A 115,343-nucleotide genomic window follows, 5' to 3' on the forward strand; every position below is an offset into this window, starting at 1 on the left:
ATATTCAACTAGCCTTGTAGCTTTACCAAGTGCCACTAACAGAAAACCTGAAGCAAAGGGATCTAAGGTTCCACAATGCCCCACTTTAACGCTTAATAATTTTTTAAACTTATTAATAGTTTGAAAAGATGTAACCCCAATTGGCTTATCAATTAAAAGCCATCCGTTCATTTATTTTTTCATTCCTTCTTTAACTATTTCTACTCTATCAACATCTATTTCTATTCCCAAACCTTTATTTTTTCTCTCAACTTTCCCAGATATTATAACTGTATCAGTTGATGAAAAATTATCAAATGGCATATGCTTAGGATCTATATCTATTGTTATCTCACCTGTATTATCTTTAAATGTAAATTTATCATGAGATAATTGTTGCATTATATTACCTTTTAAAAAAACTATCTTACCATGAATTCTAGAGCCGTAAGACTTTTGACCATAAGTTTTAGAATTTGACTCATTTAATACATCTTGCACCGTTGTCAAATCTTGATTAGATTGATTCATTTTGCTTACTTGAGGACCTTGAAAATCCGCACTTGCATTTTCACAGCAAAAAAATTTAGCGGCTAAACATCCTAAAATTAAGCTTTTAGATATCATTTTTTTCATTGCTTTATACTCCTATATAAATGTTGTAAAATTATTATTCTCTAAAAAAATTTATATTTCAATACTATGTTTAAATTTTTTAACTTTGCTTTTGTAGTATTCTTTTATTTCAGAATTAAAAAATTGATGCGAAATAATTTTTTCCACCAGAATTTCATTATTCTTTAAGTCTCTAGCTTTAGCTGGATTATTAGATAATAAATTAATTTTTTTCACTTTTAATTTTTTTAAAATTCTTGCAGCTATTTGAAATGCCCTTGCATCGTCATCAAGCCCTAAATTCATATTAGCCTCAACTGTATCATAGCCTTTAGATTGAACTCTATATACTCTTATCTTGTTAGTTAATCCAATTCCCCTTCCCTCTTGATTTAAATAAACAATAATCCCACCATCATCTTTACCCATAACTTTAATCGCATTATGAAGTTGATCATGACAATCACATTTAATGCTATTTAACAAATCTCCTGTAAAGCATGAAGAATGCACACGAACTGTAGGAATACTTTTAAGCTTTTTACTTCCTTTGGGATATATAATTATTGCATAATGATCTTTTGAAAATTGAGACCTAAAACATTTTATCTCCCCATAACCATCTTTTAGTTTTAAATCTGCACTACTAATTTCATATAAGTCATCACTTAAAAAATTTATGTAATTTTCTATACAATCTACTTTTAATGAGTTCATTTTAAAATTAAATTTATCATCACAATCTAATTTAATCACTAAAGCTGCAGGAATTAACTCACTAAGCTTCATAATTTCTACAGCCTTATTGTCGATAGTTGCTTCCTTATCAAAATTATACTGATTTTTATTATTAAATCCTACTTTAAAGACTATATCCTCTATATTATTAAATGTAATATCTTTGCAAATAATTTTACAATTTTTAAACTTCAAATATTTTGCCCTTTGTTGAGATATAATTAAATAAACTTCCTCAAATGTACTTTTAGCATATTCAAATACCTCCTTATTTATTCTTTCAACAGGAAACACTAAAATTCTTTGTCCTTTATCTTCTAAGAAAATTGGTATGCCATATTTTAAGTCTGCAATGCATCTTAAAATTTCAATATATTTAGAATTAAAATAATTGATCATTTTAATTATTTTTTATTAATATCTTCTATTCTATATAACTTATTTTTTACCCCACAGGAATTTAATAAACTTATACTTAAAAAAATTACCAGTAAAAATGTAATATACTTTTTGAATTTATTCATTAATATTGTTAAAATTTATATCAAAAATATATAGAGATGCTTAAAGCTGCATTATTTAGCATTATATTGCTTTTATCAACAAAAACTTTGTATAGTGATACATTATTTTCAACTGAAAAAACACCAGACTATAAAAAAATTTTAGAAAAGTATAATCTAAAAAAAGTTAAAGAAATAGGTCTATCAAAATTCTTTAATAATAAAGCTAATGAAGTGTATTTAAAGGAATATGACGGCAAATTTATTATACTTAATTTTTGGGCAAATTGGTGTATAGAGTGTTTAGATGAGTTAAAATCTTTAAATCAATTAAAAATACAATTAGACAAGTTAAAAATTACAGATATACAAATCATTGCCATTAGTGATAACACTATAGATTTTGAAAAATTAAAAAATACATATCAGAGTCATAAAATTAATGATCTTGTAATTTATTTTGATCCTAACAGAAATCTAATGAATGAGTTTAAAATTCATTCCCCACCAGCTACATTATTTATTGACAAAGAAGGCAAAGTTTTTGCTAGATTCAATAATACCTATAATTGGTCAGATCAATCAATAATAGATTATATATTAAGCATTAAAGATCAAAATCATTGAAAATTAATACAAAAAAATAATAAACTTATGAATAATATAAATATCTGTATAACAAAATTACCTAACTATAAAGATTTACCCTTACCTAAACATGCAACACAACAAAGTGCTGGAGTTGACCTAGTTGCAGCTATAGAAAATAATATATCAATAAAACCAGGGCAAATAGAATTAGTACCTGCAGGAATATCAATTGCAATACCAGAAGGGTTTGAAGGCCAAGTTCGTCCACGTTCTGGATTATCATTTAAACATGGAATCACTGTAATCAATGCTCCTGGAACTATTGATTCTGATTATAGAGGCGAAATCAAAGTCCCGCTTATAAATCTAGGCAACAAAAACTTTACAATTGAAAGAGGGATGCGCATAGCGCAATTAGTCATAGCTAAATATGAAAAAATTGAATGGAACTTAGTTTATCAATTACCTACGAATGATTCTAGAGGAGAGGCAGGATTTGGCTCTACAGGTCTTAAATCAAAATAAAATATGTTTGGTAAAAATGCAAAATTACCATTTGAAAAAGGAGATGGTAATAGCTTAAAAGTACACTCAATCTTTGAAACAATTCAAGGAGAAGGACCATATTGTGGACACCAAGCAATTTTCATCAGACTAAGTGGTTGCAATTTAGCATGCAAATTTTGCGACACTGATTTTGATGATTATGAATTATTATTAATTACTGATATTCTAAATAAAATTAAATCATTTAATCAAACAAACCCTCTCATTGTCATAACGGGTGGTGAGCCTTTTAGACAAAATATCTCTCCATTATGTAACCTTTTAATACAAAATAACTATAAAATACAAATTGAAACTAATGGCACTTTATATTCAGATATTCCAAAACAAGTAGAGTTAGTTTGCTCACCTAAAATATCCAATGGTAAATACTCACCCATTAGAGATGATATATTAAAACAAGCAATTGCAATAAAATTTCTTATATCAGGAAATAATAAAGACTACTCTGATATATCAGAAGTTGGCCAAACTAAACATAACATACCTGTTTATGTCCAGCCTATGGATGAGTATAATGATAAGATTAATCACAAAAATATTATTTTAGCTCAAAAAATTGCAAAAAAACATAAAGCTATACTATCTCTTCAAATTCATAAAATTTTAAATATTGATTAAAATAACAATAAGAAAATAAAGAGAAAATTATGAGCTATATTAATCATAAGCATATTGTGTAAATATATTATATTTGCAAAAAACCAATCATTCGTTTATATATACTTTGCATTAGTTTATTGATAAATTTAATATAAATAATAATGGAAGTATTTTTTGCAATAGCGCATGGAGCTATATTAACATTTGGGTTAATTATGCCACTTGGCATGCAAAATCTATTTATATTTAATCAAGGTGCTACACAACCAAGTTTAAAAATGGTTCTTCCTAGTATTATCACCGCGTCTCTCTGTGATACAACTCTCATCATTTTATCTATATTAGGAATTTCACTTCTAATCTTAAAGTTATCATGGTTAAAATTAACTTTATATATTTTGAGCTTTTTCTTCTTCATATATATTGGTTATGTTACATGGAGTAAAGCAGAAGTTAAATTATCATCAAAAAAGAAAGCCCTTTCAGCAAAAAAACAGATTTTATTTACAACTTCTGTCTCTATTTTTAATCCTCATGCGATTACAGATACTATTATGGTTATAGGTAGTAATTCTATACAATATCAAGGCTCTACAAAATTAGCATATACTGTAAGCTGCATAATTATTTCTTGGCTATGGTTTTATAGTTTAGCACTTGCAGGAAATAAATTACATAAATTAAGTAAGGCAGAATTTTGGATCAAATGTATTAATAAAGCTGCAGGGTTATTAATTTGGGCAATTGCAATTAATATAGGCTATAAAATAATTGAGGAAATAGGAATTATTTAAAACCATTTAATTACTATTTTAGTAATTAAATGTAATTTTTGCTTTTAATTTTATTTAGTACATGGTTAATATTTATATAAAATTGTTATGTACTAAAAATGGAAAAATTGCATATACTTGATTTATCAATAGTTGGAATTTATCTTCTTCTTTGTTTAGTAATAGGTCTTTATAAATCTACTAAAATCAAAACTATAAGAGAATATACAGTTGGTAGTGGCAATTTTCCTTTAATTGCCTTAGTTGCAACAAACTTTGCAACTTATATTAGTGCAAGAAGCACTATGGGAGATGTAGCAGAGATATTTCAAAGTGGGCTTATTTATGGTATCCCTGTACTTTTATGTTTTTTATCTTGGTTAATAACATCTAGGTTATACATCTCTAATATTTACCAATTTAAAAATTGTATATCTCTAAGTGAGATAATGTATAAGTTGTATGGCAAACTAGCTCTTCATATAACAAACTTTTGCTCTATTATTTTGAGCATAGGATTTATAACTACTCAAATGCTTGCAATTGGCTACTTATTTCAAGAATATTTCCAAATACAATATCATATAGGAGTTATGATAGGGTTTAGTATACTGACCTTTTATTCTGCTTTTGGTGGCATAAGAGGTGTTGTATTAACTGATATATTTCAATTTTTCATCTTTTTTTGTATTTTACCAATAGTTTGTGGTTTTTTATATTATGAGGTAGGAGGTTATTATAAAATTAAAGCATCGTTACCAAAATCTCATTTTGATTCATTTTTAATAAAAGACACTATAATATTATTTATCGGGTATATTTTTTATACAATAATACCTTTACATAGTGCACCATATATACAAAGACTATTAATGTCTAATAACCAAGAAAAATTAAAAAAAACATATAATATTTGTGCTTTTTTAACTCTAATATTTTCTATTTTAATACTTTTAATAGGGTTGATGATGCGTATTAAAACTCCTGAAATTGAACCCAATTTAGTATTTTATCATTTTATTAATAATTATTTACCTCCCATACTCAAAAGTATGATGTTAGTTGGTATATTAGCTATTATTATGTCTACAGCTGACTCTTGGTTAAATAATGCTAGCGCAATCATCGCACATGATATAGCAAAAAAAATAAACAGTAAGATTACTAATAAGCAACAAATAAAAATAGCAATAATATTTACTTTTTTGATAAGTTTATTATGTGTTATATGTGCATTTTTAGTAGATAGTATACTAAAGGCTATTTTTATGGTGTTTAATTTTTGGGTACCAATAATATTAGTACCTCTTACAGCTGGATTTCTAAAATTTAGGACTAACTCAACCTCATTTTTATACAGTGTTATAATGGCAATTTTATTATGTTTGTTAGGAAGGTATATATCTTCTGATTTTGGAGTTGTCAGCATGACAACAGGTACAATAGGTAGTGCTATAGGACTTTTTTGTAGCCATTATTTTAAAAAAAAAATATAAAAGCGCAAAAATGGTCATTTAATCCCATAAAATCACTAAAAACTTCCCTAGAAAAAAAAACGTTACTTTTTATAAAAATAAAAAAGCAAATAGAGAAAGGGGAGGCAGTTTATTTGCCATTTTGTTTTTTCATTATAATACTTAATATTCCTATCTTGGTAACAGGATATTATCCAGCAACTGACTATGTAAATATAGTTTCGCAATATTTAAGGTACACATCTCTATTTCTTGCATTTATTATTATAATACGCCCTTTATATACCGCTAAATACAATTTAAAGCTATGGTATTTTTCACTATTCATAACATTGCCATTTACAAATACATACCTATTTATTAGTAGTGGATATGATTTAATGTGGGGGTTATTATGTGTTTTATCAATGATCTTGCTTTTTATCTTTAGTAAATTTTTAATTGCAGTATTATTAATGATTTTAGGATTTTCTTGTAGTATTATTACTTATATATCTTTTACTAAATTAATTGGTTATGAAATAAAATTAGATAATCACATAAATAATATTTTTTATTCTACCTACTCAGTAGGAGTATTATTTTTAACAATAACCTATATTGTTTATCATAAGCTTAGAGAGGAAAAAACAAAGCAAAAAACACTGGAGATATTAGGGCGATCAATAGCACATAACCTTACTTTACCACTTTCTATAGGATTAATGAGTGCTGAGTTAATAGAAAAAGCTTTAGAGAATAATAACCTTGAGAATATAAAAAAATATACTAAAAATTTAAGAGAATGTAATAAACAAGCCATACATGACATTGATATAATGTTAAGTAGTATAAAAATTGACAATTTTGAAAAACCCAAAGATTGGAAGCAATATTCTGTTATAAAGTGTGTCAATGATGCATTGAATAAATATTATATGAATGAAGAACAACAGCAGCGAGTATCATTCTTAAATCGAAATACCCCAAAAAAAGATTTTGTTTTTACAGGTTCAAATACATTATTATGCCATGTAATATTTAATTTACTTAAAAACGCTTTCAAATATGCTGGGAATGAAGCAAAAATAGAGATATTTATTAATGACACCAATTTGCATATCAAGGATAATGGAAATGGCATGAATAAAAAATTGTTTGCAAAACTTTTTCAAAAATATGCAACAACAGAAGGATATGGAATAGGTTTAAATTTTTGTAAGGAAGCAATGCGTAAAATGGGTGGAGATATCATATGTAATAGCACCAAAGGCAAAGGTACTGAATTTATTTTAACTTTTGATCATTAAGGTAATTTCCCCACAAACAATATTTTAGTATTTGATTTATTTAAATATAATAAGGAAATACTTATATGACCAAAATAATAAGTATGGTGCCGCTAGTAAGAATCGAACCTACGACCTCTTCATTACCAATGAAGTGCACTGCCACTGTGCTATAGCGGCCAAATGGTAGCGAAGGAGGGACTCGAACCCCCGACACGCGGATTATGATTCCGCTGCTCTAACCAGCTGAGCTACTCCGCCCTATAAGACAAGAAAATATATAACACATTTAAATTCATTAGTTAATAATAATTTATTATATTAATACAAAATTTAAGTTTGACTAAAGCTAAATTTTATTGTTAGTATTTTACTTAAGTCAACATTAATGTGGGTATAAAATGAACCAAGATACAAACTTTACAGATCTTCAAGAGGATTTTACAAATGTTATTGATGGAATAGGAGAAATAAGTAATGGAATTGATAATTTCAAAAATACTTATGAAAAAATTATCGAAAATAACCCTATAGCATCTGACCTAAAAGATTCAGTAGGAACACTATCCGAAATTGCTACTGACATTAAAACTCAAAATTATGCAAAATTACTTGCTGATGGGATAAATTTAGGTAAGGAACTTTCTAAAGTTCCTGGAGATATAAAAGAATTCATTGATACAAAAGGTGGAGAAATTACACAAGATGCACTTGATATCAAAGATGATGTAATTAAATTAGTTGATGATTTAAAAGAGCAATTTGCAAAAATTTCTAAGGACATTCAAGCTGGAGGACTTCAAGGCTTTATTACTGCTATTCAAGATTTAGCAACTGCAGTTCATGAAGATTTATCAACTTTAAGTGATATTGGTCATAGTGCAGAAGATATGGTTTCTGTTCTAGAGTCCAAGGGAAATTCTCCAAAAACAAAAAATGGTATTGAAGAACAAGAAGCTCTGGATCAAGCTAAAGATATAGGATCTCACATGAGCGGCGCAAGTGATATGAAAGATGCAGGTGGCAAAGATGGGCAACAATCACCAAATACACCAGCAGTTGAAAATCAAGGACAAGGACAAGATATAGGAATATAAAACAAAGGTGCTTTATTTTATATATCAATAATTAATTAAAGCACCAATATTTTTTATAAATCTTTATGAGCTGTCTCTAAATCATTGAAACAGTCTAAAAGTTTAAGTTGCAATCAATTTCTTTAATACATTTATATTTACAATAAATATTCTTTATGCACTCCTCCAAATTATCGAATTCATTATTATAGTCTGAGCTATAATAGTCAAGCATTGTAAATTCACCAGCTGTTTTCAAAATCTTATGAGAGTTATTTCTATAAGCACCTATTAAACTTAAAACTTTATATCTAGTTTCATCATTAAATTTATAAGCTAAATCTGCATTATCTCTACCTAACTCTCTACTAGTGATCTAATTTGATAATTGTTATCATAATAAAATACGTATTCAACAAATATATTGTTGTTTAAATATCTTCATCACCTAAATTTTTAATACTCATAATTTATCTTCTTCATCAAATAAAATAGCTTTTGAATAATTATCTTCCTTTACTAATTTTAAACCCTCCACTTGATAATCATTAGCAAACTTTGTAGCTAAATGAGATTTAACTCTTCCTAAGGTTCTAATTGCTTTTTTATAAATCAAATTATCATTTGACATATTGTTCCTCCAAGTATGATTTTAAAACTATATAAAACCATAAATTGTATAATTTTCAATACATTAGTGAAATTTCTTCAGTTTACTCTCTTGGCAATCTATAAATGCTATACCTTAACCTGAGCTGCAGATAAGAAGCAAGAAATTTACAGCAAATCTTATAATCATGAAGCGTATTATTACTGGATTGCCACGGATGCTATTGCATCCTCGCAATGACTATTGCTATATATGTTCATCATGAAGGAGGAATGTTCGCACTACACACAGTCATCACGAGGGAGGGACGCTAGTCTCGACTGTGGTGATCCAGAATTGTTGTCGCATTTATATTTATTGATGCTTTACTGGATTGCCACATAAATCAAGGATTTATTCGCAATGACAAGTCTCTAGAGCTGGATTGCCACGGATACTATTGCATCCTCGCAATGATTATATCGTTGTTCTTAACTGTACCAAATATTGCTTTATAGTGGCTTCTAGCCCTTTATAGAGCAATTGTTATCGCAACTCGGGTTATGCCTTATGGTCAAAAAACTTAATGTTAATTTCTAATTTACAGCTTGGTAGGGTTAAATTAAATTCATCATATGATTATATATCGAGCTAAAAGAATACCAAAAAAGCATCCAACTAAACATATAATAACGCTTAGTAAAATATATAGGGAAAAATAATATAAATAGTCATTGTGAAGAAGGTTTACTGCTTCAAGTGCAAATGAAGAAAAAGTTGTAAAGCCTCCTAAAAAACCAATAATAACAAAATGCTTTAATTCTGTGTTATAATTTGGAAATTTAGTAAGAAGTAAATGCGAAACAAAACCTATTACTGTTGAACCAATAACATTAATAATTAGCGTAGGATATGGATATATTGCAATAAATTTGCTACTCGGTAATTTAGTAGAAAAAGTAATAATTAAATATTCTGATAAAATAAATCTTGATATACCACCTAACCCAGCACCAAAAAAAACAAAAAAGATTTTATACAAAATATTATAGAAAGAGTAATTTTACTTATTACTTATCATACATGATATAGTAATTATACTCAATTACATTATAATAAAAAAGCTTACGAAAATAACTTAGTAAATCTCGCAAGCTTAGTATCCAATTAACTAATGATATTAATTTTGATTATTATTATTCGTATTAACTACATTATTTGGATCTTTTTTATTATTATCGTTATCAGAGTTATTTTCATCAATTACCTCAGAATTTGTGTCTGATTCATTATCATCTTTTTGAACATTAGATGATTCATCATTCACATCTCCCTCTTCATTAGAACCTAAAACTGATATTAATTGGTTATAATTAATATAACCTGGTATCAATTCATCATTAACAATCAAAGTAGGTGTAGATCTAAAGCCAATTAACTTAGCAGCATCAAAATTCTCATCAATTATACGTTTAATTGATGGGTTATTTTCAATTTGCTTAAATAATTTACTAGAATCTATATTTAATGACTTAGATATATTAGCTACTTTCTGATTAAGACTTAGATTGCTTGTATCATCCATCAATGCAAAATGGAATTCTAAAAACTTATCAGGGTATATTTTATTAACAACAAGAGCTAACATACTAGCCTTCATAGATTGCTCACCTAATATTGGTAACTCTTTAAAGACTATGTACACATCTTCTTTACTGTCTATTACCTGCTTAATAACATCAGACATTTTTTTACAATAGCCACAATTATAATCATAAAACGTAACTATTGTATTTTTAGACCTTGGATCACCATATTTTGGATCATTTTTATTATTAAGTAACTGATCTTTATGATCAATAATTACCTGTTGTATTTTTTGCTTATGAGCATTCTGCTGCTTATTTACGTGTGATTCAAGTGCATTAATAATTATATCCGGGTTTTCATTAAGCTCTTCTTCTATAATTCCCTTAACCTCTTTTTTAGTCATTGGCTCGGAATCTTTCGCTTCTTTTTGTGGATCTTTACTCATAGCAGTAGGTTGATTAACCTCTTGCTCTTTTTGACCATTTTTAGAATTTTTATAAAAAGAATACCCTAAAAATGCAACTAATAAAATTAGCAATAATAAAAAAATATTTTTTGTTTTCATGATAATTTATAAATTTTTACTTATGAAAATGCATTATTGCATGAATTTTTTTTAAATGTAAATAAAATTTATAAATAATATGTAAAAATATAATTTATTGTTTTAAGTTCTTTGCGATTCTTAACAAAATATCTCTAATTTCATTATCTGTATTACTATTTATTGAGGATATAACACCTTTATCTTTGCCAAATGAATTGTTTAAAAATAAATCTCTCCTATCGCCCTCATAATCTTTATTTTTAGAACCTTTGTTTTTCAAGCCTATAATCTTAATTTTTGATATGTAATCAATGCCTAAATACCTAGAAATTCTTTCGATAATTTTTGGAATCATCATTTGTATTTCAAGAACGTTGCAATGATTATTAATAGTTACTGTTAAAATATTGCCATTATTTTTATGGAATTTAATATCATGAGGAAATACTTTGCCTTTTAAATTTGCACCTATTATAAAATCCCAGTCTTTAAATAACTTATAATATAATAATTTTTTTTCTTTTATGAGTGGTCTAATTAAATTATCAACATGTACTCTCAACCACATAATTAATAATACAATTATGCTTTTGCAGCAGTTGAAATATCTAAGGATTTTACTTTTTTCGCTAATCTACTAACCTTTCTAGATGCAGTATTTAATTTTAAAACTTTTTTTGTTACTGATTTCATTATAACAGATTCTACTTGACTTAAAGTAGATTTAGCTTTTTCAAAATCTTTTGATTCTACTAACTGCTCAAGTTTTTTTGTAAAAGTTTTTATCTTGCTTTTTGTTGATTTATTTCTTAACGCTCTTTTTAAAGATTGTTTGTGAGCTTTTATTGCTGATTTATGTTGTGCCATATATATTATCTAACTATCTTGAATAAAATTCTACTACTAAACTAGGTTCCATTTGAATAGGATAAGGAACTTCAGATAAAGCTGGCATTTTAAGAAAAGTAGCCTGTAACTTAGAATTATCAGCTTTTATATATTCTGGAACATCTCTATCATTCCTTTCTTTAGCTTCAAGAACTATTACTAGCTTTTTTGAAGCTTCCTTAACCTCAACTACATCATTAATTTTTAAAACATAGCTTGGTATATTTACAACTTTTCCATTAACCTTAACATGCTTATGAGTTATAAATTGTCTTGATGAAAACATTGTTGAAACAAATTTTGATCTATAGACAAACGCATCTAATCTTGATTCTAATAATCCTATTAAATTTTCACCTGTATCACCTTTTCTACGACTAGCTTCTTTGTAAATAGATTTAAATTGCCTTTCTCTAATATCTCCGTAATATTTTTTTAATTTTTGCTTAGCAATTAATTGAGTACCATATTCAGTTGTTTTTTTATACCCTGTAACACCATGTACTCCAGGAGGATAATTTTTTTTATGGCATGGATCTTTTTCAGAACCCCACAAGGCAGCACCAATTCTACGGCTAATGCCATATTTCCTATTTAATCTTTTTGACACTATTATTAAATTAAATTTAAATTATTAGCCAAATATAATATAAAAAGCTTGTAAGTCAATCATTTATCAGCATTTTATTATTTAAAATAATGACTATTTTGAATTTTTTAAAAGTATTGTTATTTTATTAATTTGATCAGCGACTAATTGATAACTATCAGATATTAATTTTTTTTCATTATCCACTTGATCAAAAAAACTAGCTTTTAAATCTTTTAAACTTTTTTCTAGCACTTGTATTTCATTTATTAATTGTAAAGATACAACTAATAAAGCTTTTGCATCTGAAATGTTATTATTATTTTTCTTTATATCATTTATAGCTGAATTAAGCTTTTCACTTAAAATAATTAATTCATCACGATTTTCACAATGTAATTTTGTTTGAATATTTCCAACTTTTAATTCTACTTCTTGCATAACTAATTTGTTTTTTTACTTATAATACTTTTTAGTTGATTTATAGAAATATCAATATCTTCACTAACATCCTCATTAATAAGCTTTTCCTCTAAAGATAAATTTTTGCCAAGTTTACTAATTAAATTTTGATTTTGGATATCTTTACTATTTTGTTTATTTTTTATTGCAGAATTTTCTAAATTAGCAATTTCATCTTGAAGTTGAGCATTTTTAATACTTAATTCCGTTATTTTTTTCTCTAGACGCTTAATTTCTTCAATCTTGTTAATTACTACATCATGTAAGTCGTTTAAAGCCAATCTTATTTTATCATCCATAAATTTAGCAGTTTGTTGCATGAAAATATGTTATATAGTAACATCAATCAAATTCATTAAAAAATACGCTACCTAAAATAACATATCAAGAAATTTTATCATAATGTTAGATATATCATTATCAGAATTATTAATAGTATTAATTGTTGGAGTACTAGTTTTAAAACCTAACGATTTTATTAAAATAATTCATAAATTCAAAATGTTTTATAAAGATTTTAAAAATAATAGTAAAAATGAATATGACTTTTTAGAAAATAAATATTTTGACTATTTAAATCAAGATACAAATATCAAAAAACCTAATGAAGATGAAGATAAAGAAAAATAAAATAAATTTAAAGACCTATACCTTAGAAGAGCACTTAATTGAATTTAAAAATAGATTTCTAAAAATATTTTTTTCATTCATTATTTTTACTATTATAACATTTCAATTTAGTTGGGAAATATTTAATATTCTTGCATTGCCTCTTACAAAAATTTCTAATAATTCCAAAAATTTTCACTTTATATACACTAAACTTACCGAAGGATTTATGACAGAGTTAAAAATATCTTTTATCTCTAGCTTATTTCTAACCTCACCTATTATTTTTTTTCAACTTTATAAATTTCTTGAACCAGGGCTTTATAAAAATGAAAAAAAAGCATTAGTACCATATGTATTTTTTCCTCCTGTATTATTTATGACAGGTATATTAATAGTATATTTTATTGTAATGCCAATAACGTGGAGATTTTTTATTGGATTTCAAAATTTAGATATAAAAAATGGTGTAACAATAATTCTTGAGGCAAAAATAAGTGAATATATTGATTTAATATTAGAATTATTTATAGGTTTTGGTTTAGCATTTCAATTGCCAATTTTACTAATAATGCTTACAAAATTGGACATAATAAACTACACTCAATTAAAAAAATTTAGAAGGTATGCAATAGTATTAATTTTTATTTTAGCTGCTATACTAACTCCTCCAGATATATTTAGCCAATTGATACTTGCACTACCCCTTGTGTTGTTATATGAAATTTCTATAATGCTATGTAAAAAAATAAAATAAACATTATGCACGATATTAAATTTATAAGAGAAAATAGTGAATTATTTGACGAAGGCATAAAAAAAATGGGAATACGCCCCTGCTCTGAAGAAATATTATTTATAGACAACATTGTAAGAAACAATAAAACAAAAATACAACACTTACAGCATGAAAAAAAAGAAATAGCAAAACAAATATCTTCTTTAAGACCTAATGATGAAAATTTTAATTTATTAAAAGAAAAAGGTTATGAAATAAAACATAAGTTAAATATCTTAGAAGAACAAAAAAATGAGGCATTGGAAAAATTAAATAAATTACTTACTACTTTGCCTAACATACCAGAAAAAGACGTACCTTATGGCGAATGCGAAGATGATAATAAAATCATAAAGACTGTTGGGATACCTAAAAATTTTGATTTCAAACCCAAATCTCATTATGATATAGGTGAAAAATTAGGAATAATGGATTTTGAAACTGCAACAAAAATCTCAGGATCTAGATTTGTTATTCTGAAAAAAGATTTAGTAAGGCTTGAAAGAGCACTCGCAACATTTATGTTAGATGTGCATGTTAGAGAATTTGGATTTGAAGAAGTATTTCCTCCAGCTTTAGTACTTGAAGAAACTATGTTTAAAGCTGGGCAATTACCAAAATTTGATGAAGACTCTTTCAAAACTAGCAACGGTTATAGACTGATTCCAACTTCTGAAGTTCCTCTTGTTTGTATGCATACTAATGAAATTATAGCAGAACATGAACTACCTTTAAGACACGTAAGCTACACTCAATGTTTTAGATCAGAGGCAGGCAGCGCTGGAAGAGATACTAAGGGGATGATAAGACAACATCAATTTTCAAAAGTAGAATTAATTAGCATAGTAAAACCTGAAGAATCAAAAAATGAATTAGAAAGATTAACAAATGCTGCTGAGTCAATATTAAAGAAATTAGATTTACCATATAGAGTATCATTATTATGCACCCAAGATATTGGATTTTGCTCTCAAAAAACTTATGATCTAGAAGTTTGGTTACCTTATGAAAAAAGATATAGAGAAATTTCTAGCTGCTCAAATTGTGGATCTTTCCAAGCAAGAAGAATGAAAGCAAGATATAAATCTCTTAAAGATGATAATAATCATTTTGTCCACACTTTAAATGGTTCAGGGTTGGCAATTGGAAGAACAATAATAGCGATTATTGAAAATTATCAAAACTCAGATGGCAGCATATCAATACCAGAAAAATTACAACCCTTTATGCAAAACCAAAAATTAATTGAAATATCAAAATGACTAAAGCTTCAAAAATAAGTACACAATACAACTATGCTACGTTAAATAGAAAAATAATTGCATTTGGAATTGACATTGTAATAATAACTTTTGTGCTCTCTCCAATCATGAATTTATTAACTATGATTCTTTTTGGATTTGATAATAATTCTTTTATTGAGTTTGACAAAAATTTACAACAAGCTCAAAACATGTCTTTTACATCAATATTTGATTCATTATTAATTACAGTTAGTAATCTTAGATATATATTTATGCAATTTATCATGCTTTGCTGTGTGATACTATATTTCCTATTTTTTTGGGCTAAAATGGGTGCATCTATAGGAAAGTTAATTATGCAATGTAAAATATTAGATGCTGATAGCTATAAACCAATAACTATGAGACAGTCTATAAAAAGAATGATAGGACACATTTTCAATTTGTTAACATTAGGAATTGGCTTATTCATGGCTGATTACACTAAAAGAAAACAAGGATTACACGATAAATTTGCCAATACAATTGTTGTTGTAAGAAAAAAAGATAGGTGAAATTTATAAATCTTAATCCTAGTTGCAGATAAGAATTGCTCTATAAAAAGCTAAAAGCGACCATACAGGAATATTTAATACAGTTCGGAACAACGATATAGTCATTGCGAGCGAAGGCAGTAGCCGTAGTGTGGCAATCCAGAAATGCATCAACAAACGTAAATAAAGCAACATTCCTGGATCACCACGCCACTTTCGTGGCTCGTGATGACTGTGCACAGTGTAAACGTCCCTACTTCGTGATGACTGCGAGATACACTGTACTTTATGATTAGAAAATTTGTTATAAATTTCTAACTTCTTATCTGCAGTTCGGGTTAATTTATAGAAACTACTTTTTTGGTAACTTATAAATAATGCCTAAAGAAAGGTTATGCCCTTTGAGGGGCTCTCTTTTAACATTTGAAAAAGGACCATGAGCACCAGGCCATACATCATAGCTATCAAATCCTTTTACCTTACCATAATTTAAAAATCTATAGCCTAAATTTAACTCTGCATTATTATTAACTTTAAAAGATATTCCACTAGCTAAATTATAAGAAAAATTATTACTTGGTTTAGCACTATAGGTATCTTTTTGATTATTAAATGTTATTATACCATCCTCAGGAGATATTCTAGTATAACCAATTCCTCCACCTATATATATATCAAAGTACTTTGATATGCTTTTATACCTGTATAAATTTAACATTAATGTAGAAATATCTACTTTATGCTTATAATAAGTATTCTTAGCACCTTTTTGCTGCTTATAATCAAATTTCAAATTAGCTTTATTGTATAATAAATCAATCCTGTAATCATTGTTAATATACCAACCTATTCCAAAATTATAATTTTTCCCTGCATCATAACCTTTATTATCACAGTTATTATTCTTAACACAAAAATTATCTTTATATACTTTTGGCTGTGATTTTAAAATTCCAACATCAACTCTTAAATATATTTGGCCTTTAAGTTTATTTTTTCTTTTTTCATAATCTATGCCATCATTCAAATACTTTATCTCTTTATTAATTGCATTATCTTTCGAAGTATCGTTTGGCTTATCAATCTTCTTTGTTACTAATTCAACCTTGTTATTATTTCTGCTATTGTCATGCTTTATACTCTGAATATCCTTTGAATTACTTTCTGACTTATCAATTTTCTTTGTTACTAATTCAACTTTGTTATCATTTTCGCTATAATCATGCTTTATAACTTTACTCAAATATTCCAATTCTTTATTAATTGCATTATCTTTCGAAGTATCGTTTGGCTTATCAATCTTCTTTGTTACTAATTCAATTTTGTTGCTATTTTTGCTATAGTCATATTTTATACCTTTGCTCAAATATTCTAATTCTTTGCTTATTGCATCTTTTGATTTATGCTCTTTATTTTGAATTTTTTCATCATTACTTTTAGCATGTGAATTAAAAAATAAAGTGTTAAATAATAGAAAAATAAAAAAACTTACCACTAAGTTATCTCTTAAATTTAATTGAAATTTCTTCATAATTTTTTTACATTTTAACATTCATCTGGATCTCGAGTACATAATATTGCATCGTTTATTTCAGAATTTGTATGTTCTTTTCCATCATTTAAAGTAATATAAGCTTTTTGAATTTTTTCCCTCTTACTGTGATCCGGAAAACTATATAAACGTTCATTAATTAACATTTGCTGCTCAATGTTAAAATTACTCTTTGTAAAATCTTCACAATTATTAGTGAGTAGACTTTCTACATCATTATTAATACCTCCATTGTATTTATATACCTTTGGTAATAAAAAACAAATTTCATCTTTTTTTGCGTTATATTCAAATGGATATTCATCATTTTTTTTTCGCTCTTCTCCCTTTGCTTTTGACCTCTCTTCAGCCTCTTTATTTGCTTGTTTTTGTGCATCATCCATACCACGAAAAACTTCCTCAGCAATTTCTTTCTTACCTAGATTCTTATCTGGATGCACTAGCCTTTGAAAAGATTTCAAGCCATTTTCAGAACTGGGATTATAGAATATTATTTGGTTACCATATATTTTATTAACTTGTATTGCCATTACAGCTTAAAACCTCTCTATTATTATTTACTATATTAAAAATAAACATGTATATTGCCATTTTTAAAATTACTTGTCAAAAGACTAGCCTAAAGTTAATTTAATCGATATAACAATTAAATACTATTTAATATATATCTTTAAGTTGCTATTACAACTAGTTCTATAATATTTAGTGCTAATTTGCTTCAAATTCTTATCTAAAAAATAATGTACTTGATCTAAATATTGATTTTCACCTATATTTCTACAAAATAAATTTACTTTATTTTTTCCACCAAATATTTTTAGCAATTCAGTATATTTAAAACTTTTTCCAATTTTATTTTGAATTAACTTTGATGTTTTATACTGATTTTGCAAATACAAAATATTTTCAAAATATTCTGACTGGTTATAATTACTGCATGTACCATGTTTTTTCCATTCATGTTTTATCAAGTTAGGTGGCATTATCATCTTTATCTCATTAAATATTTTTTCATTAATTTTTTTTGAATCAAAATTACAATCTTCAATAGATTCACAACCTTTGCTATATTCACAATTATATGGCTGTTTTGATACAGAATAAACTTTATTTTTACTTGGCCATAAACCATGTGGAGATAAGTTTTTTTGCATAAATAATGTCAAATTTACACATTCATCTTTTGGTCCCCCAAAGCAAAATGAAGGATACCAACTTTGTGCAAATATATAGTAATCAAAATCTCCAGATTTATGTTTATTTTTTGAAAAACAAACCTCAGGCACCCAAAAAATTTGCATCAAAAATAAAAACGCTATAATTGAAAATCTTATTAATTTTAAATTTTTATTTAATATGTAACCCATGATCTAATTTATTGTATTGTTTTATCTTCTTCACTCTAGTATAACTTCTGTTAGATTTTTTCGTAAGTGCTATAAATAAATTACAATGAAGCTTCTCGTTATACTTCTATATTTTATTATAATAATTTTAATTGGTGTTTTTACAACTAAAAAAGTAAAAACATCTAAAGACTTTGCTTTAGGTGGAAGAAAATTAAATCCTATATCTACTGCTCTTGGAGCAGGTGCAGCCGACATGAGTGGGTGGATTATGATGGCACTTCCAGGAGCTGTATTATTAAATGGAATTCAAGAAATTTGGCTGCCAATAGGATTATCCATAGGGGCATATTTGAATTGGCAATTTATAGCAAGAAGAATAAGGGTAAACACTAAAAAATATGGCGATTCAATCACTATATCTAGTTATTTGTCAAATAGATTTAATGATAATTCTAGAATATTAAAAATAACTGTATCTATTATTACAACGATTTTTTTTATTATTTACATAGCATCAGCTCTTGTTGCACTATCTTTCTTAATTGAAACCTATACTAAATTTAATTACTTATATTGTTTAATTTTCAGCTCTGCATTTGTACTGCTTTATACATCATTAGGAGGACTTAATACTATTAATAAAATTGATGTTATACAAGGAACACTAATGTTATTTTCATTATTATTAGTACCTATCACAATCATATTTAACTATGATTTCAACAACATTAATAATATTAATTTAAATATTACAAATCCATTCTCAAATCTTAATTATATTTCTATAATATCATTATTAAGCTGGGGTCTTGGCTATTTTGGCCAACCTCATATATTAGTAAGATTCATGGCTATAGATAAGTCAAAAACACTAAATATCTCTAAAAATATTTGTATGAGTTGGATGATTTTATCACTAATTGGATCTTTTTTTATTGGTTTATTTGGAAGATTATTATTTACTGATATAAATAATATTAACCCTGAAACAATATTTTTATTATCCGCAGATGCGTTATTTCCAAATTGGTTATCAGGAGTGATTTTAGCTGCAGTAATATCAGCAATAATGAGCACAATATCTGCCCAACTTCATGCTACATCTTGCTCATTAACAGAAAATTTCTCAATAAAAATATTAAATAAGTTAAATAAAGTATGGATAATAAGAATTATAATGTTTTTTATAATATTTATTTCTGCTACATATGCATCCAATCCTCAAAACACTGTACTTCAATTAGTATCTTTAGCTTGGGCAGGATTAGGAAGTGCATTTGGCCCAACAATTTTATTCTCATTATATTCCAAAAAGATGAATAAGTTAAGCGCCTTATGTGGAATTTTTTCTGGTGGATTTACTGTTATTTTTTGGCATATACTTAAGTCATATGGTGGTATCTTTAATTTATATGAAATCATACCAGGATTTGCAATTTCTTGCTTAACAATTTTTATCCTTAACCATTTTACTTGTAAAAATTAAATTTTATTATATTAGTATTGCTAACTAAAGGTATTAGAAAAATAGTATTTATGAAAATATCACATAAAATTGCTTTGACTTCCCTGCTTGGAAACTTAATAGAATATTTTGGTTTTACATTATTTGCTATATTTGCAAAACAAATTGGACAATCATTTTTTCCAAAGTTAGATTCATTTACACAATTGATTTCTGTATTCATAATTTTTGGAACAGGGTTTCTATCTAGACCAATTGGAGCGGTTTTTTTTGGTCACTTTGGTGATAAAATAGGTAGGAAAAAAAGTTTAAGCTACACAATACTTGGCATGTCAATTGTTACATTTTTGATAGCCATTACACCTGATTATGAATCAATAGGCATTTTAGCTCCAATTTTGTTACTATTTTTAAGGCTATCTCAAGGCTTCTTTGTTGGAGGAGAGGGTCCAGGTGCAGCTTTGTATATGCTTGAACATAGTAAAACTACAAATCATGGCTTCTCAGGCGGAATAATAATTGCATCTATAGTGTCTGGCTCTTTTTTAGCTGTTATTATAGGAATTTTAATTGATTCTCTCCAAATAAATAATTCTTTTAGTTGGAGAATACCATTTTTTATTTCCTCTATTTTAGGCTTAATTGGTTTATATTTAAGATTTTCTCTTCCAGAAACGCAAGATTTCATAAATGCTAAAAAAGAAGAGAAAATTTTAAAATTACCAATTGTAAAAGTTTTTCAAAACTATTGGAAAGAAATGATATTAATTGCATCTCTAGGAGGTATCACTACATCTTTATCATATATTATTATGGCATTTTTAACACCTTATTTAGAAAAACAACTCAACATAGAACACATAAAAGCTTTAAAATACTCATCTATTTCAATATTTTCTTTTATAATATCTTTAATGATTCTAGGTAAAGTGTCTAATAAATTTAATCCTAGAAAATTTATTATTTTCTTCTCTTATTTATCTATTTTATTAACTATTCCAGCTTTTATTGCCATAAATAGTGATAATAGTATGCTATTTATGTTAGGACTGTTGATATTTCCATTTTTAGGTGGAGGGCTTTGTGCACCAGCATATCCATATGCTATTAAAATTTTTAATACCGAAGTAAGATATAGTGGTGTAGGATTAAGTTATACAATCGGCATTGCTATCTTTGGTGGATTTTTACCAGTAATATGTTCATATTTAATAAAAACAACAGAGCTATACTACTCTCCAGCATTCTATATTATTTTTCTTGCACTAATTTATTTGTTTTTTGAAAAAATTATAGGATCTAGGACAAAGCTAAATTAAGCTTCTTAATATAAATTTTAAGTAATAATAATATGTTAAAAACTTTTATTTTAGAAAATTATTTATTTTTTAAAGCATTTCACATAATTTCAATTATTTCTTGGATGGCTGGACTATTATATCTTCCTAGAATTTTTGTTTACCATACAAAAGTCAAATATAAATCAGAATCTGATAAATTATTTAAAATTATGGAAAAAAAATTGTTGAAATTAATTATGTTACCAGCATTAATTTCAAGCCTATTAACTGGCATAATATTAATTTATATAATAGGAATGAAAGATAACGCTTGGCTGCACATAAAATTGCTTTTTGTTATTTGCTTAATTTACATACATCATCTAATGGCAAAATATGCAAAAAATTTTTCCATTAATCAAAATAAACATAGCGAAAAATTTTTCAGAATCTTCAATGAAATCCCAGCAATTATGATGGCAATAATTGTATTTTTAGTAATTTATCAAAACTTTTAACTATAAAGAGAACTTTTGGGCGGGTTACCTTTAAGCACAATGATATAGATAAAATTGTTAGGAAGAAAATATGAGAAGAGATGTACTTAAAGGAACCCCATAACTAATTATTGGATAGTATAAGATATTAAATAGTATGTCAATGCTGATAATTCAATATTTTAATAAAAATTATTTTATTTTTTGTAAAATTTTCAAAAAATATTGAAATAAAAACTATTTATAATTTATTTTACTTTTAGATGGTGTGTAAGAGCACTAAATACACTATAATTTTGCAGAAAATACTGATTATAGTGCATTTAATTATAATTATCTTTATTCGGTTAAATCAGAAAATCTTTCATTAAGAACAATATTATCTACTAATGTAAGTTCATCTGAGTCATTTTCCATATATACAGCAATTCCTGTTTCTTCAAATTTTCCAGCAATTATGATATATGTCACTCCATGAACTTTATGTAAATGTACATCTTCTGGAGCTAATTCTTTTTTAGTGCAAAATAAATAAACTTTGTCTTCGCTAGGATTAAAATTCCAAATAGTAGAGACTTTGCCGTCTGTAATTTTTGTACTGCACATACTGAAATATAAATGATCTTTTCCAGAACTTAAAATAAATGAATCTAACCCTCCTTTTCCAAAGATTTTAGACTTTGTATTTTCAGGAACAATGAATTTTTCATTTTTAGAAGTACCTTCAGTAAGTAGATGTGAAGCCATAACAGTAAGTTGTGAAAAATCTTTCGTTAAAGCCTCCATATGATGGTGATGATGATTATTATGATCATCATCATGTGATGTATGAGTAAAATAATTGTATAATGAGCTCCCTGCACCTAATATATTGATAGATAATAGTCCATAATTCACATATGGTAATCCACCTATATAATATGCTATAGAACTAACAGCACAAACTGACACCGATCCTTTCATATAACTATCATCAAAAAAATTATAAGCAATTTTAGTAGAAGCGAAAAGGTTAAATATATTTGCTACTGAAGACAACAACTGAGCCCCACCGTATAAATAAAACCCTACACCAATTGTAGAAACTGTTACAATACCTTTAATATTTGCAACTGCACCTGCACCAAAAAAACTAGATGTTACTGCTGCTGCAGTATATACACAATGTGGACAAACCATATTTAAATACCTTTCTTTATGTTAAAATTGTACTATAGCAAATTTGTCAAGCAACCTAGAGCAGTGTGTATAAAATCAATTAAATATAAAAAGAACTTAAAACAACCTGAGCTGCAGATAAGAATTGCTCTATAAAGAGCTAGAATGAGAATATACAGCAATATTTAGCACAGTTAGGAACAACGATATAGTCATTGCGAGTGCACAAAGTGCTCGTGGCAATCCAGTAAAGCATCAACAAATATAAATGCGATAATAGTTATGGATCACCACAGTCGAGCTAAAGCTCTCCCTCGTGATGACTATGGGAGGTAAGATACAATATCTCTCCTTTGTGATGACTGTAGGGTGATATGCATTCTTCTTTCGTGATGATTGTTGAGAGATACTCCTCTTCATGATTACAAGATTTGCTATAAATTTCTTATTTGTAGTTCGGATTAAGAATATATAGAACAAGTATTTTGCTAGAACTTTTACAGCTTTTTGTATTAAATATTATAAGTACTTGAATATATAACAATAATTATGAAGATACTTATTTTTATATATCTACTTACTGTGATTTTTCTTTTTTCCTTTAGTATAAGAAGTTCTTGCTTCTTTAATTCTTGCAGCCTTACCAACAAGCTCTCTCATATAATAAAGCTTAGCTCTTCTAACTTTACCTTTTCTCAATACTTCTATTTTTGCCACTAAAGGAGAATAAAGTGGAAATGTTTTTTCAAAACACATACCACAACTAATTTTTTTTACTTTAAAAGTAGAACCCAGCCCACTATTTGTTTTCGCAATGCATACACCTTCAAATATTTGCACTCGCTCATTGCTTTCATCTACAATTTTATTATGAATTTTTAATGTATCTCCAGGGTTAAAATCTGGCACTTCCTTACCTTTTTTTAGAACCGATAATTGCTTTTCTATATATTTGTCAGCTAAATTCATTTTTTTTCTCCATTTAAATATTTATTCCATAAATCTGGTCTATTATTTTTAGTAGCCTCTTTAGCCTGATTTAATCTCCATTCATTTATTTTTTTATGATTTCCTGAAGTTAGAACTTTAGGAACTTCATTAGATTTCCACAATAAAGGCTTAGTATAATGTGGATATTCTAAAAGGTTTTCATAATCACCTTCTGCGAAGCTTTCTTCTGTGAGGGACTCCTTATTACCAATATGCCCCTGTACAAACCTTAAACAACTGTCTATCAGCACAAATGAGGCTATGTCTCCAGAAGATAGAACATAATCACCTATGCTAACTTCAGATATTTTATACTCTTTTATAACTCTTTCGTCAATACCCTCAAAGCGACCACATAAAATATTTATTCCCTTATAAGAGTTTACAAAAGACTTTGCCATTGATTGGTTAAATAAATTACCCTTGGGCGTAAGATAGATTATAGGATAATTATTTTGTAGAAAAAAATCTTCAATAGCCTTACCCAATACATCAGGCCTTAGAAGCATACCACCACCTCCTCCATAAGGTGGGCTATCAACTATTTTATGTTTATCTTTAGCATAATCCCTTATATTTTTTACTTCTAGGTTCCATATATTAGAATACATAGATCTTCCAGAAATTGAATATGCTAAGGGTCCAGGATACATTTCTGGAAATAGTGTAAGAATATTAACTTTCCACATTAAAATTAAAATAAAAACAAATTTATATTAATTATAATACAATTTATCTTAAGATTTCTTTGATTCTTCAGATACTTTATTTTGTTTCGTTTCAACAGTTTTTGAAGTTTCATTAATTGCACTGTCCTGAGATTGTTTTTTAACAGAAACTTTTTTAACCACTCTTTTAACAGGTGACTTAGTTTTTATTAATTTTGCCTTTTCAAGAAATTTTTCAACTCTATCAGTTGGCTGTGCACCAACAGAAACCCAATGCTTAATTCTATCTTGAATTAAAACAACCCTATTTTCATCTTCTTTAGCTAACATTGGATTATATACACCTACTTTTTCCAAAAATTTCCCATCTCTTGGAGAATCAGCATTAGCCACAACTATTTTATAATATGGCCTTTTTTTTGCTCCAGCCCTTGCTAATCTAATTTTTACCGTCATAAAAATAAAAAAATTATACCAATATAGTGTGTATACACAAAAAAACTATTGATGTAAAGATAATAGAAAAAATAATTAATTAAAGAAGTCTTTATTCCAAGGTTTTTTTATAACATGATCTTTTTCAGTAATTGTCTTGTAATTATCTTTTACTTTATATATTAAATGCGTTCCATCTGAATCAAAATTAGCTTTATTTAAATTCAACATCACATCACTACATTCATAATACAGATTTCTAAAATTTACTATTACTTTAATATCTATTTCATTACATATATCTATAAATTTTTTGTTATATTTTTCTTCAAATAAAATTAACAATTTTTGATCTGGAATATAACAATAATCTTGATTACAAATTTCTCCTAAATATTTTTTACTTACTGTTTTAATGTTCAATTCTTTTTGCCAAACTTTCTTTGAGTATCTTTCTCTAAAACCTCTAATCAAATATAGTTGATTATCTTGTAAATCTTTTACAGCAATTAGCTTAGTATTTTTACTTATAACTATATCTGGCAATTTAAAATTAATTATATTAATTATCAAAGCAATAAAACAAAATATAGCAATGTACTTGAATTTTGTTTTTATAAGCATTAAAATCAAACACCCTGCTATAAACCATAAAAGGCTGTATGCATCAATAGTATAAATATTTACAATTGCACTAGGAAAAGAAGAAATTGTGCTTGAAATATACAATAGCACCTCAATTCCTTTATCCATTAGGTAATATCCAATAAACTCTAATTTTATAGGAATTAACAATATAGCAAGCATCCCAAAAGGCATTATTATAAACTCAGTAATTGGTATTGCTAATAAATTTGTGAGCAAGCTATATGTAGAAAAATTTTTAAAATGAAACATTATAAATATACTTGTTGCAAGAGTAGCAAAAATACTAGCTAAAACAATTGAGAAAAAATAAATACTAATTTTCTTTAATACAGAAGTATTCTTATTAAAGCTTATTAAATATTTTGTTTTTAACAATTCAAAACCGTAAATAAGTGAAAAACATGCTGAAAATGACATCTGCAAACTTGCACTTAGTAGTGCTTCAGGAGTAAATAAAAGAATCACAATAGCTGCTATACTAATAGTCCTAAGAGGACTTGTATCTCTATCAATTAAAATGCCAATAAGAAACAACGTCGTCATGGCGAAAGCTCTTTGAGCTGAAATAGGTGCATTTGCCAAAATCAAATAACAATAGCACAGACAAATTGTAATAATTGATGCTATTTTTTTGTTATTGATCTTTATAAATTGTAAATTTATCTTTGAAAAAAGAAAGTTACTAATAAAAAATATTATCCCCCCAACTAAACCAACATGCATTCCAGAAATAGCTAATAAATGCGCTATCCCTGAGATTCTAATATTTTCATACGTATTTGTATCAATTTTTTTTGTATCTCCAAGAAATAAAGCTGCAGCAATTGCTGCATTATTCTCATGCATATTATTATAAAAACTTTCGAATATTTTTTGCTTAATTTGATCAATTTTGGAATAGCTTTTAATATCAGCTTGTTTAATAATTTTTACATTACCTATTGCATAGCCAATTGCTTCAATTCTACTGAAAAAAGCATGCCTTGAGTAATCAAAACCACCAGGTATCACTGCACCAGGAGGTGGCATTAATACAACATTCGCCATAACCTTATCTTTCTTTTTTATGTCTTCAAGCCTAGTTCTAACTACTATTTTAATTTTATTAATATTTTTTAATTCTTGAAAATTTAAAAAGTTCACGTCACTTAAAAGCAATTTTTTTTCTCTAACTCTTATCTCAATTTCATCCACATCTGCAATAATTCTACTTTGTATCTTACGATCTAAACTTGTTTTACTAATATTTTCTACCCTAAAATCAGTTACAATATGCCCTAACAAAAAAAATAAAACTAATAGTAATAAAAACTTTAACCACTTTAAACTATGAAAATAACTTTGAATAAATAACAAAGCTAATGAACATAATACTCCTAAAGTAATTATTAAATGCGTATTTATATGGCAATCTGTATAGAAATATGAAATTATTCCCATAGACATTACTACAGGTATAAAACCTAGAGAATGAATTTTATCGTAAAAAATAATAACCTAACAAACCTTATCAATTGACATTTACTATAATGATAAAGCATAAAATTTCTATTGAAAATTTAAGAATGTATTAATTTAATATCGCTAATCAAAACTATATTTAATCATCTCTTTATAACAGATTTTTTGCTTTTTATAGAATAATTTTTCTATAATTATAGTTAGAGTGATAAAACTTAAACATAGATATAATAATGTGTCATATAGAGTAATATTCAATAATTTGATCTCATTAATAATGGCCAAGATATTTATTTCGTTTTAACTTTATATTATCATAAGCTGCTAAAGCCAGATTCCTTGATTCTTGTAAATCTACTATAGGGTAAGGATAATGTGTACCCAATGTCACGCCTGCATCTTTTAAGATATTTTCAGGAGCTTGCCAAGGAGAAAATAAATATTTATCAGGTAATTTTTTCAGCTCAGGAAGATATTTTTTTGTATATAAACCTTGTGCATCAAATTTTACACCTTGTGTAATTGGGTTAAAAATTCTAAAGTAAGGAGCCGCATCAGCACCACATCCAGCAATCCATTGCCAGCTGGCACTATTACTGGCTAAATCAGCGTCTACTAAGCAATCCCAAAACCATTTGGCTCCGTAGTGCCAATGAATAAGTAAATTTTTCACTAAAAAAGAACCAACAATCATCCTCACTCTATTATGGATATATCCTTCTGCCCATAGTTGTCTCATACCAGCATCTACTATCGGATATCCTGTTAACCCTTTTTGCCATGCCAATAAGTATTTTTTATTTTCTTGCCAAGGAAATAAATCAAATTTCTCTTGCGAATTTTTTTCAGTAATGAAAGGGAAATAATATAATAAATAATAAGAGAATTCCCTCCATCCAAGCTCACTTAAAAAATGAGAAGTGTTATGATTTGCATCTAAATTACTAACTTTCTGCCATATATAAAATGGAGATATCTCTCCCCAGTGCAAATGCGGTGAAAGCAAAGAGACAGAGCTTTTATTTGGGTAATTCCTACCATCCTTATAATCCTTTAATCCATTTTCTACAAACATATTGAATTTACTTAATGAGTTTTCCTCTCCAATATTCCAACAATTTTCTAATTTTTTATCCCATTTATATCTTGGTAACAAATTTAAAATTTTAATATCCTTATTTTCTTGTAGAAATATTATATTGTTAGTAGATTTTGGTTTTGGGAATGGCGCTCTTGGAATATCTCCAGACATTAAACAACCTTTTTGATAAAATGGTGTAAAAACTTTATAAGGCGTTCCATCTCTTTTTAATATATTCCATGGTTCCCATAGTAATGAGGCATTAAATGTCTTAACTAAGATATTTTTATCTTTGCCTTTTTGTTCTATTGCTTTATCTCTTTTTATTTGCCAAGGTTCATAACATCTATTCCAATAAATAGCTTGAGCTTTATATTTTATTATTAAATTGAATAAAATATCATTGGGGTCACCTTGAAATAAATATAAATTACCATCTAAAGATTTTTGTAAAGATATTAATGAGTGGTATAGCCATAACTTACTAGCACTGCCAATTTGATATTGTCTAGAGTTGTGAGTATCAAATATAAAAACTGGTAAAACACATCCTTCTTCAAAAGCTGAATAAAGTGCTGGATTATCATGTAGTCTTAAATCCTGTCTAAACCAATGAATAATTAACTTATTTTTCATCATTATAATACTTAGTACTTATTTTTTTAAACCAAATGCATGATAAATAATAATTTATTTATGATCTTCATAGTAGCTTAGAAAATACATTACTGGTACTTATTATTCGATTTGTAGAGCTAAATATATTATTGAATAGATTTTGTTTAAATACATTATAGAATTTGCAGCAATACAAATTAAATATGAGTTGAGATATTATCAATTAAATTATTTGAGCTTAAGAATGCTGATTCAGCAGTTCCTTTAATAAACCAGTCTCCACAAATTCCAAGCCTATTTTTACTATCTATAATAGATTTAACTCCATTTTGTTTTTTAATATTTGCATACCTCCATTTATGCACATTCAAGTATTCTATATTTTTAATGAGTTGAAGAAAGATTTTTTGAATCTCTGTTAATAAAGTATTCTTTACATATTCTATATCTTTTTTAATATTTTCTTGCGCCCAGTCATTTGTTGATATAGCAACTATAGAATTATTGCGATTTCTTAAGGGTTTACTATCATTTATAGATATCCAACTCAAAATAGAGTTTTTGATAATTGCTGCATCCCATTCAATATCTAAAGAGTTTTTAGATCCAATCATTAATGAATAACAAGGCTGCATCTTATAGTCTCTTATTTGCTTTAAATAATCATAAAAATCAGTAATTAGAGGCATTAATTGTTCTGGTGGAATTGCAATTATAACCCAATCAAATATTCCTAAAGAAGATTGGTCATTAAAAACTTCCCATTTTGTGTTTAATTTAACTAATTTGGTAATTCTTGTATTTAATTTCACATCTATACCCTCTGAAAGATACCTACAAAAACTACTCATTTTAGGTACAGGAACATAGTGTTTATATTTATTATCCCATTTTTTAATTTTTGATACTTGATTATTGTTTATCTCAACAAAATTACCTTCCCATGACTTAATAATGCCTTTTTTTTCAAATTGATAAATAAAATCTTGGAAAATTTTAGTTTTAGCAGTAAAGAACTGTATACCATGATCAAATTGAAATCCATCTATTAATTTAGTAGACATCCTACCACCAAAGCCTCGTGACTTTTCAAAAACAGTTATATCTGCAATTTTACTTAATTGATAAGCGCAATTCATTCCAGCTATACCTGCACCTATTATAGCAATTTTACCCAAATTTCTCTTCATATTTCGATATAAATATTACTTAAAGTTTATTAATGATACAAATAGATTTACCATCACAATTATTGTTATGATAATCTTATTAATAAAATATTTTTTACTAATTATTTTTTATATATGTTAACATTTAAAACATATTAGCTTAACTCATCAATAATAAAAACATTTGATAATAACACCTTAAAATTGGCTTTATTATGCTACAATGGCAGTAATTGTATTTAAATAAAAACAAATTGTAAAATGTATGAATAAAAAATGGGCTATTACAATACTAATAATTTTGATTGTTACGATAGGATTTGCATCAGTAGGACTTTTTATGAGCAATGTTGAACAGCCTAAATACGAAGTTATTGAATCTCAAGGTAATATAGAGATAAGGCAATATCAACCAATGATTATAGCTGAAATTGCTATTGAAGATAACCGTAAAGAAGCTATTAAAAGTGGATTTAAAATATTGGCTGGCTATATTTTTGGCAATAATAAATCAAAAAAGAATGTTTCTATGACTGCACCAGTAAGACAACAAAGTAATGAGAAAATCTCTATGACTGCTCCGGTGAGTCAACAAAAAGTAGAAGGAGCCTGGAGAATAAGCTTTGTAATGCCTTCTCAATATAGCATTGATACAATTCCTGTTCCTAATAATGAAGGTATTAGTATAAAAAAGATCGATAGTAAAAAATATGCAGTTCTTAAATTTTCAGGCATGAATTCAAACCATAATATTCATTTTTATGAAAATAAGATTAAAAAGTATTTATCAGAAAATAAAATACAAGCTATATCATCTTCAATATATGCTTTTTACAATCCACCTTGGACTCTCCCTTTTCTAAGGCGTAATGAGATTATGATAGAGGTAAATTAAATTAATAATTATTATGAATAATGCTATAGTTATTGGAAGCTCTGGTGCTATTGGAAGTGCATTTATTAAGCAGTTACCAATCTCATTTAACAATATTTCTATATTTGGATTTTCTAGCAATAAAGCTTTAAAATCTTCACAAAGCATAACATATAATTACATAAATTATAAAAATGAAGATTCAATTGAAAAAGCTGCATTGATTGCATCAGAAAAATCACCAATTGACTTGGTAATTATTGCTACAGGTATATTACACTATGGTGAAATTATGCCTGAGAAATCATTGCGTGATTTATCTTTAGAGAAATTTCATCTTCTATTTGAAGTCAATACTATTTTACCTGCTCTTATAATGAAACAGTTCATTCCAAAATTAAACAGAAAAAGCAAATCCGTATTTGCAGTACTTTCAGCACGTGTTGGAAGTATTTCAGATAATAAACTTGGTGGTTGGTATTCATACCGCGCATCAAAATCAGCACTTAATATGATTATAAAGAATGCTGCTATTGAAACTAGCAGATATAATAAGCATGCTGTTATCATAGGATTACATCCAGGCACTGTTGATAGTCAACTATCTAAACCATTTCAATCTAATGTTCCTGAGAAAAAATTGTTTACACCTGATTATTCTGCAAAAAAGATGCTTGAGGTTTTAGAAAAACTAGCACCAAAAGATACTGGCAAATGCTTTGACTGGGACGGAAAAGAGGTTGCACCTTAAATGAACGTAGTATGGTTTAAAAGAGATTTGAGAATCAATGATCATGCTCCACTTATGATGGCAATTAAGCATGGTAAGATCATACCATTATACATATTAGAACCAAAATTGTGGCAACAACCTGATCTTAGTTTTAGACATTATAAATTTTTATCAGAATGTTTATTAGCGCTAAATGAAGAATTTCAGAAAATAGGACATAAATTAATCATAAAAGTTGGTGATGCCCTAAATATTTTTAATAAGATTCACAAAGAGCATTCTATAAAAACTCTGTATTCACACCAAGAGACTTGGAATGACTGGTCTTATAAGCGTAACAAAAGAGTAACAAAATGGTTAAAAGAAAATAATATAAAATGGGTTGAGTTTCCAAATAACGGAGTAGTACGTGATATAAAAAGTAGAGATAAATGGTCTCAAAATTGGTATAAAGAAATGACAAAAAGCATTATACCAGCTCCTAGCTATATGGAGAGTATAAATATATTATCAGATTTTCTACCATCTGCTGAAGATTTAAAGTTGAGTGATAACCAATACATGGCATCTCAGATAGGAGGTCGTAGCACTGCAATGAAACTTTTAAATAATTTTTTGTACGACAGAGGTGAGAAATATTACAAGGAGATGTCATCCCCCATAAGCGCAGTGAAAAGTTGTTCACGAATATCTCCTTATCTTGCATTTGGTGTATTATCTATGCGGGAGATTTTTCAATCAGTAAAAAAACGTATTTTAGAAATTAAACAGAAAGCAAGTGAATATCGTGGCAAATGGTTAATCTCACTTAGATCTTTTTCTTCTAGACTAAGATGGCATTGTCATTTTATCCAAAAACTAGAAGATCAACCAAATATTGAATTTACTAATATGAATTCTTACTATGATGGGTTAAGGGAGAATAGCTTTAATAACGAATATTATGAAGCGTGGAAAGTTGGCAAAACAGGCTACCCTATGATAGATGCCTGTATGCGCTCACTCATTACAACAGGATGGATTAATTTTAGAATGAGAGCTATGCTTATGAGCTTTGCAAGCTATCATTTATGGCTACATTGGCATAAAACTTCTTTATATCTTTCCAATCTTTTTTTAGACTATGAACCAGGAATTCATTACAGTCAGACTCAGATGCAATCTGGTACTACAGGTATAAATAGCATACGTATATATAACCCTATTAAACAAGGAGTTGACCATGATCCTAAAGGCATTTTTATAAAAAAATGGATTCCTGAATTATGTGATATGCCTGAAGAATATATTCATACCCCTTGGGAGCATACAAATAAAATAAAAAGCTATCCTCTACCTATTGTTAATGAAAAAGAAGTTCGTAAATATGCAATGCGTATGCTCTATAGTTTAAGAAGAGAGTCTGATCATAAAGAATTAAACAAACATATTTTAGAGAAGCATGGAAGTAGAAAACCAGGTATAAAAAAGATGAAAAAGAAGAAAGTAACTAGCAAATTAATAATTAATCAACAAAAGGAATTAATATTATGACTACTTTAAGAGTTATACTAAATGATCAACTTAGTGAAAATATTTCAAGCCTTGAAAATTGTAAGAAATCTCAGGATATTATTTTTATGTCAGAAGCAAAAGTGGAATATACTTATGTTAAATATCACAAAAAGAAAATAGTCTTTCTAATATCTGCAATGCGTCATTTTAAAGAACAATTATTAAGCAAAGGATATAATGTTATTTATACTGAAATCGATGATGAAAACAATACTGGGTCAATAAGCACAGAGGTAAAACGCATTGTTAAGGAAAATGGCAAAATTAGGAGAATAATTATAACTCACCCAGGCGAATATAGGGTGCTTCAATATGTTAATGAATGGGAAGAAAAATATGGATTACCAGTAATAGTCATGCCTGACGATCATTTTTTATCTAATAAAAATGAATTCAATCAATGGGCTAATGGACGCAAACAATTACGCATGGAATATTTTTACCGAGAAATGAGAAAGAAGTATTGTATTTTAATGGATGGTAATAATCCAGTCGGTGGTAAATGGAACTATGATTCTGAAAATAGAAAGTTGCCACAAGAAGGTTTGAGGATACCAAATACATATCAAAATAAGGTTGATCACATTACGAACAACGTTATTAATGTTGTAGACAAATTATTTTCTGATCATTTTGGAGATATAAATCCATTCTACTTTGCTGTAACTCGTAATCAAGCGCTTGAAGCTCTAAATAAATTTATCAACCAACGATTGAGATATTTTGGTGATTATCAGGATGCAATGATTGAAGGAGAACCTTGGATGTATCATTCACACATAAGCTTTTATATAAATTGCGGACTTTTATCACCTTTAGAATGTATAAAAGCAGCTGAAACTTCATATTACAAAAATCAAGCACCTCTTAATGCTGTAGAAGGCTTTATAAGACAAATCCTTGGTTGGCGCGAATATATTAGAGGGATTTACTGGTTAAAAATGCCTCAATATTCTAATCTCAATTTTCTTGATGCCCAGAAAAATTTGCCAGATTTTTACTGGACAGCTAATACTAAAATGAATTGTCTGCGACAATGCGTTTTAGAAACAAAAAAGAACGCTTATGCACATCATATACAGCGTCTTATGGTTTTAGGAAATTTTGCTTTAATTGCAGGCCTTAACCCTAAACAAGTAAACAAATGGTTTTTAATTGTATATGCAGATGCTTATGAATGGGTTGAACTTCCTAATGTTACCGGAATGATTCTTTTTGCAGATGGAGGATTTTTAGGCAGCAAACCATATGCTTCTGGTGGTAATTATATAAATAAAATGTCTAATTATTGTAATAGTTGTACTTACAAAGTAAATGAGAAAAATGGAAGTGATGCATATCCATTTAATTATCTATACTGGAATTTTTTAGTCATTAATAGAGAAAGGCTAGAAAATAATCCTAGAATTGCAATGATGTATAAATCATATGATAGAATGAGCAATGATAAAAAAGAATCTATTAAATATGATAGCAATCATCTTCTAAACTCAATAAAAAATAATAAAACTTTATAAAAATAGAAATAAAAAAGATATAACACTAAATAGTTGAACAGGAATTTAAAGATAAATTCTGATTCTCATGCTGACTTAAAAGCTAAATAATTAATATATTTTTTATTACTTTCAAAACATCATATTTTCTAACTGCATTCTTTTTTAACCCGAACTGCAGATAAGAAATAAGAAATTTATAGTAAATCTTATAATCATGAAGGGGAGTATCTTTCAATAGTCATCACGAAGGAAGAATGCATACCATCCTACAGTCATCACGAAGGAGAGCTTTTGCTCGACTGTGGTGATCCAGGAATGTTTCTCCATTTGTATATGTTGCTATTTTTATGGATTGCCACTAGCACTTTGTGCCCTCGCAATGACTATATAGTTGTTCCTAACTGTATTAAACATTACTGTATTGTTACTTTCTATCTCTTTATAGAGCAATTCTTATCTGCAGCTCAGGTTTTTTTATTTGTAAAATACTATTTTAAATATAGTCTATATACAATATTTAAGTGGGTTCTATATGTATGATTTTGAAATTAAACGTGAAGCTCTTTTAAAAAATTTAAAAAAAATAGCAAACCAGAAGTAGTAATTGACTCCTGCTATGAATATATGAAGGCTGTAACATCCCATCTAACAGAGATGGGCCAGCAAACTAGTGCTGATAAAGTTGTACCATTTGTTGATAAAGATATTGCAAGCAAATTAGATGCTAAGATGCTACAAAAAATAGAAGTGGTCTCTTTAACAATTGACATGATTGGAGAAAAAGCATTGTATTTTGCATTGTTGGCACAAATTCAACATGTTACATCACAAAGCATAAAAAGAGTTGAATCTGAAATGCAAGCTTTTAAGGATGAAGGATTAGATCCAATAGCTGCAATATCTAACAAAGAAGATGGACCAGAACTTTTAAAGTACTTTTTGCAGCAAGAAGGAATAAAATTATTTGATGAACATGCTAAAAGTGCTGATCAATACTCATTATTAGAGAAATTTTTTGAGTTTATGTATAAAATAATTGGATCAGAATATAAAACATATGATATAAACTCATTAGACCAAAGAGGAAATGGAGTATTACATAGCTTATATGCATCTTCAGAAATGATTGAAACAGTAGTTAATGAATTCAATGCAGATATTAATCTTCAAAATATTAATGGTGAAACAACCATCATGAAAGCAATAGAGCATGGCGTCGAAGACTCTGTTAAATATCTACTTGATCAAGGAGCTAACCTAACTATACAAGATAATAAAGGTGAAAACATAATGCATAAATTAGCTAAACAATTTAATGAAAGTGATAAGGAATGGCAATTTGAAATAGTAGAGTCTATTAAAAAAACTGGAAAATTAGAAGAATTGTTAGCACAACGAGATAAAAGTGGTAAAACTCCACTTGATCATGCACGTGAAAATGGAAATTCTAAAGAATTGATTGAAAATATTACAAAATTAAGCAAAGTCTTGGGTATTCATACTCAAAATGCTTTAAATAATAAATCTTCTAGCATACAAAGGGCTTAATTAAAAAGTTAAAGCTAACACTTAAAAAATAAAATTTAAATTTATTTAATAAAATTAACTTTTATATCGTCTTAAAAAATCAATATTTATTAATTAGACCATTTTATAAGGAACTGGCCTACCTGAGTCATCCCTAATTAATTTGCCATCTTCAAATTTTGCAGCCATATAATTACCATGCCCTAACCTTTCGCCCACATACATTATAGGTTTTACAACTTTACCATCCAGTTGTTTTAGATCAGCAGCTTTACCCCTATTACTGACGTTGTTTTTTGAACCTTTTTTTCCAGCCATAAATAAATAATATTTTTGTATTTTGATACATTATATAAAAATTATGATGCTTTAGTCAATATTATTCTTAACAACAATTAACAAAGCTTAATCTCCATTAAACTATATAACTATAGCTCAACAACATTAGAGATGTTAAGAATATTATTACAAATTAAATTTTCTTATAAAAAGTATAAATTCTTTGAATATCCTGCCACATTGCTTTTTTTTGTGAAGGTTGTCTTAATAAATAGGATGGATGAAATATAACAAACGTATCAATGGATTTTTTCAGATACTGGTTACTATATTTAAAATTTTGCTTTCTAAGCTGCCCCATTGGCGTTTTTAAATCAAGCAAAGACTCAACTGCAGTACTACCTACTAATATAATAATCTTAGGATTAACAAGAGCTACATGTTTTTCTACAAAAGGCCTACAAACATCTATTTCATTTGTAGTAGGTCTTCTATTAGCTGGAGGTCTCCAAAAAATAGTATTTGTTATGTAATAATTCTTCCTATCTAACTTAATAGCTGCCAATATATTATCTAATAATTTGCCACTTTGGCCACAAAATGGTATTCCATACTTATCTTCATTTGCCCCTGGAGCTTCTCCTATTAACATTATGTCTGATTTTGGATTACCATCTGCAAAAACTGTATTAATAGCACCTTTTTTTATATCTAATTCATCAAAACTCTCAACTACTCTTCTTAATTCTTCAACTGTAGAACATTTGTCAGCCAGACTCTTAGATATATGCTTCATACTCTGTTTATTACTATTATACTTATCACCATTCTCTATTTCATCTTTTAAAACTTGTACTTTATCATGATTATTTTTTTCCAAAAAACAATCAATTCCTAATTCTACATACCAACTTAATAAAGCTTCTTTTGATTTATTCATATTTAAACATTATTTAATAATATTGACTTTACATTATAATTAAGTTAATGAATACTCTTCAATATATTAATAGTAATAAAGATGTCTACAAAAAGAACTTTTCAACCTAGTAATATTAAAAGAAAAAGAAGGCATGGCTTTAGATCTAGAATGGCTACAGTTGGTGGTAGAAAGATTATCAATAGCAGAAGAGCTAAAGGTAGAAAAATATTGTCAGCGTAAATTAAACTTACTTTATTGTTGAATTTAAAAAAAAATAAGATCACAAAGAGTTCTGTTTATAATGAGTTGCTCTTAAATTCTAATAAGGTAGTTGGGAAATACTTTGTGATAGTTTACAAAACTAATATAACCAAGCTGGATAAAAAAGAAGAATTAGTAAATTTAAATTTCGGTATTACAGCTAGCAAAAAAGTAGGCAATGCAGTTAAAAGAAATTGGTGCAAAAGAAGGATAAGGTTATTAGTAAATCAAATTAATATAAAAGATTTTACAAAGACATTCTACATCAATATAATAGCTAGAAAATTTATGATAGATAAAAGTTTTTCACTTCTAAAAAAGGATTTTGATTTTTGTATAAAAAAAATAACTAATTATGAAAAAAAATCTAACTAAACTTTTTAAAATAATTATTTTATTTTTTATATCTATATATCAAAACTTTATTTCTCCTTTAATACCACAATCATGTAGATATTACCCAAGCTGTTCAAATTATGCAAAAGATAGTTTAAAAATTCACGGATTACTTGGAATTTTGCTAATAATAAAAAGAATTTTAAAGTGCAATCCATTTTTCCTTGGAGGATATGATCCTGTACCTATAAAAAATAATAAAAAAAGAAAAAAATATGAATAATAATACCAGAACAATTATTGCTGCAGTTTTATCAATAACAATATTAATTTTATGGCAAATCTTTTTTCAAAAACCAGAAACCATAGATAAACATAACAAAAATTTAGAAATCCACAGTGATTTAAAAGATATGAACTTGATCAATAATGATTTTGTTCATAACAAAATTTCAATATCTAATAAATCTAAGGCTGGAAAGATTAAATTTAAAAATGATATGATTAGCGGTTCAATTAATTTAGTAGGAGCAAAAATTGATAACTTAATATTACTTGATTATAAGCAAACTGTTCAAAAAAATAGCAAAGATGTAGTTTTATTATCTCCAACCGGCACAAAAAATGTGTATTATGCAGAATTTGGATGGATTTCAAATAATAAGGATATTGAGTTACCGACTAATAAATCAATATGGACTTCAAATAAAAAACATTTAAACCCTAATGAAAGAATTACTCTATCATGGAAAAATAGTCAAGGAGCTGAATTTCTTATTACAATTCTACTTGACGAAAATTACATGTTTACTATAGAACAGAAAATATTAGGTTTAGATAATATAAAAATTAAACCTTATGCTGCAATCAGCAGAACTATCAATCCTGATAATCAAAGTCAAATGCTAATACATGAAGGAGCTATAGGTGTTTTTGATAATAAATTAGAAGAAATAAAATTTGAAGATCTAGATGATAAAAAATTAAAATTTTCTGATTCAGATAATGGCTGGTTTGGATTTTCAGATAAATACTGGTTAACTGCAATAATACCTGAAGATTCAACAACAATCTCAACAAAATTTTTAGGTTATAGAATTAACGAAGAACAAAGATATCAAACTGATGCAATAATAAACAATGATTCAGATGATAATTATAATAAAATTCATTTCTTTGCTGGAGCAAAAAAATTAAAATTATTAGATTATTATCAAAAAAAGTATAACATAAAGTTATTTGATAGGGCTGTAGATTTCGGAGTCCTTTATTTTATCACTAAACCAATCTTTATTGCCCTAAACTATCTTCATTCTTTGGTAGAAAATTTTGGTGTAGCTATCATATTACTGACTATTTTTATAAAAATACTTTTGTTCCCCTTAGCATATAAAGGCTTCAAAGGGATGAATAAGTTAAAAGATCTTCAACCTGAGATGACAAGACTAAAAAAATCTTGTGGAGATGATAGTGCTAAATTTCAAAAATCTATAGTAGAGCTTTATAAAAAAGAGAAAGTCAATCCTTTATCTGGTTGCTTACCAATTCTATTACAAATGCCAATATTTTTTGCACTATATAAAGTGCTTTACGTAACATTAGAAATGAGACATGCTAAATTTTATTTGTGGATAAAAGATTTATCAGCTGCTGATCCTACAAATATTTTTACTTTTTTTGGATTAATACCATGGAATACTCCAAGTTTTTTTCATATAGGTGTTTTGCCAATTATTATGGCATTAACCCTTTATTTTCAACAAATGTTAAATCCCCAACCAGCTGATCCAACTCAAGCTAAAGTAATGAAATTTTTACCCGTAATATTTTTATTTATGTTTGCATCATTTCCATCAGGGCTTGTGTTATATTGGTCATGCAGTAATATCTTATCTATTGCCCAACAAGTATTAATTAAAAGAATAACTAAATAAGTAGATAATGTGTCTTTAAAAATGAGAGATAAAGTAGTAGTAGCTATGTCAGGTGGAGTTGATAGCTCTACTGTTGCAGCAATACTTTATGAACAAAATTATGAAGTTATAGGTATTACGTTACAACTTTATGATGTGGGAGAAATGGCAGTTAAAAAAGGCGCTTGTTGTGCTGGACAAGATATTTATGATGCAAAAGTTGCTGCGGATAAAATTGGCATACCTCATTATGTATTAAATTACGAAAGCCTATTTAGTAAAAAGGTAATTGAAGATTTTGCTGAAAGTTATATAAAAGGTGAAACCCCTATACCATGTGTAAAATGTAATCAAAAAGTAAAATTTGAAGACTTATATAAAACTGCAAAAAATTTAGGAGCAAAAGCTTTAGCAACTGGACATTATGTTAGAAAAGCTAAAGTAAATAATGAACATATTCTTCTAAAAGGAGTTGATCAAAATAAAGATCAAAGTTACTTTTTATTTACTACAACTAAAAAACAACTTGATTTTTTAGAATTCCCTCTTGGAAGTTATACAAAAGATGAAACTAGAAAACTTGCAAAAAAATATAATTTAAATACATCTGACAAACCTGAAAGCCAAGATATATGCTTTGTACCAAATGGCAATTATTCTGAAATCATAAAAAAATTAAAACCAGAGTCATATGTAGAAGGGGAAATAGTTGATTTAAGTGGAAATAAATTGGGAATGCATAATGGTATAATAAATTTTACTATAGGACAACGTAAAGGCATTGGAATTTCAAGTGATAAACCTTTGTATGTAATAAAAATTGACCCAATAACTAATAAAGTTATAGTAGGAGAAAAAGAAGATTTAAAATCCACTAAACTTAAAATAAAAGAGCTAAATTGGTTATCTAATGATGAAGCTTTAGAAAAAGACATACCATGTTCAGTAAGGTTAAGGTCAAATCATAAAGAAATTAATGCTGAAGTTAAATACTTAGGTGGTGGCATAGCAGATGTAATTTTAGAATCTTCTTATTATGGAATAACACCTGGTCAAGCGTGTGTAATGTATGATAAAGATAGAGTTCTTGGTGGTGGCTGGATAATAAAAGAAGAATAAACATGAATCTCACTGATAAACTAGCAAACTATATACAAAACTCTTTGTGGTCTAAAGTTAGCTTAATCAATTACATGTTATTACCATTATCTATTCTTTATAGCTTAATTAGAAATTTAAGATATTACTTTTATCAAACACCAATTAAATTTAATAGTAAAATAATATGTGTTGGTAATTCTATTTCAGGTGGAGCAGGAAAAACACCTATTGTTATTAGATTAGCTGAATTACTATCTCAAAACACAAAATTAAAAATAGCTGTTGTGGCTAAAGGTTATAAAGGTAATCTAAGTAATAATAGCAATGCAATTAAAGTTAGTTTAAATAAACACACTTGCAAAGAAGTTGGGGATGAAGCACTATTGATTGCAAAGCACTTTCCTGTTTACATTTCTAACAAAAGAAAATTAGCAATAGAGCTTGCTCAAAAAGATGGAGCTGAGACTATTATATTAGATGACGGTTTTCAAAATAATTCTATCAATAAAGATATTTCTATTTTGGCAATTAATAATAGAATTTTTAATCATGATGCAAATAATTTGCTTATACCTGCTGGACCACTAAGAGAAAGTTTAAAAACAAGTATTAGAAAGGCAGACATAATTATAACTTCTGGTAAAAACACTGCCTTAAGAAAAAATTTCAATTTATCTGATAAGTTATTATTTTTTCAAAATACAATAATAAAAAATCCAGAAGAAATATCAGGGAAAAAATTTATTCTTTTATGTGGAATTGCACAACCAGAAAGGGTTGTAAAAACAGCTAAAAACTTAAAAGCAAATATACTAAAAAGTTATTTCTTTCCAGATCATTATAATTTTTCAAGCCAAGAGCTTGAAAGTTTATATAAGGAAGCTACAAAATTTCATTGCAATATATTAACTACAAAAAAAGATTTTGTTAGGATAGATAAAAAATTTCATAAACTTACTACAGTTATTGATTATGCGGTAGAAATTAATGATGAAAAGAAGTTAATAAAAAAAATATTAACCTTATAGAGTTTTATATGCTAAGTTTAAATAAAAATTTTTTGTAGAATGTTGGAATTTATATCAAACCTTTTAAGCGTTATATTGCCAATAATATTAAAGATTTTATTACTGCTAATACCGTTACTTCTGTCAGTTGCATACCTAACTTTAGCTGAAAGAAAGGTAATAGGCTGGATACAATTAAGGAAAGGTCCAAATAGGACAGGTTTTTTAGGTTTATTACAACCCATCGCAGACGCAGTAAAATTAATATTTAAAGAGCCAATAATACCAGCTGGTTCTGATAAAATTTTATTTTTACTTGCACCTATTATTACCTTTTCACTTGCTATGATCGGGTGGGCTACTATCCCCATTGATAATTTTGTCATAGCAAATTTGAATATTGGTGTCATGTATATTCTAGCAATATCATCTTTAGGAGTTTATGGGGTTATTATTGCAGGATGGGCTAGTAACTCTAAATATGCTTTTTTAGGAGCAATAAGATCAGCTGCTCAAATGGTATCATATGAAATTGCAATTGGTCTTTGTATAGTTTGTGTATTACTTACAACTGGCTCATTAAATTTAGTAGATATAATTAATGCCCAAAAAGAAATGCCTCTTTACATGGATTTATTACTCTTTCCTATGTTTATAGTATTTTTTATTTCCATATTAGCTGAAACAAATAGGCATCCTTTTGATTTACCTGAAGCAGAATCAGAATTAGTTGCTGGATATAATGTAGAGTATTCATCAATGCCATTTGCATTATTTTTTCTAGGAGAGTATGCAAATATGATATTAATGAGCTCATTTGCAGTTTTATTATTTATGGGAGGATGGTTACCTCCTTTTAAATTAGAGTTTTTGAATTTTATTCCTGGCTTTATTTGGTTTATATTGAAGGTCATGTTCTGTCTCTTTATTTTTATATGGGTTAGAGCTTCAATTCCAAGATTTAGGTATGACCAGTTAATGAGATTGGGATGGAAAGTGTTCTTACCATTTACTTTAGTTTGGGTTATCATAATTGCTACTGTCGTGGTGTACTCATAAATTTTATGAAGAATAAATCAGTAATACTTTCACAAGATAATCTAGAAGAAATATATAGCGCATTCAATCAAGGCAAGATTATTTGCATTCCTACTGATACAATTTATGCACTATCATGCGATGCAACAAATATAGAAGCAATACAAAAAATTTATACACTAAAACATAGACCTCTAGATAAAACCTTACCCATGTTTATGTCCAATACAAAAATGGCTAGCTTATATGCTAATTTTTATAAGAAAGAATTAAGTCTAGCAAATAAATTCTGGCCAGGGGCTCTAACCTTAGTATCTAGGATTAAAAATACTCATAAAAATCTTCCTAATCTTTTAAAGAATAATCAAAAAATTGCTATTAGAGTTCCAAAAAACAAATTAATACAATCTATTTGCCAATCTATAAATAAACCAATTATTGCAACAAGTGCAAATATTTCTAATCAAAAAAATATTAACTCTTTAGATGAAATTATTAAAGAGTTTCAAAATAAAGTAAATTTCATTATCAAAGACAATAAAGAATTAAGTGATAATTGTTTAACTGCTTCAACCATTATTGAATTTACTAATAATGAAAAATATAAAATACTTAGGAAAGGAAGAATTCCTAAAATTCAGTTAGAAAGAATTCTAAGCTAATGATTTGATTTCTTTTTTCCTATACATTGAAAAACACTTCCTGGACTTTGTATTATTTCTTTTTTCTTTGCAATTGTTTTCATTTCTTGAATCATTCCCTCTATTTCTCCCTCTCTTAATAAATTTTGGCTAATAAAGTGATTCTTCTCTTCTATCAAAGACAGTAATAACAATGTTTTTTGATCATAGGAATTGCATAAAGGCACACACTTTTTGACATATGAAATATCAATATCCAATAAATTCATTTCATAATATAATTTTTTACCAAAAGCATAATCTAACTTCAATATATTGCTGATTTTCTTTAATAGTGTTTTGTATTTATCAATTGCATTTGAAGTGGGGTAATTAAAAATATCCTCATAACTATGCTCTTCACAAGCGATAGTGCTTTTTTCTTTTATAAAACTTAACATGTTTTTTAACGCTATAATTGGATTATGCAGATGTATAAGCACAAACCTACAATACACTACATCATAATCACTATTACCAATATACTCTTCTATATCCGCTACTACATAGTCCACATTATTAATTCCTTTAGACTCTAATATATTTTTTGTTAAGGAGGTTTGCTCAGGACTAATATCTACACATAATATACGACCATCCTTTCCTATTTTTTTATATATTTGCTCTATACCTGAACCAGAACCACAACCTATTACAGCTACTTTCATTCCTTTTTGAAAATTTATCTCTTGAAATAATTTAGTCGTATATTCCCCATAAATTTTTTCTAATATACTCAATCTATGCTCTGTTTCAGAGCCTGTATTTAGTATGTAGTTTCTATTATTCATATTTTATTTCATCTTCTAAATTTAAAAACTTTAAATTAGTATCCTTAATAAATTTGTAAAGTTCCTCTAGAGCTTTTCTTTCTTCGTTACCATTACCGTGAATTAAAATAATATCACCTTTTTCTATATTTTCATCTTTTTTCATTTTAGAAATCCAAGCACGTGCACCTAATTGTACTAAACCATATTTTTTTAATACTTCAACAAATTTTTCATCCGAAATTAATCCAGGGAATCTAAAAAATATTGAAGGTACTTCTCCATGCTCAATTAGAATTCTTTCTATATCTAAAATTTCAGATTGAACAACTGTATCTGATAAGAGTAAGAAATTGTTCTCCATATCTACGTCTTTATAATATCTATGTGTAAAACTATGATTTACCCATGTAATAATGAAATCATCTTCCTTAAGAGATTGTAACCAAATGAAATCCTCTTTATTCTGTATAATCCATAATCCACTTATTGCTATCGATATATGTACTTTGTTTAACTTAGATTTTTCTTTTAGTTTAACAAATAAATTCTTTTCTATTTTATTAATTGAAGGACACATATCTATTGAAATAAAGACTCCTTCTGATTTATTAATGCTTTTTAGACCTTGGTTATCTTTAATATTATTTTCTATAATATTATATTGATTTAGAATTTGATGGTATCTACTACTTGAGAAATCTCTGAACTCAAAATATCTTCCTTCTTTATCATTCTTCCTCGGGTAACAATTTTTAGCTTTTGCTAATTTTGTATTTAAATTTTCTATATCAACTAATAACAAATAATCTATTCCTTCGTAATCAAAAGACCTTATAGCAACATGTATACTTCCATCATATAAACATAACAAAGGAGATATTATTCTATAATTATGTATTATTTTTTTTATCACCCTTTTTTATCCAAATATAGCTAATTCCTTGTAATTTAATTACAGCTTCGCTCGTCGTTCATGTGGGGTTACCACATTTCGATCCTCTCTCAACGTACTTCAATTAAAGTTATTTAGCTATAGTTATTTTAGATATATAAACTATCTCTAAAAATTTTCTTTAAGCCATGTCCAAGTTGATTTGAACATGCCTTGCTTGTCCTCTAATAAATTTTTTTTATGATGGTTCATATCACTAATACATTTTATCATACCTATAGGTACAGCAAAACCAGTTTTTAAGAATTCATCAGGTATACCTTGTTGATTGTTTGGAATCCCAATTCTTGTTTTTACATTAAAGACCTCTTCAATTAACTCTTTCATACCTAAAGATTGAGCACATCCACCAGTAAATACTATCTTATTAACCAATTCCATCATATCATTATCTTCTAATTTAACTTTTAATAATGTTAAAATCTCCCTCATTCTAGCAATAATCACATCATTTAATTCATTTTGATCAATAAAATAATCTTGATCATTTAGCGTATCGGCATCAATTTTAATATTATTGCTTAATGAACTACTTCCTAATTGAATCATTGAACCATTAGTACTTTTTATTTTTTCAGCTATACTCATTTCTAAGTTAAATACTTTTGCTAAATCTTTTGTGATATTAATACCACCAAATGGCACACCATCAGTAAAGATAATTTTATCATTAAAAAATAATGATATAGTTGAAGACCCACCATTAATTTCAATTAGCGCACAACCAAATTCCATTTCTTCACTTTTTAAACATGCAATTCCTGAAGCATACCCACTAGATATATATCCTTCAATCTTTAACTGACATAACTCAAGGCATTTAGCGATGTTCACAATATAATTTATTGGAACACTTATAATATGAAAAAACCCTGTAAGTTTATTACCATATAAACCTAGAGGGTGAAAAATTCCTCTATTACCATCTAATATATATTCATATGGAAAAGTATGAACTATTTCAACTTCTTGTTTATTAAATCTCCCAAGAACTTTAAATAATATTTTATTTAAATCTTTAACAGTAACTTCTTGATTAGATAGCAAAACATCCGCTGAACTTCTTTCAGAAATAAGATATGAAGAGTTTAAACTAACATATACACTTCTTACTGTTATAGAAGCCATTTTTTCTGCAATCTCAACAGCTTTAACTATAGAATTTCTTGCTGACTCTAAATCAACTACCATACCTGATTTTACACCAAATGAAGCAGTTTGAGATACTCCTAACACTTCATAATTATCTGCATAAATCTTCTTAATAATAAAGCAACTTATTTTAGCACTCCCTATATCTAAAATAGTAATTATATTTTTGCCTTTAATCATATATTATTTTTTAATTTTAAAAAAATTTTTTTAGGATATAGCCTTAAGTCTATTATAGCAATTCTGTCTTTATATTTAAATCTCTTTAAGACTTCTTCTGACTTTTTAAGAGCAATATCAATATTCTTTTCAGGCAATTTTATCACAACATCATTTTCAATATATACATCCCATCTCCTATTACCAATGTAATGTAAACTTTTAGTTTCATTATATAATGAAAATTGTTTAAATAAATCAAGAAATATTTTTAATTTATTGTGAAAATTTTGTCCAAAAATTATGACATGATTTTTATACTTTTTTAAATCTGAAATCTTCAATATTTCATTACCTTCATCATCAACTAATATAGGTAAATTTTGATTCCACCATATAGCAAAAGGTTTTCTTTCTATAATATTAATTTTTATTATTCCAGAATAGTTAATACTTACATTAGCTTCTTTTATTTCATTTAATTCAAGTAACCTATACCTAATATTATCAGGTGATATATCATATAATTTTTGACCTATTTTTATATTGATATAACCTATTAAAAATTGTTCAGATAGCAAATAATTACCAGAAATATCTATCTTCTTTAACTCACCAAATTTACTAAAATTATTGTATGCAAAATCTTTTATTAATACTAAATAACCCTTATTTTTTAGGTAATAATATGGTAACAATATTATTACTAGTAAAATAAAAAGTTTTAGAATAAATCTTCTTATCATTATGTTTTAAAAATAATACAGACGCTAATATAACAATATTATAGCTTTATTACTATATGTTTTAAATTTTTTAAAAAAACATAAATTTGCACTTTTATTAAAAAGCTAAGTGTTATACTATATCAACACACAAGGCTTCAATAAATGGTTAATTATAAACAATAATATAAAAATTTTTAATGGTAGGACTTCAAAAAATAATAAGAAAATCAACACTTGAGGTAAAGGTAGGAAATATATTAATAGGAGGTAAAAACCCTATTGTAGTACAATCGATGACTAATACACCGACACAAAACATTAAAGCTACCATTACTCAAATTATCGAGTTACATAATGCTGGTTCAGAAATTGTTAGAGTCACAGTAAATGATATTGAGGCTGCAAGAGCGATACCAAAAATAATAAACGAATTAGATAGGAAAAATCTAAATATACCAGTAGTTGGATGCTTTCATTATAATGGGCATACTTTATTGTCAGAAATTCTTGATTGCGCTAAATTACTTGCAAAATATAGAATTAACCCAGGCAATGTGGGTTTTAAAAATAAGCGTGATAAAAATTTTGAAAAAATTATTGAGCTTGCAATAAAAAATAAAAAGCCAATCAGAATTGGGGTTAATTGGGGTAGTTTAGACCAGTATTTGTTGGCAGATTTAATGGATAAAAATGCTAAATTAAACTTGCCAAAATCTGCCGATTACATCATGAGAAAAGCAATTATAGAGTCAGCACTTCAAAGTGCAAAGAAAGCCGAAGAAATTGGTTTAGATAGCAATAAAATTATATTATCTGCAAAGCTTTCAAAAGTGCAAGACCTTATATCTGTATATAGAGAATTATCAAAGAAATGTAACTACCCTTTGCACCTAGGATTAACCGAAGCTGGAATTGGAATTAAAGGAGTCACAGCCACCACAGCTGCTTTATCTACATTGTTACAAGAGGGGATTGGAGATACAATTAGAGCATCGCTCACACCTAAAGTAGGCGAATCTAGAACTACAGAAGTAAAATTATGTCAAGAAATCTTACAATCCTTAGAAATCAGAGATTTTGCTCCACAAATTTCAGCATGCCCAGGATGTGGAAGAACTTCAAGCACATATTTTCAACAACTCGCTCAAGATATTCAAAAATATATAGATGAAAATATGATCTATTGGAAAAATAAATATAAAAACGTAGAATCACTTAAAATTGCCGTTATGGGTTGTATAGTTAACGGCCCAGGGGAAAGTAAACACGCAGATATAGGGATAAGCTTACCAGGTGATGGAGAAAATCCTGTAGCAGTAGTTTATACAGATAGTAAAAAAACTAACACTCTAAGAGGCAACAATATCACACAAGAATTCATCAAATTAGTCGATAATTATATTACTCAAAAATTTACTAATAAATAATAATTAAACTACTATTGATCACCAAATATATTGACTTCTAGGTATAAAAATTTATAGCATAGTGGCATAAAGTTATATACAAAACTTAAACCAAGTGAGGAGGGTGAGATGATAATGGATAATTCATAACACATCTATCTTAATAACTTGTAGATTATGCAGGATTAGCTTCTAGAAGCTAATAAGATAGAATACAAAATCAAAATATATCAAAGAATTCATACTACTTATTAAACATTAATACTAAAAGTAAGTGGTGTTACGAATATCAATTATAACTTATTAAGAGGTACAAAATGTCAGATTTTAATAATGAAAACAATAATGATCCTATTGTATTCCATGCTAAAAAAGCACTTGGAGGTGATATAATATATGATGCTAATGGAGTTCCACTTTTCCAAATTGATGATGTTCAAGGAAGCAAAGTATTTGATGCTTCCAATGATGGAGATAAAAAACCTATGGAATTTGAAGTTGGTGCTGAAGCTGATCAAGAAATATCTATTGGTTTTGATAGTGTGGAAAACTCTGGATGTAAGGAATATACTAAAAAAGTTCAGGATGTTTTTGGAAAAAATCTTAGTAAAGATGATGAAAAAGCTGCTGTTGAAGAAGTAATCGCTGCTAATAAAAACAACTTACATATCTGTCCTCCTGATTTTGAAGAAATTATAGACTCTCTTGAGAACACCGATATTTCAACAATTGGAAATGCAGAGAATGCATATGAATTACTAATGAATGCAATGCATTATACATTTTCTTCACGTCTAATCAACATTCAGTATCTTCAGGATGCAGAAATTTATTGCTATCCTATACCAACGGATACAACAACGCCAAACCCGAAACTTTAATATCTAAGGAAATTACCGAACTGCAGATAAGAATTGTTTTATAAAAAGCAAAAAACTATTATACAGGAACACTTAAATGCAGTTTTATTAGCGATATAGTCATTGCGAGTGGAGGTGATAGTGGTAATGCTATAACTCAGAGAAATGGTTAAAAGCTCCAGTACAGGCAATGCTTATTTTCAACTAATAAATTATTTGCAACAAATAAATATATGTATACCATCAATATATTATAACAATTGTTCGAGGTGTTTAATGGCTAAAAAATATTATAAGATATTATCAATAGATGGTGGTGGTATGAAGGGGATAATTCCTGCGTGCTTTCTAAAACAATTTGTCAAAGCAACAGGAAAGGAAGTTCACGAATATTTTGACCATGTCGTGGGAACCTCTGCAGGAAGTATCATTGCATCTGCACTTTTGGTCCCAAATGCAGAGGGAGGAGCTAAATATTCTGCATCGGAAGTTTGCTCTATCTTTTTAGATGCAAAAAATTGGTGCCAAACCAGCGAGGAGTACAAACTAGAATCACACGACGGGTTAGTTGCTCCAAAATACGAAACTACTAACATATACAATACGGTAAAAAAAATCGCTACAGACTTAAAATTGAGCGAAACATTAAAACCCCTGAGCGTTCTTTCATATTCTCTAAATAATTCAGCACCGCATATATGGTCTACATATTCAGCAAAAGATAACCCTAATAAAGATTTCTATGTTAGAGATGCAGTAGAAGCGTCCATTGCATATCCTACGGCTTTTGCACCTAAAAAAACCGTTGGACCTGATGATAAGATTTATTATGATGTAGATGGTGGAGTATATGCTAAAAACCCTGCCTTGTTTACAGCTGCAGATTTTCTAAAACATAACAGTAACTTCAATGCATCAGATTTGCAAATTTTCTCTTTAGGCACAGGAAAAGAAAAATCGTCTAATATTATGGATAAAATGAGTGGTTACGGAGAAAATGACTGGAAAATAAAACAACACTTATTCCTCTCTCTTGTGCAGGAAGCTACATCTTCTGCAAGTGAAATGGAAGCTTCGGAGATTTTCCCACATTATCATAGATTAAACCCAAATCTCCCTGAATCATTATCAAATATGTGCAATGATTCTATTGATAATAAAGAATCACTATTAAAACTTTCTGAAGATTATTTCACACAAATCAAAGATCAAGTGATGAGTATTGTGAAAGAAATGGATGGTCATGAAGCACATAATAACTTCAACACCGAACTATAAGATTTTATTATAATGAACTTTATTTGCTATAAATCCAAAAAGATTGATTTATAGCAAATATTATCATAGTTTCAAGACCTAAAACACCTATAAGTAAATGTGAAGCATTTAAAATCAAGCATGGATCACAGCCGCCTTTTGACTCTAATATTGTTGAGTAATTTTATTGTTGAATATTCGGTTCTGTTATTGACTATTTCCTATTACTTAATATCATCAATAGCTTTTCTTATAAACCTGCTTATTAGTGATTAAATTCATATTATGCTACCATGACAGTATTTATATTTTTTACTTGAGCCACATGGACATAATGCATTTCTAGAAATTTTACCCCAAGTAGCTGGATTTTTAGGATCCATTTCAAATTTATTATTGACTACATTAGGCGTTTTTACATTACCTCCTGACTTTTTTTGACCAGATAGTAAGTTATAATCTTTTTTCGTTTCAAATACATTATCACTTGAGTCTAAATTATCCATATCACCAAGTTCATGTGATATCTGAATTTTAGCACATGTAATTATAATATTTTCATCTAACTCTAAAAACATATCTTCAAATAATTTAAATGCCTCAAATTTATATTCATTTAAAGGATCTTTTTGTCCATATGCTCTTAAATTTATGCCTGCTTTCAACCTATCTAAAGCATGTAGGTGTTCTTTCCATAGCTGATCTAAAGTCAACAAAAATATTCTTTTTAAAGCCTCATTAAAAATATCTTCACCGAATTCATCTTTCTTGACTTTGAAGATTTTTGACGTCTCATCATTTAAATTTTTTAATATATCTTTTTTACTTAAATCATCATTAATAACTAAATTTATGTTATAAATTCTATGAATTTCATGGATTAACTCTTTTATTTGCCATTCTTCTTTATATGATTTATCAGGTACAAATTTATCGATTAAGTATTTATTATGTATATGAACTTTATCAATTAAAATATCGTCAAATTTTTGCTCTTTCATTATTTGAATTCTTTGCTCATAAATAACCTTTCTTTGTTCATTCATGACATCATCAAATTTTAACAAATTTTTTCTAATCTCATAGTTCCTAGATTCAACTTTTTGTTGAGCTTTTGCTAAAGATTTATTAATCCATGGATGCTCAATAGCCTCATCATCTTTAAGACCTAACTTACCTAAAAAATTACCTATTTTAACTGAACCAAAAATTCTCATTAAATCATCTTCTAAGGATAAAAAGAATTTTGTTCTACCAGCATCTCCTTGTCTTCCAGATCTTCCGCGCAATTGATTGTCAATTCTTCTAGATTCATGCCTTTCAGTTCCAATAACAAATAAGCCTCCTATGTCTAACATTTTTTTTCTATCAGATTCAACTTGTTGCTTAATTTTATCAATTTCCCTCTCATTTAAATTTTTTTCTCCTAATTTTTCTTTAATTACTACTTCTTCATTACCTCCTAATTTTATATCAGTGCCTCTTCCTGCCATATTAGTAGCTATTGTCACTGCTCCAAGCTGACCTGCAAGTGCAATTATTTCAGCCTCTTGTTCATGAAATTTTGCATTTAAAACTTTATGCTTAATCCCTTTTTTCTTTAAAAGCTTTGAAATTAATTCTGATTTCTCAATGCTTACAGTTCCTATTAAAATAGGTTGTTTTTTACTATGTACTTTTTCAACTTCAGAAATTATTGCATTATTCTTAGCATTCTCTGTCTTATATATCACATCATGCTCATCAACTCTTGTAACAGGAATATTCGTAGGAATTTGAACTACTTCAAGATTATAAATACTTAAAAATTCTTGAGCCTCAGTTATAGCCGTACCAGTCATACCAGATAACTTTGGATACATTCTAAAATAATTTTGAAAAGTTATAGAAGCTAGTGTTTGATTTTCTTGTTGAATTGAAACATTTTCTTTTGCCTCAATGGCTTGATGAAGGCCTTCAGAATACCTTCTTCCATCCATAATTCTACCAGTAAATTCATCAATAATTAAAACCTTACCTTCTTTAACGATGTAATCAGTGTCTAATTTAAAAATTTTATGAGCTTTTATTGCTTGGTTTAAATGGTGTACAACATCCATATTCTCAATATCATATAAACTGCTATCCTTTTTGATTAACCCCATGTCCTTTATTAACTTTTCACATCGCTCATTACCTTTATCAGTAAGCAAAACTGTCTTGTTCTTCTCATCTAATTCATATTCATCATCGTGTAAAATTGATGCTATATTATTTATTTTCACATATAATTCGGTGCTACTAAATGATGGTCCAGATATAATTAATGGTGTTCTTGCTTCATCAATTAAAATACTATCTACTTCATCTATAATTGCAAAATTAAACTCTCTTTGAACGAGTGATTTAATATTATGCTTTAAATTATCTCTTAAATAATCAAAGCCAAATTCATTATTAGTCCCATAAACAATATCACATTGATATACTTTTTTTCTTTCTTCCTCAGGTGTATCATTAACTAAGCATCCAACACTTAAATCATGAAATTTATATATTTTACCCATCCATTCAGAGTCTCTTTTAGCTAAATAATCATTTACCGTTACAATATGAACTCCTTTTCCTGTTAAAGAATTTAAGTAAGCTGGCAATGAAGAAACTAAAGTTTTTCCTTCACCAGTTTTCATTTCAGAGATCATTCCTTTATGTAATACTAACCCCCCTAAAATCTGAACATCATAATGTCTTTCCCCCAAAACTCTTTTTGCTGTTTCTCTTACAACAGCAAATGCCTCTGAAGTTATGCTATCTATAGATGCACCTTTTTTTAACTTTTCTTTGAATTCCAGTGTTTTTGCCTTAAGTTCATTATCTGAAAGAATACTTATTTTTTCTTCTAATTTATTTACTTCATTTAAAATTGGTTTTAGAGACTTCACTATCTTGTCAGTTCTATTACCAAAAATTTTCCTAGCTATATATTTTAACATTATTTTATTTTAAAGTTTTTAAAATTTATTACAACAATAGTAATGATTTATGTGCTGATATTAAAATATCTTGAGATATTATGCAATCTAGATTTTTCTATAAATTATAAAATAAAAAAGCTCCAAGAAACAGTCCTGAAGCTTTCTAGTATTAGAATAAAATTTTGATATAATGAGAGATTATGGAAATTACATTCCCATACCACCCATTCCTCCCATACCACCCATCGGCATACCACCACCTGCTGGCATGGAATCATCTTTTTTATTTGGTGTATCACAAACTGTAGCTTCAGTAGTAACCAATAATGATGCAACAGATGCGGCACTTTGAAGAGCATTTCTCACGACTTTTGTAGGATCTACAATACCTTTTTTGAAAGCATCAACAACCTCGTGATTTTGAGCATCATAAGTCATTGTAGAATTATTCTTTTCTAAAAGTTTCTCAACTATCAATGCACTTTCTAATCCAGCATTTTCAAGAATTTTACGAATTGGAGCTGATAAAGTTTTTTTGACAATTTCAATCCCCACTGTTTCATCTGGATTTTTACCTTTCATACCTTCAAGAATTTTAGAAGCATATAATAATGTACTACCTCCACCTGGTACTATTCCTTCAGCTATTGCTGCTTTAGTCGCATGGTAAGCATCTTCCACTCTATCTTTCTTTTCTTTAACTTCAACTTCCGTAATACCACCCACTTTTAATACTGCAACACCACCAGCTAATTTAGCAAGCCTTTCTTCAAGCTTTTCCTTATCATAATCAGATGTTGTTTCAGCAATTTGAGATTTAATTTGATCACAACGAGCTTTAATATTAGATTTTTCACCTGCTCCATTTACTATAGTAGTATCATCCTTTGAAATCAGAACTTTCTTTGCAGTTCCAAGATCACTTAAAGTAACATTTTCTAATTTATGACCTAAATCCTCACTAATTAATTGAGCACCAGTTAATATTGATATGTCTTCAAGCATTGACTTGCGTCTATCTCCGAAACCTGGGGCTTTAACAGCTGCAATTTTTAAGCCACCCCTTAATTTGTTGACAATTAAAGTTGCTAATGCTTCACCTTCAATATCTTCTGCTATAATTAAAAGTGGCTTTGAAGATTGAACTACTTCTTCAAGAAGTTTTAACATTTGTTGTAAATTGCTGATTTTCTTTTCAAATACTAATATATAAGCATCTTCCAATTCACATGTCATTTTTTCTGAATTTGTAACAAAATATGGTGAAATATATCCTCTATCAAAATTCATACCTTCAACAACATCCACTTCAAATGCATCGCTTTTATTTGCTTCTTCAACAGTAATAACTCCGTCTTTTCCAACTTTTTCAAATGCTTTCGCTATTTTTGTACCAATATCTGAATCACCATTTGCAGAGATAGTAGCAACCTGAGCAATTTCAGCAGATGAAGATATATTACGAGACCTTTTTTTAATTTCTGCTAGAACTTTTTCACTTGCAGCTTCAATTCCTCTTTTTAAATCCATTGGATTCATACCAGCTGTGACTGCTTTTACACCTTCTCTGGCAATTGATTCGCCAAGTACAATTGTTGTTGTAGTGCCATCACCCGCTCTATCATTTGTTTTATTAGCTGCTTCCTTTAACACTTGTACACCTAAATTTTCTACTTTATCCTCTAATTCAATTTCTTTTGCAACAGATACACCATCCTTAGTAATTTTAGGTGCCCCAAATGATTTTTCAATTATTACATTCCTTCCTCTTGGACCAAGTGTAACACTAACTGTATCAGCAGCAACTCTAATACCTCTTAATAACTTATCTCTAGCTTTTGTTCCTTTATCAATTGTTTTAGCTGTCATTTTAAACTCCTATTTTAATTATTAAACTATTCCTAAGATATCCGATTCTTTCATAATAAGATATTCTTTACCTTCAAGTTTGACTTCTGTACCACCCCATTTAGCAAATAAAATCTTATCACCTACTTTTACATCTAAAGGAGAAACATTGCCCTTTTCATCTTTAATACCTTTACCAGCAGCTATTACTTTTCCCTGCATTGGCTTTTCTTTAGCTGTATCAGGAATAATAATTCCACTCTCAGTTTTATTTTCTTGTTCTAGTCTCTCAACTAGTACTCTGTCATGTAATGGTTGAAAATTCATTTTTACCTCGAAAAATAATTAACTTATAAATATGAAATTGATATATATGCTATTTATTATATTTCAAGGGGTTGAAAGTAAAATTTTAATATAATAATAAATTTATCTACTCATTTTCTTCAATTAGTTGCTTAACAAGCGCGGAATCTACATATGCATGAACTTTTGTAATTACTTGATCATTAAAATGCACTATCCAACAATAAATATTATCAAACGGCTTACCATCCTTAGCAATGGAAATAGAATCCATCTCGACAATTGCAACATTTTTTCTTTCATCAATAAAAATATCATTAACTTTTAATATAACTCCATCTTTTAAAATCTTATTTAATCTATGAAATGTACTTTCTAAAAAAGATTCTTTACTGTTATAAAGTCCTCCAAGAGGGTGTTGCCCCATAACTTTCCATTCAACATTATCTGCAACATTTTTAAAAAATTCAGCTGAATTATTATTTTCTAAATTAGAAAATAGATCTCTTATATTTTGATAATTTATCATACCCACTAGCTTAATAAATATTATTTATTAAATTATTGAAACATCATAAACAATAACAATCAATATAAATCTTTGAATTATTGCGAGAGCAGATATTTAGCTCTCGCAACGCATAACTGCTTCACTAATTAAATAACTATTTCTTCAACTTGAAATATTAAGTCATATACTTTAGTTATTTTACCATCTTCCCATTCAACACTGGCAATATTTAATATCCCTTGTTCTAATTGCTCATCATTTGCTGGCACAACAGTGTTAAAATTAATAGATTGGACACCAAAGCTCATTGAAAGACTTTAACTCTCCCTCATCAACTACACCATTACTATCCTTATCTTGCCATACATAAAATTCATCAAATTTTTCATCACCTTTATCAAAAACTTTGTCTTCATTACTATCAAAAGCCTCAAGTAACGCCTCAAAATCTGTTTTTGCATTTTTGCTCCAACTTGTCATAACTATTTTATTGTCATTAGCAACTTTAGAGCCGTCATAATCATAAAATAATATTCCATCACTTTTACCAACCCACGATGTTTTTGATAAAACTCCATCATAGGCAAAATTTGTATTTGAATCTTTTAAGGTTATTAAATCTATATCCTTATCTTCTTCAAAAGTAATACCAATAGGCACTTTATGTTCAAACGCAGAATTATCACTGCGAACTGAAAGATCCCTAGACACATCCAATACATTAGTTGCTTCACCATTTTTTGCATATTTACCTGTTATACAATTATAAATATGCACTCCTGTTGATATAATTGATACCACCGTAGGTATACTAGCTCCCTTAACAAATGATGGCCACTCAATATCCCAAAAACCCTTCTCTACTTCTTTCTCTACATCACATATATATGCTACTTCATTATTATTTGCATTGAAAATAAATATCTCATCTGACTTTTCTTTAATACTATTTGGAATAATTTTTGAAAGAATTATTGTTTGAGGATACATTAGACTCTCTTTAATTGTAATTTCTGTACTTGCGCCCTTAGAATCAATTTTTAAATCTCCAATACTCTGAACACAAGTTAATTGTGATAAATCAATTTTATCTTCATTTAATTCAAAATTACGTATTTCTGTGGTAGTAGTATTAACATGATTACTACTATTGCTAATAACAAAAATATTTTCTCCTAAATTTCCAGCAAGTGTATCATTACCTCCTGCTCCCCAGATTTTATATCCTTTATATGCATCAGCAATAAGAATATTATCATATTGTGTTCCTATTAAATCAGATTCCTGGTCTGTTTTCTTTTGCTCAAATTCATTGATGGTAACGGTTTTTGTTAAACTTTTATCACTTTGGCTATCAACAATATAGTAACTAAAAATTACTTCTTTCTGTTCTTCTCCTGACTTTGCAACATACTTTACTTTCTCTATTGAATACGATTTATTTTTTACAATAGCTTTATTATCTTGGGTGTGTATAAGTGATCCAATTTTTGAATCAGGAAGTTCTGTGATAATAACTTTTAACTCGAAAAATTGATCTTCCATATCCAATACATATGGTTGAAAATCCACCAACCCTTGACCATTTAATTTTTGAATAAAACTTGCTGCTACAGGCTTATTATTTGTACTCATATCTCTCCTCTAAAAATTTTTAAAATAATTTTAGTGTTACAATTTTAAATTTACACACTATCTTAACAGTAATACTCAATTTATAGTTGTGCAAGTTTTTTATTGAATAGCTATGATTAATAATACCTAGACAATTTTAGTCCGAATTTTTTCTGAGATAATTTTCTAGTTCAGATATATTTATGGTTGTTTTAGTCTTTGCTAAAGTTCCTGAATTAGTAATATCTATAACTATAGGACTACTATTTTGAGTTGGAATAAATGAAAATTTTGAATTAGCACTTAATGAATTATCTAAAAATGAATACACTAAACTGTTCAATCCTGTTAGCCTATCATTATCTAATTTAAGATTTGTTATTTGAGCAAGATAGTTTTCTATATTAATTATACCACTCACATCATTAAATTTAGTTTCACCATACCTTGAATAATAATTTAATCTTTTTAATTTATAATTAAGATTGGTTTTTAATTGTGGTAAATCAGCTAATTCATCAAGTCCTAAACCATTATAAACTATATTCTTACCAATAATATTCAATGTACCTCCTAAATTTTGCTTAATCTCTTCATAATTAACACCTTTAGATGAAAAAATACCTTTTGTCGTTACATATCCTGAATAATTTTTATAATTTAATAATTTTTCTAAAATTAAACTTGGATCAACATTACCTAAACCTACCCCAAGTTTCATCATGATAACTGGCCTTATTGTTGAAATATATCCATTAGCTTTAATTTCTCCATTAAACCCACTTGCACTAATATTCTTAAAATTAATATCTCTATCCTTCACTTCCCCTTTTAATAAAAATTTATTGAATAATATGTCTTTAAAATATAATTTATCTACTACACAATTAAAATTTCCATTAAAATTTCCAATACTGAAAAAATTAATATCACTTACATTAGTTTTTTCCTTTCCTATGCCTGCAAGCTCACTCTTATATCTTTGATAAAACTTTTCTTGTTTAGGTAAAATTAAGTATAAAAATTGATCATGTAATTCAGTAAAATACAAGTCCACTTCTATTGATGGCTTAAGACCTGGTAAATTTAGTAAAAATGTGCCTGAATATTTGCCAAATTTATGTTTAATATTTACATGATCAATTTTTAACTTATCTTTGCTAAGATCTATATTAACATGTGTATTATGAAACGGTTGTTTTTTAAAAATTAATTTTCCAACTTCTAATGTAATATTTTTAAATCCTTTTTGATTTCTCAAAAAATTTAGATTATTAGTATTCTGATCAAATTTTTCTCCTGAACTATCATAATCACTTGAATAAAGAGTATATATAATGTCATCAAACTTATCATCAACATCAAAATCATCCAAATTAATATTATCAGCTGATATCTTAGCATATAACTGCAATTTGTCTTTTCCAGGGTAATTTAAAGCTAATAAACTAGATATAAATTGAGTATTTTTTGATGCAAATTGTGTATTATATAATTGAAAGACATAGGGCATCAAAACTATATCAGATTTTATTGAAACTGTAGAATTATTAAATTCTTCAGACATCTTTTTATTAAATCTCCAATCCATATACTCCTTTGGATTTTGACTTATCACATTAATCTCACCTCTATACGTTGGCACCGTTGAATTACTAATGATACCATTAGTAATAATTTCAGTGTTACCAGGTAATAACATACTAAGATTATTAACTAATATTTTTCTATATTTAGTTTGTACAGAAGGCCAAGAACTAAAATCTAATTTTAAATTTTGTATATTATCATTATTTAATGTAATATTTTTTACATTCAGTTTTGTTGATAATGTAATTAATTTGGAAAACTTAAAATCATTCCTCTTCGTTAAAAAATCTAATATATCAATAGTATTAAATTTTATTTTTTCCTCATCATTGTTACCATAATACTTATTAAAAAGCTTATCTATATTTAATTTATCAATTAATAATTTTACATCTAATATATTAGATTCTCTGTAATATTTAGCTTCACCCGATATATTATTGATATCATCGGCATTTGTAGTAAAATTACTAACTCTCAAACTTTGCTCATCAAATTCTACATCTGCACTGACTTTCTTAAAATTTTGTTGACCAATTAACTTTTTAAAATCTGAAGACAAATTATCTTTTTGATTATGAAAGTGTAAATTAGCTACTCCTCTTAATTTATTAACCTTTGCATCCCTACTAAGTTGAGTAATAAAATGCAGCATATTATGTTGTAAAGAAATTGTTATATCATCTGGATTTAGATCCTTATCTAGATCATCAGATGAAATATATAAAAAGTATTTATCTTGATTTAAATAAAACGTAGAATTTAAATCCAAATGATGATTATACGAGTTACTGAAAGTAAAGCTTAAATTATTTAATTTTCTGACAGAAAGAGCACTATCCTTATCTATAAATTCTAACTCTGCATCTTTAAAAAAAACTTTTGAAGAATGCTTTCCCGACTTAGATATATATTGCTTTAAAATATTATAATACTCATCATTATCCAGATCAACAATCTTAATTTTTGCGTTGTACAAAGAAATATTATACAAATCCAATAATTCATTTTTATTAAATATTTTAAATAAATTTATTTTAACCTGAGCCTTTGGAATAAAAACATCATTTATATTTTCATTATCTGTATATCTAATATTTGTTATTGATACTTTTGGATAGGGTAAAATTTTTAATTTTATCTCACCATATAACTTAAATTTTACTGAATAGTTTTGGTCAAAATAATTTTGTATTTGTGGAAATAAGAAATTTAAATTCCACTGTATCACAATAATATGAATACCAAGCAATAACGTTGCAAGTATTGAAATAACCTTTAATAACTTTTTTATTTTTAGCAAAATATAAATTTGTAGATAGTAGGTTTAATCTATATTAAATAGTTAATAGGTTATTTGTCTAGAAAAATGAACTAAATAATTAACACTTTATTGATTTAATATCTTAATATTGATATACACTTAATAATTACATTAAATTAGGAGTGTAGCTCAACTGGTAGAGCACCGGTCTCCAAAACCGGAGGTTGGGGGTTCGAAACCTCTCGCTCCTGCCATTTACAATTTTTAATCACATATGTCTGTCAATTTTGGGTTTAAAAAAGTTAACAAAAACAAAAAAGAACCATTAGTTCAAAATGTTTTCACAAAAGTTGCTAACAATTATGACTTAATGAACGATCTAATGAGCTTTGGATTACACAGAAGTTGGAAAAATAAATTTATTAAAGAAATCGATAGCTTTAGAGAAAAAACATTAATAGATTTAGCCGGCGGAACTGGAGATATTGCTAAAAGATTTATTAATAATAATGGTAACCAAGTTGTTGTTTGTGATTTAAATCAAGAAATGCTCAATAAAGGTAAAAATAAAATTAGCAATACAACACATATAAACAAAATTAAATGGATTAATGCAAGCGCTGAAAAAATTCCTTTTGATGATAGTACCTTTGATTATTGCACAATTTCTTTTGGAATAAGAAATGTAACTAATATAAATAATGTATTAAAAGAATCTTTTAGAGTTCTAAAACCGGGAGGAAAATTTTTATGCTTAGAATTTTCAAAAATTGATAACAAATCAATAAACAAAATTTATGATTTATATTCTTTTAAAGTAATACCTAAAATAGGTGCATTAGTTACAAATTCAAAACATTCTTATGAATATTTAGTAGAAAGCATTAATCAATTTTATACACCAGAAGAACTTGGATCTATGATGAAAGATGCTGGTTATTTCTCAGTTAATTTTAAAAAACTTTCCTTTGGAATTGTATCAATACATTCAGGATATAAGGTTTAAAAAATTTTTATCCATACACATATGTTTGCTCACACTTAGAGCTTTGCTTTATATTATTAAGAGTGCGCTTTATTGAAGTAGGTATTTCACTATATTTATACTCGGTATAATTTACAACCTTACAAGATTTATCATAATTTCCAATCCTACTTAAACATTTCGCAAGCATAGTAAGATTACTTAAAGTTCTTGATCCATTTTTGTCAGCTTGAAATCCTTTCAAATAATTAATAGCTGCTACTGTATAATTATTTCTTTCATAATATATCTCACCTAAATAAAAAAATGCATTAGAATTTAATATACTATCAGGATGAGTCTTAATAAAATTCTTCAATTCTAATAAAGCTAAATTATAATCTTTTTTATTTACTAAGCTCAAAACTTTTTTATATTCATCTTGATCCTTTTCAAATTGCTCAGAATCTATATAATCTCTTGCTCTAGAATCATTAGATTCTAAGTTATTAGACACATCCAACTCAGAATCAATTAAATTTAATATTTGTTTATTATTATTTTGCTCATCAATTTGAGATTTTATATTATTAATTTTACTATCAAACCCTCTAGAAGATTTTTCTAACTTATACTTTAAAGATTGTATATCTTTTTTAACTCCTTCCATTTCCTTTCTTAGCATTTTAATCTGCTCAACCAACTCATCAGTCTGAAATGTTGTAACCGCATGAGGCTTATTTTTAACATCCTGTAGGTTAAAAATATATTTTTGCAATTGGTCAATTTGTTGTTGTTGCATTTCATCAATTTGACTTTTTACAAACTCAACGTTTTTTCCATTTTTTTTCGCTTTATACAGCATACCTTGATCTGAAAAACAAATTTCTGTACATAGGCTAAACAAAGTAAATGATAAAAGGCCTGTAATTATTTTATGCATCCCCACTAAACCACAAAATTTATTATTTTATTTTTTATATATATTAATTTTTTAATACTGACATTAAATAAATATTTATCAAGTACTTTAATTGTTTTAATTTGAATTAAAGCATTTTTTTGATCACAATTAATAGGTAATTCAACAATTGCTCTAGTTTTACCATTTACTTGAACTGCAACTTTTACAGATTCATTATTTAGCAACCTTTGATCTATTACAGGCCATTTTGCAAGATATATACTATCTGTATTGCCAAGCATATAGTTAAATTCTTCTGTAATATGAGGCGTAAAAACTGACAATAATTTAATTAATATCACTAAAGATTCTTTTATAAGTTCTTTTGAATAATTATTAACATAAATTTCATTAGTAAATTTTCTTATATCTGCAATTGCCTTATTTAAAGTAAAATTTTCTAAATTAAGCGTTACTGAATGAATTGTTTGATGAATTAACTTCTTAAATTGTTCCTCCTTTTTAGGATCTATATTGAGATTTTCTTCGTTATTGCTTATAAATTTCTCAATAAATCTATATAAAGAATTTAAATATTTATAACTTCCTTCAATTCCTTCATCTGACCATTCTAAATCTCTAGTAGGAGGTGAATCAGAAAGTAAAAATAACCTTATAGAATCAGCCCCATATTTATTGATCATATCAGTTGGATCTATTGTATTTTTCTTTGATTTACTCATCTTTTCAATACGACCATCTTGAGCTATCTCGTTACTATCTTTTATTATCCACTTATCACCCTTCTTATAAACTTGATTTGGGCTCAACCAGTTATTTTGTGAATCCTTAAATGTCTTATGACAAATCATACCTTGCGTCAAAAGACCTTTAAATGGCTCATCTATATTAAAATAACTGCAATCTCTTAATGCCTTAGTAAAAAATCTTGCATATAATAAATGTAATATTGCATGTTCAATACCACCTATATATTGATTAACAGGAAGCCATTTTTCAGCAACATTTTTATCAAACGCGCATTTATCCTCTAAACCACAAAATCTTGCAAAATACCAAGATGATTCAAAAAAAGTATCAAAAGTATCAGTTTCTCTAATAGCATCGCTATTACATTTATGGCATTTTACTTTTTTCCATGTAGGATGATTTTCAAGAGGATTACCTTTATTTTCAAAAGATATATCTTTAGGTAATTTGATAGGTAAATTTTCCTTTAATTCAGTAATAACTCCACAATTATTGCAATATATAATTGGAATTGGACACCCCCAATATCTTTGCCTTGAAACTCCCCAATCTTTTAATCTATAAGTAATTTTTGTATTTCCAATTTTATTTGACTCTAATCTTTTTAATATTTTTATCTTTGCATCTTCTACACTTAAATTATTTAAGAAATCAGAATTTATAACTTTACCTAGAATGTCAATATAAGGCAAAGGTGTTTGTGGATTAGATGTGTCTACTAAAACTGGCAAAATTTCTAAGTTATATTTCTGTGCAAATTCAAAATCTCTTTCATCATGAGCAGGGCACCCAAACACTGCCCCAGTACCATAATTTGATAATACATAATTTGCTATATAAATAGGTAATTTCTTATTTTTTATGTATGGATGTTCAACATAAAAACCTGTAAAAAGTCCTTCTTTCTCAATATTATTATCTATATTTTCTGATTCAGAACTTAACTTACACTTTTTTATAAAGTCGAGCTTTTCTTTTGAATCAGTTATATTTTTAACAAATTCATGATCATAAGATATACAGATAAAGCTAGCACCAAAAATAGTTTCAGGCCTTGTTGAAAAAACTGTTATATATTGATCTGAATTACTTATTTTAAAATTAATTTCTGCTCCACTTGATTTTCCAATCCAATTTTTTTGCATTATCTTAACTTTATCAGGCCAATCTGGAAGATTATCTAATTCTTCTAGTAACTCATCTGAATATTGAGTTATTTTTAAAAACCATTGTTTTAATTGCCTTTTTTCAACCTTAGCACCAGATCTCCATCCTTTTCCATCAACAACTTGCTCATTTGCTAAAACTGTACAATCAACAGGATCCCAATTTACTAATGATTTTTTTTGATATGCCAAGCCTGCATCAAAAAAATCAATAAACATAGCTTGTTCATGTTTATAGTAATTTGGTTGAGATGTATTGACCTCTCTATCCCAATCATATGAAAATCCCAAAGATTGCAACTGAGATTTCATTCCTTTTATATTTTTTATTGTCCAATCATCTGGATGTAGTTTATTTTGAATAGCTGCATTTTCAGCAGGCAAACCAAAAGCATCCCAACCCATTGGATGCAATATATTAAATCCTTTTCCCTTTTTAAACCGAGCAATTGCATCTCCTATTGCATAATTTCTAACATGTCCCATATGAATGTTACCAGATGGATAAAGAAACATTTCTAAGACATAGTATTTTTCTTTGTTATTATTTTCATCTGTTTTATACAATTGAGAATTATCCCAAATTCTCTGCCATTTCTTTTCTAGTTCAATATGATTATAATATTCTGACATCAGCATAAGTTACAATAAAGTTATTTGATTAATTTTAAAAAGAATATTAGTATATCAAAATTAGTAAATCCAGTGAATAATAAGTCAAATAAAAATCATTGTATTACTAATTCTCCGTTTAAACTATTTAATCCAGCTCTAGTTATAGTAACTTTTTTAATTTCACCTATTATATTGGCATCTGTTTTAACAACAACTGATTGCAAATAAGGAGATTTTCCAATAAATTGACCTTCATGTTTTCCCTTTTTCTCAAACATAACATCCATATCTTTCCCAATGAAGCCTTTATTAAATTCAAGCTGTTGCTCTCTAAGTAAGCTCTGTAAAATTGTAAGTCTTTCAGATTTTACTTCTTCAGGCACTTGATTTTCTAATATAGAGGCAGGGGTTCCTGGCCTTGGACTATACTTAAATGAATAGCACTGCGCATATTTTACTTTCCTTACCAAATCTAGTGTATCCTGAAAATCTCTATCAGTTTCACCTGGATATCCTACAATAAAATCTGATGAGAACGCAATATCAGGCCTAAAATTCCTAAATTTATCAATTACTCTAAAATAAAAATCTCTATTATGATTTCTATTCATATTTTTTAATATTTCATCAGAACCTGATTGTACTGGCAAATGCAAGAATGGCATAAGTTTTTCTTCTTCGGCATGAGCAATAAATAAATCATCTTCTATCATATCTTTAGGATGGGATGTTGTATACCTAACCCTCTCAAGACCATTAATTTTACAAATTTGTTTCAAGAGCCATCCAAGCCCTTTTTGATTTTTTTGATCGTCAAGCCCATGATATGCACTAACATTTTGCCCAAGTAAAGTTATTTCCTTAACACCTTTAGATACCAAGCTTAATGCCTCTCTATATATATCCGGTATTTTTCTAGAATACTCTTTACCCCTTGTATATGGTACACAACAAAAGTGACAAAATTTATCACATCCTTCCTGTATAGTTAAAAAAGAAGAATGCCTAGGATTATCAGGAACTTCAATTTTATCAAATTTATTTTCTTCATCGAAATCTAAATCTATCACCCATTTCTCTTGACGTTTCACCCTTTCTAGTAATTTAGGTAAATTATGATAAGATTGAGGACCAACAACTATATCAACGTTCTTTGCTCTTTTAAAAATTTGCTCCCCTTCAGCTTGTGCAGTACATCCTGCAACAACAACCGTTGGCTTTATTCCAAAATTATTTTCCTTTATTTTACCCAATTCAGAATATACTTTTTCTGATGCTTTTTCTCTTATATGACATGTATTTAAAATAATTAAGTCTGCATTTTTTTCATCATTAGTAATGCTAAATCCATGTGGTTTTAATAAATTCCCCATCTTTAATGAATCATAAACATTCATCTGACAACCATATGTCTTGATATATAAATTTTTATTCTGCATTACTTTTTAACATTACATTGAAATGAAATATAACAGATTATACGCTAAAATCTAGTATAGAATATTATAATTGAATAATTTATAAGCCCCTTCCAAAACCTTTATGACCAGAGGATTTCAATTTGTCAACAAAGCTTTCCTTGTAAGAATCTAGATTATCAATTTCTTTTTTAGAAAAATCCTTTTCATACTGCGCTCCATCATATTCCCTCGCGACTTCAATTCCCCTTGTTATAACATTAGATATAAAATTTTCCAAACTTGTCTCTCCTGCTATTCTTTCTGGATTTAAAATTTTATATGCTTCATACATAATTTGCTGATAGCGTATTTTCCTTTGCTCTTCTGATAATTCCTCTTCTTTTTCTTCTTCATTTTCTTTCTTTTTATCTTTTTCTTTTGACTTCGTAATACCCAATGCTTTTTCTAAAAATTCTATCAACGATAAATCTATATTTGGATTATCCTGATTTAATATCAAATATTCTAATAATTTAGCAAGAACCTTCTTGTGCTGCGTTAAATCTTTTTCTGAAAAATTACCTTCTGATGAACTAGATTGCAATTTTCTAGCGATTTCAATTGCTTCAGACAAAACCCTAGGATCTAAGTCCTCTACTTTTTTATTATCACTGTATTCCTTCATAAAGAAATACCACTTTTTGTTTATATTAATAAAAGTCTATACTAAATCTTTAGTAAAGTGAAAGTATAAATAAAAAATACCTAGTACAACTTATTTTTTGTACTCTTTCCTCTAAAAATATAATAGCTATAACCTGTATAAATTAAAATTATTGGTAAAATTATAACAACACCCACTAACATTAAAGAAAGTGATTCAGGAGCAGCAGCAGTTTCCCAAATTGTTAATTTTCTTGGAACCGCCCATGGCCATAATGAAATACCAAATCCAATAAACCCAAAACAGAATAACAAAATACTTAATAAAAATGGTAACAGCTCATTCTTTTCAGTAATAGCTTTATATAAAAAATATGTAGTCAAAATTGTAAGTATTGGTACTGGCATTAAATAAAGAATATTAGGAATTTTAAACCAAATATTAAATATATCACTATCAATAAATGGCACCCATAAGCTGACTATACCCATTAATATTGGAACATATATCATTGAATATAAAGCACATTTTCTAGCCCATCTTTGAGTTTCATTTTCAGTTTTAAGTATTAACCAAGTAGCTCCAAGTAATACATACCCAAAAATAAGTGCTATACCTGTTGTAATAGAAAATGCTGATAGCCAACTAAAACTGCCTCCAACAAATAATCTACCCTCTACCTCAAAGCCCTGCACTATCGTACCTAAAATCACTCCCTGAAAAAAAGTTGCTGTCAAAGAACCAAAATGAAACAATACATTCCACATCTTTTTATTTTTCAAACCAGATTTAGATCTAAATTCAAACGCCATACCTCTAAATACCAATGCAATTAACATTAGAATAATTGGCAGATATAAAGCAGGTATTACAATGGAATAAGCAAGAGGAAAGGCTATAAAAAGCACCCCTCCACTTAAAACTAACCAAGTCTCATTACCATCCCAAAATGGCGAAATAGAATTAACCATAGTATCTCTACAATTATCCGTTGGAGCAAACGGCAGTAATATTCCAACACCTAAATCAAACCCATCAAGAATTACATAAAGTGATATAGCAACAACCAATATCACCAGCCATATTATAGGTAAATCTAAGAAACCTGAAAAATCTAACATAATTTACACTTTACTATATGTTTTTATAAAAATACTCTTAACACTATTACTTTCTAAATTAATTCCTCTTTTCTTTAGCCATTCCCCTTCTTTTATTCCATTCTTAATCAGTTTAAAAATATAATATATGCCTGCACTTACCAAGCAAACATAAACAACAATAAATAATATAAGAGTAAATAAAACCTCATGAGCAGTGATATTTGAAGCTGCTTGCGAAGTTCTCATCAAGCCATATACCACATATGGCTGCCTACCAATTTCTGTTACAAACCAGCCAGATAATATCCCTATAAATCCTATTGGTGAAATTAACATGCACCACTTATGAAACTTAGTTGATAAAAATAACTTCTTCTTAAAGAATAAATAAAGACCAAGATATGTAGTAAAAAACATTAATATACCTATTCCAACCATTATTCTAAAACCAAAAAACACTGGAATTACAGGAGGCCTGTCTTCTTTTTTCCATGTTTTCAATCCTCTAATCTCACCATCTAAAGAATGAGTTAAAATTATACTAGCAAGCTTTGGAATTTTAATAGCATATTCTGTCACCATCTTTTCTTCATTTGGTATGCCAAATAAAGTTAAGGGAGCGCCTCTTTCTGTTTCCCAAACTGCTTCCATAGCTGCAATTTTAGCTGGCTGATATTTTTTAGTATTTAGCCCTTGACTGTCTCCAACAAATATTTGAATTGGCACCAATATTACAGTAAAAAATATTGACATAGTAAGCATAATTTTAGCATGCTTTAAATGTCTACCTTTTAACAAAAAATATGATGCAATTCCTGCTATCACAAAAGCAGTAGTTAAATAGGCTGCAAAAATCATATGGAAAAATCTATGTGAAAAAGATGGATTAAATACAATATCAAGCCAATTTTTTGGATAAAACACTCCATCTTCCATAATTTCATAACCTGCTGGGGTATGCATCCAACTGCTAGCTGCTAGTATCCAAAATGCTGAAATTAGTGTCCCTATAGCAACGGTACAAGTGGAAATAAAGTGTATTTTATTACTAACTATTCCCCAACCAAATAGCATAATTCCTAAAAAAGTTGCTTCAAGAAAAAATGCTGTTAATACCTCATATCCTAATAAAGGACCAATAACATTGCTTGTTTTATCTGCAAAAATTGCCCAATTTGTACCAAATTGATAAGACATAACAACACCTGTTACAACTCCCATACCAAAACTAACAGCAAATATTTTTACCAAAAATTTATAAATCTCAATATACACTGGATGCTTTGTCTTCAACCACAGACCTTCTAGTACAGCCAACAAACTAGCTAAGCCTATAGTAAAAGATGGAAATATTATATGAAACGAAATAACAAATGCAAACTGTATCCTTGATAAAAATTCCGCACTTATACTTTCAAACATAACACAAACATACTTTTTATTAATAAAATCTTCCATTTATTTTAACCACCTGAATAAATTTATTCAATATTTTATTTAATAATATGCTTTTCAGTATTTTTAATAATAAGTATTTATGTTAGTTATACAATTTCTAACGTATTTAAATTATAAAATGAAAAATTGGATAAGCAAATTAACAAGTGGTTTAAGTAAAACTTCAAATAATATTGGAACAAATATTAAAAAAGTATTTTCATTAAATCGACCAAGCAAAGAAATACTTCAAGATATAGAAGATATATTAATATCAAGCGATTTAGGTGTGAAATTTACAAATGAAATTATTGAGAAATTATCTAAAAAAAGCTTTAATGAAGATATCTCCCAAGACATAGTTTTTGACTCCGTTACAAGTGAAATAAGCAATATTCTAAAACCATACACAAAAAAACTAGATATACCTAATTCAAATTCTCCTTATACAATCATTTTTTCCGGAATAAATGGCAGTGGCAAAACTACATCTCTAGGCAAAATTGCCTATAAATTGCAACAAAATGGAAAAAGAGTACTAATTGCTGCATGTGATAGCTTTAGAGCATCTGCAACTGAACAATTAGAAGTTTGGGCTAAAAGAGCTAATTGCGATATTGTTATCGGTGAAAAAAATTCTGACCCAGCAAGTATTGCATATAAATCTTTAAGTAAAGCCAAAGCAGAAAATTATGATGTGTTGCTTATAGATACTGCAGGTAGGATGCATAATAAAATTGACCTGATGAACGAGTTAAAAAAGATTATTAATGTTTTAAAAAAGATTGATGGCTCTTCTCCTAATTTAAATTTATTAGTAATTGATTCAACCATTGGTCAAACAGCATTAAAACAAGTTGAAAGCTTTAAAAGCATTGTCGATATAAACGGCATTATAGTCACTAAACTAGATGGAACTTCAAAAGCTGGAATCATTGTTCCTATCACACAAAAATTCATGATACCAATTTATTACGTAGGTATTGGAGAAGGAATCGACGATTTGAACTCATTTTCTGCAGAAGATTTTGCAAATGCACTACTTGCTAAAGACTAGATAACTAGATTGCTACGAATACTTACGCATCATCGTAATGTCAACCTAAATAATAGTCATCACGAGCCACGTTAGTGGCGTGGTGATCCAGAAATGCTGTCTAATTTATGTTTGTTTGCAACTTTCCTGGATTGCCACACTCACTTCATTCGTTCACAATGACTATTACTTATGAATTATTAAAAATTAAACCTTACTCCCACAGTTGCACTATGAGTTTTAATTTTGAATTTCTTAGAGTTTAAAGCTCCCTTGGTACCTCGTTGTATTTCGTAATTATGAGGTTCGTTAGCTTTTCCAAAATCTTGAAATTTATAACCAACATCTAAATTCACCTTTTCATTCATCTTGAAAGATATTCCACCCATTATTGCATAAGTTAAGTTATTAGATTTTTTAGAGAAATAAGTTTTTTTCAAATTTCCAGTAGAAATCCTTATAGCATCTTTTGGATTAATATTAGAATACCCAAATCCAACACCTAAGTAAGGAGTTATATTTCTTTTACCTAATATATCATAATACAAATTTACCATTCCTGTTTTAATTTTTACCTCTTGATTAAAATCTGCTGGCACAACTTTATTCGTAGCAATATTATCTTTGTGGATTGAGTATTTTAAATCTGTAAAACTATATGATAATTCTGATCTCAGTTTATCATTAATCTTATAACCAAATCCTAAAGAATATATTGCATTAGAATTAAACTTACTATTGCCACTTTGTTTATAAAATTCATGATCTGATTTTACTTTTTCAGATTTTGAAATTCCAACTTCAGCATTAACATAAAAGTTTTCAAATTTTGCAGTTGCATTATTAATTGCAAATAATGCTGCTAAAATTGCTATATTATATTTTGTCATTTTCTTTCCTCCAACTTTTAACAAATTCCATATTCAATACAATCTATAGACATGCTAATTTCTTCAGCACTATAATGGTTATTATTAGCAACTACTTCATGGCTTTTAGCAAGCTCCTTTGTTGCTGCTTCATTAAATTCGCCTCCATGAGAAGAAATTGTTTCAGCAACTTTATTAATTATCTCTTCACTATGTTGATCTTTTAAAAACTTTAAATTTTCAGGTATTTTAGTAACTTCTGCTTTCTTGCGATCCTCTTCCTCTTGCTTTAACCTTTCTGCTTCTGCTTTCTTGCGATCCTCTTCCTCTTGCCTTAACCTTTCTGCTTCTGCTTTCTTGCGATCCTCTTCCTCTTTAGCAATTCTATCAACTTCTTCTTTATCCATTTCTTTTTCCTTAACAAAACATTTTTGATAAAATGTTTTATAATTTTCAAAAAGCTTAGAATAGCTATATTTGTTTTCATCAGGAATTATTTCTAAAAATTCAGTTGCTAATTGATCATATATTTTTAACGAAATCCCAAAATTATCATCTACAAGCTTGTTTTCTTGTATATTCATAATTTTACAACTCCTTTCATGTCCTGTATAAATATAAATTAATTTTTTATTTTTTCCTTTTATAATTTCTTCTAAATATTGATTTTTTTCTTGAATATTTTGTTTTTTAAAATCAAGATTACTTTGAAAAAAATCCCTTTGTTCAGTTATATATGGCAAATTTACTCCAGTATAAATAAGGGGTAAATTATTAAATAATTTTACAAATGGTTCAATATTCTTAAATATTGTGTCATCGCCATTATTTCTATCAGGATGATATTTTAATGATATCTTTCTGAAAGCTTTGCTTAAATCTTTAAAATCACTTATTGCCATTTTCACACCTCATGTTTAACTACCTTATATATTCTTTAACAATCTAAATAAGCCAAATACAATAAATATGACTTATTAAATCTTCACAACTTTGACTATCATAAATCTTATATATATTCAAGCCATAAACTAAATCTTTAAAGCTATAATACATTTGATCTTATTCAGTACCAGTAAAAACAAAATTGGACAATACAATAATTATTTAGATCCACCTTTACTTGTTTATAAATTAATTCAAAAATATAAAATTTGATATTTTATGATAGCATTACAAATGAATTTATAATTTACTATGAAAAAATATTTAATTCTCTTTATTGAAGGATTTACATCTAAGGATAAATATGGGGTAATATAGCTTATAAAAGGTTTGTGACATACAAAATGAAAAATAATTCTAGTATAAGATATGCTCTAGTTACAAACTATGCATCAGCATATGGAAAAGAGATAGCAAACTGCATTATAAATGATGGTGGGGTTATTGTTTTTGGTAAAAAAATAAGAAGACTAAAGACATTCAATCGATAAAGATTACCTGGTTATAAAAATAAGAAATTAATACTGCACTACAGAGTATTAATCCAGAATTAATTGCACTTAATCATAGCATTTTAGCACATGGCAAATTTCAAAAAATGGATTGCGATAAAATTACAGAAGTCTTATTTCATAATATTAATATACAATTAATAATTGTAAAACATTTCATAAATAAAATGCAGGCCGTTAGCATAGGAAATATCATAAATGTTATTAATTTTTTAGCTTTCAGACCATTTCCTTATCTTACACTATATTCAGCAACACAGAGCTTTTTATTAAACAGTTTTGAAGGTATTGCTAAGGTAAGTAGAAAGAAGTAATATTAAAATAAAAAATTTTTCTATAGATTTATTTAATCAGAGTAATATTACATCAGACTATAAAATGATGGCTAAAAAAACACTTGATATCTTAAACAAAAATAAAATAACTACTATATACGAAAAAAAGAATATTATGCTAAACCTTCTAAATAAATTGTCATCCAGGTCAGCAGTTGTAAATTGCACTTTTAGACAGGGAGAAAGTTTAATAAATGGTAATAAGTGCAATAATTAAGATAAAGGAGCTGTTATTACACAGCTAGGGAGGGAATACTATATCCTTATATGACTCAAACTGGCACCATCATAAACATAACACAACCCCAATAGAAATGACTTAATTTATTTATCTTTCATACATTTATTCGCAATGAGTTGAATAACAAGGTTTACTCCATGTTTTATACACTTAAAAAAGCATTAAAGTAAAAATTCGGTGCAAATTTTGTGTTTTTAGTGTATTGTCAGCATATTAAATATATTTAAATAAGCATTAGAGGTTCGATGAAAAAGAAGTTAAGGCTTTGGCATAAAGTAATTATTGGGATGATCTTAGGTATATTATTTGGTGTATTTGGTAAAGATTATGCACAATATCTTCAACCTTTTGGAGAAGTATTCCTAAATATGATTAAAATGGTGGTTGTGCCATTAATATTATTCTCAATACTTAATGGCATAACAAATGTAAGCGATGCAAGCACGTTTGGAAGACTTGGAACAAGAGCTTTTCTTATATACATGTTTACAACAGCATTTGCTGTTACAATTGGATTAACTTTTGCAAATATATTTGAACCTGGATTAGGACTAACTATTGATCTAACAAATCCAACTGAACATCAACAAAACAAAAGTCTAAAAGATTTATTTGTTAATATAATTCCTTCAAACCCTATAAAAGCAATGGCTGATGGCAGAACTTTACAAATAGTAGTATTTGCATTTTTTACAGGATTTGCACTAATATTAATCGGTGATAAAGGAAGAGAAGTTAAAAATCTTATTACTTCGTGCACTCATTTAGTTTTCAAGATGATTCAATTAGTTATTCAACTAACACCTTATGGGGTATTTGCAATAATGTCATGGGTAGTGGCAGATTATGGTATCGAAGTAATGCTGCATCTTGGAAAATTCATTCTTGTTGTACTTGGTGCTTTATTTGTTCAATATATATTATTTGGAGTAATGCTACTAGTTATCGCAAGGATTAATCCGCTTCCTTTCTTTAGCAAGATGCTAACTACTCAAGCACTAGCTTTAGCTACATCTAGTAGTAAAGCTACTCTTCCAACAGCTATATCAGAGCTAAGAAATAAGGTTGGTGTTTCTAAAGGATCTGCATCTTTTATATTACCTTTAGGAGCAGCAGTTAATATGGATGCAACTGCTATATATCTAGGAATTTGTGCAGTATTTTTTGCTCAAATTTTTGGTATAAATTTAGATTTCAATCATTACATAATATTAATTCTTACAGCAACTATTGGCTCAATTGGAGCTGCTGGATTTCCAGGTGGCTCAATGGTAATGATGGGGATGGTATTATCATCAGTAGGGTTGCCACTTGAAGGTATTGGAGTCATACTTGGTATAGACAGGCTGTTAGAAATGGTTAGAACAATGATAAATATTACTGGAGACTGTACTGTTACACTAATAGTTGATAAAATGGAGGGCACCTTTAATAAAAAAACGTATTATTCTAAAATTAAAGACCGCAAATAAACTGCTAAAGTGGACAAAGATATTTATTATATGAATGAAGCCATAAAGCTAGCTAAAACTGGCATTGGCAAAACTGGCTCTAATCCATCCGTAGGCTGTCTGATTGTTCAAAATGATCAAATAATTTCTAAAGCTAGAACCAAGAATGGCGGGAGGCCTCATGCTGAACATTTAGCAATATCAAAAGTAGCTTCAAAAAACCTTATAGGAAGCACAATATATATTTCTCTAGAACCTTGCTGTATTAATAAAGCAGATAAAACATCCTGTGTAGAAAAAATCATTACTTCTAAAATTTCAAAAGTAGTTATTGGTGCAATTGATCCAAATCCAGAAATTAATGGAAAGAGCATTGAAATATTAAAAAAACACAACATTGAAACTAAGATAGGGATTTTAAACGATAAGTGCGAACAACTTATATTAGGCTTTAAAAAAAGAATAATTTCAAATCTACCATATATTACCCTTAAATTAGCTACCAGTTTAGACGGCAAAATTGCACTTTTTAACAAAAAAAGCAAATGGATAACAAGTGAAAAACTTAGATATTCATCACATAAGTTAAGAGCTAAAAATGATGCTATTCTTACAGGAATAGGAACTGTAATTGCAGATGATCCTTTACTTACATGCCGCTTAAATAATACAGATGATCATAATCCTATTAGAATTATAATAGATACAAATTTAAAAATATCAAAAAATTCTCAAATACTTAAAACAGCAAAAAATATCCAAACTACAATCTTTACAAATAAAAAACATATTAATAGTTACCATGATGCAAATGTAATTCATGTAAATAAAACAAAAGATGGACTAAACTTAAAAGAAATTTTACATCATATTACAAATTTAGGTATAAACAATTTGCTCATTGAAGCTGGACAAAAAATTAGCACTTCTTTTATTAAAGAAAATTTAGTTGATAAAATAGTTCTTTATCAATCAAAAAAAATCATAGGAGGAGATGGCATAGATGCAATAGGTGATCTAAACATTAGTGATATAAGCCAATGTATTGAATTTAAAACAGAAATTATACATGAGAAGTAGCATTACTACAATATTAGATACACTGAAAGAAGCACAAATATTATTAAAAAAATCCAATATCTCTACATATAAACTAGATGCAAAAATCTTATTATCTCACATATTAAAGTTAAATAATTCAGAAGAATTATTATTTAAATTAAATCAAAAAATTTCAGAATTAGATTATTCTCAATACTATAGATTGATAAATCGTAGATTACAAAACGAGCCTGTAGCATATATATTGGGAAATAAAGATTTCTGGAAACAAAATTATATTATTGATAATAGTGTACTTATACCCAGGCCAGAGACAGAGCTTGTCATAGAGTTACTTCTAAAAAAACTTAATAAAAAAATTGATACGCCATTAAATATTTTAGAATTAGGAACTGGCAGTGGGTGTATAATTTTATCACTTCTTTCAGAGTTTAAATATTCAAAAGCAATTGCAATAGATGTATCTAAAAAAGCTTTAAATATTGCTAAATTAAATGCTAAAAAGCTTTCTCTTGATAACAGAATAAATTTTGTATTAGGTAATTGGTTTAGCAATTTAAACTCTAATTTTAAATTTGATATTATAATATCAAATCCCCCATATGTTTCTTTAAATGATTGGGAAACATTAGATAAAAATGTTAGATATTTTGAACCTAAAATAGCCCTAACTGACAACAAAGACGGACTAGAAAATTATAAAATTATTGCCAAGTACTCAAAAAATTATTTAAATAAAGATGGCATCATAGTATTAGAAATAGGTATTAATCAAAGCTTTGCAATTGAAAATATATTCCAAAATTATGGATATAAAATTGATTTTTATAAGGATTTGCAAAGTATAAAACGTGTTGCTATAATTACTAAGAACTAACAGTGCAATTTATAAGTTGAAAAAATTAAAATATTATTTTAAGTCTTTTTTATTAATTGAGATATTTAAAGGTATGTTTTTAACTTTAACCTACCTTTTTAAAAGAAAAGTGACAATTAATTATCCTTTTGAAAAAGGCTATCTTAGCTCTAGGTTTAGGGGCGAGCATGCACTAAGAAGATATCCAAATGGAGAAGAAAGATGCATAGCATGCAAATTATGCGAAGCCATATGCCCTGCCCAAGCAATTACAATTGAAGCAGAGGCAAGATTAGATGATAGTAGAAGAACGACAAAATATGATATTGACATGACAAAATGTATTTATTGTGGATTGTGTCAAGAAGCTTGCCCAGTTGATGCTATAGTTGAAGGTCCAAATTTTGAATATGCTACTGAGACACATGCTGAGTTATTATACGATAAAAATAAATTAATTAATAATGGTGAAATTTGGGAAGAACACCTTTCAAAAAATTTAAATACAAACTAAACATTATTATTGATTTATTTTACCTTTTATATATAGAATTATACTTAATTTATAATTTTTATAGTTATATATGAAATCCGAAGGTGGCCAAGGTATTGTACCTGATATAATAGGAAAAGATAAATTAAGTGGTTTTCTCCAAAAACAAAATGCATACACCTTAATGAAAATCCAGTTCACTATGCCAATTTTGTTTTTTGGTTTCAGTTGTGCTTCAACATTAACTTCATTAACCGCAATTTATTCAGCAAAAATTTTAGACGATTATTACCGTGGAGACAACTCATCACTAAAAGCTATTGATTTTAAATCAGATAGCCCTCCACCAGAATTTACTGATTTTATAAAAACAAAGCTTATTTACAGCCAAGCAGTAGGACAAATTACAAAAAGATTTTTTCAGAATTATTTAATATTGAATACAGTGATAGCCAAGCATTTGCTTCTTGGATTGATAGTTATTTACCAAAAATATTTCAAGTAAAATTTGCACCTGGATATGGATTTAATAAAACTCTTAATCATTTAAAATCAGGATTATATATATATTATGCTGTTAGTGCATTTGACCCTTTAATCAATATTCTACTTTATAATATAGATCCCACCGATATAGTTAAAGGTAAAATTAATGATCTTGATGAACACTTCACATTATTAATAAAAAAACCTTTATACATATATGTATACAATACAACAGAATTTGTATACTTTCTAAAAGATACCTTACATTCAAGATTGAATCATATTTATTCTGATAGTAAAAAATTGTTTGAAAAAATAAACCCTTTTCAATCCGCATTACCAATTGAAAAACCTGACACCGATACTGATTTAGAACCTCATAGCAGCACAAATCCTAATGCTGCTGAGTTAGGCGAATTAGGCCATCAAGATAACGATAACGCTGATACAGTTCTCAAACCTGAACTTTAAAAATAATACTAAATTACTATTTTACTAGCAATTATAATCAATTTATTATATAAAATGGTTCAATAAACAAATTTAGTTATACAATATTTTATGGCTGTACCTAAGAAAAAGATTTCTAAATCTAAAAGAAATAGCAGAAGAGCCCATGATGGGATTAATAAAATTTCTATTTCCTTTGATTCTGTTACTGGTGAACCAAAATTACCACATCATATTTCATTGAAAGATGGATATTATAACGGAAAGCAATTAATAAAACCAAAAACAAAAGAAGATAACAAAGAATCTGAAAATACAAAAGAAGAAGATACTAAAAAAATTAAAGTAGTTAATGATACATCAAAAGAAATTGATAAAAAAGTAACAAAAGCTACAAAAAAAGAAGTAACCCCAAAGGTTACGGATAAAAAAGTAACAAAAACTACAAAAAAAGAAAAAATCTCAAAAGATCAAGATAAAAAATAACATCAAGTATGTCTAATAAGATTTGGATTAGTATTGATGCCATGGGTGGGGCTAATTCACCTGATGCTATAATAGAAGCTATAGACAAGTTTTTAAAAACCTGCAACGATGTAAATTTTCTACTATATGGCAAAAAATCAGTAATTTTACCAAAAATAATTGACTTTAATTTTTCAGAAAACAGTTATAAATTAGTAGATAGTGAAGTCATAATTTCTGATGAAGACAAGCCAACAGAAGCTTGGAGAAATGGTAAGAATTCAAGTATGAGAAAATCCATTGAAGCAATAAAAAATGGAGAAGCACATGCTGCTGTTTCATGTGGAAATACTGGGGCATTAATGCTTACATCTAAAATGGTACTTGGAACTCTTGATCATATAAAAAGACCTGCTATTGCAGCAATATTTCCAAGTATCAATAACAATGGCACCGTTATACTTGATATGGGTGCTAATTTAGAATGCAATGAATCTCACTTATTTCATTTTGCTCTGATGGGAACATGCTTTGCAAAAATAATTTTAAAAATAGATAATCCTAAGATAGGAATTTTAAATGTTGGAGAAGAAAATACAAAAGGTAGGGATTTAGAACTCAAAACATATAAAATTTTAGAAAAATCTGGACTCAATTTTCATGGTTTTGTAGAAGGTCATGATATTGTAAAAGGTAAAGTGGATGTATTAGTAACAGATGGATTTTCAGGAAACATATTTCTAAAAGCTTCAGAAGGCGCTGCTAATACATGCATAGATTTAATGAAAAACTCTATTAATAGTGGCAATTTACTTACTAAAATGGCTGGATTACTATTAAAATCAAAAATCAAAGCTTCTTTTAAAATTATTGATCCTAATAAGAATAATGGTGCAATGTTTATAGGGTTAAAAGGCATTGTAATAAAAAGCCATGGATCTGCAAGTGTTGATGGAATTTACAATGCTATTGATACAGCATATAAATTAACGAAAAATAATATTAATACTAAAATAACTGAAGAGTTGGATATCTTTGAAAAAAATGGTACTGGACTAAATTTTGTTGATAAATTAAAACAAACTTCAGCTAAAATATTGGGCATTAAAAACACATGACTTCATCAAAAATAATTGGTGTTGGTAGTTATTTACCAGATAAAATTTTAACCAATAATGATTTAGAAAAAATAGTAGATACTTCAGATGAATGGATACAAGAAAGAACTGGTATAAAAAAAAGACACATTGCAGGCAAAAATCAATTAACTTCAGATTTAGCAACCATAGCTGTAAAAAATGCGCTTAAAAAAGCTAATATTTCTGCTAATAATTTAGATGCTATAATTATAGCAACTACTACGCCAGATCTAGTATTTCCAGCAACTGCAGTTAAAGTTCAAAACAATATAGGAATGCAATCAGGCTTTGCTTTTGATGTCCAAGCTGTTTGCTCTGGGTTTTTGTATGCACTTCAAATAGCAGATTCTCTTATTATATCTAATAAAGCTAATCGAGTAGCTGTAATTGGTGCTGAAACAATGTCACGAATAATAGATTGGCAAGATAGATCAACTTGCGTGTTGTTTGGGGATGGTGCTGGCGCAGTAATTCTTGAAAAATCTGAAGATAAAACTAATGGAATCCTTGATATCGAGTTATTCTCAGATGGTAAATACCAAGATATACTTATCGTAAATGGTGGAGTCTCAACTGGTAATTTAGATAAAAAAATTACGATGAATGGTAGAGAAGTTTTTAGATATGCTGTTACTAAGATGCCTGAATCTATTGAATACATTATTACAAAGAATAATCTAAGCATTACAGATATTGATTGGGTTTTATTGCATCAAGCAAATCAAAGAATCATAAAATCTGTTATGGAAAGACTTAATATAAGTACTGAAAAGGCTGTTTCAACAGTTGCTAATCATGCAAACACATCTGCAGCGTCAATTCCCCTAGCACTTGATCAATATGTTTCTAAAGAAAAAATCAAATCTGGAGAACTAATTGCACTTTCTGCTGTTGGTGGAGGGTTAACTTGGGGTTCTGCCTTAATTAAAATTTAATTACTCTAATCTATAAAAATTTTCTAATTCATCATAATATAAGAATTTATAATAACCCTCTAACTTAACCCGAGCTGCATATAAGAAATATTTAGTAAAAGTCAAAAAAACTGTTATATACAAATATTTGAATACAACTTTGTTAGCAATATAGTCATTGTGAGAGCATTTTAATGCTCTCGACAATCCAGGACAGGAAAAGTATCAACAAATTAAATTAGGCAATAATTCTGGATCACCACGCCCCTAATGGGGCTCGTGATGACTAATTCTGGTGTGAATTGCAATAATTCCGGATCAGCACAGTCGAGACTTCGTCTCTCCTTCGTGATGACAAAAATAAAAACGTCATTGCGAGGATGATGATAGGCATCCGTGGCAATCCAGATATACACTGCATTTCATGATTATAAGACTCATTATAAATTTCTTATTTCTCAACTGCAGCTCGGGTTAACTTAGTTTGTGATTGCTAAAAAACCCAAATTGTAGATAAGAATTTTTGCTATATATTGCTAACTTCTTATCTACAGCTAGGATTAAAATATTGATAACTCCCCAGATGGAAATCCAGAAAATTTATACCATCTATAAAATTACTGAACTCCCATATTTTAAGTAAGTAGTATACGTATATTAACTAATACTGCATATTAATTCACTATTATTTACAGAAAAAGGATTATTAATGTAATACAATTCTGAATCCACATTTGTAGAATCATAATCAGTATTATTATTACTAAAATCTAATTCTAAATCTGATTTACTAGATTCTAAAACAGTACTTCTTAAATAGTGCCCTATCATAGATATCGTATCAATAGTATTATTTATGTTTTTATGATTAAATATTTCTTGTTCTGAATTAATACTTCTTGGATCTATATCAAGACATTCTATAAAAAGATAATCCGCTATAGGCTCAATAATATCTTTATTTAATCCTTTAACTATTGTAGGTAGCATTTTTGCAACCTGATACACACCTGAATTTAACTCACTAGCTAAAAATTTACTCATTCCAAAAAAAACTTCTAATCCTTTGTTTAGTAAAAGAGTTAAATAGTTATCACCAACCACAGCTTTTTCTATAACTATTGATCCATTCAATGCAAAATCTCTGATAATGTTTGGAACAATGGATTCATAACCTAATCCTACTTGACCTATTAGTAAAGTTTTAGCTGCCCAAGCCGGCATAATAGAACTATATGCAGTATTTACAACATTTCCTGTAAAGCTCATACCAGAAACTACTGTTCCACCTGTTGTATACAATACACTTCCTACAAGATTCATGCCAGAATATACTGCTCCTAATTTTTCAAATGTAATCATAACAAACCTCTTAAATAATTGTTTCATAATTGTCATTATATTGATCAAATGTTACAATTACGTTAAGGCTTTTAAGAAAAATGTTAAGATTACGTTAAAGTTTTAACTTTTTATAAAATTTTTTGGTAATAGCACGTATATAGAACTTACCTTTTCTAATTCTTAATTTAGAATAAATATAAACATCTAAAAAATCTCAAATCCTAAACAGCCCTACAATAAAAATTTCAGATGAATCTTTATAACTTGCTTCTGGTTTAAAAAAATGAACATTTTTAAAATGCTTCCTCAATTTATTATAAAACTCTTTATTTTTATTGCCTTCAAATAGTTTAATAATCATATGCCCATTTTTAGCCAGAAATTGTTGTGAAAAATCAAAAACAGATTCAGCTAAATTCATAATGTTAATATGATTTAAACTTCTAGTACCACTTGTGTTAGGAGCCATATCACTAAGAATTACATTACACTGATTATTTTGCATAGTAGCACTTAATTCATCCCATAGTTCTTTAGAAATAAAATCAGATTCAAATGTAATAACATCTTGAATTGCCATGATCTTTTTTAAATCTACCCCTATAACTTTAGTCTTAGAATTAGTATTTCTTTTAACATATTGAAGCCATGAACCAGGTGCAGAACCAATATCTAAAACAATCTTGGCACCTTTAAGAATTTTATATTTTTGATTTATACCATCTAATTTATACGCAGCTCTTGAGCGATAATTATTTTGCTTAGCTAACTTACTAAATTTATCTTTCGCATTTCTACTTAGCCATTTAACAGATGATTGAGTAGATTTTATTTTAATACTCTTTTTCAAATTATCTTTGTCTTAACAAATTCTTCATGTATCAAAGTGCCAACAAAATCATTAAGACCTGTTCTTCTTTCTTTTCTAAGCCTTTCAGATTTTAAGATTGATAACAATTTTTCCAAGCTTTGTTCAATATCTCTATTGATAATTATATAATCATATTCATGCCAATGACTAATCTCTTCATCAGATCTAGCCATTCTTTGCTCAATGACTCGACCGTTATCTTGATTTCTTAATTTTAACCTTTCTAATAACTCTTTTTTAGATGGTGGCAATAAAAATACACTTGTAACATCTGCTCTTGCTATAGCTGATAGCTGCCTATGACCCTGCCAATCTATATCAAACAAAACATCTTCACCAGAATCTAATTTTTTCAAAACCTCTTTTTTAGGAGTTCCATATAATTCACCAAAAATTTCTGCATACTCTAATAATTCCTCACTTTCAATCTGATCTTTAAACTCTTCTTTAGTTTTAAAATAATAATGCTTACCATCTATTTCATTTGGTCTTTTTTTCCTAGTAGTACATGATGTTGATAAAGATATATGCTCATCATTTTTAATAATTTCATTTGCAAGTGTCGTTTTACCAGTTCCTGAAGGAGCTGATAATATAAACATTAGTCCCCTTCGTTTTATATTTATCACTAAATTAGTATATAAAAGTTTAAAATAGTCACCACTATATCAATTTTTTAATTTAGTTTCAATTTTATCAACAACTATTTTACAAACTTATAGTCATAGAACTCATAGGAATATAAATTTTATAGAAAAACCTTTATTGAATATTTACCACAATTTGATTGTAAGCTATGTTTAACAATACTGTCTTTATAATAAATTTCTTTGCAATTACTAGCATTTTTTAAATCTAATAAAGCTAATTTTGAAATATTTGCACCACTAAAATGTATTTCTCTCAATTCAGATCTTAAAGAAAGCTCATTGATTGACTTGTACTTTCTTACTAATTCCAGTAAATTTAAAACATCAATCCCTGTATTTAAATTAATACTAGAAAAATAAAAATCATCTAATTTTGGCCACATGTTAATTTTATTTATCATTTGATGATTTTTACTATATAAAATAGAATTCAATTCCTCAGTAATATGAGGAATGTATGGAGCAAAAAGTTTTAATAATGTATTAAAGACATAGTAAAGAGTTAGCATTGCACTTTTCTTTTCCTTAGGATTATTATCTGCTTCATCATATACTCTTGTTTTTATAAGCTCTAAATAATTATCACAAAAATCATTCCAAAAGAAATTTTCAATAAAAACTCTAGCGTCACAATATTCGTAATTCTTGAAAGATACCGTTGTATTTTCAATAACTTGGTACAAACTTGAAAGTATCCATTTATCTAAGTCACAAAAAATAGCTCCAATTTTAATTTCATTTTTAACTGAAGTAATCTCACTATTAATATAACAAATATGTGAGTCAACAAATTTACCAGCATTCCATAGTTTGTTAATTAGTTTTTTTCCAATTTTAAAAATCTGGTCACTATAAACTATATCCATACCAAGCTTTGAACTAGATGCCCAATACCTTACAACATCAGCCCCTTGATCATTGATTAATTTTTCTGGCGTCACAACATTACCTTTAGATTTACTCATTTTAGATTTATCTGAAGCTAAACACCAACCACTAATCATTAAATTCTTCCAAGGAATTGAATTTTGATGAAATAACGATTTCACTAAAGTACCAAATGCCCAAGTCCTAATTATCTCATGAGCTTGAGGACGCAGGTCATATGGAAATAATTTATTATGTCTATCTTTGTCAAGCATCAAGTCTTCACTTATACCATGGCTAGAAAGCTGTGGTGTTATAGCACTGGTTGCCCATGTGTCCATTATATCAGTTTCTGGCTCAATTTCTTCTCTGCTATACCCTTCTGGTAAATCAATATAAGGATCAATAGGAAGTTTATTAACATTAGCAATAAGAATTTTACCTTCCTCACCTTTTCTTTTTGAATACCAAACTGGAAATGGAACACCAAAATACCTTTGTCTAGAAATACACCAATTTTGATTTAATCCATCTATCCAATTAGTTAACCTTTCCTTCATAAATTTTGGATACCAATTACATTTATCATTTTTTTCATGTAATTGTTTTTTATAAGGTAAAACTTCTATATACCATTGATTTGTCGGTATAATTTCTAAAACTGCTCCAGATCTCTCAGCACATTTAACATTCTGTACAACTTCATCTTGCTTGACTAATAACTGACTTTCTTTTAACTTTTCTATAGTTAAATCTCTTGCTTCTTTTATTTTAAGATTATTAAGAAAGCCAGCATTTTTCATTTTTCCATATAAATTAATGCATTCAATAGTTTCAAGCTTATGTTTTCTCCACCACTCAATATCTTGAATATCACCAAAAGTACAACACATAACTAACCCTGTACCTTTTTCTTTATCAACTTGATGATCTGATAAAATAGAAACATGCTGATTGAAAAACGGAATAACTGCTTTTTTATTTCTCAATTTTTTATATCTCTCATCTTCAGGATGATAAAAAATAGCAACACAAGCAGGCAACATCTCAGGCCTAGTGGTTGCAATAACTATATCTTCATTATCTAAGGTTTTAAACTTAATATAATTCAGTGTACCTTTTTGCTCTTTATCAACATTTTCAGCTTGAGCTATTGCAGTTTGATCCTTAACATCCCAAAAACTTGGGCCAAATTTTCTTAAAATTTTACCTTTATTATATAAATCAATAAATGACATCTGAGAAAGCTTTCGAGATTTAGAACTAATAGTTTGGTATTCCTGTTCCCAATCAAAACTTAAACCAAGAGATTTATAAACATTTCTAAATTTTTCTTCTGTTTCTAAAACTACCTCTTCACATACTTTTATAAATTCATGTCTACTTAAATCTTTAGCTCTAATCTTTTTGACTTTTTCAACAAGCCTTTCTGTTGGCAATCCATTGTCATCAAAACCTATAGGATAAAAAACAGATTTACCGTTCATTCTTTGAAATCTTGCAATAAAATCTGCTTGTGTATAACTAAATACATGGCCCATGTGTAATTGGCCTGAAACTGTTGGAGGAGGTGTATCTATTGAATATATCTCATCTCTTGATTTTGTGTTATCCCATTTATAAATTTTAGCTTCACTCCAAGTTTTTTGCCATTTAGCTTCAACTTCAGCAATATTTAATTTGTCCTTCAATTTCATGTTATTAATAATAGAGTAAATAATAAATTAATTTTAAAAAGCTTTGAAAGTTGTTTCTTAAATATATTAGCCTAATCCATAGCTTTTAACTAAACTTCCACTTAACATATACCAACCGTCAATCATTACAAAGAAAATTAACTTAAATGGTAAAGATATTATAACAGGCGGCAGCATCATCATACCCATTCCCATTAACACAGATGCAACCACTAAATCTATAATTAAAAATGGTAAATAAATTAAAAATCCTATCTCAAACGCTCTTTTTAACTCACTTAACATAAATGCAGGAATTATAACTCTTAGGGGTAATTCAATTTTTTCTAAATTTTGAGATTCTTTAGCAATATCTTTAAATAAATCTAGATCTTTATCCCTTGTATTTTCTTTCATAAAAATTTTAAAAGGATCTATTATTTTTGGTAATGCTTTTTCCTCATCTACTTGATTATTCATAAGTGGCAACAAACCATTTTCATAGGATTTATTAAATGTAGGAAACATAATAAAAAATGTAAGAAATAAAGACAAACTAATAATAACTATATTTGGTGGAGTTTGTTGCAAACCAAGTGCATGACGAAGTATCGAAAAAACAATAGTAATCTTAGTAAAAGACGTAACCATTATTAAAATTGATGGCGCAACACTCAAGATAGTAATAAGGCCAATAAGCTGTATTACTTTATTACTAAATAAAGTTTGATCATCATTATCACCAAAGTCTATTGTTACTCCTTGAGCTTCAACATTATATAGGTTAGCTCCAAATAAAATAAAAATTATAAAAATTATTAATAATAATTTTCTATTCTTCAGTAATGACATCTATTAAAATATCTTGTTGACTAAGTAATATTAAATATTTTTTTTTCTTAAATTTACACAATACTAATCTTCTTTTATGATCTATATTTAAAGTTTCTTCAAGTTTTAAATCATTGTTCATTACAAAATTACCGAATATTTTTTTATTTTTAATAAATTTTGCAAAAACAGCAACTACTCCAATAATGCTTATTATTAATATTAATATAAAAAAGGCTTTAAAATATATAGATATTTCCATAAAATTTACTTATTTAAAAATAATTTAACATATTCATTATCACTATTTACAGTATTTTTAAGAGTATCTATCCAAAAAATCTCTCCCTCTTTTAATAATGCTACCCTATCAGCAATCTTTTTCATTACTTTTACATCATGAGTTATAGTAATTGTTGTAGATTTCAATTTTTTACTAATGCTTTTAATTAAAGTTGTAATTGTATCTGACATCACTGGATCTAGTCCTGAAGTAGGTTCATCAAGAAATATAATTTCTGGATTAACTGCAATTGCCCTTGCTATAGCCACTCTTTTTTGCATCCCTCCCGACAAACTTGCTGGATACAATTCAACAATTTCTTCGTTTAACCCAACTAATTCTAACATTTCTACCGCATGTTGCTTAGCTCTCTCAATGTTTAAAATACCTGAATTTATTAGGCTAAAACAAATATTATGCCATACAGGCAAACTATCAAAAAGAGCATTACTTTGAAAAAGCATACTAAATTTCTTTATAAATTTTTTTCTTTGAATAATATGAGTGTGTGTAACAAATTCATTATCTATAATAATTTTACTCCCCTCATCAGGATTCAATAAACCTGCTAAACACTTTAAAAGAACAGATTTACCACTCCCTGATCCGCCTATAATAACAAATGACTCTCTTTTTAAAACATTAAAATTTATATCTTTTAAAACCCTCTTATCACCAAAAGTCTTGTTTAAATTACTAACTGATATAAGGTTGTTTCTAGACATAATTACCTGACAAATAATAACCCAGTTATTAGATAATTGAATAGTAAAATCAATATTGATGATGATACCACAGACTGAGTAGCTGCAACACCCACTCCACTTGCACCTCCAGAAGTTTTAAATCCAAAAAAACACCCTATAAATGTCACAATAAAACCAAATACAGCAGCTTTAAACAAACCTGACATTACATCCTGATACTCTAAAAATTTCAATGTACTTCTAATATATGAGTGATATTCAAACCCAATTTTATATACAGCAACAAGATAGCCACCAAAAATTCCAATAACATCAGAAACCAATACCAATAATGGCAATACTATTGTACCAGCTACTATTTTTGGAATAATTAAATATTTAATTGGATCAGTGTTTAATGTGTATAAAGCATCTACCTGCTCTGATATTTTCATTGTTCCAATTTCTGCTGCTACTGATCCAGCAACACGACCAGCTAGCATTAATCCCGCCAATACCGGGCCTAATTCTCTAGTTATAGAAATAACAATAACTGAAGCAATTGAACTTTCGGCATGCATTCTTGAAAAGCCAGTATAAGTTTGCAAGGCTAAAACTGCACCTGTAAAAATTGCAGTAAACCCAATCACTGGTAATGAATAAAATCCTATAGTTATTAATTGCTGAAAAAAATTCCTAATATAAAATGGAACTGTAAATAATTTACATAAAACGTTACATAAAAATATTACTAATTCTCCTATATTTTTTAGTAATCTTAATGAAATAACACCTAATGTTTGTATATGTTTAAATAAATTCATTTTATATAAATTCTTCTAGAACTAGAGGAAATATTTGTTAAAATTTCTCTCTGATCTGTATTTGCCCATTTAGCAATTTCTTTAATAGTAATTTTTTCACCAATTAATTCAACACTTTTTATTTTTTTAAATAAAGATTCCGGTAGTGCATTAGCATTTACTGCAATCATATTCATACTCACTATACCAATAACTGGCAAAAAATATCCTTTTGAATAAACCATAGATTTATTACTTAATATTCTTCTATAGCCATCGTAATAACCTGCATTAATTATCAATACTTTATCTCCTTTATTTACTTTATAAGTCGCATTATAACCTATATATTGCTTTTTATAAAAAATTTTTCTATTTAAAACACTTGCATAAAATTCCACAACATTTAGCATTTTAACATCATCATTGTCTTCTAATATATTAACACCATATAATGCACCACCTGGCCTTACCATATTAAAATGATACTCATGTCCTAAAAATATACCTCCTGAATTTGCCAGTGTAAATTTTGCATCAACAAATAAATCTTGAATATTTTTAAATAAGTCAAGCTGTTCTTTATTCAAAAAATGTTCTTTTTGTTCAGAACAAGATAGGTGACTCATAATCAGTTCAATTTTACATTTTTCTAAATTCAACTGTTTTATTTCCTCTATTTGCACACCTTCACGACCAATACCAGTATCAAAATTTAAAACTATATTAACTTTATCTTTTACATATAGATTAATCAAATTTAATTGTTCTATACTACTAACTACAGGTATAAAATTATTTTCCTTAATAACTTCAAGCTCTTCATAACTGTTAACACCTTGAAAAATATAAATATTTGATTCAATAGATACACATCTAACTAAAAATGCTTCTTTTAAATTTGTAACCCAAAAATTTCTACAACCAACTTCATATAAAGCCTGACTTACTTCTTTTATTCCTAAACCATATGCATTTGCTTTAACAACTGCAGAACAAATAGTTTTATTTGAGTTCAAAAAAGACTTTAACTTTAAATAATTTTTTTTAAGGTGCTCTAAATTAACTTGAATATATTGATATTTATCAAACATTTTTATAAAAAAGATACTTCCTTTAAACTTGTATAGGAAGCAAAATGAGACCCAAAAATCTAAGCTATGGCTGCTTCTTTTCAGACCTGACCAAGTTAGCAAATAATTTTGCCCTCATCAAATGCTTCCATGCGAAAAATAGATCAAGAAATTAAATTTTGCAAGCTATTTAGCTTTATTTTTGTTGTAATAACTATTTTTTATTTTATTATTCGTCATCATCTTTTAGTAAATCATCAATAGCTTTATCTCTAATTTTATCAGCACCTTTTTTAATCACCTCTCTTACAGTACTACTAGTAGTATTGCTGCTAACATTTGCTGTTGTTGTAGTTGTAGCTGTTGTAGCTCCTGTTCCACCTGCTCCACCTGCTCCGGCTCCTGCTGCTCCTGCTCCACCGGCTCCTGCTGCTCCTGCTCCTGCAGCTCCTGCTCCACCTGCTCCTGCTGCTCCTGCTCCTGCTGCACCTGCTCCTGCAGCTCCACCTGCTACTCCAGCTCCTGTTCCTGCTGCCCCACCTGCAGCTACCCCAGCTCCTGCTCCTGCTCCTGCTCCTGCTGCTGCTCCTGGCACTGCTCCTACACCACCTGCAAGCGCTCCTCCACCTGCTCCTGCAGCTACTCCTACAGCTGTAGCTCCAACAGCTACTACAGCAGTAGCTGCAGTAATTACTGCCTGTTTAACTTTCGCCTTAACATAGTTAGATGCGCTATCACCAACTGTCCCAATACTCATATGCCTCATTGGAGAGCCTGTAATAATCCAAGATGCAACTCCTGATATATGAGAAGAAAATGTTGACATTCCTGAAGCAACTATATAAATAACCAATCCACCAATAAAGGTCATAGCATAGCTTGCAAATGAAGAATATATACTTACAGCACCTGATTTATCAGGAGGTGAATAAAAATCCGCCATACTTTGATAACCTGAAACCCAACATTCATTATATAAAGGTCCAAGGTCAACTCTTACTAAACAAATTGAACAAGCTGAAAAATTAAAGATATAATAAATTAAAATAGTCACAACATAATTTAAAATAATAATTGTTGTATAAACAAAAACAGGCTGTAGTGCATATGAAAATAAATTTTTAGCCCAAGAATCAAACATCTGTTTAGTTTTTTCAAATAAAATACACACTATAAAAACTGGAGCAGTAACAATCAATATAGAGTTAATTATAATTGCAAACATAAACATTACAGTTGCTTTAACTATTGCTTCAAAATAATACCAAATTGATAAAATTAAAAATATCGCCGTAACAAATCCTAACAACCCTTTATTAATTATTGCCCATATTCTTGACCACGTGTCTCCCATAGTAAACACACCTATTGGTCCATTAAATATTGAAAAAATAACATATGGATCTTCAATTATTGTATTTGCACACGTTTCTTGATTTTGACTTACAGCCTGTAAAAAAGATGCAGAATATCTGGCAACTAATTCTATACTACCGTCTATAAAAAATGAAACTAAATATCCACCAAAAAAATTCCAACTAGTATCAGAAATTAAAAAAGCAACTATTACTATTTTTAATATATGTTTTATAAATACCTGAGTAGTATACTCAACCAAGCCTAAAATATAAGAGATAGCTAAAAAAACTAAATATAAAGCTAATATAATCTTGATCACATATGCTGCTTGTTTTATAAAACCATAAAATATAACACCTACTGCACCAACTTCAGATTTATTAATTACACTGCTATCGTTTTTATTAAATTTTATATTATAATTTAAATGAGAATTAGTTCCCAAATTATCAGAACCTACTAATATCTTTTTCATACCTTTAACGGCTTTATAAATCATCCCACCTTTTTGGCACATTACTTCTTCACCCTTTTTACTCATATTAATGTAATATTGCCCAAAAGTGTTATTATATTTATAATTATCTTCAACAGATAGATCGGTAGATTCTTCAAGCTTAATTCTTAAAAATATCTTGCAATCATTTTTGTTATTACATTCACTAGATATAGCGCCACTATTTATTTTTAAAAATCCAACTTCATCTTTATTAGCTCCACTTCCTTGTTTGACAATATCCTCTTTAACATCTCTCCAATTATTATAACTTGCAAGAGGCTTATACGAATTTGTAGCTGATTTTATTCCACGAGGTGAAAAATAATCTTTTTTAGCTATTGTATATTGAATATTATCCATATTTGATCTAGGACATCCACGCCAATCAATTGACAATTTATACCCACCAGAATTATTTTGTGCATCATCATTATCATAATTCTTTAAATTAAATTGCTGGCGACTATCAAAATTTAGATTATCAACAGTGCCTTGTAAAACGTATTTACCCTCTCCTGCATTAAAATTACCTTTCTCAATGCAATTATAATTTGAATATCTATTTTTACACCCAGAAGTAATATATTTTTCATCTTTACATTGAGAATTCTCATCTCCATTTTCACATCCGCATCGACAATCAACCTCTTCATTATTGTATAAAGTTGCAATCCCATTTATATACCCTTTTTCCAAATTAATATCAGAGACATTCCCAAATAATCCACATTCATATAAAGCACCTTGTTTCCCTATACAATAATCTTTCGTATAGTCTTTTGGACAATCTTTAAAATCACATTCTGGACATTGTTTTAAATTACATTGATAATTATCCAATCTTTTATTTTCTGGAACACTGCACGTATTATTAGAATTTTGTGATTTACTTGTATTTCCATTAATATTTGAATTATTTACAACAAAATTATCTAATCCACAATTTCTAAAACATTCACCTTTTAATACAAGGTCACTTGAAGATGAAGATCCAGAATTACTCTGAGGATCTTGAATTAGTAAATTACTATTTTCATACCACTGCTTTATACAACTAGACTTATCTTGAACACGAGAATTCCAAATGCACTCAGTTATTAAATTTTGTCTATTTGGATTTAGCAATGATTTGGTTTTATTAATAGACTTATCATTAATAACCGAACTCTCTTTAAATTGTAATATCTTACTACTTGAGAAATTTCCTTCCCATATGACAGATAAAATATCTCCATTTTTTAAATTTATTCCTGTATGAAAATAATTAGGATTTTTAGCGCCCCATCCTGCTATAGAATTCTTTAAAGTATATCTATCACCAGATATATTTTTCCAAAACTGCTTTGCACCATATAATTTTTCTCGATCCTGTAGTAATTCATGATCAGTTAAAATATCGTCACTTTTACTATATGTAAAATCACTCTGAATAATATTATTGTCCCAATAACCTTTAGGATTATCTTTAAAATCCTTAAAACTTTTTTCACTAATTGTAGCTAAGAATCTATGACTAAATCTATTTTTAAAATTTAATTTATACCAATCTTTATCCTCACCAATGTTATAAAATAAAGGTTCTACCTCAATGTGTTTTCTACCACATAAATATAATTGATTATCCTTTGCACCTCCTAATAAGCTAATTGATAGTAAATCATTTTCCTTTGCTTCAAAACTTGTTTCAACAATATTAAAACTGTTTTCATCATCATTGCCCTGGCACATCATGCCAACGGTGGCTTTCTGTTGTTGAATAACTTTATAAAAACTAACATATCCTTTTTGCAAAATTCCTGCTTTATCACAGGGTAATGAAGCAGTACAATCAGCTGCAGGACTATAATCTTTTCTATTTACACAAACTTTTTGATATATATCTTGACTTTTTTCATCTTCACAACTTGCTTGAAATACATCAAAATAGTACGATGAAAATCTTTCATCGCCGCCTTTTTGACACTTGGAATAACAATTTAATATTACATCTTCATTAAGTTCAACAGAATAGGTTTCCGAATATTTACTATTAGGATTAAGCATTTCATAAGGCTTAAATTTCCTAGAAAAAGCCTCGCACTCTCTTGTACATATATTCTGACAATCTCTATTAAGAGGCGTTAGAATTTCACTCCCCGCAGTATCTTTGCCAGTTCCAAACCCTTTTGGTAACAAGCATTTCTCATAAAAATCTGCTGCCGCTTTTGTTTCGTTAGTCAGTATACAAGAGTTAAGCAAAAATATAAAAAAATATATTAATACAAAATGCTTTCTTTTCATTATATATTAATCGGTACTAAAGTTAAATTTAAGACTACATTTTAACTTAAAACTTTACAACAAAAATAATAAGAAGTATTAAGTTCTTTAAAATATAACTTAATTAAAGAATATTATGTATAAAAATACAATGTACTTTAAAAAATTTATTCTCTTTTTAATTTTACTTGTGTGTGTGTCTGCATGCGTAAGTTATAAAAAAACAACTAAAAATAAGAATTTTGATAATGTAACATGGCAATATTCGAGTTATATTGAGGATAATAAATCAATACAAAAATCTATTAATAAAACAAATACTCCTAATATTATTCAGATTGATAATTCACTAAGATTACCTTTAATATCCCAACCTATAATCTTAGATAGTCATTATATTGGAATGAATAAAAAAGGAATTATATCTAAAATCAATATTATAAATCGTAAAACCATATGGAAAAATAAATTCACTGATACCAAATTAAATTTTATTTCTGAATATTTAAATGGTGGGTTATTACAAATCAAGAATAAAACCTATGCTACATTTGGTTCAAATTCAATTATCTGTTTTGATAATATATCTGGAAAGTTAATTTGGAGACAAAAACTACAACAAATTATTAGAGCATACCCTATATTTGAAAATAATATACTATATTTACAAACTCTAAATAATGGAATGTACGCTATAGATGCAAATAATGGAAAAGTGTTATGGTATAAATATGGTATGGATAATGGAGTTAGAGTGACTAATGTTACCTCACCTATTTTATATAAAAATACAGTTATCTTACAAGATAGTATGGGAAATATAAACGCTATAGATAAATATACTAGTTTTGACGAATGGAATATCGAAGAAAAAAACATTTATTTAAATGATGCTTTAAATGATATAAAAATTTCAACCTATCAACCACTTATTAGGCAAGATCATTTATACTTTTATACATCAATGGGAAATTTTATTAAATTAAATTTATCTACAAGAGAATTAGAATGGAAACAAAAATTAAATATTAATAGGCCATTTTATATTCAAGAAAGCATAGCTTATGCAATAGACGATACCAACCAAATTTTATCAATTAATTTAAAAAATGGATCTATTATATGGAAATCAAGACTTATTGATTTTATTAAAAAGCCTCAAGATAAAAAGAAAAATAGATATTGGAATCAACCTATTGTAGTAGGTAATATAGTTTATGTATATAGTTCAAAAGGAGAATTATTAAAGTTGGATTCTTCAAATGGAACATTAATTGATATCCAATATAAAGTAGGGAAAGGCTCATATATTGCTCCAATATTTTCTGGAGAAAATTTATATATAGTATCATAAATGGCGTGCCATCATCACTCTCATCAAGTAGATAATAATGTTATACAATATCTATTAGAGACCAATGTTTTTGGAATCCATGAAGCTTGGGTAATATTAGCTCTTTTTGTATACGGAATCATAGGTAGTTTCACGCATTGCATTGGAATGTGTGGACCTATCGCTTTAGGTCAAATGAATATGAGGATAATGCATTTGAAAAAAGATCAGTTAAATAATTTCAACAAACTAAATTGTGCACTATCATTACCTTATTATTTTGGCAAAGCTTTTACATATGGAATATTAGCGTTGATAACAAAATACTTAGCCGATTACTTAAGTAATTATATAGTGTCAAACTATATTGCTGGAGTAATACTTATAATTAGTTCTTTAGTTTGTTTAGGATTAGCAATATCTAAGTTCAAAAAATTTAAATTTATATCTGTAAATTTTAAAGTATTGAAATATTTAGAAAACTTTATAGCTAATTTAGCTCATAAATTAAGTTTAAGACCTTTTGGATTTCAAGGATTTATTATGGGTATGGCATTAGGATTAATACCATGTGGACTTGTAATTAGTGCAATTATGATTACATTTTCATATTCAAATAATATTTTTGCTGCTTTTTTATGCATGTTTTTCTTTGGATTAGGTACTTTCCCAGCTCTATTTTTAATTAGTTATTTTGGGCAGCATGTAATTTTAAGATTTAAAAATTACATAGATATAATTTTTTCAATATTTATGTTTTTAAATTTTCTTTTGTTACTAAATTTTGCAATTAAATTATTTTAACTCAAAATACAGATAAGAATTGTGTTATAAAATGCTAAAAAGCAATCATACAGGAATATTTAATACAGTTAGGAACAACGATATAGTCATTGCGAACGGAGGCATTAGCCGTAGTGTGGCAATCCAGAAAATTATCAACAAACGTAAATGCTACAACAATTCTGGATCACCACGCCACTTTCGTGGCTCGTGATGACTAAATCAAAAATTGTCATTGCGAACAAACGCAGTGAGTGTGGCAATCCAGAAAAATAGCAACATACACAAATGGAGAAACATTCCTGGATCACCACAGTCGGAATTGAATTCCTCCTTCGTGATGACTAAATGAAAAATTGTCATTGCGAGCGAACGTAGTAAGTGTGGCAATCCAGAGAAATTATCAATAAATGTAAATGTGATAACAATTCTGGATCACCACAGTCGAGATTTCATCTCTCCCTCGTGATGACTAAATGAAAAATTGTCATTGCGAGCAAATCGCATATGAGCGTGGCAATCCAGGAATAATACACATCATGATGACAAAATTTAGTATAAATTTCTAATTTTTTATCTGTAGTTTTAATTATTTTTAATAAAATTATTTCCAATATTTTTTAATCCAAGGAGCAGCTCTATATTTAGAAATTGGATATTCAGCTATTTCATGTATATTAGGTTTTCCTTGAAATGCTAATATCTTTCCATCAACTGGTTCATTTGCATATAAATTAGCTATTTTACTAATATAGCTTAATACTTTTGTTGGAAGCCCTAAATTAATTGGTAATAATCTATATTTACAATGATTTTTATAATACAATACCCAATTATTTGGCCAAAACACATAATTTTCAGCTGCTTCTTTAATATAAGCTTGATCACCTCTTTTTTTCAATCGCTCACATATCTCATCGCTATTTTCCCAAAAATCACTCCATATTTTGGGATTAGAGCCTATTGTTACTCTCATCACACATGAAGAAATCCATTTGTCATTATAATAATTTTCTGTTACACATAATTTGCCTTGCTCATATAAGAAAAAATCATCTATATTATTTAAAATCAGCATATCTAAATCTATAAAAAGTAAATCTCCTTGTAATCCAAAAAATACTTCTTTAAATATAGAAATTTTTTGCCACCAACCCCATAAATGCACTTCATTTTTTGGTATTTTTAAAATATTTATACGACTATCTATACCTTTATCACTATCTGTTAAACAATGAAATTGGTAAGATAGAGTAATATTTCTATCTACCATTAAAAAAAGTTTATTTACATAATCACTACTGTATCTATCTCCCCACTTAATGCAAATTACATGTCTTTTTTTAATTTTATTATTCATAAAATTATTATTTAACAAGACTTAAATTTTTCATGAATAGTAGATTCTAAAGCTGGTATATCAAACAATTGAACTTCGCCTGTTTTGCGATTTTTTAATTCCACTTTTTTACTAGCAGCATGTTTAGGACCAATAATTATTTGTAAATTTATTCCTATTAAATCCATATCAGCGAATTTTTTACCAGGACTTTTATTTGTATCATCATATAAAACATCATATTTATCTGATAAATTAACATATAATTTATCAGATAATTCTCTACATAAACTATCCTCTGTTTTAATATTTATAATTGCTAATTTGAAAGGAGAGATTGCATCAGGCCATATAATGCCTTTATCATCATGACAATTCTCAATTACTGCAGCGATCAACCTTGTTATACCAACTCCATAACAACCCATTTCAGCAAATTGCAATTCTCCATTACTATCTTGATATTTACAATTTAAACTATTACTATATTTTGTACCAAGATAAAATAAGTGCCCCACTTCAATACTTTGACTCTTTACAATCTTCAATGCTTTTCTATCATCTAAATCATGTTTCTCTTCTTCTTTTGCATAAAATTTTTCATATCCCATAAGTGAAAATCCATCACCTTCCAAATAGTCAATAAGCTCTTCTTGATAATATATTGTACTTTCACCATTTTTAGCAGATAAAACATGAAATTCATGACTATAATTCCCACCCATAGCACCTGTAGGTGCAAGTACAGGTATTACTTTTAGCCCAATTTTTTTAAATATTCTTAAGTATGCTTTAAAAATTTTCTCATAGCTAATTAAAGCTTTTTCCTTACTTACATCAAAAGAATATGCATCTTTCATTAAAAATTCTTTAGCTCTCATCACACCATGCCTAGGTCTTATTTCATCTCTAAATTTCCAAGTAATTTGGTATAATATTTTACCTACATCTTTATATGAATGCACACTGTTTTTAAAAAGCTCTGTAACTGCTTCTTCACCAGATGCAGGTAATACATAATCTGTTTGCTTTTGGCATTTTAGATGAAAAATTTGCGATTTCATGTCAGAATCTTCCACAGCTCTACCAGACTTCTCCCAAATTGAAAGAAGTTGTAAAGAAGGTAAAATAATCTCATGACAGTGAATTTTGTTAAGCTCACCTCTAATTAGATTTGATAACTTATTTAAAACACTGAGCCCAAGCGGAAGCCAAGAATATACCCCAGAAGAACTTTGTTTAATCATTCCACTTTTAAGCATTAGCTTATGAGACATTAATTTAGCTTCAGAGCTTATATCTTTTGTGGTAGGCAATAAATAGTTACTTAATCTCATTTCACTATTCTAAGCCAATTGCATTTTTATAAAGTTCAAATAATGCCTCTTGCTCATTAAGCTTTTCTGTATCCATTTTTCTAGCTTTAATAACTTGTTTTATAATATTTGGTACAAATCCTTTGGCTTTAGCTTCTACTAATAGGTCTTTAATGTCATTATTAATATTATTCTTTTCTTCCTCTAATCTTTCAATTCTCTCAATATATTGTTTTAATATTTTCCTTGTTTCATTATCTATTGAATCCATAAAATTTTACCAACTAATATTTATATAATTTACTTTTTTTATAAGCTTTAATAAAGAACCTTATAATCACTGCTATTATTGCTGTCAATGGAATTGCAAATAAAATCCCAAAAAATCCCAATAAACTTCCCCCAACAAAAATTCCTAAGAATATCCATAAGGGATGAAGATTTAAACTCTTACCCATTAATTTTGGTGTTATAAATATACCTTCAGTAATATGCCCTAAAACATATACAATAAGTAAATAAATAAGAATAGACCATGTCTTAAGATGACTATATGCTATTATCGAGGTTAGAATAAAACTAAAAATTATACCTAGGTATGGCACAAATAAAGATAATCCTGAAAATATTCCAAGTACAAGTGCATAGTCAACACCCAGCAAAAATAAACTAACTGTATAATATATACCTAAAATAATTGATACGCTAAGTTGCCCTCTTAAATACTTGGCAATCGTAGTATTGATATCCTTAAATAATTTTAAAACATCGTTTTTATAGCTTATTGGAATCAATTTTTTCAAAGCATTAATTATTTTTTGCATATCTAAAGCAAAATAAAATGTTAATATAGGTGTTAATAATAAGATTGTTGCTAAACTTAATATCACTTTACCAGATTGAATTATATTGGTAAATAAATGATTAGAAAGCTTAAAGAAAAAAGCGTATATAGTATCTAAACTACTCTCTATTAAATTCCCTATAACTGGATATTTATGACTGAGAGATTGGATAACTTCTTCAATCCCTATATCCTTAGAAAAATACTCCTTAACATTAAGCTTCATTATTAAGCCACTCGCTTGATTAATTACCCCAGGAATAAGATAATACAAAATCAAAAAAAACATAGTAAAAAATGTTATTAAAATTACCAAAATAGACAATTTTTTATTTAATTTTTTTACTTCAGTACAATATTTGATAATAGGATCTAAAATATATGCAAAAACAAAACCTAAGATAAAAGGTATAATTATACTAATTAATTTAATTGTAAGAAATAGTATGCAAATAAAAAAAATTAAAACAACAATTCCTTGATTTCTATAAATATTATTAGATTTCATTTATAATTATTATTTAGAATTATTTTTTGACTCTTTATATACGAATTCCAAACTACAATAAGGGCATACTATTTTGTCTTTTTTTATATTAAGATATACTAAAGGATGACCTAGCTCTTGCTTTAAGCCATTACACTTCACCTTTTTACTTTCAGTATATATAATATTTTTATTTTTGATTTCCATTATTTATTCTTATGCATTTTATAAAGAATATTTAATCCTTCTAGAGTCAAATTTGGTTCAAAAACATCAATATTCTTAATTTCACCTTGAATTAGAATAGCATTTCCACCTGTAACTATAACTTTAAAATCTATATCTAATTCTTTTTTTATCTTATTTATAATACCATTTATAGACTCTTTATATAAGTAAAACATCCCTGATCTCAAACAATCCTCCGTATTTTCACCAACAATATTATCTGGCTTTAACAAATGTGTGTAAAACAATCGATCTGTACTTTTAATAAGTGAATTAAATGAAGTTTGTAAACCAGGTAAAATTAAACCACCAATAAATTCTTTTTCTTTTTTAATTATTCCTATTACAAGTGCCGTACCAAAATCAATAAATATACAATTTTCATTATACATCCTATTTGAAGCAATAGCGTTCGCTAAAATATCTGAACCTAATTTTGTTCCAACATCTATATTTATGTTAATATCATGTTCAACTTCAGAGGCAATAATTGAAGATAATTTTAAATATTTTTCAACAAAAATTGCCATAGGCTTAGTTATTTTATTCACTACAGATGAAATTATTGCTCCATTTATTTTTGTATAATCAATCTCTGCATAATTAAAAAGTGGTAATAGTTTATTTGCATATTCATCTTCAGTTAATTGTTTTTGTGTAGCTATTCGCCATTTATGAATAAGTTTATCATTTTCAAATAATCCCAGCACAATATTAGTATTCCCTATGTCTACAGTTAATAACATAATATCTAATTAAATATAATTATTAATAATTTTTAACATATATGATGGAAACAATACATAAAAAATATTAAATCCCACTCCTAAAGAAATAATAATAATTTCTACTAAATTTAATTTTATCTTTTTAGCAATACTACCATTAATTACTTTATCAAAATATATTTTTCTTATTATATTAATACAATAAAAAGATCCAATAACTGTGGCTATAATGGCTATAATAGCTAAGTAATACATTTTAAAATTTATTAATGTAATAAAGATATAAAGTTTTGCAAAAAATCCAATAAGTGGAGGAATACCAGCCATTGAAAAAGCTATTGTTGCTAAAGAAAAACAAATAAATGAATTATTTTTAGACAAACCTCTAAGATCATTTAAGTTATTATTAAATGAAATTTTTCTTTTTAAAATTATTATCAAAGCAAAAAATGTCAAGATTTGTGTCATATATACTATTGAATAAAAAATAGTATTATGTAAAAAACTTCTATCATAAACAACTATACTCATCAATATAAAGCCCATATTACCGATAGCACTATAACCTAAAAGACGCTTTATATTACTTTGTACAATAGCTAAAATATTTCCAAATAACATGGAGCAAATTGATATAACTATAAATATTGGCTGCAATTGGTCTTTTATAACCATAAGTGGTTCAAAAATTAATCTTAAAAAAATCACAAGCACAGAAAATTTAGCAGAAGATGCTAACAATACTACTATCGAACTTTGAGCTCCTTCATATACATCAGGGGTCCAATTGTGAAAAGGGAATAGCGATAGCTTAAACATTATAGTAATAATAATTAATATAAAACCTGTTATAAATAATAAATTTTGATCCTTAAGACAAAAATTAGCATAACAATTTGTTTGATATACAAGACTTATTTCATCAAAATTAATTGTACCAGCATTACCATAAATCAAAGATGCTCCAAATAAGTATATCCCTGAACTAATTGCACCTAAAATAAAATACTTTAAACTAGCCTCTATTGATTTAGAATCATTTCTATTAGTCGCTATGAGGATATATAAACTTAAACTAAACAATTCCAAACCTAAATAGAATGTGAGTAGACTATTGCTACTAACAAGCACACACATACCTAATGTAGATAATGCAATCATTATTGGAATTTCAAAAGATAACTTTGAATTTATATTCGTAGCTTTATAGCCAAAATTAGCAATTATTAAGATAATTATACTATTACATAACAATATGATTATTTTACTAAATTGTATAAATTTTGATATAACTATTGAACCTTCAAACAGTAAAATTTTCCCGCAGTTAATGTTGATGATTTGAAAAATAGATCCTGCAAAAGTTAATATTATTAAACTACCTATAACTCTTACATTATTTTTTAAAATCACCCCATAAATAGTTGATATAAATATGCCAATTATAATTAAAATCTCTGGAGAAATATAATAAATATTTGATATTAAATTTTTTAAAATCATTTTATAATCCAATATTTAACTTGTTGTTTTTAATTGATTTTATTGAATCTACTAAATTTATAGAATTTTTATATGTGTTATCATTTATTACCTTTGGATAAATTCCTATAAAAATAACCAATATTGCAATAAAAGTTAAAATTAATTTATCACATAAATGTATATCTGTTAAAATTTGCAAAGTTTTTTTAAAATCTCCAAAAATAATCCTAATATATAACCAAAGCATATATGAAGCTCCTAAAACCATTCCTAAAGCTAACAATATCCCATATAAATTTCTTACCTCAAATACCCCTAAAAGTACTAAAAATTCACCAACAAAACCTGAAGTTAACGGAAGGCCTATTGATGCCATTACAAATACAGTAAATAAAAGAGAAAATTTTGGCATTTTTTGCGCCAGTCCTTGATATAGCGCTATTTCTTTTGTATGAGCTTGCTCATATAAAACCCCTACACATAAAAATAATGCACTAGAAACTAAACCATGACTTATCATTTGAAAAATTGCTCCTTGAATTGCGATTTGATTAAATGCAAATATACCTGCAACAACATACCCCATATGAGCAACTGATGAATAAGCAATCATTTTTTTTATGTTTACCTGCATCAAAGCTACAATTGATGTATAAATAACTGCAATTATACTTAACCACATTACATATTCTGAAAAATATATTGATGCTTCAGGAAACATAGGTAAATTAAATCTTAATAACCCATAACCACCAACTTTCAACAATACTCCGGCTAAAATTACCGATCCACTTGTAGGAGCTTCAACATGTGCATCTGGCAGCCATGTATGAAAAGGCCATAATGGTATTTTTATTGCAAATGATATAAAAAATGCAAGCCAAAGCCACTTTTGAAAATCCAAAGAATAATTTTTTAAGTGATTTGGTAACTCTGCTATATCTAAAGTAGGCTCATGAATAAAGATATAAGCTATTGCAAGCAGCATTAAAATTGAACCAAAAAGAGTATAAATAAAGAATTTTATCGCAGCATATACTTTGTTAGAGCTTCCCCATATGCCAATAATAAGATACATGGGGATTAAAAATGCTTCAAAAAATACATAAAATAATATTAAATCTTTTGCTGAAAAAACACCAATCACACAAGATTCTAAGATTAAAAAAAGTGAAATGAAAAGTGTTTTATTTTCTTTGATAGATTTTAATCCTACAAATATACATATAGGAATTAAAAGAATAGTAAGTAAAATAAAAAATATTGAAAATGAATCAATTCCGAGTGAATAATATATATTCCATTTTTCAAACCAAGGTACCTTCTCTTCAAACTGAAAATTTGAATTGCTAAGATCATATTTCAACCATAATATAGCACCTAATAAAAACTCTAAACCAGACACTATAATATAAATTGTTGTATCTATATTTTTAAAAAATTTACTACCTAAGTATATTATAAATGCACCAACTAAAGGTATAAATATAAGATATGTTAAAATTGAAAAATCTATCATTCTAATAAAATATAATAAAGATCATTATTGTAAGCAAACCAATAAACATGATTAATGAATAATGGTTTATAACGCCAGTTTGTAACCCACGAGAAATCCTAGAAACATTATAAACACATCTAGCTAATATATTAGGGATACCATCTATAATACTATTATCAAAAATTTTCCAAAAAATATTACTAATTTTCTTAGTAAAATCTACAAATAAAAAATTATAAATCTCATCAAAATAATATTTGTTCAACAAAATTTTATAAATAAAATTAAATTTTTCTGAAATAAAGCATGCAATTTTTTTAGTATTAGCATAAATTATATAAGCTATTAATATACCAAATAACCCTGCTATTATAGGTATGTGTTTTACTAAAAATGGCAACACATATAATTCACCATTACTTTTCTGAGTCAAAGCTAAAGAATGATTCCAAAAATCACTTGAAGAATTTGTCATTTCGAAAATATATTCACCAACATACCCACTAAATATTGCACCAATAGCTAAAACAATCATAGGTATAAACATTGATTTAGGAGCATCATGAATATTTTGCACAATATTTTTTTCTAATTTTGTTTTTTTATGAAATACTAAAATTATAAGTCTCCATGAATAAAAAGCTGTTAGAAGTGCAACAATAATACCCATACAAAATGCAAAATCCCCATAGCTTGTATTAGACAAATACGCACTTTCCAATATTAAGTCTTTAGAAAAATACCCAGCAAAAGGATAAATTCCCGCAAGCGCTAATGAACCTATCCACATTAATGTATATGATTTTGGTAACAATTTATATAATCCACCCATCTTTCTAATATCTTGTTCATCATTTATTGCATGTATTACACTACCTGCCCCTAAAAATAATAATGCTTTAAAAAACGCATGCGTCATTAAATGAAAAATTGCAACTGAGTACGCTGAAACGCCGCAAGCAAAAAACATATATCCCAATTGACTACATGTCGAATAAGCTATTACTTTCTTTATATCATTTTGAACTATGGCAATCGATGCAGCAAATAAACATGTAATTGCCCCTATAATTGTTATCATATTTAATGCAATTATTGATTGCTCAAAAATAAAAGAACATCTAGCTACTAAAAACACTCCTGCTGTAACCATTGTTGCTGCATGTATTAAAGCGGATACTGGAGTTGGCCCCTCCATTGCATCTGGCAACCAAGTGTGTAAGCCTATTTGAGCAGATTTTCCCATACAACCAATAAACATCAACAAACAAATTGAATCAATTACAGAAAATTTAATTCCAAACAACGAAAAGCATTCTTCATATGATCTATCAAGTTGAATAAAAATTTGTTGATATTCAATTGTTTTAAAAGTTAAAGCTATCAAGATAATTGATAAAGCTAAACCAATATCACCCACTCTATTAACTAAAAATGCTTTAATTGCAGCATTTGCAGCGCTTTTTTTCTTAAACCAAAAACCTATCAATAAAAAAGAGCTCAGACCAACACCTTCCCAACCTACAAAAAGCTGTAAAAGGTTATCTGATGTTACAAGAACTAACATAAAAAATGTAAATAATGATAAATAAGCCATAAATCTCTGCTTATGATTATCATGAGACATATAACCAACAGAATATAGATGCACTAAAAATGAAACAATGTTTACCACACATAACATAACTGCTGTAAGCGAATCAATATAGATTGACCAATAAGCTTTAAAAAATGAAACATCTAACCACTTTAGCAACTTTATGTGAATTATATTATGTCCATGTATAACATAAAAAAATACTATAATTGAAAAAATAGCTGAGATAAATACAGAAAAAGAAGTTAAAATTTGAGATGTTTTCACAGATATATTATTTGTATTAAGACCCACAATGATTGAAGCCATCAATGGTAAAAATACAATGTAAATTGCTAAATTTTCAATACTTAACATTTAAATTTTATCCTTTTAATTTTTTGATTCTATCTATACTAATATCACTCTTATTTCTAAAAAATAACACTAATATTGCCAATCCTATTGCAGCTTCTGCTGCAGCAACAGTTAAAATAAAAATTGAAAAAATTTGCCCCGTAATATCTATCCAGATTTTTGAAAATGCAATAAAATTGAGATTAACTGAAAGCAACATAATTTCAATTGAAAACAAAATATTTATTATACTTTTTTTATTAATCATTATGCCACAGATACCTATAACAAATAAGGTAGCTGAAAATATTAAAAAATGGCCAATCGGAACATTATCAATTAACAAATTATTAATCATATTTTGACCCCTGATCTTGATTTAACATCTACCAATTCTAATGATTCATTTTTATTTCTCATAACTTGCTCTATAATATCTTGTTTTTTTACATTATCCTTTGGCTTTCTTAAAATTAAAGTTATTGACCCAATCATTGCTAAAAACAGCAATAATCCAGCAATTTGAAATTCAAACATATAATTAGTATAAAGTTTTTCACCAATATACCTCAATGAATTTTTAAATAATTTTAAATTCTTATTGTGATTAATACTTAAAATATTATATTTTATCTCTGACTTATAAAGTATATAAAAAAATGCACCTAAAAAAGCTAATGAAGAAATGATTGAATATGATTTTACATTACTTACTGACACCCTCAAACTCTTAGTATCTACATCTAACATCATAATAACAAACAAAAATAAAATTACCACTGCACCCACATAAACTACTATGGTTGTCATCGCTATATACTCTGCTTCTAATAAAATCATTATTCCAGCTGAACAAAAAAATGTAAATATTAGAAATAAAACTGAATGCACAGGGTTTTTATTAGAAATAACTAAAATTGATAAAACCAAGATTATTATCATTAAACAATATGTGATAAACTCTAACATTTTAATTTAAAGTACATTATATGTCCAATTTATAAGATTTTAACACAATAAATCAAGTTATTTAATTCAACATTTGACAATTATATAAAATTTTCACATAACAAATTAGTGTAATAAAAATTATGAATAAGAGGTTATGGCGTCAAAATCAATTAATTTCAATTGTTAAGGCTAAAAAATGGAAATTATATGATGAAAAACTCCAACAAGCCATCTTCAAAAATTAGAAGAAAGTAAACAGGGTAATAAATCAGTAGATCCAAGAGGTTTATTAAAGTAATAAAAAAACTTATGTCGAGAAATTCGAATATCTAAACAAAACAATAAATCAATAGATTAACGGAGTTTATAATAAATACTAATTAAATATCTTATTTTCTAATTCATCGTTCATCAATATAGTAACAATGATTGAAAAAAATATATAAATTGTATATTATACTCTTAAAATAGAATAATATAAAGAATTGGTAAAAGTAAAAACTATTATAGCTCCAAAAAAAGATTGTAAAGTGCTTCTTCATTCTTGTTGTGCGCCTTGTTCAGGAGAAGTAATTCAAGCTATGATAAAGTCTGGAATTAATCTAACAATCTTCTTTTATAATCCTAATATTCACCCTAAAAAGGAATATGAAATCAGAAAGAATGAAAATATCAAATACGCTAAAAAAGTTGGAATTAATTTTATCGATGCAGATTATGATGTTCAAAATTGGTTCAAGCGAGCTAAAGGTCTAGAACTTGAGCCTGAAAGAGGAAAAAGATGCACAATGTGTTTTGATATGAGGTTTGAAAGAACAGCACTATACGCTTATGAAAATGGTTTTGATATAATAACTAGTTCTCTTGGAATATCTAGATGGAAAAATATGCAGCAAATTAATGACTGTGGAGAAAAAGCAGCTTCTAAATATTCAGGAATAACTTATTGGACTTATAATTGGAGGAAAGATGGTGGCAGTTCTAGAATGTATGAAATAGCAAAAGAAGAAAATTTTTATAAACAAGAATTTTGTGGTTGTATCTATTCATTAAGAGACACAAATAATTGGAGATTACAAAACGGAAAACAAGAAATTGAAATAGGCAAAAATTATTATTAGACTAAAATATGATTGACATTAAAAAATATGACGTTTTATTGATGGATTTGTGGGGAGTTGTGTATGATGGTCATCATCTATATCCTGGATCACTAGAAACACTAAAAAAATTAAAAGATCTAAATAAAGAGGTTATACTTTTTTCCAATGTACCAAGAAGAAAATCAACTGTAGAAAATCTCTTAAATAGTTTTAAGGTTGATAAATCTTTGTATAAAGATATTGTTGCATCCGGTGAAATAGTTAATGAATATCTTTCTGAAAAGAAAAAATATGGAACAAAATATTTTTACATAGGTTCTCCAGAAGCTGAGGAAGTTATATTAAATATTGGAGGATATATTAAAGCAAATCATCCCAAGGATGCAGATTTCAGTATAATAACAGGCATAATAGATTATTTTGATGAAGCTATGGAATTAGCTAAACAAGCTGTAAAATACAACTTACCTATGATTTGTACAAACCCAGATAAATCATCAATTACAAAAAACGGTGAAGTAACACATTGTCCTGGTGTAATTGCCGAAAAATACGAAGAACTTGGTGGTGAAGTAATTTATTTTGGAAAACCTCACAAACAAATATATGAATATGCATTAAAAGATATAATTCCAACAAAAAAGATTCTTGCTATTGGTGATAGCATGGAAAATGATATAAAAGGCGCAACTAACATGAATATTGATTCCGCATTAGTATGTAGTGGAATACATAGGCATGATTTGCAAATTAACGTAGGAGAAATTCCAACTAAAGAAAATTTATCAAAATTGTATAAAAAATATTCTCTTAAACCAACATATGTGCTAAGCATTTTGAGTAATATTGAAAAATCATAATAATTAGATAATGTATATTCAAACTCAAGACACTCCAAATCCTAATACTTTAAAGTTCATTCCTGGAATTGAAGTTTTAAAAAATGGATCAAAACAATTTAATAAACATGACAATTGTACTGATTCATTACTTGCTCAGCAATTATTTAAGATTGATGGCGTTGACAGTATTTTCTTTGGAAATGATTTTATATCAGTTACCAAAGAAAACAAAGTAGATTGGGAAATAATAAAAACATTTATTCTTTCTAAACTTGTAGATCATTTTTTAGCTGGATTACCTGTTATAACACAATCACAAGATAAGAAAAAAATAATTAAAGCTAATTCAAAGATAGAAGAACAAATTATTGAGCTTTTAAATTCAAAAATAAGACCTGCTGTTGCTCAAGATGGAGGTGACATAATATATAACAAATTTGAAAATGGAGTTGTTTACTTAGAATTACACGGAGCCTGCAAAGGTTGTCCAAGTTCTACCATTACTTTAAAACAAGGTATAGAGAACATGCTAAAGCATTATATTCCAGAAATAAAATCAGTTGAATCAATATAATTAAAATAGGCTATTAATCATGGATAAATTACAAAAAGAAGCATTAGATTTTCACTCTCAAGAACCAAAAGGTAAAATTACAACTAAATTAGCTGATAAATTACTAAATATTAATAAATACAAATTATCCTTAGCATATAGTCCAGGAGTTGCAGAGCCCTGCAAAGAAATATACAAAGATTATAATAAAATTTATGACTATACTTCAAAAGGTAATTTTATTGCAGTAGTCAGTAATGGAACAGCAGTACTTGGGTTAGGAAATTTAGGAGCTGCTGCAAGCAAACCAGTCATGGAAGGTAAATCAATATTATTCAAACGTTTTGCAGATATTGATTCTATAGATATTGAAGTTGATGAGACTAACCCTCAAAAATTTATTGAAATTGTAAAAAAAATTGCTGTAAGCTGGGGAGGAATAAATTTAGAAGATATAAAAGCTCCTGAATGTTTTATTATAGAAGAGGAATTAAAAAAATGCCTTGATATACCGGTTTTTCATGATGATCAACATGGAACAGCTATAGTCACAGTAGCAGGTTTGATTAATGCTGCATATATTACTGACAGAGAAATTGAAAATTTAAAAGTCGTGGTCAATGGAGCAGGAGCAGCTGCTATTGCGTGTATCAATTTAATGAAAAAAATAGGAATTAAAAAGCAAAATATAATAACTTGTGACACAAGAGGAGTAATATATAGTGGAAGAAAAGAAGGAATGAATCAATGGAAAAATAACTTAGCAATAGAAACAAATTTAAGAACCCTTGAAGATTCAATGATAGGTGCAGATGTTTTTATAGGCGTATCTGTAAAAAATGTGGTATCAAAAGAAATGGTAAAAAGTATGGCAGATAAACCTATAATTTTTGCGATGGCCAATCCTGATCCTGAGATTACTCCAGATGAAGCACATGAAGCTCGAAATGATGCAATTGTTGCAACAGGAAGATCTGATTATAGCAATCAGGTTAATAATTTTCTTTGCTTCCCATATTTATTCAGAGGAGCATTAGATGTAAGAGCAACTACTATTAATGACGAGATGAAAATTGCTGCAGCATATGCACTTGCAAAATTAGCAAGAGCAGAGATAACAACTGAAGTTTCTAATTCATTTGAAGGAAAAAATTGTAAATTCGGACCTGATTATATAATCCCTGTAACATTTGATTCACGACTTATTACAGAAGTTTCTATAGCTGTCGCAAAAGCTGCTATTGATTCCGGTGTAGCAAAAAAACCAATTACAAACTTTGAATCTTATAGAAAAACTTTATTAAACAGGTTGAATTTAAACGCTTAATATCAAAAATATTATTTTATATAATAATATTTCTCCAACTGCATCTATTTGAAAAATTATAATAGATATAAAAGCAAAATAGCTCTAAGAGCCTAATGAAATGTTATTATCTAATTTTTAATCTTTATAGGAATTTTCCAGTGTATATATAAAAAAAAATCGCAACTAATATAAATAATGTAGATTTTATAATACATTCAATACTTTCACCTTTAATGCGTTCAATAGTATTGCTATATAAGTTATCTTTTATTACCTTTAGTTTTTGACTATCTATATTTTTATAATTCTTATTACTTTTTCTAAAACTATCTAAAGATTTGTATTTAGCTAACTCTTTAAAATTGACATATTCTGGTATTAAAATATTTGCAAAAGATACAAAAATAAAAGCATATAATTGCAGCACATGAATAAACTGCACATACAAATGATAAATAAGATTTACTTATATCTTTAACTTAAACTTTAAAAAAGTATTAACTAACTTCTCTATCATTTTTTAGTTATCTCCATTGGTTAAATCAGAATCATTATCCTTTTGCTTCTGAGCATCTAGATACTCTTTAGACCTAGAAATTAACTCTTTAGCAATTTCTTCATCAAGACCTTCTATATTTGCAACAGAATTTATATCTGCATCAGCTAAACTTTTAATACTTAAAAAGCCTTCAGAAGCAAGCAACTGGGCTAAAATTTCTTCTAAATTTAACACTTCCATAAATAACTTTGTAATGCTATTAAATTCCTCTTGCCTTCTAGTTGACTCTATTTCTTCAGTGGTTATATTAATTTTCCAACCTACTAATTCTGATATTAATTTTATATTTTGTCCTCTTCTACCAATAGCTTGACTTTGATCTTCCTCAGGTACAATTATCTCGATCTTATTCTGTTCTTCATCAATAATTACTTTAGAAACTCTAATTGATGACCCTAATGAATTGACCACAAATGTAGCTGGATCATCACTCCATTTAACAATATCAATTTTCTCACCTTTAAGCTCTTTTATAATTGCTTGAACTCTTACACCCCTCATACCTACACATGAACCAACTGGATCAATTGATGGGTCAGAAGAGTATACTGCTATTTTTGTTCTAGATCCAGGATCTCTCGCAATATTTTTTACCTCTATAATCCTGTCATATATTTCTGGCACTTCTTGCTTAAACAATTGAGTGACAAAATCTTTATGGGTTCTAGATAAAATTAATATAGGTCCATTAGACTCTTTATCTAACTTAGCTAAGCAAGCCCTTATTCTATCTCCTAGCTTATAAAAATCTGTTTTTAAAGTTTGATCTTTCTTTAATATTGCTTCAGCACTTCCAAGCTTAACAATATATCCACCTGTTTCAATCTTCTCTACAACACCATTTAATACTTCACCTACTCTATTTTTATATTCTTCAAAAACTTTATCTTTTTCAAGCTCTTTAACTTTGTTAATTATAATTTGTTTTGCAGATATAGCATTTAATCTTCCAATTTCTAGTGGTGGTAAAATTTGTTTAATCACATCTCCTTCATTAATATCTGAATCAGTTTCTAGTGCTTTAGAAATCTCAATAGTTTTAACTTCTTCGTTATTTTCATCTCTAGTATTATCAGAAATAAAACCATCTTTAACAACTAGCACTTCTCTATAAAGTTCAATATTCCCCAAGTTTCTATTAATATGAGCCTTAACCTTAATATTAGCACCATATTTTCTTTTAGCTGCTATCGCCATTGCTTCTTCAAGAGCTTCAATTATAGATTCTTTTGATATTCCTTTATCTCTTGCTACAGCTTCTGCAACATGTAGTATTTCATTTCCACCAAAATTTTTATTTTTCATACCCAAAATTAATTTATATTATGTTCATATTGTAAGTAAGCTTCTAAAATCGAATCAAATCTTATAGTTATAATATCACCTTCATCTTTTGTCTTCATTAAAATATACTCATCTTTTACTTCTTCTATATACCCTTTAAAATTTTTTTTATCTAACACTTTAAATAAAGTATTAATTTTAATTAATTTGCCTTTATGTTTTATAAAGTCTTTTAATCTAGTTAATGGCCTATCTATACCAGGAGAACTCACCTCTATAGTATAATCACTTAATCCAAGATCATTTAATTTTAAAATCTCTATTATTACTTTATTAACGTTCTCACAATCTGCAATTCCAACTTGACTATCATCCACTTTATCTATCATAATCTGGCATTTTTTTTCTCTACTATTTTTTAAAGTTCTAACCCTAATGATTTCATATCCATCTTTTTTTATTACTTCTTCTAATAATTGTACAAGCTCCTTCTCTTTTTGAGTATTATATACGTTAAACATTTTAATAATTTGGAGTAAACAAAGAATTAATTGATTACATATCATAAATTTGTAAAATAAAAAGTCAAGAGGGTATTTTATGTTTTTTGTATCAAAAAATTAAAAAGACTATTCTCCATTTTTAGTTAATACTGAAATAAGAAATGAAGATAGTTATAATAAAACAACGTAATAAAAAATCTCGCAAATTGCATGGCAAATTTGAGCACCCCATTATAAACACAACAAGCTTAGAATTAGTAACATAAAGTGTTGATTAAGAAACACATAGTAATCTAATAAAGTTGAATAATATCTTTCTAATAATATTAGCTTTTTTATATTTATATCAAAATTATTATATATCTAAATTTGGACATGAAAGCATACCAGTATATGCATCACAAATCTTGTCACCTATAATGGGTGCATCTGTTTATAATTCACCCATCATATCCTACAAGCCTTAAGTAATCTTCCTCAAGCGATGCATCTGTTTGTAATTTACCAATCATATCTACAAGCCTTAAGTAATCTTCCTCAAGCGATGCATCTGTTTGTAATTTACCAATCATATCTACAAGCTTTAAGTAATTTTCCTCATGCTTTTGAGTACTTTGGCACAATAGTTTTATAGTTTCCACAGAATTAAGATTATCTTTCTTCTCCACATCAATTGCAGCTAAAAATTGAGCGATTGCAATTTTATCTCCCTTACCCGCTAGTGCCATACAGGGTTGATAACTACCCGCCTTAGAAATTTGTATATCTTCTACATATGTGTAATAAAGTTTTGACTTTAAGACCTCATATGATAAATATCCTCCTGTAGAAATTTTAGAAAAATAAGATAATACACTGTGTATTCCATAATCAATATATAAATCTGAATAACCTAGCATCAAACCTGCTTTTAATACTTCGGATTCTCTTAAATTACTTCCCTTGAGCAATATTGTTACCTCATCGTCCATTCCTTCCCACTCAATCATTGATTTATATACTCTATCTGCTATCTCTTGACCATATATATATATATATCTCTGAGGTGGAGAATCAATAAAAAATCCTTCCTCCTGCATCATTGCTCCCATTTCAGTTACTAAAGAGCTAACATCTCTATTTACAGAATATAGTTGATCTTGATAACCATTCATTATCTCAGACAACTTAGAGATAATTTTATTGCTGACATAGTAAATAATAGCGGAAATAGCAATTGCTTTAAATAATTTTACTATTGCTGAATTACTATAGTATAAATCTATTATGGAATCATATATTCTCAATTCGCTAAATT

Annotated in this window: 114 protein-coding genes, 3 tRNA genes, 1 other RNA gene and 2 pseudogenes (2 of these 120 running past the window's edge); 50 read left to right on the forward strand and 70 right to left on the reverse strand. The window is 27.8% G+C overall.

Annotated features, from left to right (window positions below; genetic code table 11):
- The 3 genes in view from truB to h2es_RS03995 are tightly spaced (at most 51 nt apart) and all read right to left on the reverse strand, a layout consistent with a single transcriptional unit that may run on beyond the window.
- On the reverse strand, window positions 1-171 hold the beginning of the coding sequence (truB, locus tag h2es_RS03985; protein WP_154511629.1) for a tRNA pseudouridine(55) synthase TruB. It extends 705 nt beyond the left edge of the window; 171 of the gene's 876 nt are visible here — the first part of the coding sequence; the start codon lies at window positions 169-171; the stop codon falls past the left edge of the window.
- Window positions 172-615: a YgiW/YdeI family stress tolerance OB fold protein gene (locus h2es_RS03990; protein WP_154511631.1), complete on the reverse strand. Its 444-nt coding sequence runs from the start codon at window positions 613-615 to the stop codon at window positions 172-174.
- A gap of 51 nt (window positions 616-666) precedes the next feature.
- Complete coding sequence (locus h2es_RS03995; RefSeq protein WP_154511633.1) at window positions 667-1,731, reverse strand: GTP cyclohydrolase II; 1,065 nt, start codon at window positions 1,729-1,731, stop codon at window positions 667-669.
- A 161-nt stretch (window positions 1,732-1,892) separates the two neighbouring features.
- Between h2es_RS03995 and h2es_RS04000 the strand changes: the two genes are divergently transcribed.
- From h2es_RS04000 to h2es_RS04025, 6 genes are all read left to right on the forward strand, one after another.
- Window positions 1,893-2,462: a TlpA family protein disulfide reductase gene (locus h2es_RS04000; RefSeq protein ID WP_126044454.1), complete on the forward strand. Its 570-nt coding sequence runs from the start codon at window positions 1,893-1,895 to the stop codon at window positions 2,460-2,462.
- 27 nt (window positions 2,463-2,489) lie between these two features.
- Window positions 2,490-2,951: a dUTP diphosphatase gene (gene dut / locus h2es_RS04005; protein ID WP_154511635.1), complete on the forward strand. Its 462-nt coding sequence runs from the start codon at window positions 2,490-2,492 to the stop codon at window positions 2,949-2,951.
- Window positions 2,952-2,954: 3 nt separating this feature from the next.
- Window positions 2,955-3,614, forward strand: a complete 660-nt coding sequence (locus h2es_RS04010) for a 7-carboxy-7-deazaguanine synthase QueE (protein ID WP_154511637.1) — start codon at window positions 2,955-2,957, stop codon at window positions 3,612-3,614.
- 143 nt (window positions 3,615-3,757) lie between these two features.
- On the forward strand, window positions 3,758-4,390 hold the full coding sequence (locus h2es_RS04015) for a LysE/ArgO family amino acid transporter (protein ID WP_154511639.1): 633 nt from the start codon (window positions 3,758-3,760) through the stop codon (window positions 4,388-4,390).
- A 98-nt stretch (window positions 4,391-4,488) separates the two neighbouring features.
- Complete coding sequence (locus h2es_RS04020) at window positions 4,489-5,865, forward strand: sodium:solute symporter family protein (RefSeq protein WP_154511641.1); 1,377 nt, start codon at window positions 4,489-4,491, stop codon at window positions 5,863-5,865.
- Window positions 5,866-6,224: 359 nt separating this feature from the next.
- On the forward strand, window positions 6,225-7,133 hold the full coding sequence (locus tag h2es_RS04025) for a sensor histidine kinase (protein ID WP_126044449.1): 909 nt from the start codon (window positions 6,225-6,227) through the stop codon (window positions 7,131-7,133).
- A gap of 84 nt (window positions 7,134-7,217) precedes the next feature.
- Here h2es_RS04025 and h2es_RS04030 read toward each other — a convergent pair.
- Both h2es_RS04030 and h2es_RS04035 read right to left on the reverse strand, forming a co-directional pair.
- Window positions 7,218-7,292: transfer RNA gene (locus tag h2es_RS04030), tRNA-Thr, on the reverse strand.
- Between the two features lie 4 nt (window positions 7,293-7,296).
- Window positions 7,297-7,373 (reverse strand) — tRNA-Met (locus h2es_RS04035).
- Window positions 7,374-7,513: 140 nt separating this feature from the next.
- Between h2es_RS04035 and h2es_RS04040 the strand changes: the two genes are divergently transcribed.
- Entirely contained in the window at window positions 7,514-8,209 is a 696-nt protein-coding gene (locus tag h2es_RS04040) for a hypothetical protein (protein WP_154511643.1), read from the forward strand.
- A 442-nt stretch (window positions 8,210-8,651) separates the two neighbouring features.
- Here the strand turns inward: h2es_RS04040 and h2es_RS04045 are convergent, their stop codons facing one another.
- From h2es_RS04045 to h2es_RS04080, 8 genes are all read right to left on the reverse strand, one after another.
- The gene (locus h2es_RS04045; RefSeq protein ID WP_154511645.1) at window positions 8,652-8,819 is read right to left on the reverse strand and encodes a hypothetical protein; all 168 of its coding nucleotides are present in this window, start codon (window positions 8,817-8,819) and stop codon (window positions 8,652-8,654) included.
- A 589-nt stretch (window positions 8,820-9,408) separates the two neighbouring features.
- A complete protein-coding gene (locus h2es_RS04050) occupies window positions 9,409-9,819 on the reverse strand; it encodes a fluoride efflux transporter FluC (RefSeq protein ID WP_154511647.1) in 411 nt (136 codons plus the stop codon).
- A gap of 138 nt (window positions 9,820-9,957) precedes the next feature.
- The gene (locus h2es_RS04055) at window positions 9,958-10,932 is read right to left on the reverse strand and encodes a DsbA family protein (RefSeq protein ID WP_154511649.1); all 975 of its coding nucleotides are present in this window, start codon (window positions 10,930-10,932) and stop codon (window positions 9,958-9,960) included.
- Between the two features lie 94 nt (window positions 10,933-11,026).
- Window positions 11,027-11,482, reverse strand: a complete 456-nt coding sequence (locus tag h2es_RS04060) for a DciA family protein (RefSeq protein WP_154511651.1) — start codon at window positions 11,480-11,482, stop codon at window positions 11,027-11,029.
- Window positions 11,483-11,496: 14 nt separating this feature from the next.
- Complete coding sequence (rpsT, locus tag h2es_RS04065; protein WP_126044810.1) at window positions 11,497-11,781, reverse strand: 30S ribosomal protein S20; 285 nt, start codon at window positions 11,779-11,781, stop codon at window positions 11,497-11,499.
- A gap of 13 nt (window positions 11,782-11,794) precedes the next feature.
- Complete coding sequence (gene rpsD, locus h2es_RS04070) at window positions 11,795-12,412, reverse strand: 30S ribosomal protein S4 (RefSeq protein WP_326845003.1); 618 nt, start codon at window positions 12,410-12,412, stop codon at window positions 11,795-11,797.
- Between the two features lie 93 nt (window positions 12,413-12,505).
- On the reverse strand, window positions 12,506-12,832 hold the full coding sequence (zapA, locus tag h2es_RS04075; protein WP_126044808.1) for a cell division protein ZapA: 327 nt from the start codon (window positions 12,830-12,832) through the stop codon (window positions 12,506-12,508).
- Between the two features lie 2 nt (window positions 12,833-12,834).
- Window positions 12,835-13,173 carry a hypothetical protein gene (locus tag h2es_RS04080; RefSeq protein ID WP_126044807.1) on the reverse strand — a complete coding sequence of 113 codons (339 nt, stop codon included), beginning with the start codon at window positions 13,171-13,173 and terminating at the stop codon, window positions 12,835-12,837.
- An 82-nt stretch (window positions 13,174-13,255) separates the two neighbouring features.
- On the opposite strand from h2es_RS04080, the gene h2es_RS04085 reads away from it, so the two are divergent.
- From h2es_RS04085 to h2es_RS04100, 4 genes are read left to right on the forward strand one after another with little or no spacing between them, the layout of a single operon-like run.
- The gene (locus h2es_RS04085; RefSeq protein ID WP_126044806.1) at window positions 13,256-13,483 is read left to right on the forward strand and encodes a Sec-independent protein translocase subunit TatA/TatB; all 228 of its coding nucleotides are present in this window, start codon (window positions 13,256-13,258) and stop codon (window positions 13,481-13,483) included.
- Window positions 13,458-14,219 (forward strand): twin-arginine translocase subunit TatC, encoded by a 762-nt coding sequence (tatC, locus tag h2es_RS04090; RefSeq protein WP_205702328.1) that lies wholly within the window; start codon window positions 13,458-13,460, stop codon window positions 14,217-14,219. The genes h2es_RS04085 and tatC overlap by 26 nt, the downstream gene beginning before the upstream one ends.
- 5 nt (window positions 14,220-14,224) lie before the next feature.
- Window positions 14,225-15,502, forward strand: a complete 1,278-nt coding sequence (gene serS, locus h2es_RS04095; RefSeq protein WP_154511655.1) for a serine--tRNA ligase — start codon at window positions 14,225-14,227, stop codon at window positions 15,500-15,502.
- Window positions 15,499-16,038 carry an RDD family protein gene (locus h2es_RS04100; RefSeq protein WP_154511657.1) on the forward strand — a complete coding sequence of 180 codons (540 nt, stop codon included), beginning with the start codon at window positions 15,499-15,501 and terminating at the stop codon, window positions 16,036-16,038. The genes serS and h2es_RS04100 overlap by 4 nt, the downstream gene beginning before the upstream one ends.
- Window positions 16,039-16,369: 331 nt before the next feature.
- On the opposite strand, the gene h2es_RS04105 is transcribed toward h2es_RS04100, so the two are convergent.
- The 3 genes from h2es_RS04105 to h2es_RS04115 all read right to left on the reverse strand — a co-directional run bounded on the left by h2es_RS04105 (window position 16,370) and on the right by h2es_RS04115 (window position 18,936).
- A complete protein-coding gene (locus tag h2es_RS04105; RefSeq protein ID WP_154511659.1) occupies window positions 16,370-17,569 on the reverse strand; it encodes an outer membrane protein in 1,200 nt (399 codons plus the stop codon).
- On the reverse strand, window positions 17,563-18,099 hold the full coding sequence (locus h2es_RS04110; RefSeq protein WP_154511661.1) for a hypothetical protein: 537 nt from the start codon (window positions 18,097-18,099) through the stop codon (window positions 17,563-17,565). The genes h2es_RS04105 and h2es_RS04110 overlap by 7 nt, the downstream gene beginning before the upstream one ends.
- A gap of 123 nt (window positions 18,100-18,222) precedes the next feature.
- Window positions 18,223-18,936: a ribonuclease T2 family protein gene (locus h2es_RS04115; RefSeq protein WP_154511663.1), complete on the reverse strand. Its 714-nt coding sequence runs from the start codon at window positions 18,934-18,936 to the stop codon at window positions 18,223-18,225.
- 85 nt (window positions 18,937-19,021) lie between these two features.
- On the opposite strand from h2es_RS04115, the gene h2es_RS04120 reads away from it, so the two are divergent.
- From h2es_RS04120 to hemJ, 3 genes are read left to right on the forward strand one after another with little or no spacing between them, the layout of a single operon-like run.
- A complete protein-coding gene (locus tag h2es_RS04120; RefSeq protein WP_154511665.1) occupies window positions 19,022-20,404 on the forward strand; it encodes a sodium/proline symporter in 1,383 nt (460 codons plus the stop codon).
- Between the two features lie 50 nt (window positions 20,405-20,454).
- A complete protein-coding gene (locus h2es_RS04125; protein ID WP_154511667.1) occupies window positions 20,455-21,702 on the forward strand; it encodes an MFS transporter in 1,248 nt (415 codons plus the stop codon).
- A 47-nt stretch (window positions 21,703-21,749) separates the two neighbouring features.
- Window positions 21,750-22,181, forward strand: a complete 432-nt coding sequence (gene hemJ, locus h2es_RS04130) for a protoporphyrinogen oxidase HemJ (protein WP_326845009.1) — start codon at window positions 21,750-21,752, stop codon at window positions 22,179-22,181.
- A 318-nt stretch (window positions 22,182-22,499) separates the two neighbouring features.
- Here the strand turns inward: hemJ and h2es_RS04135 are convergent, their stop codons facing one another.
- From h2es_RS04135 to h2es_RS04165, 7 genes are all read right to left on the reverse strand, one after another.
- On the reverse strand, window positions 22,500-23,339 hold the full coding sequence (locus h2es_RS04135; RefSeq protein WP_154511671.1) for a hypothetical protein: 840 nt from the start codon (window positions 23,337-23,339) through the stop codon (window positions 22,500-22,502).
- A 552-nt stretch (window positions 23,340-23,891) separates the two neighbouring features.
- A complete protein-coding gene (rplS, locus tag h2es_RS04140; RefSeq protein ID WP_154511674.1) occupies window positions 23,892-24,287 on the reverse strand; it encodes a 50S ribosomal protein L19 in 396 nt (131 codons plus the stop codon).
- Window positions 24,284-24,997, reverse strand: a complete 714-nt coding sequence (gene trmD / locus h2es_RS04145) for a tRNA (guanosine(37)-N1)-methyltransferase TrmD (RefSeq protein ID WP_154511676.1) — start codon at window positions 24,995-24,997, stop codon at window positions 24,284-24,286. Before trmD ends, rplS begins: the two co-directional genes overlap by 4 nt.
- A 48-nt stretch (window positions 24,998-25,045) precedes the next feature.
- Window positions 25,046-25,432, reverse strand: a complete 387-nt coding sequence (gene rpsP / locus h2es_RS04150) for a 30S ribosomal protein S16 (RefSeq protein ID WP_126044952.1) — start codon at window positions 25,430-25,432, stop codon at window positions 25,046-25,048.
- Window positions 25,433-25,507: 75 nt separating this feature from the next.
- Window positions 25,508-27,499 carry a ComEC/Rec2 family competence protein gene (locus h2es_RS04155; RefSeq protein WP_195909972.1) on the reverse strand — a complete coding sequence of 664 codons (1,992 nt, stop codon included), beginning with the start codon at window positions 27,497-27,499 and terminating at the stop codon, window positions 25,508-25,510.
- 292 nt (window positions 27,500-27,791) lie between these two features.
- Window positions 27,792-29,237, reverse strand: coding sequence for a cryptochrome/photolyase family protein (locus h2es_RS04160; RefSeq protein WP_154511921.1), 1,446 nt, complete (start codon window positions 29,235-29,237; stop codon window positions 27,792-27,794).
- A gap of 179 nt (window positions 29,238-29,416) precedes the next feature.
- A complete protein-coding gene (locus tag h2es_RS04165; RefSeq protein ID WP_154511680.1) occupies window positions 29,417-30,409 on the reverse strand; it encodes an NAD(P)/FAD-dependent oxidoreductase in 993 nt (330 codons plus the stop codon).
- Between the two features lie 244 nt (window positions 30,410-30,653).
- Between h2es_RS04165 and h2es_RS04170 the strand changes: the two genes are divergently transcribed.
- From h2es_RS04170 to h2es_RS04190, 5 genes are all read left to right on the forward strand, one after another.
- The gene (locus tag h2es_RS04170; protein ID WP_154511682.1) at window positions 30,654-31,283 is read left to right on the forward strand and encodes an SOUL family heme-binding protein; all 630 of its coding nucleotides are present in this window, start codon (window positions 30,654-30,656) and stop codon (window positions 31,281-31,283) included.
- A 13-nt stretch (window positions 31,284-31,296) separates the two neighbouring features.
- A complete protein-coding gene (locus h2es_RS04175) occupies window positions 31,297-32,013 on the forward strand; it encodes an SDR family NAD(P)-dependent oxidoreductase (RefSeq protein WP_154511684.1) in 717 nt (238 codons plus the stop codon).
- On the forward strand, window positions 32,014-33,528 hold the full coding sequence (locus h2es_RS04180) for an FAD-binding domain-containing protein (protein WP_154511686.1): 1,515 nt from the start codon (window positions 32,014-32,016) through the stop codon (window positions 33,526-33,528).
- Window positions 33,525-35,066 (forward strand): cryptochrome/photolyase family protein, encoded by a 1,542-nt coding sequence (locus h2es_RS04185; protein ID WP_154511688.1) that lies wholly within the window; start codon window positions 33,525-33,527, stop codon window positions 35,064-35,066. The genes h2es_RS04180 and h2es_RS04185 overlap by 4 nt, the downstream gene beginning before the upstream one ends.
- 606 nt (window positions 35,067-35,672) lie before the next feature.
- The gene (locus h2es_RS04190) at window positions 35,673-36,596 is read left to right on the forward strand and encodes an ankyrin repeat domain-containing protein (protein ID WP_154511690.1); all 924 of its coding nucleotides are present in this window, start codon (window positions 35,673-35,675) and stop codon (window positions 36,594-36,596) included.
- Between the two features lie 93 nt (window positions 36,597-36,689).
- On the opposite strand, the gene h2es_RS04195 is transcribed toward h2es_RS04190, so the two are convergent.
- A complete protein-coding gene (locus h2es_RS04195; RefSeq protein WP_126044941.1) occupies window positions 36,690-36,893 on the reverse strand; it encodes a hypothetical protein in 204 nt (67 codons plus the stop codon).
- A 154-nt stretch (window positions 36,894-37,047) separates the two neighbouring features.
- A complete protein-coding gene (locus h2es_RS04200; RefSeq protein ID WP_154511692.1) occupies window positions 37,048-37,794 on the reverse strand; it encodes a uracil-DNA glycosylase in 747 nt (248 codons plus the stop codon).
- Between the two features lie 81 nt (window positions 37,795-37,875).
- On the opposite strand from h2es_RS04200, the gene rpmH reads away from it, so the two are divergent.
- Genes rpmH through h2es_RS04240 form a run of 8 tightly spaced genes read left to right on the forward strand, consistent with a single transcriptional unit; the run spans window position 37,876 to window position 44,094 of the window.
- The gene (gene rpmH / locus h2es_RS04205) at window positions 37,876-38,016 is read left to right on the forward strand and encodes a 50S ribosomal protein L34 (RefSeq protein ID WP_126044943.1); all 141 of its coding nucleotides are present in this window, start codon (window positions 37,876-37,878) and stop codon (window positions 38,014-38,016) included.
- Window positions 38,017-38,034: 18 nt separating this feature from the next.
- Complete coding sequence (gene rnpA, locus h2es_RS04210; RefSeq protein ID WP_154511694.1) at window positions 38,035-38,412, forward strand: ribonuclease P protein component; 378 nt, start codon at window positions 38,035-38,037, stop codon at window positions 38,410-38,412.
- The gene (gene yidD, locus h2es_RS04215; protein WP_126044944.1) at window positions 38,393-38,656 is read left to right on the forward strand and encodes a membrane protein insertion efficiency factor YidD; all 264 of its coding nucleotides are present in this window, start codon (window positions 38,393-38,395) and stop codon (window positions 38,654-38,656) included. Before rnpA ends, yidD begins: the two co-directional genes overlap by 20 nt.
- Window positions 38,649-40,307, forward strand: coding sequence for a membrane protein insertase YidC (yidC, locus tag h2es_RS04220; protein WP_154511696.1), 1,659 nt, complete (start codon window positions 38,649-38,651; stop codon window positions 40,305-40,307). The genes yidD and yidC overlap by 8 nt, the downstream gene beginning before the upstream one ends.
- Before the next feature lie 21 nt (window positions 40,308-40,328).
- A complete protein-coding gene (gene mnmA, locus h2es_RS04225; RefSeq protein ID WP_154511923.1) occupies window positions 40,329-41,405 on the forward strand; it encodes a tRNA 2-thiouridine(34) synthase MnmA in 1,077 nt (358 codons plus the stop codon).
- A gap of 2 nt (window positions 41,406-41,407) precedes the next feature.
- On the forward strand, window positions 41,408-42,415 hold the full coding sequence (gene lpxK / locus h2es_RS04230; RefSeq protein ID WP_154511699.1) for a tetraacyldisaccharide 4'-kinase: 1,008 nt from the start codon (window positions 41,408-41,410) through the stop codon (window positions 42,413-42,415).
- 39 nt (window positions 42,416-42,454) lie between these two features.
- Entirely contained in the window at window positions 42,455-43,453 is a 999-nt protein-coding gene (gene nuoH / locus h2es_RS04235) for an NADH-quinone oxidoreductase subunit NuoH (RefSeq protein WP_154511701.1), read from the forward strand.
- A 5-nt stretch (window positions 43,454-43,458) separates the two neighbouring features.
- Window positions 43,459-44,094, forward strand: coding sequence for an L-threonylcarbamoyladenylate synthase (locus h2es_RS04240; RefSeq protein WP_162298366.1), 636 nt, complete (start codon window positions 43,459-43,461; stop codon window positions 44,092-44,094).
- On the opposite strand, the gene h2es_RS04245 is transcribed toward h2es_RS04240, so the two are convergent.
- The 4 genes from h2es_RS04245 to h2es_RS04260 all read right to left on the reverse strand — a co-directional run bounded on the left by h2es_RS04245 (window position 44,091) and on the right by h2es_RS04260 (window position 47,894).
- Window positions 44,091-44,903, reverse strand: coding sequence for a class I SAM-dependent methyltransferase (locus h2es_RS04245; protein WP_154511703.1), 813 nt, complete (start codon window positions 44,901-44,903; stop codon window positions 44,091-44,093). The two genes, h2es_RS04240 and h2es_RS04245, sit on opposite strands and share 4 nt — an antisense overlap.
- Window positions 44,896-45,798 (reverse strand): polysaccharide deacetylase family protein, encoded by a 903-nt coding sequence (locus h2es_RS04250; protein WP_154511705.1) that lies wholly within the window; start codon window positions 45,796-45,798, stop codon window positions 44,896-44,898. The genes h2es_RS04245 and h2es_RS04250 overlap by 8 nt, the downstream gene beginning before the upstream one ends.
- A 147-nt stretch (window positions 45,799-45,945) precedes the next feature.
- A complete protein-coding gene (gene ftsA, locus h2es_RS04255; RefSeq protein WP_154511707.1) occupies window positions 45,946-47,169 on the reverse strand; it encodes a cell division protein FtsA in 1,224 nt (407 codons plus the stop codon).
- Window positions 47,166-47,894 (reverse strand): cell division protein FtsQ/DivIB, encoded by a 729-nt coding sequence (locus h2es_RS04260; RefSeq protein WP_154511709.1) that lies wholly within the window; start codon window positions 47,892-47,894, stop codon window positions 47,166-47,168. The genes ftsA and h2es_RS04260 overlap by 4 nt, the downstream gene beginning before the upstream one ends.
- Before the next feature lie 179 nt (window positions 47,895-48,073).
- On the opposite strand from h2es_RS04260, the gene ispG reads away from it, so the two are divergent.
- The 3 genes from ispG (at window position 48,074) to h2es_RS04275 (ending at window position 51,420) form a co-directional block, all read left to right on the forward strand.
- Window positions 48,074-49,303, forward strand: coding sequence for a flavodoxin-dependent (E)-4-hydroxy-3-methylbut-2-enyl-diphosphate synthase (gene ispG / locus h2es_RS04265; protein ID WP_154511711.1), 1,230 nt, complete (start codon window positions 48,074-48,076; stop codon window positions 49,301-49,303).
- A gap of 296 nt (window positions 49,304-49,599) precedes the next feature.
- Window positions 49,600-50,163 (forward strand): hypothetical protein, encoded by a 564-nt coding sequence (locus h2es_RS04270; protein ID WP_154511713.1) that lies wholly within the window; start codon window positions 49,600-49,602, stop codon window positions 50,161-50,163.
- A gap of 144 nt (window positions 50,164-50,307) precedes the next feature.
- Entirely contained in the window at window positions 50,308-51,420 is a 1,113-nt protein-coding gene (locus h2es_RS04275; protein WP_154511715.1) for a patatin-like phospholipase family protein, read from the forward strand.
- Between the two features lie 257 nt (window positions 51,421-51,677).
- Here h2es_RS04275 and secA read toward each other — a convergent pair whose 3' ends face one another.
- The 7 genes from secA to h2es_RS04310 form a co-directional block, all read right to left on the reverse strand.
- A complete protein-coding gene (gene secA, locus h2es_RS04280) occupies window positions 51,678-54,371 on the reverse strand; it encodes a preprotein translocase subunit SecA (protein ID WP_154511717.1) in 2,694 nt (897 codons plus the stop codon).
- Between the two features lie 189 nt (window positions 54,372-54,560).
- Window positions 54,561-56,222 (reverse strand): chaperonin GroEL, encoded by a 1,662-nt coding sequence (gene groL, locus h2es_RS04285; protein WP_154511719.1) that lies wholly within the window; start codon window positions 56,220-56,222, stop codon window positions 54,561-54,563.
- 21 nt (window positions 56,223-56,243) lie between these two features.
- Entirely contained in the window at window positions 56,244-56,528 is a 285-nt protein-coding gene (gene groES / locus h2es_RS04290; RefSeq protein WP_126044137.1) for a co-chaperone GroES, read from the reverse strand.
- Between the two features lie 106 nt (window positions 56,529-56,634).
- On the reverse strand, window positions 56,635-57,036 hold the full coding sequence (locus h2es_RS04295; protein WP_154511721.1) for a nuclear transport factor 2 family protein: 402 nt from the start codon (window positions 57,034-57,036) through the stop codon (window positions 56,635-56,637).
- A gap of 128 nt (window positions 57,037-57,164) precedes the next feature.
- A complete protein-coding gene (locus h2es_RS04300; RefSeq protein WP_154511723.1) occupies window positions 57,165-57,326 on the reverse strand; it encodes a hypothetical protein in 162 nt (53 codons plus the stop codon).
- The gene (locus tag h2es_RS04305; RefSeq protein WP_154511725.1) at window positions 57,301-58,653 is read right to left on the reverse strand and encodes a M10 family metallopeptidase C-terminal domain-containing protein; all 1,353 of its coding nucleotides are present in this window, start codon (window positions 58,651-58,653) and stop codon (window positions 57,301-57,303) included. Before h2es_RS04305 ends, h2es_RS04300 begins: the two co-directional genes overlap by 26 nt.
- 136 nt (window positions 58,654-58,789) lie before the next feature.
- Window positions 58,790-61,525: an AsmA family protein gene (locus h2es_RS04310; protein WP_154511727.1), complete on the reverse strand. Its 2,736-nt coding sequence runs from the start codon at window positions 61,523-61,525 to the stop codon at window positions 58,790-58,792.
- Window positions 61,526-61,664: 139 nt separating this feature from the next.
- On the opposite strand from h2es_RS04310, the gene h2es_RS04315 reads away from it, so the two are divergent.
- Both h2es_RS04315 and ubiE read left to right on the forward strand, forming a co-directional pair.
- A tRNA-Trp gene (locus h2es_RS04315) sits at window positions 61,665-61,740 on the forward strand.
- A 20-nt stretch (window positions 61,741-61,760) separates the two neighbouring features.
- A complete protein-coding gene (ubiE, locus tag h2es_RS04320; RefSeq protein ID WP_154511729.1) occupies window positions 61,761-62,492 on the forward strand; it encodes a bifunctional demethylmenaquinone methyltransferase/2-methoxy-6-polyprenyl-1,4-benzoquinol methylase UbiE in 732 nt (243 codons plus the stop codon).
- Window positions 62,493-62,499: 7 nt separating this feature from the next.
- Here ubiE and h2es_RS04325 read toward each other — a convergent pair whose 3' ends face one another.
- From h2es_RS04325 to h2es_RS04350, 6 genes are all read right to left on the reverse strand, one after another.
- On the reverse strand, window positions 62,500-63,393 hold the full coding sequence (locus tag h2es_RS04325) for a tol-pal system YbgF family protein (RefSeq protein WP_154511731.1): 894 nt from the start codon (window positions 63,391-63,393) through the stop codon (window positions 62,500-62,502).
- A 5-nt stretch (window positions 63,394-63,398) separates the two neighbouring features.
- Window positions 63,399-65,924: a leucine--tRNA ligase gene (leuS, locus tag h2es_RS04330; RefSeq protein WP_154511733.1), complete on the reverse strand. Its 2,526-nt coding sequence runs from the start codon at window positions 65,922-65,924 to the stop codon at window positions 63,399-63,401.
- Window positions 65,925-66,019: 95 nt separating this feature from the next.
- Window positions 66,020-67,345 (reverse strand): tRNA (N6-isopentenyl adenosine(37)-C2)-methylthiotransferase MiaB, encoded by a 1,326-nt coding sequence (gene miaB / locus h2es_RS04335; protein ID WP_154511735.1) that lies wholly within the window; start codon window positions 67,343-67,345, stop codon window positions 66,020-66,022.
- 79 nt (window positions 67,346-67,424) lie between these two features.
- Window positions 67,425-67,991 carry a DUF5394 family protein gene (locus h2es_RS04340; RefSeq protein WP_154511737.1) on the reverse strand — a complete coding sequence of 189 codons (567 nt, stop codon included), beginning with the start codon at window positions 67,989-67,991 and terminating at the stop codon, window positions 67,425-67,427.
- Between the two features lie 80 nt (window positions 67,992-68,071).
- Complete coding sequence (gene cydB, locus h2es_RS04345; RefSeq protein ID WP_154511739.1) at window positions 68,072-69,091, reverse strand: cytochrome d ubiquinol oxidase subunit II; 1,020 nt, start codon at window positions 69,089-69,091, stop codon at window positions 68,072-68,074.
- A gap of 3 nt (window positions 69,092-69,094) precedes the next feature.
- Window positions 69,095-70,495, reverse strand: coding sequence for a cytochrome ubiquinol oxidase subunit I (locus h2es_RS04350; RefSeq protein WP_154511925.1), 1,401 nt, complete (start codon window positions 70,493-70,495; stop codon window positions 69,095-69,097).
- A gap of 154 nt (window positions 70,496-70,649) precedes the next feature.
- Here h2es_RS04350 and ftsY point away from each other — a divergent pair, with 154 nt between their 5' ends.
- Window positions 70,650-71,567 carry a signal recognition particle-docking protein FtsY gene (gene ftsY, locus h2es_RS04355; RefSeq protein WP_195909973.1) on the forward strand — a complete coding sequence of 306 codons (918 nt, stop codon included), beginning with the start codon at window positions 70,650-70,652 and terminating at the stop codon, window positions 71,565-71,567.
- A 179-nt stretch (window positions 71,568-71,746) separates the two neighbouring features.
- Here the strand turns inward: ftsY and h2es_RS04360 are convergent, their stop codons facing one another.
- Both h2es_RS04360 and h2es_RS04365 read right to left on the reverse strand, forming a co-directional pair.
- The gene (locus h2es_RS04360) at window positions 71,747-72,436 is read right to left on the reverse strand and encodes an outer membrane protein (RefSeq protein WP_154511743.1); all 690 of its coding nucleotides are present in this window, start codon (window positions 72,434-72,436) and stop codon (window positions 71,747-71,749) included.
- 17 nt (window positions 72,437-72,453) lie between these two features.
- Window positions 72,454-73,317, reverse strand: coding sequence for a hypothetical protein (locus h2es_RS04365; RefSeq protein ID WP_154511745.1), 864 nt, complete (start codon window positions 73,315-73,317; stop codon window positions 72,454-72,456).
- Window positions 73,318-73,704: 387 nt separating this feature from the next.
- On the opposite strand from h2es_RS04365, the gene h2es_RS04370 reads away from it, so the two are divergent.
- From h2es_RS04370 to h2es_RS04420, 11 genes and pseudogenes are all read left to right on the forward strand, one after another.
- Window positions 73,705-73,851, forward strand: a complete 147-nt coding sequence (locus h2es_RS04370; RefSeq protein WP_154511747.1) for a hypothetical protein — start codon at window positions 73,705-73,707, stop codon at window positions 73,849-73,851.
- A gap of 107 nt (window positions 73,852-73,958) precedes the next feature.
- Complete coding sequence (locus tag h2es_RS04375; protein ID WP_126044761.1) at window positions 73,959-74,186, forward strand: Rossmann-fold NAD(P)-binding domain-containing protein; 228 nt, start codon at window positions 73,959-73,961, stop codon at window positions 74,184-74,186.
- 507 nt (window positions 74,187-74,693) lie between these two features.
- On the forward strand, window positions 74,694-75,920 hold the full coding sequence (locus tag h2es_RS04380) for a dicarboxylate/amino acid:cation symporter (RefSeq protein WP_126044762.1): 1,227 nt from the start codon (window positions 74,694-74,696) through the stop codon (window positions 75,918-75,920).
- Window positions 75,921-75,929: 9 nt separating this feature from the next.
- Window positions 75,930-76,979 (forward strand): bifunctional diaminohydroxyphosphoribosylaminopyrimidine deaminase/5-amino-6-(5-phosphoribosylamino)uracil reductase RibD, encoded by a 1,050-nt coding sequence (gene ribD, locus h2es_RS04385; RefSeq protein WP_153183760.1) that lies wholly within the window; start codon window positions 75,930-75,932, stop codon window positions 76,977-76,979.
- Window positions 76,969-77,838 (forward strand): peptide chain release factor N(5)-glutamine methyltransferase, encoded by an 870-nt coding sequence (prmC, locus tag h2es_RS04390; RefSeq protein WP_154511749.1) that lies wholly within the window; start codon window positions 76,969-76,971, stop codon window positions 77,836-77,838. Before ribD ends, prmC begins: the two co-directional genes overlap by 11 nt.
- 16 nt (window positions 77,839-77,854) lie before the next feature.
- On the forward strand, window positions 77,855-78,331 hold the full coding sequence (gene nuoI, locus h2es_RS04395; RefSeq protein WP_154511751.1) for an NADH-quinone oxidoreductase subunit NuoI: 477 nt from the start codon (window positions 77,855-77,857) through the stop codon (window positions 78,329-78,331).
- A gap of 70 nt (window positions 78,332-78,401) precedes the next feature.
- Window positions 78,402-78,815, forward strand: coding sequence for a hypothetical protein (locus h2es_RS04400; protein WP_154511753.1), 414 nt, complete (start codon window positions 78,402-78,404; stop codon window positions 78,813-78,815).
- A gap of 254 nt (window positions 78,816-79,069) precedes the next feature.
- A complete protein-coding gene (locus tag h2es_RS04405) occupies window positions 79,070-79,267 on the forward strand; it encodes a hypothetical protein (RefSeq protein WP_154511755.1) in 198 nt (65 codons plus the stop codon).
- Between the two features lie 90 nt (window positions 79,268-79,357).
- A pseudogene (rpmF, locus tag h2es_RS07695) lies at window positions 79,358-79,531 on the forward strand (50S ribosomal protein L32); the annotation flags it as partial.
- Window positions 79,532-79,740: 209 nt separating this feature from the next.
- Window positions 79,741-80,829, forward strand: coding sequence for a phosphate acyltransferase PlsX (gene plsX, locus h2es_RS04415; protein WP_154511759.1), 1,089 nt, complete (start codon window positions 79,741-79,743; stop codon window positions 80,827-80,829).
- Complete coding sequence (locus tag h2es_RS04420; protein WP_154511761.1) at window positions 80,826-81,785, forward strand: beta-ketoacyl-ACP synthase III; 960 nt, start codon at window positions 80,826-80,828, stop codon at window positions 81,783-81,785. Before plsX ends, h2es_RS04420 begins: the two co-directional genes overlap by 4 nt.
- 636 nt (window positions 81,786-82,421) lie before the next feature.
- Here the strand turns inward: h2es_RS04420 and h2es_RS04425 are convergent.
- The 11 genes from h2es_RS04425 to h2es_RS04475 form a co-directional block, all read right to left on the reverse strand.
- Window positions 82,422-83,126 (reverse strand): hypothetical protein, encoded by a 705-nt coding sequence (locus h2es_RS04425; RefSeq protein ID WP_154511763.1) that lies wholly within the window; start codon window positions 83,124-83,126, stop codon window positions 82,422-82,424.
- 196 nt (window positions 83,127-83,322) lie between these two features.
- Complete coding sequence (locus h2es_RS04430; RefSeq protein WP_154511765.1) at window positions 83,323-83,958, reverse strand: RlmE family RNA methyltransferase; 636 nt, start codon at window positions 83,956-83,958, stop codon at window positions 83,323-83,325.
- Window positions 83,955-84,581, reverse strand: coding sequence for a guanylate kinase (gene gmk / locus h2es_RS04435; protein WP_154511767.1), 627 nt, complete (start codon window positions 84,579-84,581; stop codon window positions 83,955-83,957). Before gmk ends, h2es_RS04430 begins: the two co-directional genes overlap by 4 nt.
- A gap of 146 nt (window positions 84,582-84,727) precedes the next feature.
- Entirely contained in the window at window positions 84,728-87,193 is a 2,466-nt protein-coding gene (locus h2es_RS04440) for a valine--tRNA ligase (protein ID WP_154511769.1), read from the reverse strand.
- A gap of 66 nt (window positions 87,194-87,259) precedes the next feature.
- The gene (fliP, locus tag h2es_RS04445; RefSeq protein WP_154511771.1) at window positions 87,260-88,024 is read right to left on the reverse strand and encodes a flagellar type III secretion system pore protein FliP; all 765 of its coding nucleotides are present in this window, start codon (window positions 88,022-88,024) and stop codon (window positions 87,260-87,262) included.
- Window positions 88,005-88,265, reverse strand: coding sequence for a flagellar biosynthetic protein FliO (locus tag h2es_RS04450; protein WP_154511773.1), 261 nt, complete (start codon window positions 88,263-88,265; stop codon window positions 88,005-88,007). Before h2es_RS04450 ends, fliP begins: the two co-directional genes overlap by 20 nt.
- A 5-nt stretch (window positions 88,266-88,270) precedes the next feature.
- Entirely contained in the window at window positions 88,271-89,011 is a 741-nt protein-coding gene (locus h2es_RS04455) for an ABC transporter ATP-binding protein (RefSeq protein ID WP_154511775.1), read from the reverse strand.
- 2 nt (window positions 89,012-89,013) lie between these two features.
- Window positions 89,014-89,796 carry an MlaE family ABC transporter permease gene (locus h2es_RS04460; RefSeq protein ID WP_126045048.1) on the reverse strand — a complete coding sequence of 261 codons (783 nt, stop codon included), beginning with the start codon at window positions 89,794-89,796 and terminating at the stop codon, window positions 89,014-89,016.
- Window positions 89,793-90,869 carry an alanine racemase gene (gene alr / locus h2es_RS04465; RefSeq protein ID WP_154511777.1) on the reverse strand — a complete coding sequence of 359 codons (1,077 nt, stop codon included), beginning with the start codon at window positions 90,867-90,869 and terminating at the stop codon, window positions 89,793-89,795. The genes h2es_RS04460 and alr overlap by 4 nt, the downstream gene beginning before the upstream one ends.
- A 37-nt stretch (window positions 90,870-90,906) precedes the next feature.
- An RNA gene (gene ffs / locus h2es_RS04470) (signal recognition particle sRNA small type) lies at window positions 90,907-90,991 on the reverse strand.
- An 86-nt stretch (window positions 90,992-91,077) separates the two neighbouring features.
- Window positions 91,078-94,986 carry a TrbL/VirB6 family protein gene (locus h2es_RS04475; RefSeq protein WP_154511779.1) on the reverse strand — a complete coding sequence of 1,303 codons (3,909 nt, stop codon included), beginning with the start codon at window positions 94,984-94,986 and terminating at the stop codon, window positions 91,078-91,080.
- A 175-nt stretch (window positions 94,987-95,161) separates the two neighbouring features.
- Here h2es_RS04475 and h2es_RS04480 point away from each other — a divergent pair, with 175 nt between their 5' ends.
- Both h2es_RS04480 and h2es_RS04485 read left to right on the forward strand, forming a co-directional pair.
- Window positions 95,162-96,319: a PQQ-binding-like beta-propeller repeat protein gene (locus tag h2es_RS04480; RefSeq protein ID WP_195909975.1), complete on the forward strand. Its 1,158-nt coding sequence runs from the start codon at window positions 95,162-95,164 to the stop codon at window positions 96,317-96,319.
- Window positions 96,320-97,102, forward strand: a complete 783-nt coding sequence (locus h2es_RS04485) for a sulfite exporter TauE/SafE family protein (RefSeq protein WP_154511783.1) — start codon at window positions 96,320-96,322, stop codon at window positions 97,100-97,102.
- Window positions 97,103-97,685: 583 nt separating this feature from the next.
- On the opposite strand, the gene h2es_RS04490 is transcribed toward h2es_RS04485, so the two are convergent.
- The 11 genes from h2es_RS04490 to h2es_RS04540 form a co-directional block, all read right to left on the reverse strand.
- Window positions 97,686-98,441: a hypothetical protein gene (locus h2es_RS04490; RefSeq protein WP_154511785.1), complete on the reverse strand. Its 756-nt coding sequence runs from the start codon at window positions 98,439-98,441 to the stop codon at window positions 97,686-97,688.
- Between the two features lie 11 nt (window positions 98,442-98,452).
- Complete coding sequence (locus h2es_RS04495) at window positions 98,453-99,697, reverse strand: proline--tRNA ligase (protein WP_230204260.1); 1,245 nt, start codon at window positions 99,695-99,697, stop codon at window positions 98,453-98,455.
- A 64-nt stretch (window positions 99,698-99,761) separates the two neighbouring features.
- Window positions 99,762-100,007, reverse strand: a complete 246-nt coding sequence (locus h2es_RS04500; RefSeq protein WP_154511789.1) for a DUF2312 domain-containing protein — start codon at window positions 100,005-100,007, stop codon at window positions 99,762-99,764.
- 13 nt (window positions 100,008-100,020) lie between these two features.
- A complete protein-coding gene (locus h2es_RS04505; protein ID WP_126044849.1) occupies window positions 100,021-101,088 on the reverse strand; it encodes an AI-2E family transporter in 1,068 nt (355 codons plus the stop codon).
- A 9-nt stretch (window positions 101,089-101,097) separates the two neighbouring features.
- On the reverse strand, window positions 101,098-101,274 hold the full coding sequence (locus h2es_RS04510; protein WP_154511791.1) for a zinc-finger domain-containing protein: 177 nt from the start codon (window positions 101,272-101,274) through the stop codon (window positions 101,098-101,100).
- The gene (locus h2es_RS04515; protein ID WP_154511793.1) at window positions 101,274-102,041 is read right to left on the reverse strand and encodes a type III pantothenate kinase; all 768 of its coding nucleotides are present in this window, start codon (window positions 102,039-102,041) and stop codon (window positions 101,274-101,276) included. Before h2es_RS04515 ends, h2es_RS04510 begins: the two co-directional genes overlap by 1 nt.
- 9 nt (window positions 102,042-102,050) lie before the next feature.
- On the reverse strand, window positions 102,051-103,526 hold the full coding sequence (locus h2es_RS04520; protein WP_154511795.1) for an NADH-quinone oxidoreductase subunit N: 1,476 nt from the start codon (window positions 103,524-103,526) through the stop codon (window positions 102,051-102,053).
- 1 nt (window position 103,527) lies between these two features.
- Window positions 103,528-105,027 (reverse strand): NADH-quinone oxidoreductase subunit M, encoded by a 1,500-nt coding sequence (locus h2es_RS04525; RefSeq protein WP_154511797.1) that lies wholly within the window; start codon window positions 105,025-105,027, stop codon window positions 103,528-103,530.
- A gap of 1 nt (window position 105,028) precedes the next feature.
- The gene (gene nuoL / locus h2es_RS04530) at window positions 105,029-106,963 is read right to left on the reverse strand and encodes an NADH-quinone oxidoreductase subunit L (RefSeq protein ID WP_154511799.1); all 1,935 of its coding nucleotides are present in this window, start codon (window positions 106,961-106,963) and stop codon (window positions 105,029-105,031) included.
- 7 nt (window positions 106,964-106,970) lie between these two features.
- A complete protein-coding gene (gene nuoK / locus h2es_RS04535) occupies window positions 106,971-107,300 on the reverse strand; it encodes an NADH-quinone oxidoreductase subunit NuoK (RefSeq protein WP_154511801.1) in 330 nt (109 codons plus the stop codon).
- Window positions 107,297-107,884 (reverse strand): NADH-quinone oxidoreductase subunit J, encoded by a 588-nt coding sequence (locus tag h2es_RS04540; RefSeq protein WP_205702356.1) that lies wholly within the window; start codon window positions 107,882-107,884, stop codon window positions 107,297-107,299. The genes nuoK and h2es_RS04540 overlap by 4 nt, the downstream gene beginning before the upstream one ends.
- 494 nt (window positions 107,885-108,378) lie before the next feature.
- Between h2es_RS04540 and h2es_RS04545 the strand changes: the two genes are divergently transcribed.
- From h2es_RS04545 to h2es_RS04560, 4 genes and pseudogenes are all read left to right on the forward strand, one after another.
- Window positions 108,379-109,014: an epoxyqueuosine reductase QueH gene (locus tag h2es_RS04545; RefSeq protein WP_154511803.1), complete on the forward strand. Its 636-nt coding sequence runs from the start codon at window positions 108,379-108,381 to the stop codon at window positions 109,012-109,014.
- Between the two features lie 8 nt (window positions 109,015-109,022).
- Window positions 109,023-109,856, forward strand: coding sequence for a TIGR01459 family HAD-type hydrolase (locus h2es_RS04550; protein ID WP_126045151.1), 834 nt, complete (start codon window positions 109,023-109,025; stop codon window positions 109,854-109,856).
- A 10-nt stretch (window positions 109,857-109,866) separates the two neighbouring features.
- Complete coding sequence (locus tag h2es_RS04555) at window positions 109,867-110,412, forward strand: NifU family protein (protein WP_154511805.1); 546 nt, start codon at window positions 109,867-109,869, stop codon at window positions 110,410-110,412.
- Window positions 110,413-110,431: 19 nt separating this feature from the next.
- Window positions 110,432-111,715: pseudogene (locus tag h2es_RS04560) on the forward strand (malic enzyme-like NAD(P)-binding protein); the annotation flags it as partial.
- A 127-nt stretch (window positions 111,716-111,842) separates the two neighbouring features.
- On the opposite strand, the gene h2es_RS04565 reads toward h2es_RS04560, so the two are convergent.
- From h2es_RS04565 to h2es_RS04580, 4 genes are all read right to left on the reverse strand, one after another.
- Window positions 111,843-112,127 (reverse strand): hypothetical protein, encoded by a 285-nt coding sequence (locus h2es_RS04565; protein ID WP_154511809.1) that lies wholly within the window; start codon window positions 112,125-112,127, stop codon window positions 111,843-111,845.
- Between the two features lie 93 nt (window positions 112,128-112,220).
- Window positions 112,221-113,564: a transcription termination factor NusA gene (gene nusA, locus h2es_RS04570; protein ID WP_154511811.1), complete on the reverse strand. Its 1,344-nt coding sequence runs from the start codon at window positions 113,562-113,564 to the stop codon at window positions 112,221-112,223.
- 8 nt (window positions 113,565-113,572) lie between these two features.
- Complete coding sequence (locus h2es_RS04575; protein ID WP_195909976.1) at window positions 113,573-114,064, reverse strand: ribosome maturation factor RimP; 492 nt, start codon at window positions 114,062-114,064, stop codon at window positions 113,573-113,575.
- Between the two features lie 422 nt (window positions 114,065-114,486).
- Window positions 114,487-115,343: the 3' portion of a hypothetical protein gene (locus tag h2es_RS04580; protein WP_154511815.1), read on the reverse strand. The gene runs 127 nt beyond the window's last position; 857 of the gene's 984 nt are visible here — the last part of the coding sequence; the start codon falls outside the window, past its right edge — the gene reads right to left on this strand; the stop codon is at window positions 114,487-114,489.

Origin of the sequence: Rickettsiales endosymbiont of Trichoplax sp. H2 (genome assembly GCF_009690945.1) — a bacterium.
In the GTDB taxonomy this organism is placed as follows: domain Bacteria; phylum Pseudomonadota; class Alphaproteobacteria; order Rickettsiales; family Midichloriaceae; genus Aquirickettsia; species Aquirickettsia rohweri.

What these genes read in the sequence shown, in the direction of transcription:
- h2es_RS04125 (WP_154511667.1), top strand. Translation starts at nt 20,455, where the DNA reads ATGAAAATATCACATAAAATTGCTTTGACTTCCCTGCTTGGAAACTTA.
- yidD (WP_126044944.1), top strand. Translation starts at nt 38,393, where the DNA reads ATGAAAAAAAATCTAACTAAACTTTTTAAAATAATTATTTTATTTTTT.
- nusA (WP_154511811.1), bottom strand. Translation starts at nt 113,564, where the DNA reads ATGAAAAATAAAAATTTTGGTGGAAATGAAATACTACATGTTGCAGAA.
- leuS (WP_154511733.1), bottom strand. Translation starts at nt 65,924, where the DNA reads ATGTCAGAATATTATAATCATATTGAACTAGAAAAGAAATGGCAGAGA.
- h2es_RS04045 (WP_154511645.1), bottom strand. Translation starts at nt 8,819, where the DNA reads ATGTCAAATGATAATTTGATTTATAAAAAAGCAATTAGAACCTTAGGA.
- prmC (WP_154511749.1), top strand. Translation starts at nt 76,969, where the DNA reads ATGAGAAGTAGCATTACTACAATATTAGATACACTGAAAGAAGCACAA.
- rpmH (WP_126044943.1), top strand. Translation starts at nt 37,876, where the DNA reads ATGTCTACAAAAAGAACTTTTCAACCTAGTAATATTAAAAGAAAAAGA.
- ftsY (WP_195909973.1), top strand. Translation starts at nt 70,650, where the DNA reads ATGAAAAATTGGATAAGCAAATTAACAAGTGGTTTAAGTAAAACTTCA.
- h2es_RS04370 (WP_154511747.1), top strand. Translation starts at nt 73,705, where the DNA reads ATGAAAAATAATTCTAGTATAAGATATGCTCTAGTTACAAACTATGCA.
- h2es_RS04495 (WP_230204260.1), bottom strand. Translation starts at nt 99,697, where the DNA reads ATGTCTCATAAGCTAATGCTTAAAAGTGGAATGATTAAACAAAGTTCT.
- h2es_RS04260 (WP_154511709.1), bottom strand. Translation starts at nt 47,894, where the DNA reads ATGATAAGAAGATTTATTCTAAAACTTTTTATTTTACTAGTAATAATA.
- tatC (WP_205702328.1), top strand. Translation starts at nt 13,458, where the DNA reads ATGAAGATGAAGATAAAGAAAAATAAAATAAATTTAAAGACCTATACC.
- h2es_RS04200 (WP_154511692.1), bottom strand. Translation starts at nt 37,794, where the DNA reads ATGAATAAATCAAAAGAAGCTTTATTAAGTTGGTATGTAGAATTAGGA.
- h2es_RS04190 (WP_154511690.1), top strand. Translation starts at nt 35,673, where the DNA reads ATGAAGGCTGTAACATCCCATCTAACAGAGATGGGCCAGCAAACTAGT.
- h2es_RS04490 (WP_154511785.1), bottom strand. Translation starts at nt 98,441, where the DNA reads ATGAATAATAAAATTAAAAAAAGACATGTAATTTGCATTAAGTGGGGA.
- groL (WP_154511719.1), bottom strand. Translation starts at nt 56,222, where the DNA reads ATGACAGCTAAAACAATTGATAAAGGAACAAAAGCTAGAGATAAGTTA.
- fliP (WP_154511771.1), bottom strand. Translation starts at nt 88,024, where the DNA reads ATGTCATTACTGAAGAATAGAAAATTATTATTAATAATTTTTATAATT.
- mnmA (WP_154511923.1), top strand. Translation starts at nt 40,329, where the DNA reads ATGAGAGATAAAGTAGTAGTAGCTATGTCAGGTGGAGTTGATAGCTCT.
- h2es_RS04010 (WP_154511637.1), top strand. Translation starts at nt 2,955, where the DNA reads ATGTTTGGTAAAAATGCAAAATTACCATTTGAAAAAGGAGATGGTAAT.
- plsX (WP_154511759.1), top strand. Translation starts at nt 79,741, where the DNA reads ATGTCTAATAAGATTTGGATTAGTATTGATGCCATGGGTGGGGCTAAT.
- h2es_RS04115 (WP_154511663.1), bottom strand. Translation starts at nt 18,936, where the DNA reads ATGGGTTACATATTAAATAAAAATTTAAAATTAATAAGATTTTCAATT.
- h2es_RS04155 (WP_195909972.1), bottom strand. Translation starts at nt 27,499, where the DNA reads ATGGGAATAATTTCATATTTCTATACAGATTGCCATATAAATACGCAT.
- rpsP (WP_126044952.1), bottom strand. Translation starts at nt 25,432, where the DNA reads ATGACGGTAAAAATTAGATTAGCAAGGGCTGGAGCAAAAAAAAGGCCA.
- h2es_RS04575 (WP_195909976.1), bottom strand. Translation starts at nt 114,064, where the DNA reads ATGTTTAACGTATATAATACTCAAAAAGAGAAGGAGCTTGTACAATTA.
- h2es_RS04025 (WP_126044449.1), top strand. Translation starts at nt 6,225, where the DNA reads ATGTGGGGGTTATTATGTGTTTTATCAATGATCTTGCTTTTTATCTTT.
- h2es_RS04340 (WP_154511737.1), bottom strand. Translation starts at nt 67,991, where the DNA reads ATGAAGGAATACAGTGATAATAAAAAAGTAGAGGACTTAGATCCTAGG.
- h2es_RS04450 (WP_154511773.1), bottom strand. Translation starts at nt 88,265, where the DNA reads ATGGAAATATCTATATATTTTAAAGCCTTTTTTATATTAATATTAATA.
- h2es_RS04180 (WP_154511686.1), top strand. Translation starts at nt 32,014, where the DNA reads ATGAACGTAGTATGGTTTAAAAGAGATTTGAGAATCAATGATCATGCT.
- h2es_RS04500 (WP_154511789.1), bottom strand. Translation starts at nt 100,007, where the DNA reads ATGGATTCAATAGATAATGAAACAAGGAAAATATTAAAACAATATATT.
- h2es_RS04015 (WP_154511639.1), top strand. Translation starts at nt 3,758, where the DNA reads ATGGAAGTATTTTTTGCAATAGCGCATGGAGCTATATTAACATTTGGG.
- h2es_RS04420 (WP_154511761.1), top strand. Translation starts at nt 80,826, where the DNA reads ATGACTTCATCAAAAATAATTGGTGTTGGTAGTTATTTACCAGATAAA.
- h2es_RS04525 (WP_154511797.1), bottom strand. Translation starts at nt 105,027, where the DNA reads ATGATAGATTTTTCAATTTTAACATATCTTATATTTATACCTTTAGTT.
- dut (WP_154511635.1), top strand. Translation starts at nt 2,490, where the DNA reads ATGAATAATATAAATATCTGTATAACAAAATTACCTAACTATAAAGAT.
- h2es_RS04375 (WP_126044761.1), top strand. Translation starts at nt 73,959, where the DNA reads ATGGATTGCGATAAAATTACAGAAGTCTTATTTCATAATATTAATATA.
- h2es_RS04380 (WP_126044762.1), top strand. Translation starts at nt 74,694, where the DNA reads ATGAAAAAGAAGTTAAGGCTTTGGCATAAAGTAATTATTGGGATGATC.
- h2es_RS04440 (WP_154511769.1), bottom strand. Translation starts at nt 87,193, where the DNA reads ATGAAATTGAAGGACAAATTAAATATTGCTGAAGTTGAAGCTAAATGG.
- ispG (WP_154511711.1), top strand. Translation starts at nt 48,074, where the DNA reads ATGGTAGGACTTCAAAAAATAATAAGAAAATCAACACTTGAGGTAAAG.
- h2es_RS04060 (WP_154511651.1), bottom strand. Translation starts at nt 11,482, where the DNA reads ATGTGGTTGAGAGTACATGTTGATAATTTAATTAGACCACTCATAAAA.
- nuoL (WP_154511799.1), bottom strand. Translation starts at nt 106,963, where the DNA reads ATGTTAAGTATTGAAAATTTAGCAATTTACATTGTATTTTTACCATTG.
- serS (WP_154511655.1), top strand. Translation starts at nt 14,225, where the DNA reads ATGCACGATATTAAATTTATAAGAGAAAATAGTGAATTATTTGACGAA.
- nuoK (WP_154511801.1), bottom strand. Translation starts at nt 107,300, where the DNA reads ATGATTAATAATTTGTTAATTGATAATGTTCCGATTGGCCATTTTTTA.
- h2es_RS04160 (WP_154511921.1), bottom strand. Translation starts at nt 29,237, where the DNA reads ATGAAAAATAAGTTAATTATTCATTGGTTTAGACAGGATTTAAGACTA.
- h2es_RS04460 (WP_126045048.1), bottom strand. Translation starts at nt 89,796, where the DNA reads ATGAATTTATTTAAACATATACAAACATTAGGTGTTATTTCATTAAGA.
- h2es_RS04270 (WP_154511713.1), top strand. Translation starts at nt 49,600, where the DNA reads ATGTCAGATTTTAATAATGAAAACAATAATGATCCTATTGTATTCCAT.
- h2es_RS04515 (WP_154511793.1), bottom strand. Translation starts at nt 102,041, where the DNA reads ATGTTATTAACTGTAGACATAGGGAATACTAATATTGTGCTGGGATTA.
- rplS (WP_154511674.1), bottom strand. Translation starts at nt 24,287, where the DNA reads ATGAATTTAGCTGACAAATATATAGAAAAGCAATTATCGGTTCTAAAA.
- trmD (WP_154511676.1), bottom strand. Translation starts at nt 24,997, where the DNA reads ATGTGGAAAGTTAATATTCTTACACTATTTCCAGAAATGTATCCTGGA.
- h2es_RS04000 (WP_126044454.1), top strand. Translation starts at nt 1,893, where the DNA reads ATGCTTAAAGCTGCATTATTTAGCATTATATTGCTTTTATCAACAAAA.
- h2es_RS04175 (WP_154511684.1), top strand. Translation starts at nt 31,297, where the DNA reads ATGAATAATGCTATAGTTATTGGAAGCTCTGGTGCTATTGGAAGTGCA.
- h2es_RS04505 (WP_126044849.1), bottom strand. Translation starts at nt 101,088, where the DNA reads ATGAAATCTAATAATATTTATAGAAATCAAGGAATTGTTGTTTTAATT.
- h2es_RS04425 (WP_154511763.1), bottom strand. Translation starts at nt 83,126, where the DNA reads ATGATTACATTTGAAAAATTAGGAGCAGTATATTCTGGCATGAATCTT.
- h2es_RS04485 (WP_154511783.1), top strand. Translation starts at nt 96,320, where the DNA reads ATGGCGTGCCATCATCACTCTCATCAAGTAGATAATAATGTTATACAA.
- gmk (WP_154511767.1), bottom strand. Translation starts at nt 84,581, where the DNA reads ATGTTTATATTATCAGCTCCTTCAGGAACTGGTAAAACGACACTTGCA.
- rpsT (WP_126044810.1), bottom strand. Translation starts at nt 11,781, where the DNA reads ATGGCACAACATAAATCAGCAATAAAAGCTCACAAACAATCTTTAAAA.
- h2es_RS04120 (WP_154511665.1), top strand. Translation starts at nt 19,022, where the DNA reads ATGAAGCTTCTCGTTATACTTCTATATTTTATTATAATAATTTTAATT.
- h2es_RS04055 (WP_154511649.1), bottom strand. Translation starts at nt 10,932, where the DNA reads ATGAAAACAAAAAATATTTTTTTATTATTGCTAATTTTATTAGTTGCA.
- h2es_RS04195 (WP_126044941.1), bottom strand. Translation starts at nt 36,893, where the DNA reads ATGGCTGGAAAAAAAGGTTCAAAAAACAACGTCAGTAATAGGGGTAAA.
- alr (WP_154511777.1), bottom strand. Translation starts at nt 90,869, where the DNA reads ATGTTTGATAAATATCAATATATTCAAGTTAATTTAGAGCACCTTAAA.
- yidC (WP_154511696.1), top strand. Translation starts at nt 38,649, where the DNA reads ATGAATAATAATACCAGAACAATTATTGCTGCAGTTTTATCAATAACA.
- h2es_RS04040 (WP_154511643.1), top strand. Translation starts at nt 7,514, where the DNA reads ATGAACCAAGATACAAACTTTACAGATCTTCAAGAGGATTTTACAAAT.
- h2es_RS04350 (WP_154511925.1), bottom strand. Translation starts at nt 70,495, where the DNA reads ATGTTTGAAAGTATAAGTGCGGAATTTTTATCAAGGATACAGTTTGCA.
- h2es_RS04185 (WP_154511688.1), top strand. Translation starts at nt 33,525, where the DNA reads ATGACTACTTTAAGAGTTATACTAAATGATCAACTTAGTGAAAATATT.
- h2es_RS04475 (WP_154511779.1), bottom strand. Translation starts at nt 94,986, where the DNA reads ATGAAAAGAAAGCATTTTGTATTAATATATTTTTTTATATTTTTGCTT.
- ubiE (WP_154511729.1), top strand. Translation starts at nt 61,761, where the DNA reads ATGTCTGTCAATTTTGGGTTTAAAAAAGTTAACAAAAACAAAAAAGAA.
- h2es_RS04365 (WP_154511745.1), bottom strand. Translation starts at nt 73,317, where the DNA reads ATGGCAATAAGTGATTTTAAAGATTTAAGCAAAGCTTTCAGAAAGATA.
- h2es_RS04540 (WP_205702356.1), bottom strand. Translation starts at nt 107,884, where the DNA reads ATGATAATAATCTTGGTTTTATCAATTTTAGTTATTTCTAATAAAAAC.
- h2es_RS04455 (WP_154511775.1), bottom strand. Translation starts at nt 89,011, where the DNA reads ATGTCTAGAAACAACCTTATATCAGTTAGTAATTTAAACAAGACTTTT.
- h2es_RS04520 (WP_154511795.1), bottom strand. Translation starts at nt 103,526, where the DNA reads ATGATTTTAAAAAATTTAATATCAAATATTTATTATATTTCTCCAGAG.
- h2es_RS04300 (WP_154511723.1), bottom strand. Translation starts at nt 57,326, where the DNA reads ATGAGCTTTGGTGTCCAATCTATTAATTTTAACACTGTTGTGCCAGCA.
- h2es_RS04295 (WP_154511721.1), bottom strand. Translation starts at nt 57,036, where the DNA reads ATGATAAATTATCAAAATATAAGAGATCTATTTTCTAATTTAGAAAAT.
- h2es_RS04275 (WP_154511715.1), top strand. Translation starts at nt 50,308, where the DNA reads ATGGTTAAAAGCTCCAGTACAGGCAATGCTTATTTTCAACTAATAAAT.
- nuoH (WP_154511701.1), top strand. Translation starts at nt 42,455, where the DNA reads ATGTTGGAATTTATATCAAACCTTTTAAGCGTTATATTGCCAATAATA.
- h2es_RS04245 (WP_154511703.1), bottom strand. Translation starts at nt 44,903, where the DNA reads ATGAATAATAGAAACTACATACTAAATACAGGCTCTGAAACAGAGCAT.
- h2es_RS04100 (WP_154511657.1), top strand. Translation starts at nt 15,499, where the DNA reads ATGACTAAAGCTTCAAAAATAAGTACACAATACAACTATGCTACGTTA.
- h2es_RS04085 (WP_126044806.1), top strand. Translation starts at nt 13,256, where the DNA reads ATGTTAGATATATCATTATCAGAATTATTAATAGTATTAATTGTTGGA.
- lpxK (WP_154511699.1), top strand. Translation starts at nt 41,408, where the DNA reads ATGAATCTCACTGATAAACTAGCAAACTATATACAAAACTCTTTGTGG.
- h2es_RS04110 (WP_154511661.1), bottom strand. Translation starts at nt 18,099, where the DNA reads ATGGCAATACAAGTTAATAAAATATATGGTAACCAAATAATATTCTAT.
- h2es_RS04240 (WP_162298366.1), top strand. Translation starts at nt 43,459, where the DNA reads ATGAAGAATAAATCAGTAATACTTTCACAAGATAATCTAGAAGAAATA.
- secA (WP_154511717.1), bottom strand. Translation starts at nt 54,371, where the DNA reads ATGTTAAAATATATAGCTAGGAAAATTTTTGGTAATAGAACTGACAAG.
- h2es_RS04080 (WP_126044807.1), bottom strand. Translation starts at nt 13,173, where the DNA reads ATGCAACAAACTGCTAAATTTATGGATGATAAAATAAGATTGGCTTTA.
- h2es_RS04105 (WP_154511659.1), bottom strand. Translation starts at nt 17,569, where the DNA reads ATGTTAAAATGTAAAAAAATTATGAAGAAATTTCAATTAAATTTAAGA.
- h2es_RS03990 (WP_154511631.1), bottom strand. Translation starts at nt 615, where the DNA reads ATGAAAAAAATGATATCTAAAAGCTTAATTTTAGGATGTTTAGCCGCT.
- h2es_RS04555 (WP_154511805.1), top strand. Translation starts at nt 109,867, where the DNA reads ATGTATATTCAAACTCAAGACACTCCAAATCCTAATACTTTAAAGTTC.
- h2es_RS04400 (WP_154511753.1), top strand. Translation starts at nt 78,402, where the DNA reads ATGAAATCCGAAGGTGGCCAAGGTATTGTACCTGATATAATAGGAAAA.
- cydB (WP_154511739.1), bottom strand. Translation starts at nt 69,091, where the DNA reads ATGTTAGATTTTTCAGGTTTCTTAGATTTACCTATAATATGGCTGGTG.
- h2es_RS04550 (WP_126045151.1), top strand. Translation starts at nt 109,023, where the DNA reads ATGATTGACATTAAAAAATATGACGTTTTATTGATGGATTTGTGGGGA.
- miaB (WP_154511735.1), bottom strand. Translation starts at nt 67,345, where the DNA reads ATGCAGAATAAAAATTTATATATCAAGACATATGGTTGTCAGATGAAT.
- h2es_RS04305 (WP_154511725.1), bottom strand. Translation starts at nt 58,653, where the DNA reads ATGAGTACAAATAATAAGCCTGTAGCAGCAAGTTTTATTCAAAAATTA.
- h2es_RS04135 (WP_154511671.1), bottom strand. Translation starts at nt 23,339, where the DNA reads ATGGTTTGTCCACATTGTGTATATACTGCAGCAGCAGTAACATCTAGT.
- h2es_RS04510 (WP_154511791.1), bottom strand. Translation starts at nt 101,274, where the DNA reads ATGGAAATCAAAAATAAAAATATTATATATACTGAAAGTAAAAAGGTG.
- h2es_RS03995 (WP_154511633.1), bottom strand. Translation starts at nt 1,731, where the DNA reads ATGATCAATTATTTTAATTCTAAATATATTGAAATTTTAAGATGCATT.
- h2es_RS04325 (WP_154511731.1), bottom strand. Translation starts at nt 63,393, where the DNA reads ATGCATAAAATAATTACAGGCCTTTTATCATTTACTTTGTTTAGCCTA.
- h2es_RS04170 (WP_154511682.1), top strand. Translation starts at nt 30,654, where the DNA reads ATGAATAAAAAATGGGCTATTACAATACTAATAATTTTGATTGTTACG.
- groES (WP_126044137.1), bottom strand. Translation starts at nt 56,528, where the DNA reads ATGAATTTTCAACCATTACATGACAGAGTACTAGTTGAGAGACTAGAA.
- h2es_RS04165 (WP_154511680.1), bottom strand. Translation starts at nt 30,409, where the DNA reads ATGAAGAGAAATTTGGGTAAAATTGCTATAATAGGTGCAGGTATAGCT.
- h2es_RS04020 (WP_154511641.1), top strand. Translation starts at nt 4,489, where the DNA reads ATGGAAAAATTGCATATACTTGATTTATCAATAGTTGGAATTTATCTT.
- h2es_RS04360 (WP_154511743.1), bottom strand. Translation starts at nt 72,436, where the DNA reads ATGACAAAATATAATATAGCAATTTTAGCAGCATTATTTGCAATTAAT.
- zapA (WP_126044808.1), bottom strand. Translation starts at nt 12,832, where the DNA reads ATGCAAGAAGTAGAATTAAAAGTTGGAAATATTCAAACAAAATTACAT.
- ftsA (WP_154511707.1), bottom strand. Translation starts at nt 47,169, where the DNA reads ATGATTAAAGGCAAAAATATAATTACTATTTTAGATATAGGGAGTGCT.